The 115,343-nt window shown below is 52.2% G+C and carries 101 protein-coding genes, 5 pseudogenes and 1 riboswitch (1 of these 107 running past the window's edge); of the genes and pseudogenes, 58 read left to right on the top strand and 48 right to left on the bottom strand.

Annotated elements, in window-relative coordinates:
• The 4 genes from caiC to caiT all read right to left on the bottom strand — a co-directional run.
• A protein-coding gene (gene caiC, locus ACJHX3_RS07005) for a crotonobetaine/carnitine-CoA ligase (RefSeq protein ID WP_064225944.1) crosses the window boundary here: on the bottom strand, window positions 1-669 show its start. Its footprint begins 885 nt before the window's first position; 669 of the gene's 1,554 nt are visible here — the first part of the coding sequence; the start codon lies at window positions 667-669; its stop codon lies off the left edge, out of view.
• A gap of 73 nt (window positions 670-742) precedes the next feature.
• Entirely contained in the window at window positions 743-1,960 is a 1,218-nt protein-coding gene (gene caiB / locus ACJHX3_RS07000) for an L-carnitine CoA-transferase (protein ID WP_094321719.1), read from the bottom strand.
• A 117-nt stretch (window positions 1,961-2,077) separates the two neighbouring features.
• A complete protein-coding gene (caiA, locus tag ACJHX3_RS06995) occupies window positions 2,078-3,220 on the bottom strand; it encodes a crotonobetainyl-CoA dehydrogenase (RefSeq protein WP_000347117.1) in 1,143 nt (380 codons plus the stop codon).
• 30 nt (window positions 3,221-3,250) lie between these two features.
• On the bottom strand, window positions 3,251-4,765 hold the full coding sequence (gene caiT / locus ACJHX3_RS06990) for an L-carnitine/gamma-butyrobetaine antiporter (protein ID WP_000787111.1): 1,515 nt from the start codon (window positions 4,763-4,765) through the stop codon (window positions 3,251-3,253).
• A 472-nt stretch (window positions 4,766-5,237) separates the two neighbouring features.
• Between caiT and ACJHX3_RS06985 the strand changes: the two genes are divergently transcribed.
• The 10 genes and pseudogenes from ACJHX3_RS06985 to ACJHX3_RS06940 all read left to right on the top strand — a co-directional run bounded on the left by ACJHX3_RS06985 (window position 5,238) and on the right by ACJHX3_RS06940 (window position 13,762).
• A complete protein-coding gene (locus ACJHX3_RS06985; protein WP_000692217.1) occupies window positions 5,238-6,008 on the top strand; it encodes an electron transfer flavoprotein FixA in 771 nt (256 codons plus the stop codon).
• Window positions 6,009-6,022: 14 nt separating this feature from the next.
• Entirely contained in the window at window positions 6,023-6,964 is a 942-nt protein-coding gene (locus ACJHX3_RS06980) for an electron transfer flavoprotein subunit alpha/FixB family protein (protein ID WP_094308471.1), read from the top strand.
• Between the two features lie 50 nt (window positions 6,965-7,014).
• On the top strand, window positions 7,015-8,301 hold the full coding sequence (locus ACJHX3_RS06975; protein ID WP_001287739.1) for an FAD-dependent oxidoreductase: 1,287 nt from the start codon (window positions 7,015-7,017) through the stop codon (window positions 8,299-8,301).
• Window positions 8,298-8,585 (top strand): ferredoxin-like protein FixX, encoded by a 288-nt coding sequence (gene fixX / locus ACJHX3_RS06970; protein WP_000203741.1) that lies wholly within the window; start codon window positions 8,298-8,300, stop codon window positions 8,583-8,585. The genes ACJHX3_RS06975 and fixX overlap by 4 nt, the downstream gene beginning before the upstream one ends.
• Before the next feature lie 58 nt (window positions 8,586-8,643).
• Window positions 8,644-9,975 (top strand): MFS transporter, encoded by a 1,332-nt coding sequence (locus tag ACJHX3_RS06965; RefSeq protein WP_094308470.1) that lies wholly within the window; start codon window positions 8,644-8,646, stop codon window positions 9,973-9,975.
• A gap of 107 nt (window positions 9,976-10,082) precedes the next feature.
• A complete protein-coding gene (gene kefF, locus ACJHX3_RS06960) occupies window positions 10,083-10,613 on the top strand; it encodes a glutathione-regulated potassium-efflux system oxidoreductase KefF (protein WP_000600725.1) in 531 nt (176 codons plus the stop codon).
• On the top strand, window positions 10,606-12,468 hold the full coding sequence (gene kefC / locus ACJHX3_RS06955) for a glutathione-regulated potassium-efflux system protein KefC (protein WP_000377117.1): 1,863 nt from the start codon (window positions 10,606-10,608) through the stop codon (window positions 12,466-12,468). Before kefF ends, kefC begins: the two co-directional genes overlap by 8 nt.
• 191 nt (window positions 12,469-12,659) lie before the next feature.
• On the top strand, window positions 12,660-13,139 hold the full coding sequence (folA, locus tag ACJHX3_RS06950) for a type 3 dihydrofolate reductase (protein WP_000624375.1): 480 nt from the start codon (window positions 12,660-12,662) through the stop codon (window positions 13,137-13,139).
• 85 nt (window positions 13,140-13,224) lie between these two features.
• Window positions 13,225-13,458, top strand: a complete 234-nt coding sequence (locus tag ACJHX3_RS06945; RefSeq protein ID WP_000125566.1) for a type II toxin-antitoxin system CcdA family antitoxin — start codon at window positions 13,225-13,227, stop codon at window positions 13,456-13,458.
• A gap of 2 nt (window positions 13,459-13,460) precedes the next feature.
• Window positions 13,461-13,762, top strand: a pseudogene (locus ACJHX3_RS06940) (CcdB family protein).
• Here the strand turns inward: ACJHX3_RS06940 and apaH are convergent.
• The 6 genes from apaH to lptD are packed head-to-tail and all read right to left on the bottom strand — an operon-like array spanning window position 13,759 to window position 20,509.
• Window positions 13,759-14,607: a bis(5'-nucleosyl)-tetraphosphatase (symmetrical) ApaH gene (apaH, locus tag ACJHX3_RS06935; RefSeq protein WP_000257195.1), complete on the bottom strand. Its 849-nt coding sequence runs from the start codon at window positions 14,605-14,607 to the stop codon at window positions 13,759-13,761. The pseudogene ACJHX3_RS06940 and the gene apaH overlap by 4 nt on opposite strands.
• A gap of 6 nt (window positions 14,608-14,613) precedes the next feature.
• Window positions 14,614-14,991 carry a Co2+/Mg2+ efflux protein ApaG gene (apaG, locus tag ACJHX3_RS06930; protein ID WP_000610901.1) on the bottom strand — a complete coding sequence of 126 codons (378 nt, stop codon included), beginning with the start codon at window positions 14,989-14,991 and terminating at the stop codon, window positions 14,614-14,616.
• A 2-nt stretch (window positions 14,992-14,993) separates the two neighbouring features.
• Window positions 14,994-15,815, bottom strand: a complete 822-nt coding sequence (gene rsmA / locus ACJHX3_RS06925) for a 16S rRNA (adenine(1518)-N(6)/adenine(1519)-N(6))-dimethyltransferase RsmA (protein WP_001065381.1) — start codon at window positions 15,813-15,815, stop codon at window positions 14,994-14,996.
• Window positions 15,812-16,801, bottom strand: a complete 990-nt coding sequence (pdxA, locus tag ACJHX3_RS06920) for a 4-hydroxythreonine-4-phosphate dehydrogenase PdxA (protein WP_000241249.1) — start codon at window positions 16,799-16,801, stop codon at window positions 15,812-15,814. Before pdxA ends, rsmA begins: the two co-directional genes overlap by 4 nt.
• Complete coding sequence (surA, locus tag ACJHX3_RS06915) at window positions 16,801-18,087, bottom strand: peptidylprolyl isomerase SurA (RefSeq protein WP_000800457.1); 1,287 nt, start codon at window positions 18,085-18,087, stop codon at window positions 16,801-16,803. Before surA ends, pdxA begins: the two co-directional genes overlap by 1 nt.
• Window positions 18,088-18,139: 52 nt before the next feature.
• The gene (gene lptD / locus ACJHX3_RS06910; RefSeq protein ID WP_000746146.1) at window positions 18,140-20,509 is read right to left on the bottom strand and encodes an LPS assembly protein LptD; all 2,370 of its coding nucleotides are present in this window, start codon (window positions 20,507-20,509) and stop codon (window positions 18,140-18,142) included.
• 254 nt (window positions 20,510-20,763) lie between these two features.
• Between lptD and djlA the strand changes: the two genes are divergently transcribed.
• Complete coding sequence (djlA, locus tag ACJHX3_RS06905; protein ID WP_001200573.1) at window positions 20,764-21,579, top strand: co-chaperone DjlA; 816 nt, start codon at window positions 20,764-20,766, stop codon at window positions 21,577-21,579.
• A 295-nt stretch (window positions 21,580-21,874) separates the two neighbouring features.
• Window positions 21,875-22,579, top strand: coding sequence for a hypothetical protein (locus ACJHX3_RS06900; RefSeq protein WP_032340480.1), 705 nt, complete (start codon window positions 21,875-21,877; stop codon window positions 22,577-22,579).
• Between the two features lie 26 nt (window positions 22,580-22,605).
• Here ACJHX3_RS06900 and ACJHX3_RS06895 read toward each other — a convergent pair.
• From ACJHX3_RS06895 to araB, 7 genes and pseudogenes are all read right to left on the bottom strand, one after another.
• Window positions 22,606-22,784, bottom strand: a pseudogene (locus tag ACJHX3_RS06895) (transposase DNA-binding-containing protein); the annotation flags it as partial.
• A gap of 212 nt (window positions 22,785-22,996) precedes the next feature.
• A complete protein-coding gene (gene rluA / locus ACJHX3_RS06890; protein ID WP_000525176.1) occupies window positions 22,997-23,656 on the bottom strand; it encodes a bifunctional tRNA pseudouridine(32) synthase/23S rRNA pseudouridine(746) synthase RluA in 660 nt (219 codons plus the stop codon).
• Window positions 23,657-23,667: 11 nt separating this feature from the next.
• Entirely contained in the window at window positions 23,668-26,574 is a 2,907-nt protein-coding gene (rapA, locus tag ACJHX3_RS06885) for an RNA polymerase-associated protein RapA (RefSeq protein ID WP_001117001.1), read from the bottom strand.
• Window positions 26,575-26,737: 163 nt separating this feature from the next.
• On the bottom strand, window positions 26,738-29,089 hold the full coding sequence (gene polB, locus ACJHX3_RS06880; protein ID WP_000035626.1) for a DNA polymerase II: 2,352 nt from the start codon (window positions 29,087-29,089) through the stop codon (window positions 26,738-26,740).
• 74 nt (window positions 29,090-29,163) lie between these two features.
• Window positions 29,164-29,859 (bottom strand): L-ribulose-5-phosphate 4-epimerase, encoded by a 696-nt coding sequence (gene araD, locus ACJHX3_RS06875; protein WP_000888658.1) that lies wholly within the window; start codon window positions 29,857-29,859, stop codon window positions 29,164-29,166.
• 114 nt (window positions 29,860-29,973) lie between these two features.
• Entirely contained in the window at window positions 29,974-31,476 is a 1,503-nt protein-coding gene (gene araA, locus ACJHX3_RS06870; RefSeq protein ID WP_000151728.1) for an L-arabinose isomerase, read from the bottom strand.
• A 10-nt stretch (window positions 31,477-31,486) separates the two neighbouring features.
• Window positions 31,487-33,187 carry a ribulokinase gene (gene araB / locus ACJHX3_RS06865; RefSeq protein WP_000951838.1) on the bottom strand — a complete coding sequence of 567 codons (1,701 nt, stop codon included), beginning with the start codon at window positions 33,185-33,187 and terminating at the stop codon, window positions 31,487-31,489.
• A 338-nt stretch (window positions 33,188-33,525) separates the two neighbouring features.
• Between araB and araC the strand changes: the two genes are divergently transcribed.
• Together araC and ACJHX3_RS06855 are read left to right on the top strand one after the other, a co-directional pair.
• Window positions 33,526-34,404, top strand: coding sequence for an arabinose operon transcriptional regulator AraC (gene araC / locus ACJHX3_RS06860; protein ID WP_001300811.1), 879 nt, complete (start codon window positions 33,526-33,528; stop codon window positions 34,402-34,404).
• A gap of 85 nt (window positions 34,405-34,489) precedes the next feature.
• A complete protein-coding gene (locus ACJHX3_RS06855; RefSeq protein WP_094308466.1) occupies window positions 34,490-35,254 on the top strand; it encodes a DedA family protein in 765 nt (254 codons plus the stop codon).
• 113 nt (window positions 35,255-35,367) lie between these two features.
• Here the strand turns inward: ACJHX3_RS06855 and thiQ are convergent, their stop codons facing one another.
• Genes thiQ through thiB form a run of 3 tightly spaced genes read right to left on the bottom strand, consistent with a single transcriptional unit; the run spans window position 35,368 to window position 38,619 of the window.
• Window positions 35,368-36,066 carry a thiamine ABC transporter ATP-binding protein ThiQ gene (gene thiQ, locus ACJHX3_RS06850; protein ID WP_000916301.1) on the bottom strand — a complete coding sequence of 233 codons (699 nt, stop codon included), beginning with the start codon at window positions 36,064-36,066 and terminating at the stop codon, window positions 35,368-35,370.
• Window positions 36,050-37,660: a thiamine/thiamine pyrophosphate ABC transporter permease ThiP gene (gene thiP / locus ACJHX3_RS06845; protein WP_000235617.1), complete on the bottom strand. Its 1,611-nt coding sequence runs from the start codon at window positions 37,658-37,660 to the stop codon at window positions 36,050-36,052. Before thiP ends, thiQ begins: the two co-directional genes overlap by 17 nt.
• Window positions 37,636-38,619 carry a thiamine ABC transporter substrate binding subunit gene (gene thiB, locus ACJHX3_RS06840; RefSeq protein ID WP_001469031.1) on the bottom strand — a complete coding sequence of 328 codons (984 nt, stop codon included), beginning with the start codon at window positions 38,617-38,619 and terminating at the stop codon, window positions 37,636-37,638. The genes thiP and thiB overlap by 25 nt, the downstream gene beginning before the upstream one ends.
• A gap of 30 nt (window positions 38,620-38,649) precedes the next feature.
• A riboswitch (TPP riboswitch) is annotated at window positions 38,650-38,749 on the bottom strand.
• A gap of 240 nt (window positions 38,750-38,989) precedes the next feature.
• Here thiB and espY2 point away from each other — a divergent pair.
• On the top strand, window positions 38,990-39,559 hold the full coding sequence (gene espY2, locus ACJHX3_RS06835) for a T3SS effector EspY2 (protein ID WP_000868331.1): 570 nt from the start codon (window positions 38,990-38,992) through the stop codon (window positions 39,557-39,559).
• Between the two features lie 229 nt (window positions 39,560-39,788).
• Here the strand turns inward: espY2 and sgrR are convergent, their stop codons facing one another.
• Window positions 39,789-41,447 carry a DNA-binding transcriptional regulator SgrR gene (sgrR, locus tag ACJHX3_RS06830; protein ID WP_001138617.1) on the bottom strand — a complete coding sequence of 553 codons (1,659 nt, stop codon included), beginning with the start codon at window positions 41,445-41,447 and terminating at the stop codon, window positions 39,789-39,791.
• 88 nt (window positions 41,448-41,535) lie between these two features.
• On the opposite strand from sgrR, the gene sgrT reads away from it, so the two are divergent.
• Window positions 41,536-41,667, top strand: coding sequence for a glucose uptake inhibitor SgrT (sgrT, locus tag ACJHX3_RS06825; protein WP_001248768.1), 132 nt, complete (start codon window positions 41,536-41,538; stop codon window positions 41,665-41,667).
• Window positions 41,668-41,774: 107 nt separating this feature from the next.
• On the opposite strand, the gene leuD is transcribed toward sgrT, so the two are convergent.
• The 5 genes from leuD to leuL all read right to left on the bottom strand — a co-directional run bounded on the left by leuD (window position 41,775) and on the right by leuL (window position 46,635).
• Entirely contained in the window at window positions 41,775-42,380 is a 606-nt protein-coding gene (gene leuD, locus ACJHX3_RS06820) for a 3-isopropylmalate dehydratase small subunit (RefSeq protein WP_094308465.1), read from the bottom strand.
• A gap of 10 nt (window positions 42,381-42,390) precedes the next feature.
• Window positions 42,391-43,791, bottom strand: coding sequence for a 3-isopropylmalate dehydratase large subunit (gene leuC, locus ACJHX3_RS06815; protein WP_001140667.1), 1,401 nt, complete (start codon window positions 43,789-43,791; stop codon window positions 42,391-42,393).
• Between the two features lie 2 nt (window positions 43,792-43,793).
• Window positions 43,794-44,885 carry a 3-isopropylmalate dehydrogenase gene (leuB, locus tag ACJHX3_RS06810; RefSeq protein ID WP_000042361.1) on the bottom strand — a complete coding sequence of 364 codons (1,092 nt, stop codon included), beginning with the start codon at window positions 44,883-44,885 and terminating at the stop codon, window positions 43,794-43,796.
• Window positions 44,885-46,456 (bottom strand): 2-isopropylmalate synthase, encoded by a 1,572-nt coding sequence (leuA, locus tag ACJHX3_RS06805; RefSeq protein WP_094308463.1) that lies wholly within the window; start codon window positions 46,454-46,456, stop codon window positions 44,885-44,887. Before leuA ends, leuB begins: the two co-directional genes overlap by 1 nt.
• A 92-nt stretch (window positions 46,457-46,548) precedes the next feature.
• Window positions 46,549-46,635, bottom strand: a complete 87-nt coding sequence (gene leuL / locus ACJHX3_RS06800) for a leu operon leader peptide (protein ID WP_094308462.1) — start codon at window positions 46,633-46,635, stop codon at window positions 46,549-46,551.
• A gap of 659 nt (window positions 46,636-47,294) precedes the next feature.
• On the opposite strand from leuL, the gene leuO reads away from it, so the two are divergent.
• Window positions 47,295-48,239, top strand: a complete 945-nt coding sequence (leuO, locus tag ACJHX3_RS06795; protein ID WP_094321718.1) for a transcriptional regulator LeuO — start codon at window positions 47,295-47,297, stop codon at window positions 48,237-48,239.
• 154 nt (window positions 48,240-48,393) lie between these two features.
• Here leuO and ACJHX3_RS06790 read toward each other — a convergent pair whose 3' ends face one another.
• On the bottom strand, window positions 48,394-48,438 hold the full coding sequence (locus ACJHX3_RS06790; protein ID WP_128566915.1) for a hypothetical protein: 45 nt from the start codon (window positions 48,436-48,438) through the stop codon (window positions 48,394-48,396).
• 118 nt (window positions 48,439-48,556) lie between these two features.
• On the opposite strand from ACJHX3_RS06790, the gene ilvI reads away from it, so the two are divergent.
• The 23 genes and pseudogenes from ilvI to mutT all read left to right on the top strand — a co-directional run bounded on the left by ilvI (window position 48,557) and on the right by mutT (window position 74,367).
• The gene (gene ilvI / locus ACJHX3_RS06785) at window positions 48,557-50,281 is read left to right on the top strand and encodes an acetolactate synthase 3 large subunit (RefSeq protein WP_000425672.1); all 1,725 of its coding nucleotides are present in this window, start codon (window positions 48,557-48,559) and stop codon (window positions 50,279-50,281) included.
• 2 nt (window positions 50,282-50,283) lie between these two features.
• Window positions 50,284-50,775 carry an acetolactate synthase small subunit gene (ilvN, locus tag ACJHX3_RS06780; protein ID WP_001252744.1) on the top strand — a complete coding sequence of 164 codons (492 nt, stop codon included), beginning with the start codon at window positions 50,284-50,286 and terminating at the stop codon, window positions 50,773-50,775.
• Window positions 50,776-50,786: 11 nt separating this feature from the next.
• Window positions 50,787-50,872 (top strand): annotated as a pseudogene (locus ACJHX3_RS06775) (fruR/shl operon leader peptide).
• Window positions 50,873-50,953: 81 nt separating this feature from the next.
• On the top strand, window positions 50,954-51,958 hold the full coding sequence (cra, locus tag ACJHX3_RS06770) for a catabolite repressor/activator (RefSeq protein WP_000762401.1): 1,005 nt from the start codon (window positions 50,954-50,956) through the stop codon (window positions 51,956-51,958).
• A gap of 600 nt (window positions 51,959-52,558) precedes the next feature.
• Window positions 52,559-53,017, top strand: a complete 459-nt coding sequence (gene mraZ, locus ACJHX3_RS06765) for a division/cell wall cluster transcriptional repressor MraZ (protein ID WP_001295770.1) — start codon at window positions 52,559-52,561, stop codon at window positions 53,015-53,017.
• 1 nt (window position 53,018) lies between these two features.
• A complete protein-coding gene (gene rsmH / locus ACJHX3_RS06760) occupies window positions 53,019-53,960 on the top strand; it encodes a 16S rRNA (cytosine(1402)-N(4))-methyltransferase RsmH (protein WP_000970479.1) in 942 nt (313 codons plus the stop codon).
• Window positions 53,957-54,322 carry a cell division protein FtsL gene (gene ftsL / locus ACJHX3_RS06755; RefSeq protein ID WP_000625658.1) on the top strand — a complete coding sequence of 122 codons (366 nt, stop codon included), beginning with the start codon at window positions 53,957-53,959 and terminating at the stop codon, window positions 54,320-54,322. The genes rsmH and ftsL overlap by 4 nt, the downstream gene beginning before the upstream one ends.
• A 15-nt stretch (window positions 54,323-54,337) precedes the next feature.
• Window positions 54,338-56,104, top strand: a complete 1,767-nt coding sequence (gene ftsI, locus ACJHX3_RS06750) for a peptidoglycan glycosyltransferase FtsI (RefSeq protein WP_000642196.1) — start codon at window positions 54,338-54,340, stop codon at window positions 56,102-56,104.
• Window positions 56,091-57,578, top strand: coding sequence for a UDP-N-acetylmuramoyl-L-alanyl-D-glutamate--2,6-diaminopimelate ligase (murE, locus tag ACJHX3_RS06745; protein WP_000775101.1), 1,488 nt, complete (start codon window positions 56,091-56,093; stop codon window positions 57,576-57,578). Before ftsI ends, murE begins: the two co-directional genes overlap by 14 nt.
• Window positions 57,575-58,933 (top strand): UDP-N-acetylmuramoyl-tripeptide--D-alanyl-D-alanine ligase, encoded by a 1,359-nt coding sequence (gene murF / locus ACJHX3_RS06740; protein WP_000626670.1) that lies wholly within the window; start codon window positions 57,575-57,577, stop codon window positions 58,931-58,933. The genes murE and murF overlap by 4 nt, the downstream gene beginning before the upstream one ends.
• Complete coding sequence (gene mraY / locus ACJHX3_RS06735) at window positions 58,927-60,009, top strand: phospho-N-acetylmuramoyl-pentapeptide-transferase (protein ID WP_000964122.1); 1,083 nt, start codon at window positions 58,927-58,929, stop codon at window positions 60,007-60,009. Before murF ends, mraY begins: the two co-directional genes overlap by 7 nt.
• Window positions 60,010-60,011: 2 nt before the next feature.
• Entirely contained in the window at window positions 60,012-61,328 is a 1,317-nt protein-coding gene (murD, locus tag ACJHX3_RS06730) for a UDP-N-acetylmuramoyl-L-alanine--D-glutamate ligase (protein WP_000796455.1), read from the top strand.
• Window positions 61,328-62,572, top strand: a complete 1,245-nt coding sequence (gene ftsW, locus ACJHX3_RS06725; RefSeq protein WP_001295532.1) for a cell division protein FtsW — start codon at window positions 61,328-61,330, stop codon at window positions 62,570-62,572. Before murD ends, ftsW begins: the two co-directional genes overlap by 1 nt.
• Window positions 62,569-63,636, top strand: coding sequence for an undecaprenyldiphospho-muramoylpentapeptide beta-N-acetylglucosaminyltransferase (gene murG / locus ACJHX3_RS06720; RefSeq protein ID WP_094321717.1), 1,068 nt, complete (start codon window positions 62,569-62,571; stop codon window positions 63,634-63,636). Before ftsW ends, murG begins: the two co-directional genes overlap by 4 nt.
• Before the next feature lie 53 nt (window positions 63,637-63,689).
• Window positions 63,690-65,165 carry a UDP-N-acetylmuramate--L-alanine ligase gene (gene murC, locus ACJHX3_RS06715; RefSeq protein ID WP_001096047.1) on the top strand — a complete coding sequence of 492 codons (1,476 nt, stop codon included), beginning with the start codon at window positions 63,690-63,692 and terminating at the stop codon, window positions 65,163-65,165.
• Window positions 65,158-66,078, top strand: coding sequence for a D-alanine--D-alanine ligase (ddlB, locus tag ACJHX3_RS06710; RefSeq protein WP_000130056.1), 921 nt, complete (start codon window positions 65,158-65,160; stop codon window positions 66,076-66,078). The genes murC and ddlB overlap by 8 nt, the downstream gene beginning before the upstream one ends.
• 1 nt (window position 66,079) lies before the next feature.
• On the top strand, window positions 66,080-66,910 hold the full coding sequence (gene ftsQ, locus ACJHX3_RS06705; RefSeq protein ID WP_000075744.1) for a cell division protein FtsQ: 831 nt from the start codon (window positions 66,080-66,082) through the stop codon (window positions 66,908-66,910).
• Window positions 66,907-68,169, top strand: a complete 1,263-nt coding sequence (gene ftsA, locus ACJHX3_RS06700) for a cell division protein FtsA (protein ID WP_000588474.1) — start codon at window positions 66,907-66,909, stop codon at window positions 68,167-68,169. Before ftsQ ends, ftsA begins: the two co-directional genes overlap by 4 nt.
• A 60-nt stretch (window positions 68,170-68,229) precedes the next feature.
• The gene (ftsZ, locus tag ACJHX3_RS06695; RefSeq protein ID WP_000462776.1) at window positions 68,230-69,381 is read left to right on the top strand and encodes a cell division protein FtsZ; all 1,152 of its coding nucleotides are present in this window, start codon (window positions 68,230-68,232) and stop codon (window positions 69,379-69,381) included.
• A 100-nt stretch (window positions 69,382-69,481) separates the two neighbouring features.
• On the top strand, window positions 69,482-70,399 hold the full coding sequence (lpxC, locus tag ACJHX3_RS06690; RefSeq protein ID WP_000595482.1) for a UDP-3-O-acyl-N-acetylglucosamine deacetylase: 918 nt from the start codon (window positions 69,482-69,484) through the stop codon (window positions 70,397-70,399).
• A gap of 230 nt (window positions 70,400-70,629) precedes the next feature.
• Window positions 70,630-71,142, top strand: a complete 513-nt coding sequence (gene secM / locus ACJHX3_RS06685; RefSeq protein WP_000014320.1) for a secA translation cis-regulator SecM — start codon at window positions 70,630-70,632, stop codon at window positions 71,140-71,142.
• 61 nt (window positions 71,143-71,203) lie between these two features.
• A complete protein-coding gene (secA, locus tag ACJHX3_RS06680; RefSeq protein WP_094321716.1) occupies window positions 71,204-73,909 on the top strand; it encodes a preprotein translocase subunit SecA in 2,706 nt (901 codons plus the stop codon).
• A gap of 59 nt (window positions 73,910-73,968) precedes the next feature.
• Window positions 73,969-74,367: an 8-oxo-dGTP diphosphatase MutT gene (gene mutT, locus ACJHX3_RS06675; protein ID WP_000736017.1), complete on the top strand. Its 399-nt coding sequence runs from the start codon at window positions 73,969-73,971 to the stop codon at window positions 74,365-74,367.
• Between the two features lie 201 nt (window positions 74,368-74,568).
• On the opposite strand, the gene yacG is transcribed toward mutT, so the two are convergent.
• From yacG to coaE, 3 genes are read right to left on the bottom strand one after another with little or no spacing between them, the layout of a single operon-like run.
• On the bottom strand, window positions 74,569-74,766 hold the full coding sequence (yacG, locus tag ACJHX3_RS06670) for a DNA gyrase inhibitor YacG (protein ID WP_000005042.1): 198 nt from the start codon (window positions 74,764-74,766) through the stop codon (window positions 74,569-74,571).
• Between the two features lie 9 nt (window positions 74,767-74,775).
• Window positions 74,776-75,519 (bottom strand): cell division protein ZapD, encoded by a 744-nt coding sequence (gene zapD, locus ACJHX3_RS06665; protein WP_001194721.1) that lies wholly within the window; start codon window positions 75,517-75,519, stop codon window positions 74,776-74,778.
• Window positions 75,519-76,139, bottom strand: a complete 621-nt coding sequence (gene coaE, locus ACJHX3_RS06660; protein ID WP_001269517.1) for a dephospho-CoA kinase — start codon at window positions 76,137-76,139, stop codon at window positions 75,519-75,521. Before coaE ends, zapD begins: the two co-directional genes overlap by 1 nt.
• A gap of 24 nt (window positions 76,140-76,163) precedes the next feature.
• On the opposite strand from coaE, the gene ACJHX3_RS06655 reads away from it, so the two are divergent.
• Both ACJHX3_RS06655 and guaC read left to right on the top strand, forming a co-directional pair.
• Complete coding sequence (locus tag ACJHX3_RS06655) at window positions 76,164-76,208, top strand: protein YacM (protein WP_120795372.1); 45 nt, start codon at window positions 76,164-76,166, stop codon at window positions 76,206-76,208.
• Window positions 76,209-76,363: 155 nt separating this feature from the next.
• Window positions 76,364-77,407 (top strand): GMP reductase, encoded by a 1,044-nt coding sequence (guaC, locus tag ACJHX3_RS06650; RefSeq protein WP_001217337.1) that lies wholly within the window; start codon window positions 76,364-76,366, stop codon window positions 77,405-77,407.
• Window positions 77,408-77,441: 34 nt separating this feature from the next.
• Here guaC and hofC read toward each other — a convergent pair whose 3' ends face one another.
• The 4 genes from hofC to nadC form a co-directional block, all read right to left on the bottom strand.
• Entirely contained in the window at window positions 77,442-78,644 is a 1,203-nt protein-coding gene (gene hofC / locus ACJHX3_RS06645) for a protein transport protein HofC (protein ID WP_000157245.1), read from the bottom strand.
• Window positions 78,634-80,019 carry a type II secretion system protein GspE gene (gene gspE, locus ACJHX3_RS06640; protein ID WP_094308461.1) on the bottom strand — a complete coding sequence of 462 codons (1,386 nt, stop codon included), beginning with the start codon at window positions 80,017-80,019 and terminating at the stop codon, window positions 78,634-78,636. The genes hofC and gspE overlap by 11 nt, the downstream gene beginning before the upstream one ends.
• Before the next feature lie 9 nt (window positions 80,020-80,028).
• Window positions 80,029-80,469, bottom strand: a complete 441-nt coding sequence (ppdD, locus tag ACJHX3_RS06635) for a prepilin peptidase-dependent pilin (protein ID WP_000360904.1) — start codon at window positions 80,467-80,469, stop codon at window positions 80,029-80,031.
• Between the two features lie 202 nt (window positions 80,470-80,671).
• Window positions 80,672-81,565, bottom strand: a complete 894-nt coding sequence (nadC, locus tag ACJHX3_RS06630; protein WP_001135190.1) for a carboxylating nicotinate-nucleotide diphosphorylase — start codon at window positions 81,563-81,565, stop codon at window positions 80,672-80,674.
• An 87-nt stretch (window positions 81,566-81,652) separates the two neighbouring features.
• Here nadC and ampD point away from each other — a divergent pair, with 87 nt between their 5' ends.
• On the top strand, window positions 81,653-82,204 hold the full coding sequence (gene ampD / locus ACJHX3_RS06625; protein WP_000923726.1) for a 1,6-anhydro-N-acetylmuramyl-L-alanine amidase AmpD: 552 nt from the start codon (window positions 81,653-81,655) through the stop codon (window positions 82,202-82,204).
• Window positions 82,201-83,055: a beta-lactamase regulator AmpE gene (ampE, locus tag ACJHX3_RS06620; protein WP_000172019.1), complete on the top strand. Its 855-nt coding sequence runs from the start codon at window positions 82,201-82,203 to the stop codon at window positions 83,053-83,055. Before ampD ends, ampE begins: the two co-directional genes overlap by 4 nt.
• Before the next feature lie 42 nt (window positions 83,056-83,097).
• On the opposite strand, the gene aroP is transcribed toward ampE, so the two are convergent.
• Window positions 83,098-84,471, bottom strand: coding sequence for an aromatic amino acid transporter AroP (aroP, locus tag ACJHX3_RS06615; RefSeq protein ID WP_072146659.1), 1,374 nt, complete (start codon window positions 84,469-84,471; stop codon window positions 83,098-83,100).
• A gap of 540 nt (window positions 84,472-85,011) precedes the next feature.
• On the opposite strand from aroP, the gene pdhR reads away from it, so the two are divergent.
• From pdhR to lpdA, 4 genes are all read left to right on the top strand, one after another.
• On the top strand, window positions 85,012-85,776 hold the full coding sequence (gene pdhR / locus ACJHX3_RS06610) for a pyruvate dehydrogenase complex transcriptional repressor PdhR (RefSeq protein WP_000331776.1): 765 nt from the start codon (window positions 85,012-85,014) through the stop codon (window positions 85,774-85,776).
• A gap of 160 nt (window positions 85,777-85,936) precedes the next feature.
• Window positions 85,937-88,600 carry a pyruvate dehydrogenase (acetyl-transferring), homodimeric type gene (aceE, locus tag ACJHX3_RS06605; protein ID WP_000003820.1) on the top strand — a complete coding sequence of 888 codons (2,664 nt, stop codon included), beginning with the start codon at window positions 85,937-85,939 and terminating at the stop codon, window positions 88,598-88,600.
• Window positions 88,601-88,614: 14 nt separating this feature from the next.
• The gene (gene aceF, locus ACJHX3_RS06600; RefSeq protein WP_000963537.1) at window positions 88,615-90,507 is read left to right on the top strand and encodes a pyruvate dehydrogenase complex dihydrolipoyllysine-residue acetyltransferase; all 1,893 of its coding nucleotides are present in this window, start codon (window positions 88,615-88,617) and stop codon (window positions 90,505-90,507) included.
• A 324-nt stretch (window positions 90,508-90,831) separates the two neighbouring features.
• Window positions 90,832-92,256, top strand: a complete 1,425-nt coding sequence (gene lpdA / locus ACJHX3_RS06595; RefSeq protein ID WP_000102485.1) for a dihydrolipoyl dehydrogenase — start codon at window positions 90,832-90,834, stop codon at window positions 92,254-92,256.
• A 70-nt stretch (window positions 92,257-92,326) separates the two neighbouring features.
• On the opposite strand, the gene ACJHX3_RS06590 is transcribed toward lpdA, so the two are convergent.
• Window positions 92,327-94,180: a DUF3300 domain-containing protein gene (locus tag ACJHX3_RS06590; RefSeq protein ID WP_094308460.1), complete on the bottom strand. Its 1,854-nt coding sequence runs from the start codon at window positions 94,178-94,180 to the stop codon at window positions 92,327-92,329.
• 354 nt (window positions 94,181-94,534) lie between these two features.
• Here ACJHX3_RS06590 and acnB point away from each other — a divergent pair, with 354 nt between their 5' ends.
• Together acnB and yacL are read left to right on the top strand one after the other, a co-directional pair.
• The gene (gene acnB, locus ACJHX3_RS06585) at window positions 94,535-97,132 is read left to right on the top strand and encodes a bifunctional aconitate hydratase 2/2-methylisocitrate dehydratase (RefSeq protein ID WP_087890708.1); all 2,598 of its coding nucleotides are present in this window, start codon (window positions 94,535-94,537) and stop codon (window positions 97,130-97,132) included.
• 196 nt (window positions 97,133-97,328) lie between these two features.
• Window positions 97,329-97,691: a protein YacL gene (gene yacL / locus ACJHX3_RS06580; RefSeq protein WP_000384304.1), complete on the top strand. Its 363-nt coding sequence runs from the start codon at window positions 97,329-97,331 to the stop codon at window positions 97,689-97,691.
• Window positions 97,692-97,728: 37 nt separating this feature from the next.
• On the opposite strand, the gene speD is transcribed toward yacL, so the two are convergent.
• The 3 genes from speD to ACJHX3_RS06565 form a co-directional block, all read right to left on the bottom strand.
• Entirely contained in the window at window positions 97,729-98,523 is a 795-nt protein-coding gene (gene speD / locus ACJHX3_RS06575) for an adenosylmethionine decarboxylase (protein WP_000734287.1), read from the bottom strand.
• Between the two features lie 15 nt (window positions 98,524-98,538).
• Window positions 98,539-99,405 carry a polyamine aminopropyltransferase gene (gene speE / locus ACJHX3_RS06570; protein WP_000818414.1) on the bottom strand — a complete coding sequence of 289 codons (867 nt, stop codon included), beginning with the start codon at window positions 99,403-99,405 and terminating at the stop codon, window positions 98,539-98,541.
• Window positions 99,406-99,510: 105 nt separating this feature from the next.
• Window positions 99,511-99,858 (bottom strand): YacC family pilotin-like protein, encoded by a 348-nt coding sequence (locus ACJHX3_RS06565; RefSeq protein WP_001295568.1) that lies wholly within the window; start codon window positions 99,856-99,858, stop codon window positions 99,511-99,513.
• A 165-nt stretch (window positions 99,859-100,023) separates the two neighbouring features.
• On the opposite strand from ACJHX3_RS06565, the gene cueO reads away from it, so the two are divergent.
• Complete coding sequence (cueO, locus tag ACJHX3_RS06560; protein ID WP_001189657.1) at window positions 100,024-101,574, top strand: multicopper oxidase CueO; 1,551 nt, start codon at window positions 100,024-100,026, stop codon at window positions 101,572-101,574.
• Window positions 101,575-101,620: 46 nt separating this feature from the next.
• On the opposite strand, the gene gcd is transcribed toward cueO, so the two are convergent.
• Complete coding sequence (gene gcd, locus ACJHX3_RS06555; RefSeq protein WP_001309217.1) at window positions 101,621-104,011, bottom strand: quinoprotein glucose dehydrogenase; 2,391 nt, start codon at window positions 104,009-104,011, stop codon at window positions 101,621-101,623.
• Window positions 104,012-104,216: 205 nt separating this feature from the next.
• Here gcd and hpt point away from each other — a divergent pair, with 205 nt between their 5' ends.
• On the top strand, window positions 104,217-104,753 hold the full coding sequence (hpt, locus tag ACJHX3_RS06550) for a hypoxanthine phosphoribosyltransferase (protein WP_000683335.1): 537 nt from the start codon (window positions 104,217-104,219) through the stop codon (window positions 104,751-104,753).
• A gap of 40 nt (window positions 104,754-104,793) precedes the next feature.
• On the opposite strand, the gene can is transcribed toward hpt, so the two are convergent.
• A complete protein-coding gene (can, locus tag ACJHX3_RS06545) occupies window positions 104,794-105,456 on the bottom strand; it encodes a carbonate dehydratase (RefSeq protein WP_000651599.1) in 663 nt (220 codons plus the stop codon).
• A gap of 108 nt (window positions 105,457-105,564) precedes the next feature.
• On the opposite strand from can, the gene ACJHX3_RS06540 reads away from it, so the two are divergent.
• The 4 genes from ACJHX3_RS06540 to ACJHX3_RS06525 all read left to right on the top strand — a co-directional run bounded on the left by ACJHX3_RS06540 (window position 105,565) and on the right by ACJHX3_RS06525 (window position 109,096).
• Window positions 105,565-106,491 carry an ABC transporter ATP-binding protein gene (locus ACJHX3_RS06540; protein ID WP_000150639.1) on the top strand — a complete coding sequence of 309 codons (927 nt, stop codon included), beginning with the start codon at window positions 105,565-105,567 and terminating at the stop codon, window positions 106,489-106,491.
• Window positions 106,488-107,258 (top strand): ABC transporter permease, encoded by a 771-nt coding sequence (locus tag ACJHX3_RS06535; protein WP_000972203.1) that lies wholly within the window; start codon window positions 106,488-106,490, stop codon window positions 107,256-107,258. Before ACJHX3_RS06540 ends, ACJHX3_RS06535 begins: the two co-directional genes overlap by 4 nt.
• 104 nt (window positions 107,259-107,362) lie before the next feature.
• A complete protein-coding gene (locus tag ACJHX3_RS06530; RefSeq protein ID WP_000901984.1) occupies window positions 107,363-107,803 on the top strand; it encodes a PTS sugar transporter subunit IIA in 441 nt (146 codons plus the stop codon).
• Between the two features lie 63 nt (window positions 107,804-107,866).
• Window positions 107,867-109,096 carry a polysaccharide deacetylase family protein gene (locus ACJHX3_RS06525; protein WP_000277894.1) on the top strand — a complete coding sequence of 410 codons (1,230 nt, stop codon included), beginning with the start codon at window positions 107,867-107,869 and terminating at the stop codon, window positions 109,094-109,096.
• A gap of 3 nt (window positions 109,097-109,099) precedes the next feature.
• On the opposite strand, the gene panD is transcribed toward ACJHX3_RS06525, so the two are convergent.
• Complete coding sequence (panD, locus tag ACJHX3_RS06520; protein WP_000621515.1) at window positions 109,100-109,480, bottom strand: aspartate 1-decarboxylase; 381 nt, start codon at window positions 109,478-109,480, stop codon at window positions 109,100-109,102.
• Between the two features lie 273 nt (window positions 109,481-109,753).
• Between panD and ACJHX3_RS06515 the strand changes: the two genes are divergently transcribed.
• Both ACJHX3_RS06515 and ACJHX3_RS06510 read left to right on the top strand, forming a co-directional pair.
• A complete protein-coding gene (locus tag ACJHX3_RS06515; RefSeq protein WP_137487180.1) occupies window positions 109,754-110,686 on the top strand; it encodes an Rpn family recombination-promoting nuclease/putative transposase in 933 nt (310 codons plus the stop codon).
• A 68-nt stretch (window positions 110,687-110,754) separates the two neighbouring features.
• Window positions 110,755-110,988, top strand: a complete 234-nt coding sequence (locus ACJHX3_RS06510) for a hypothetical protein (RefSeq protein ID WP_000404118.1) — start codon at window positions 110,755-110,757, stop codon at window positions 110,986-110,988.
• An 81-nt stretch (window positions 110,989-111,069) separates the two neighbouring features.
• Here the strand turns inward: ACJHX3_RS06510 and panC are convergent, their stop codons facing one another.
• The 6 genes and pseudogenes from panC to ACJHX3_RS06480 all read right to left on the bottom strand — a co-directional run.
• Window positions 111,070-111,921 carry a pantoate--beta-alanine ligase gene (gene panC, locus ACJHX3_RS06505; RefSeq protein WP_000905369.1) on the bottom strand — a complete coding sequence of 284 codons (852 nt, stop codon included), beginning with the start codon at window positions 111,919-111,921 and terminating at the stop codon, window positions 111,070-111,072.
• 11 nt (window positions 111,922-111,932) lie between these two features.
• Window positions 111,933-112,727, bottom strand: a complete 795-nt coding sequence (panB, locus tag ACJHX3_RS06500; RefSeq protein ID WP_000805447.1) for a 3-methyl-2-oxobutanoate hydroxymethyltransferase — start codon at window positions 112,725-112,727, stop codon at window positions 111,933-111,935.
• Between the two features lie 112 nt (window positions 112,728-112,839).
• A pseudogene (locus ACJHX3_RS06495) lies at window positions 112,840-114,081 on the bottom strand (fimbrial-like adhesin); the annotation flags it as partial.
• Window positions 114,082-114,124: 43 nt separating this feature from the next.
• Complete coding sequence (locus ACJHX3_RS06490; RefSeq protein WP_000952989.1) at window positions 114,125-114,721, bottom strand: fimbrial-like protein; 597 nt, start codon at window positions 114,719-114,721, stop codon at window positions 114,125-114,127.
• Window positions 114,722-114,747: 26 nt separating this feature from the next.
• Window positions 114,748-115,233 (bottom strand): annotated as a pseudogene (yadL, locus tag ACJHX3_RS06485) (fimbrial-like protein YadL); the annotation flags it as partial.
• A 15-nt stretch (window positions 115,234-115,248) separates the two neighbouring features.
• Window positions 115,249-115,343 (bottom strand): IS1 family transposase (locus ACJHX3_RS06480; protein WP_000306640.1); only part of this gene is annotated, 95 nt, incomplete at its 5' end.

Genomic DNA, 115,343 nt, shown 5'->3' with positions numbered 1-115,343 from the left:
CGCAGGCATTACCGTCAGGTAGACGTCATCGTCACGCAGTGCACACTGCCAGGCGGAGTAATATCCAGCGAAGCGCAGGTTGTAATGGGTAATCACCACACCTTTCGGTCGGGAGGTAGTGCCGGAGGTGAAGAGAATTTCCGCCGTATCGTCAGTCGATAGCGGCGGTGCATAGCACAAGGTGGCAGGTTGTTGATTTTTCAGTTGAGTAAACGAACTCACGCCATCATCAGCGGGAAGTGCCACATCTGTCAGGCAAATGTGCCGCAACTGAGAGGCATCTTCCTGCTGAATCTGTTGATACATAGGATAAAATTGCGCACTGGTCACCAGCAGGCACGCCTGGCTATTTTGCAGGATCCACGCGCTTTCCTCGCGTAACAGGCGGGCGTTAATCGGCACCATAATCGCGCCAATTTTTGCCAGCCCGAACCAGCAAAAGATAAATTCCGGGCAGTTGTCGAGATGTAGAGCAACCTTGTCGCCTTTGCGAATCCCCAGCGTATAAAACAGGTTTGCCGTGCGGTTAATCTCCTGATTTAACTCAAGATAACTATACCGGTTAACGACTCCGCTGCTGGATTCACAAATCAGCGCCGTTTTATGACCGTAAACGTCCGCCAGATCGTCCCACATTTGACGTAGATGTTGTCCGCCAATGATATCCATTGCACCTCTATCCATTGTTGTTCGTTTGTTATTGGGCGGGCGCTAGTCAGGCAAGCCGACTGACGCCACGCGTTTAGTCCTCAACTTTGGCCAGACCTTTGCTGACCAACTCCTGAATGTCGTTTTCGCTGTAGCCGATATTTTTCAAAATGGCAGCCGTGTCCATGCCATGTGAGGGCATTCCGCGCCAGATTTTTCCGGGGTTATTTTTGAATTTCGGCATGATATTCGGCCCCTTGCAGGTGCGACCATCCATCGTTTGCCACTGAGTGATTGATTCGCGAGCCACATACTGTGGATTGCTTTCCAGTTCCGGTACGGTCAGTACTTTGGCACAGGCGATATTCAGTTCGGCAAAGCGTTCTTTAACTTCTGCGATGGTATGTGCAGCCAGCCAGGCATCGAGTTTCTCTTCTACCAGTGGGCCGTAAGGGCATTCGATACGGTGGATAAGCTGAGTGCCTTCCGGGATTTCTGGCGTGCCAAGCAGATGTGCGAGGCCAATATCTTTAAAACACTCTTCAATTTGGGTAATGCCCACCAGTTCCATCACGATGTAGCCGTCGGCGCATTTGTACAGACCGCAACCGGCGTAGTAGGGATCTTTACCTTTGGTCATGCGCGGGCACATTTCGCCGCCGTTGAAGTAATCCATCATGAAGTACTGGCCCATACGCAGCATCACTTCATACATGGCGATGTCGATACTTTCGCCTTTACCGGTTTCACGCACTTTATGCAATGCTGCCAGCGCCGCCGTGGTGGCGGTCAGGCCAGAAAAGTAATCGGCGGTATACGGGAAGGCAGGCATTGGCTGGTCAACATCACCGTTCTGAATCAGGTAACCACTGAAGGCCTGGGCGATAGTGTTATAGGCCGGAAGATTGGTGTACTCCTCGGTGCCGTACTGACCAAAACCGGACAGGTGAGCGATAACCAGTTTCGGGTTGTGCTGCCACAGGACTTCATCGGTAATGCCACGACGGGCAAAGGCCGGACCTTTACTGGCTTCGATGAAGATATCGGTGGTTTCCATTAATTTCAGAAACGCTTCGCGGCCTTCATCTTTGAAAATATTTAACGACAGCGCGTGCAAATTGCGGCGGGAGAGCTGCGGGTAGTTCGGTTGAACGCGAATGGTGTCGGCCCAGGCGACGTTCTCGATCCAGATAACTACCGCCCCCCATTCTGCGAACATTTGCCCGGCAAACGGTCCGGCGATTTCGATACCAGAGAAGACAACGCGCAATCCGGCCAGCGGCCCGAATTTCGGCATGGGTAGATGATCCATTATTAGCTCCTGAAAAATTTATGTAGCGCATGACTGCCGGATGTGGCGTAAACGCCTTATCCGGCCGACCGTAGGCCTGATAAGACGCGTCAGCGTCGCATCAGGCAGCGCACGGACTTAGCGGTATTGCTTCAGCACCGCGCGACCCAGCGTCAGGATCTGCATTTCGTCAGATCCCCCGGAGACGCGGTCTACACGCAGATCACGCCAGAAGCGGCTGATGCGGTGGTTGCCCGCAATCCCGACACCGCCCAGCACCTGCATTGCGCTATCCACCACTTCAAATGCCGCATTGGCGCAGAAGTATTTGCACATCGCTGCATCGCCAGAGGTGATGGTGCCGTTGTCTGCTTTCCACGCTGCTTCATACAGCATGTTTTTCATGGAGTTTAATTTGATCGCCATGTGGGCGAATTTTTCCTGAATCAACTGGAAACGACCAATAGCCTCGCCAAACTGCACGCGCTGGTTGGCGTAGCGCGCCGCATCTTCAAAGGCGCACATCGCCGTACCGTAGTTGGTCAGGGCTACCAGGAAACGTTCATGGTCGAACTCTTCTTTGACGCGGTTAAAGCCGTTACCTTCCCGACCGAACATGTCTTTCTCGTCCAGTTCCACGTCGTCAAAGGTGATTTCACAGCAGCTATCCATACGCAGACCGAGCTTTTCAAGTTTGGTCACTTTGATGCCCGGTTTGCTCATATCAACAAACCATTCGGTGTAGACAGGTTTGTCCGGAGAAGCCCCGTCGCGCGCCATCACAACGATGTACGGGGTGTAGGCGCTGCTGGTAATAAAACACTTACTACCATTAAGATAAATCTTACCATTTCTACGGGTATAAGTCGTTTTCAGGCTACCCACGTCGGAGCCCGCGCCCGGTTCGGTAATCGCTGAGTTCCACATCTGCTTACCGGTGCCGCGGAAAGCCATAATCTTGTCGATCTGCTCTTGTGTGCCTTCGCGCAGGAAGGTATTGAACCCGCCCGGCAACTGGTACAGCACATAGGTTGGTGCCCCCAGACGTCCCAGCTCCATCCACACGGCGGCGAGAGTAACAAACCCCGCGTCCAGACCACCGTGCTCTTCAGGGATCAGCAGACTGTCGATACCCATATCCGCCAGTGCTTTGACAAAACGTTCCGGGTAGACGCTGTCACGGTCGCACTCGGCAAAATAGGCCTCCCAGTTTTCGCTGGCCATCAGTTCGCGGATACCGGCGACAAACAGTTCCTGCTCATCATTTAAATTAAAATCCATCTTTCAACCTCTTGATATTTTGGGGGTTAATTAATCTTTCCAGTTCTGTTTCGCGTCTTTAATAAAGGAGAGCGTCACCATAATGTTGACGAAGAACAGCGGGCATCCTCCGGCGATAATGGCAGTTTGAATCGGTTTCAGGCCGCCGAGCGCCAGCAAAACAATACCGATAATGCCAACCAGAATTGACCAGCCGATACGCACCAGCAGCGGTGGTTCTTCACCATCGCGTACTTCGCGGCAAGTGGACATCGCCAGGGTATAAGAGCAGGCGTTAACCAGCGTAACGGTGGCAATAAAGCAGAGGATGAAGAAGCCCCACATGGTGGCGGTGCTGAGTGGCAGAGCGGCCCAGGTTTCGATGATGGCGCGCGCCACACCGTACTGTTCGATCAGATTTGGAATGTTGATGATGTTTTTATCCATCAACAGCAGAGTGTTACTACCGAGCACGGTCCACAGGATCCAGGTTGACGCTGTCAGCCCCATCACCATGCCGAAGCACAGTTCACGCACAGTACGACCACGGGAGATGCGGGCGAGGAAGATACTCATCTGGATAGCGTAAATCACCCACCATGCCCAGTAGAACACGGTCCAGCCCTGCGGGAAGCCGCCTTTAGCGATGGGATCGGTATAGAACAACATGCGCGGCAGATACATCAGCAACATCCCCACCGAATCGGTGAAGTAGTTCATGATGAAGCTGGCACCGCTGACAATGAACACCCAACCCAGCATCAGGAAGCTCAGGTAACTACGCACGTCACTGGCGATACGTACCCCTTTTTGCAGACCGCAAGCGACGCAAATGGCGTTGAGGATAATCCAGCAGGTAATGATGATAGCGTCCAGTTGCAGGGTATGCGGAATGCCAAACAACCATTGCATACACTCGGTCACCAGCGGCGTGGCAAGGCCCAGACTGGTACCCATCGCGAAGATCAAGGCGACGAGATAGAAGTTGTCGACGATAGTGCCGAACAACCCTTTGGCGTGTTTTTCACCTACCAGCGGCACTAGTGTCGAGCTGGGGCGAATCACTTCCATTTTGCGGACAAAGAAGAAGTAAGCGAAGGCGACTGAAAGGAAGCTGTAAGTGGCCCACGGCAGAGGTCCCCAGTGGAACAAGCTGTAAGCCAGCCCCAACTCTTTCGCCCCTGTCGAGTTCGGTTCTAAGCCAAACGGCGGGGTGGAGATGTAGTAGTAGATCTCAATCGATCCCCAGAACAGTACGGCAGCAGACGTACAGGAGGCGAACATCATAAAGATCCAACTGGCGGTACTAAATTCAGGTGGTTCGTTACCTAAACGCTTTTTGGCATACGGGCCAAACACCAGCCAGAACCAACCGAAAAGCATCACTACCATATACCATTCAAATGCCCATCCCCATACATTGGTGACGTAACTGAATACAGCATTAATAACGACATTCGCTGCATCCAGATCTCTGACTGTAAGCCAACAAAGTATGCCGACGATTATTAATGGCGGAAAGAAAACCTTCGGTTCTATTCCCGTTTTTCTCTTTTCATTCTTCATGAGTTAATTCCACTGTGAAAATGAATATTTATTTTGCGTTCCCGTTTGTTTTATTTTTGTTAACATTTAATATAATTATTATTAACCTCGTGGACGCGTTAATGGCTAACTCATAATGGGTATTCAATTGGCTGCGTTCTGTGATGTTAGTCACAGTTTTTTATCGGGTAAAAACAGGGCGTCTTTGTGTAAATATTCATTGTTTATCAATGTGATAAGTTTGATTGTGAGTAAAAAAATAGCATCTGACTTTCAATATTGGTGATCCATAAAGCAATATTGAAAATTTCTTTTTGCTACGCCATGTTTTCAATATTGGTGAGGGACTTAACAATATTGAAAGTTGGATTTATCTGCGTGTGACATTTTCAATATTGGTGATTAAAGTTTTATTTCCAAATTAAAGGGCGTGATATCTGTAATTAACACCACCGATATGAACGACGTTTCCTTCATGATTTCTGGAGATGCAATGAAGATTATTACTTGCTATAAGTGCGTGCCTGATGAACAGGATATTGCGGTCAATAATGCTGATGGTTCGTTAGACTTCAGTAAAGCCGATGCCAAAATAAGCCAATACGATCTCAACGCTATTGAAGCGGCTTGCCAGCTAAAGCAACAGGCAGCAGAGGCGCAGGTGACGGCCCTAAGTGTGGGCGGTAAAGCCCTGACCAACGCCAAAGGGCGTAAAGATGTGCTATCGCGCGGTCCGGATGAACTGATTGTGGTGATTGATGACCAGTTCGAGCAGGCACTGCCGCAACAAACGGCGAGCGTACTTGCTGCAGCCGCCCAGAAAGCAGGCTTTGATTTGATCCTCTGTGGCGATGGTTCTTCCGACCTTTATGCCCAGCAGGTTGGTTTGCTGGTAGGCGAAATCCTCAATATTCCGGCAGTTAACGGCGTCAGCAAAATTATCTCCCTGACGGCAGATACCCTCACCGTTGAGCGCGAACTGGAAGATGAAACAGAAACCTTAAGCATTCCGCTGCCTGCGGTTGTTGCTGTTTCCACTGATATCAACTCCCCACAAATTCCTTCGATGAAAGCCATTCTCGGCGCGGCGAAAAAGCCAGTCCAGGTATGGTCGGCGGCGGATATCGGTTTTAATGCAGAGGCAGCCTGGTCAGAACAACAGGTTGCCGCGCCGAAACAGCGCGAGCGTCAGCGCATCGTGATTGAAGGCGACGGCGAAGAACAGATCGCCGCATTTGCTGAAAATCTTCGCAAAGTCATTTAATTACAGGGGATGCTATGAACACGTTTTCTCAAGTCTGGGTATTCAGCGATACCCCTTCTCGTCTGCCGGAACTGATGAATGGTGCGCAGGCTTTAGCTAATCAAATCAATGCCTTTGTCCTCAATGATGCCGACGGCGCACAGGCAATCCAGCTAGGCGCTAATCATGTCTGGAAATTAAACGGCAAACCGGACGATCGGATGATCGAAGATTACGCCGGTGTCATGGCTGACACTATTCGCCAGCACGGCGCAGACGGTCTGGTGCTGTTGCCAAACACCCGTCGCGGCAAATTACTGGCGGCAAAACTGGGTTATCGCCTTAAAGCGGCGGTGTCTAATGATGCCAGCACCGTCAGCGTACAGGACGGTAAAGCGACAGTGAAACACATGGTTTACGGCGGTCTGGCGATTGGCGAAGAACGCATTGCCACGCCGTATGCGGTACTGACCATCAGCAGCGGCACGTTTGATGCGGCTCAGCCAGACGCGTCACGCACTGGCGAAACGCACACCGTGGAGTGGCAGGCTCCGGCTGTGGCGATTACCCGCACGGCAACCCAGGCGCGCCAGAGCAACAGCGTCGATCTCGACAAAGCCCGTCTGGTGGTCAGCGTCGGTCGCGGTATTGGCAGCAAAGAGAACATTGCGCTGGCAGAACAGCTTTGCAAGGCGATAGGTGCGGAGCTGGCCTGTTCTCGTCCGGTGGCGGAAAACGAAAAATGGATGGAGCACGAACGCTATGTCGGTATCTCCAACCTGATGCTGAAACCTGAACTGTACCTGGCGGTGGGGATCTCCGGGCAGATCCAGCACATGGTTGGTGCTAACGCGTCGCAAACCATTTTCGCCATCAACAAAGATAAAAATGCGCCGATCTTCCAGTTCGCGGATTACGGCATTGTTGGCGACGCCGTGAAGATCCTTCCGGCACTGACCGCAGCTTTAGCGCGTTGATCCACTCTGGCAGGGCTGCATTTTGGCCCTGCCGCTGACAGGGAGTTCTTATGTCCGAAGATATCTTTGACGCCATCATCGTCGGTGCAGGGCTTGCCGGTTCGGTTGCCGCACTGGTGCTCGCCCGCGAAGGGGCGCAAGTGTTAGTTATCGAGCGTGGCAATTCCGCAGGTGCCAAGAACGTTACCGGCGGGCGTCTCTATGCCCACAGCCTGGAACACATTATTCCTGGTTTCGCCGAATCCGCCCCCGTAGAACGCCTGATCACCCATGAAAAACTCGCGTTTATGACGGAAAAGTCAGCGATGACCATGGACTACTGCAATGGCGACGAAACCTCGCCATCCCAGCGTTCTTACTCCGTTTTGCGCAGTAAATTTGATGCCTGGTTGATGGAGCAGGCCGAAGAAGCGGGCGCGCAGTTAATTACCGGGATCCGCGTCGATAACCTTGTACAGCGCGATGGCAAAGTTGTCGGCGTAGAAGCCGATGGCGATGTGATTGAAGCGAAAACGGTGATCCTTGCTGACGGGGTGAACTCCATTCTTGCCGAAAAGCTGGGGATGGCAAAACGCGTTAAACCGACGGATGTGGCGGTTGGCGTGAAGGAACTGATCGAGTTACCGAAGTCGGTAATCGAAGACCGTTTTCAGTTGCAGGGTAATCAGGGCGCGGCTTGCCTGTTTGCGGGATCACCCACCGATGGCCTGATGGGCGGCGGCTTCCTTTATACCAATGAAAATACCCTGTCGCTGGGGCTGGTTTGTGGTTTGCATCATCTGCATGACGCGAAAAAATCGGTGCCGCAAATGCTGGAAGATTTCAAACAACATCCGGCCGTTGCACCGCTGATCGCGGGCGGCAAGCTGGTGGAATATTCCGCTCACGTAGTGCCGGAAGCAGGTATCAACATGCTGCCGGAGCTGGTCGGTGACGGCGTACTGATTGCCGGTGATGCCGCCGGAATGTGTATGAACCTCGGTTTTACCATTCGCGGTATGGATCTGGCGATTGCCGCCGGGGAAGCCGCAGCAAAAACTGTGCTTTCAGCGATGAAAAGCGACGATTTCAGTAAGCAAAAACTGGCGGAATATCGTCAGCATCTTGAGAGTGGCCCGCTGCGCGATATGCGTATGTACCAGAAACTACCGGCGTTCCTTGATAACCCACGCATGTTTAGCGGCTACCCGGAGCTGGCGGTGGGTGTGGCGCGTGACCTGTTCACCATTGATGGCAGCGCGCCGGAACTGATGCGCAAGAAAATCCTCCGCCACGGCAAGAAAGTGGGCTTCATCAATCTAATCAAGGATGGCATGAAAGGAGTGACCGTTTTATGACTTCTCCCGTCAATGTGGACGTCAAACTGGGCGTCAATAAATTCAATGTCGATGAAGAGCATCCGCACATCGTTGTGAAGGCCGATGCCGATAAACAGGCGCTGGAGCTGCTGGTGAAAGCGTGCCCCGCAGGTCTGTACAAGAAGCAGGATGACGGCAGTGTGCGCTTCGATTACGCCGGATGTCTGGAGTGCGGCACCTGTCGCATTCTGGGGCTGGGTTCGGCGCTGGAACAGTGGGAATACCCGCGCGGCACCTTTGGTGTGGAGTTCCGTTACGGCTGATGTTGGTTTGATACGTAATGCCGTACTGACTCTCATTGCAAAAAAACAGGAATAACCCATGCAACCGTCCAGAAACTTTGATGATCTTAAATTCTCCTCTATTCACCGCCGCATTTTGCTGTGGGGAAGCGGTGGTCCGTTTCTGGATGGTTATGTACTGGTAATGATTGGCGTGGCGCTGGAGCAACTGACTCCGGCGCTGAAACTGGACGCTGACTGGATTGGCTTGCTGGGCGCGGGAACGCTCGCCGGGCTGTTCGTTGGCACATCGCTGTTTGGCTATATATCCGATAAAGTCGGACGGCGCAAAATGTTCCTCATTGATATCATCGCCATCGGCGTGATATCGGTGGCGACGATGTTTGTCTCATCCCCCGTCGAACTGTTGGTGATGCGGGTACTCATCGGCATTGTCATCGGTGCAGATTATCCCATTGCCACCTCAATGATCACCGAGTTCTCCAGTACCCGTCAGCGGGCATTTTCCATCAGCTTTATCGCCGCCATGTGGTATGTCGGCGCGACCTGCGCCGATCTGGTCGGCTACTGGCTTTATGATGTGGAAGGCGGCTGGCGCTGGATGCTGGGTAGCGCGGCGATCCCCTGTTTGTTGATTTTGATTGGTCGATTCGAACTGCCTGAATCTCCCCGCTGGCTGTTACGCAAAGGGCGAGTAAAAGAGTGCGAAGAGATGATGATCAAACTGTTTGGCGAACCGGTGGCTTTCGATGAAGAGCAGCCGCAGCAAACCCGTTTTCGCGATCTGTTTAATCGCCGCCATTTTCCTTTTGTTCTGTTTGTTGCCGCCATCTGGACCTGCCAGGTGATCCCAATGTTCGCCATTTACACCTTTGGCCCGCAAATCGTTGGTTTGTTGGGGTTGGGGGTTGGCAAAAACGCGGCACTGGGGAATGTGGTGATTAGCCTGTTCTTTATGCTTGGCTGTATTCCGCCGATGCTGTGGTTAAACACCGCCGGACGGCGTCCATTGTTGATTGGCAGTTTTGCCATGATGACGCTGGCGCTGGCGGTTTTGGGGCTGATCCCGGATATGGGGATCTGGCTGGTAGTGATGGCCTTTGCGGTGTATGCCTTTTTCTCTGGCGGGCCAGGTAATTTGCAGTGGCTCTATCCTAATGAACTCTTCCCGACAGATATCCGCGCCTCTGCCGTGGGCGTGATTATGTCCTTAAGTCGTATTGGCACTATTGTTTCGACCTGGGCACTGCCAATCTTTATCAATAATTACGGTATCAGTAACACGATGTTAATGGGGGCGGGTATCTCGCTGTTTGGCTTGTTGATTTCCGTAGCGTTTGCCCCGGAGACTCGAGGGATGTCACTGGCGCAGACCAGCAACATGACGATCCGCGGGCAGCGAGCGGGGTAATTTATTCAGATTTCTCTCTTTTCTGAATCAATATTATTGACTATAAGCTGCGTGAATATATGACTACACTTTGTGGGAAAACAAAGGCGTAATCACGCGGGCTACCTATGATTCTTATAATTTATGCGCATCCGTATCCGCATCATTCCCATGCGAATAAACGGATGCTTGAACAGGCAAGGACGCTGGAAGGCGTCGAAATTCGCTCTCTTTATCAACTCTATCCTGACTTCAATATCGATATTGCCGCCGAGCAGGAGGCGCTGTCTCGCGCCGATCTGATCGTCTGGCAGCACCCGATGCAGTGGTACAGCATTCCACCGCTCCTCAAACTTTGGATCGATAAAGTTTTCTCGCACGGCTGGGCTTACGGTCACGGCGGTACGGCGCTGCATGGCAAACATTTGCTGTGGGCGGTGACGACCGGCGGCGGAGAAAGCCATTTTGAAATTGGTGCGCATCCGGGCTTTGATGTGCTGTCGCAGCCGCTACAGGCGACGGCAATCTACTGCGGGCTGAACTGGCTGCCACCGTTTGCCATGCACTGTACCTTTATTTGTGACGACGAGACCCTCGAAGGACAGGCGCGTCACTATAAGCAACGTCTGCTGGAATGGCAGGAGGCACATCATGGATAGTCATACCTTGATTCAGGCGCTGATTTATCTCGGTTCGGCGGCGCTGATTGTACCCATTGCAGTACGCCTCGGTCTGGGATCGGTACTTGGCTACCTGATCGCCGGCTGCATTATTGGCCCGTGGGGGCTGCGACTGGTGACCGATGCCGAATCTATTCTGCACTTTGCCGAGATTGGCGTGGTGCTGATGCTGTTTATTATCGGCCTCGAACTCGATCCACAAAGGCTGTGGAAGCTGCGTGCGGCGGTGTTCGGTGGTGGCGCATTGCAGATGGTGATTTGCGGCGGCCTGCTGGGGCTGTTCTGTATGTTACTTGGGCTGCGCTGGCAGGTCGCGGAACTGATCGGCATGACGCTGGCGCTCTCCTCTACGGCGATTGCCATGCAGGCGATGAATGAACGCAATCTGATGGTAACGCAAATGGGCCGCAGTGCCTTTGCGGTGCTGCTGTTCCAGGATATCGCGGCGATCCCGCTGGTGGCGATGATCCCGCTACTGGCGGCGAGCAGTGCCTCGACGACGATGGGCGCATTTGCTCTCTCGGCGTTAAAAGTGGCGGGTGCGCTGGTGCTGGTGGTACTGCTGGGGCGCTATGTCACGCGTCCGGCGCTGCGTTTTGTTGCCCGCTCTGGCTTGCGGGAAGTGTTTAGTGCCGTGGCTTTATTCCTTGTGTTTGGCTTTGGTTTGCTGCTGGAAGAGGTTGGCTTGTCGATGGCGATGGGCGCGTTTCTGGCGGGCGTACTGCTGGCAAGCTCGGAATACCGTCATGCGCTGGAAAGCGATATCGAACCGTTTAAAGGTTTGCTGTTGGGGCTGTTTTTCATCGGTGTTGGCATGTCGATAGACTTTGGCACGCTGCTTGAAAATCCATTGCGCATTGTCATTTTGCTGCTCGGTTTCCTCATCATCAAAATCGCCATGCTGTGGCTGATTGCCCGGCCGTTGCAGGTGCCAAATAAACAGCGTCGCTGGTTTGCGGTGCTGTTAGGGCAGGGCAGTGAGTTTGCCTTTGTGGTATTTGGTGCGGCGCAAATGGCGAATGTGCTGGAGCCGGAGTGGGCGAAATCGCTGACCCTGGCGGTGGCGCTGTCGATGGCGGCAACGCCGATTCTGCTGGTGATCCTCAATCGCCTTGAGCAATCTTCTACTGAAGAGGCGCGTGAAGCCGATGAGATCGACGAAGAACAGCCGCGGGTAATCATTGCCGGATTCGGTCGTTTTGGGCAGATCACCGGACGTTTACTGCTCTCCAGCGGGGTGAAAATGGTGGTGCTCGATCACGACCCGGACCATATCGAAACGCTGCGTAAATTCGGTATGAAAGTGTTTTATGGCGATGCCACGCGGATGGATTTACTGGAATCTGCGGGAGCGGCGAAAGCGGAAGTGCTGATTAACGCCATCGACGATCCGCAAACCAACCTGCAACTGACGGAGATGGTGAAAGAACATTTCCCGCATTTGCAGATTATTGCCCGCGCCCGCGATGTCGACCACTACATTCGTTTGCGTCAGGCAGGCGTTGAAAAGCCAGAGCGAGAAACCTTTGAAGGTGCGCTGAAAACCGGGCGTCTGGCACTGGAAAGTTTAGGTCTGGGGCCGTATGAAGCGCGAGAACGCGCCGATGTGTTCCGCCGCTTTAATATTCAGATGGTGGAAGAGATGGCAATGGTTGAGAACGACACCAAAGCCCGCGCGGCGGTCTATAAACGCACCAGCGCGATGTTAAGTGAGATCATTACCGAGGACCGCGAACATCTGTCATTAATTCAACGACATGGCTGGCAGGGAACCGAAGAAGGTAAACATACCGGCAACATGGCGGATGAACCGGAAACGAAACCCTCATCCTAATAAAGAGTGACGTAAATCACACTTTACAGCTAACTGTTTGTTTTTGTTTCATTGTAATGCGGCGAGTCCAGGGAGAGAGCGTGGACTCGCCAGCAGAATATAAAATTTTCCTCAACATCATCCTCGCACCAGTCGACGACGGTTTACGCTTTACGTATAGTGGCGACAATTTTTTTTATCGGGAAATCTCAATGATCAGTCTGATTGCGGCGTTAGCGGTAGATCGCGTTATCGGCATGGAAAACGCCATGCCGTGGAACCTGCCTGCCGATCTCGCCTGGTTTAAACGCAACACTTTAAATAAACCCGTAATTATGGGCCGCCATACCTGGGAATCCATCGGTCGTCCGCTGCCAGGACGCAAAAATATTATCCTCAGCAGTCAACCGGGTACTGACGATCGCGTTACGTGGGTGAAATCGGTTGATGAAGCCATCGCGGCGTGTGGTGACGTACCAGAAATCATGGTGATTGGCGGTGGTCGCGTTTATGAGCAGTTCCTGCCCAAAGCGCAAAAACTGTATCTGACGCATATCGACGCAGAAGTGGAAGGCGACACCCATTTCCCGGATTACGAGCCGGATGACTGGGAATCGGTATTCAGCGAATTCCACGACGCTGATGCGCAGAACTCTCATAGCTATTGCTTTGAGATTCTGGAGCGGCGGTAAGTTTGTATATTAGAATTCCGGCATCACTGATACGTGCAGATATCCGTGTTTACTAGACGTATAAATTGTACAGGAGCACGATATCATGACTGCAAAACGTACCACACAAAGTGTGACCGTCACCGTCGACCGTGAGTTAGTCAATCGCGCTCGTGATGCAGGCTTAAATATGAGCGCCACCCTTACGGTTGCGCTCAATGCTGAACTTAAAAAACATGCAGCAACACGTTGGCGTGAAGAGAACGCAGAAGCTATCGCTGCGTTAAATCAATTGGCTGATGAAACCGGATGTTTCTCTGATGAGTACCGGAGCTTCTAGCGATGCAATTTACGGTATACCGCAGTCGCGGCAGGAACGCCGCGTTTCCCTTTGTTATCGATGTTACCAGCGACATTATTGGTGAGATTAATCGCCGTATTGTTATTCCATTAACACCTATTGAACGATTTATCCGTATTCGCCCTCCAGAACGGCTTAACACAATCCTTTTACTGGTAGACGGCTCATGACGCATGAGACTGCAACTGTTCCAGTTAACGCGCTGGGAACGAAATTTTGCGATGCCAGCGCGCACCGAACGTTGATTAAAGGAGCATTAGATTTTATGCTCGACGGGATTTAAGACGCGGCCGCCTCTCCCTCACCCATATCTTTATGCCGGTTCGACGGCTGGACAAAATACTGTTTATCTTCCCAGCGCAGGCAGGTTAATGTACCACCCCAGCAGCAGCCAGTATCCAGCGCGTAAATACCTTCCGGTGTACCTTTGCCTTCCAGCGATGCCCAGTGACCAAAGGCGATGCTGTATTCTTCAGCGACAGGGCCAGGAATCGCAAACCACGGTTTCAGTGGGGCAGGGGCCTCTTCCGGCGATTCTTTGCTGTACATATCCAGTTGACCGTTCGGGAAGCAAAAACGCATACGGGTAAAGGCGTTGGTGATAAACCGCAGTCTTCCCAGCCCCCGCAATTCCGGTGACCAGTTATTTGGCATATCGCCGTACATAGCATCAAGAAAGAAGGGATAGGAGTCACTCGACAGCACCGCTTCTACATCGCGCGCGCACTCTTTGGCGGTCTGTAGATCCCACTGTGGCGTGATCCCGGCGTGGGCCATCACCAGCTTTTTCTCTTCGTCGATTTGCAGCAGAGGCTGGCGACGCAGCCAGTTAAGCAGCTCGTCGGCATCCGGCGCTTCCAGCAGCGGTGTCAGGCGATCTTTCGGTTTATTGCGGCTGATCCCGGCAAATACCGCCAGCAGATGCAGATCGTGATTGCCCAGCACCAGACGTACGCTGTCGCCTAAGGATTTCACATAGCGCAGAACATCCAGCGAACCAGGGCCGCGCGCGACCAGATCGCCTGTCAGCCAGAGGGTGTCTTTCCCAGGGGTAAATTCTACTTTATGCAGTAATGCGATCAGTTCATCGTAACAACCATGAACGTCGCCAATAAGGTATGTCGCCATATTCTTTTAATGAATGAGTGTGGGAACGGCGAGTCGGAATACGGGAATGTCGATGCTGAAAGGGACGCCATTTTCATCGATCATTTCGTAGTGACCCTGCATGGTGCCCAGCGGGGTTTCAATGATTGCACCGCTGGTGTACTGGTACTCTTCGCCAGGCGCGATAAGTGGCTGGACGCCAACCACTCCTTCGCCCTGGACTTCGGTTTCACGGCCATTGCCATTGGTGATCAGCCAGTAACGCCCCAACAACTGCACTGGCGCTCGCCCCAGATTGCGTATGGTTACGGTATAAGCAAAAACGTAACGTTCATTATCAGGTGAAGATTGTGCCTCAATGTAGACGCTTTGAACCTGAATACACACTCGGGGCGAATTGATCATCGTTAACTCTCCTGCAAAGGCGCGTTCTCCGCCAGATAGTTCGCCATCTGGCAATATTGCGCGACAGAGATATTTTCCGCTCGCATCGCCGGGTCGATCCCCATTCCGGTTAACACCTCGACGCTAAACAGGTTGCCGAGGCTGTTACGAATGGTTTTACGACGCTGGTTAAAGGCTTCGGTGGTGATGCGGCTCAACACGCGAACATCTTTAACCGGGTGAGGCATCGTTGCATGAGGAACCAGGCGCACGACGGCGGAATCCACTTTGGGTGGTGGTGTAAAGGCTGACGGCGGAACTTCCAGCACCGGGATCACGTTGCAATAGTATTGCGCCATGACGCTTAATCGACCATACGCTTTGCTGTTCGGTCCTGCAACCAGACGATTCACCACCTCTTTTTGCAACATAAAGTGCATGTCGGCAATGGCATCAGTATAGCTAAACAGATGGAACATCAACGGCGTGGAGATGTTATAAGGCAGGTTGCCGAAAACACGCAGCGGCTGACCCATTTTCTCGGCCAGTTCGCCAAAGTTAAAGGTCATCGCATCCTGCTGATAAATCGTCAGTTTCGGGCCTAAGAATGGATGCGTTTGCAGACGTGCCGCCAGATCGCGGTCAAGTTCGATGACCGTCAGCTGGTCCAGACGTTCGCCGACCGGTTCGGTCAATGCCGCCAGACCGGGACCGATTTCGACCATCGCCTGGCCCTTCTGCGGGTTAATGGCAGAAACAATGCTGTCGATCACGAACTGATCGTTGAGAAAGTTTTGCCCGAAGCGTTTACGGGCTAAGTGGCCCTGGTGGACTCGATTATTCATTGGGTGTTAACAATCATTTTGATGGCGAGATTAAGCGCCGTAATAAAACTGCCGACATCGGCTTTACCACGTCCCGCCAGTTCAAGCGCGGTACCGTGATCTACTGATGTGCGAATAAAGGGCAGGCCCAGCGTAATGTTCACACCGCGCCCGAAGCCCTGGTATTTTAGCACGGGAAGACCCTGATCGTGGTACATCGCCAGCACGGCGTCGGCGTTATCAAGATATTTCGGCTGAAACAGGGTATCGGCAGGCAGCGGCCCGTTGAGTTTCATCCCCTGCGCCCGCAGCTTGTCGAGCACCGGAATAATGGTGTCTATCTCTTCCGTACCCATATGACCGCCTTCGCCCGCGTGCGGATTAAGGCCGCAGACCAGAATGCGCGGTTCGGCAATACCAAATTTGGTGCGCAAATCGTGATGCAAAATAGCAATCACTTCGTGCAAAAGCGCAGGGGTGATAGCGTCTGCGATATCGCGCAGCGGTAAATGCGTCGTTGCCAGCGCCACGCGAAGTTCTTCGGTCGCCAGCATCATCACCACTTTTTTCGCCTGCGAACGCTCTTCGAAAAACTCGGTATGACCGGTAAACGGAATGCCTGCGTCGTTAATGACGCCTTTATGCACGGGGCCTGTGATCAGCGCAGCAAATTCACCGTTCAGACAGCCATCACACGCTCGCGCCAGCGTTTCCACCACATAATGCCCATTTTCAACCGCTAACTGCCCCGCAGTGACAGATTCACGTAGCGCGACAGGAAGTAGCGTTAATGTGCCCGCAGTTTGCGGTTGTGCAGGGGAGTTGGGGGAATAAGGACGGAGGGTGAGCGGCAAACCGAGCATCGCTGCCCGGTCGGTAAGGAGAGTGGCATCGGCACAAACAACCAGTTCGACCGGCCACTCACGCTGTGCAAGCTGGACAACTAAGTCCGGGCCAATCCCGGCGGGCTCGCCGGGAGTGATCACAACACGTTGGGTTTTAACCATTAGTTGCTCAGGATTTTAACGTAGGCGCTGGCACGTTGTTCCTGCATCCAGCTTGCTGCTTCTTCCGAGAACTTACGGTTCATCAGCATGCGGTACGCACGATCTTTCTGCGCCGCGTCGGTTTTATCGACATTACGGGTATCCAGCAGTTCGATTAAATGCCAGCCGAATGAAGAGTGAACCGGTGCACTCATTTGACCTTTGTTCAGGCGGGTCAGGGCGTCACGGAAGGCCGGATCGAAAATATCTGGTGTAGCCCAACCGAGATCACCGCCCTGGTTAGCAGAGCCTGGATCCTGAGAGAACTCTTTCGCTGCGGCAGCAAAAGTCGTTTTACCACTCTTGATATCGGCAGCAATCTGTTCCAGTTTCACGCGGGCCTGTTCGTCAGTCATGATCGGTGACGGTTTCAGCAGAATATGGCGAGCATGAACTTCGGTCACCGAGATATTTTTGCTTTCGCCGCGCAGGTCGTTAACTTTCAGAATATGGAAGCCAACGCCGGAGCGAATCGGGCCAACAATGTCGCCTTTCTTCGCGGTGCTTAATGCCTGGGCGAAGATCCCCGGCAACTCCTGAATACGGCCCCAGCCCATCTGGCCGCCGTTCAGCGCCTGCTGGTCGGCAGAATGAGCAATCGCCAGCTTACCGAAATCAGCGCCGTTACGCGCCTGATCGACAATGGCACGCGCCTGGCTTTCCGCTTCGTTCACTTGATCAGAGGTCGGGTTTTCCGGCAGCGGGATCAGGATGTGGCTCAGGTTCAGCTCAGTGCTGGCGTCGTTTTGGTTACCCACCTGCTGCGCCAGGGATTCGACTTCCTGCGGCAGGATGGTGATGCGACGACGCACCTCGTTGTTACGCACTTCAGAGATAATCATCTCTTTGCGGATCTGGTTACGATAGGTGTTGTAGTTCAGACCATCGTAAGCCAGACGGCTGCGCATCTGATCCAGCGTCATGTTGTTCTGTTTCGCGATGTTAGCAATCGCCTGATCCAGCTGCTCATCGGAGATTTTCACTCCCATTTTCTGCCCCATCTGCAGGATGATTTGATCCATGATCAAACGTTCCATGATTTGGTGGCGCAGCGTCGCGTCATCAGGAAGTTGCTGTCTTGCCTGAGCAGCGTTCAGTTTTACCGACTGCATTAATCCATCAACGTCGCTTTCCAGCACGACGCCGTTATTGACGACGGCTGCGACTTTATCGACTACCTGGGGGGCAGCGAAACTGGTATTCGCGATCATGGCGATACCGAGAAGCAGCGTTTTCCAGTTCTTCATACTTTTTCCATTTCAATTAACCGCACTGCGGATTACGTGGTAAATCAACAAATCACAAAGTGTTTTGATACGGCAGAATGTTCGAACGCAGCATCTCTTGCGTACCCAGACCGTAGTTGGAGCTCAGGCCGCGAAGTTCGATGTTAAAGCCGATTGCGTTGTCATATACCGCATGTTGTTTATCGTTATCCCAACCGTTCAGCTTCCGCTCGTAACCGACGCGAATTGCATAGCAGCAGGAGCTGTATTGCACACCTAACATAGAGTCGGCTTGCTTGTTCGCATTGGTGTCGTAGTAGTAGGCCCCAACAATGGACCAACGATCGGCAATTGGCCAGCTGGCGACAGCACCTACCTGCGAAATACCATCTTTGTACTGAGGGGCATTCCAACGTTTATCTCTACTGTCTCTTGGCAGTGTAGCCTGAATATATTCCGGGCTGGCGTAACGGTAGTTCAGCTGCACCAGACGGTCTTCATCTCGGCGATACTCAATACTAGAACTACTGGTCGCCACGTTATCCAGGCGAGTGTCGTACTGAATCCCGCCACGCAATCCCCAACGCTCGGAGATACGCCAGTAGGTGTCGCCTGCCCACACCAGTGATCCCGTTTTGTCGTCATTCTCCCATGTTATGTTGTCATCGCCAGTGCGAGACTCCGTGAAATAGTAGATTTGACCAACGGAAATATTAAAACGTTCAACGGCAGCATCATCATATACGCGAGATGTGACACCGGTCGTCACCTGGTTAGCGGAGGCAATACGGTCAAGACCGCCGTAAGTCCGGTCCCGGAACAAGCCCGAATAATCGGATTGCAATAAGGCAGAGTCGTAGTTGTAGATATCGCTCTGATCGCGATACGGCACGTACAAATACTGCGCGCGCGGTTCCAGCGTTTGGGTAAAGCCCGGTGCCAGCAGATTCATATCACGTTCGAAGACCATTTTACCGTCAACTTTAAATTGCGGCATTACACGGTTAACAGAATCTGCCAACTTATTGTTTTGTGGATTGCTGTTATACCAGTCAAGATTAGTTTGCTGATAATGAGTTGCCAGCAACTTCGCTTCGGTATTGATGCTGCCCCAGTTATTAGAGAGCGGCAAATTGATGGTCGGTTCCAGGTGAACACGGGTTGCTTCAGGCATGTCGTCTCTGGTGTTTACAAAGTGCACTGCCTGGCCGTAAATGCGTGTATCAAACGGACCAACATCATTCTGGTAGTAGTTAACGTCTAACTGCGGCTCTGCCGAGTAGCTACTGGTGTTCTGTTCGCTGAAGACCTGGAACTGCTTGGTTGAAACGGTGGCATTGAAGTTTTGCACCGCATAGCCAACGCTGAATTTTTGCGTTGCGTAGCCGTCAGTACTGGAACCGTACTTGTTATCGAAATCATTGAAGTAGCTAGGATCGCTGACCTTGGTGTAGTCGACGTTGAAACGCCACACCTGATCCATGACCCCGGAGTGGTTCCAGTAGAATAACCAACGACGTGAACTGTCATCGTTCGGGTGTTCATCTTCATAGACTTTATCTGAAGGCAGATAGTCCAGTTCCATCAAGCCAGCGCCCGCCTGGGAGAGGTAGCGGAATTCGTTCTCCCACATGATATTGCCACGACGATGCATATAATGCGGCGTGATGGTGGCATCCATATTTGGCGCGATGTTCCAGTAATATGGCAGGTAGAACTCAAAGTAGTTGGTGGTGGTGTACTTGGCGTTCGGGATCAAGAAACCAGAGCGACGTTTGTCACCCACCGGCAACTGCAAATAGGGGCTATAAAAGATCGGTACCGGACCCACCTTAAAGCGGGCGTTCCAGATCTCCGCAACTTGTTCTTCGCGGTCATGAATAATTTCGCTACCTACCACGCTCCAGGTGTCAGAACCCGGCAGACAGGAGGTAAAGCTACCGTTATCCAGAATGGTATAGCGGTTTTCGCCACGTTGTTTCATCAGGTCCGCTTTACCGCGGCCCTGACGACCCACCATCTGGTAATCACCTTCCCAGACATTGGTATCTTTGGTGTTCAGATTCGCCCAGCCTTTCGGCCCTTTGAGGATCACTTGGTTATCGTCGTAATGGACATTACCGAGCGCATCAACGGTACGTACCGGCTCCGGTTGTCCTGGTGCCTCTTTTTGATGGAGCTGCACTTCGTCGGCCTGCAGACGGCTGTTACCCTGCATGATATCCACGCTGCCAGTAAACACGGCGTCATCCGGGTAGTCCCCTTTCGCGTGGTCAGCATTGATAGTCACGGGTAAGTCATTGGTATCGCCCTGTACCAGAGGACGATCATAGCTTGGCACGCCCAACATGCACTGTGAGGCGAGGTCGGCTGCCAGTCCCTGTTGACTATAAAGGGCGGTGGCAATCATGGTGGCCAGGAGAGTGGGGATACGTTTTTTCATACGTTGATTTTATTGTTCCATCATCGGTAACGTTGCGCGTGACAAACGGTCAGAGACTAACGTACTCGTCATCTCTACGCTAGTGTTAATCCTGTCCGAATAGCGTCAGTGGTGTTAGGCACGGCATTGAATGACAGGTATGATAATGCAAATTATAGGCGATGTCCCACAATTGACCGCAGCCGGAAAACGGTAAAAGCACCTTTATATTGTGGGAGATAGCCCTGATATCCGTGTGTCGATTTGGGGAATATATGCAGTATTGGGGAAAAATCATTGGCGTGGCCGTGGCCTTACTGATGGGCGGCGGCTTTTGGGGCGTAGTGTTAGGCCTGTTAATTGGCCATATGTTTGATAAAGCCCGTAGCCGTAAAATGGCGTGGTTCGCCAACCAGCGTGAGCGTCAGGCGCTGTTTTTTGCCACCACTTTTGAAGTGATGGGGCATTTAACCAAATCCAAAGGTCGCGTCACGGAGGCTGATATTCATATCGCCAGCCAGTTGATGGACCGAATGAACCTTCATGGCGCTTCCCGTACTGCGGCGCAAAACGCGTTCCGGGTGGGAAAATCAGACAATTACCCGCTGCGCGAAAAAATGCGCCAGTTTCGCAGTGTCTGCTTTGGTCGTTTTGACTTAATTCGTATGTTTCTGGAGATCCAGATTCAGGCAGCGTTTGCTGATGGTTCACTGCACCCGAATGAACGGGCGGTGCTGTATGTCATTGCCGAAGAGTTAGGCATCTCCCGCGCCCAGTTTGACCAGTTTTTGCGCATGATGCAGGGCGGTGCACAGTTTGGCGGCGGTTATCAGCAGCAATCTGGCGGTGGTAACTGGCAGCAAGCGCAGCGTGGCCCGACGCTGGAAGATGCCTGTAATGTGCTGGGCGTGAAGCCGACGGATGATGCGACCACCATCAAACGTGCCTACCGTAAGCTGATGAGTGAACACCATCCCGATAAGCTGGTGGCGAAAGGTTTGCCGCCTGAGATGATGGAGATGGCGAAGCAAAAAGCGCAGGAAATACAGCAGGCCTATGAATTGATTAAGCAGCAGAAAGGGTTTAAATGACCCTGTAAATGATGCTGAGTAACTGCCCACGATTAAAGGTGGCCGCCTTGGCGGTCACTTCTTTGAGAAAAGGCGTTTACTCAGAATGGTGGACAGGCTCAATGCACGGTTTACGGGAGGGGTTCTGTTGGTTTTATCGCGTTGACCCTGCTTAAGGTTGAGAGCTTTACGACGAGCGGAATTATATTTTTACGTCTTAAAAATAAAAAAACACATATCTGAATGAGCGATTTTTGAAAGTATATTTATTCAGAGTGCGCATGATGAGTTTTTAACTCAATGCGAGGCTATTACCATGAAAGTATCAGTTCCAGGCATGCCGGCTACACTTTTAAATATGAGCAATAACGATATTTATAAGATGGTGAGCGGGGACAAGATGGACGTGAAGATGAATATCTTTCAACGCTTGTGGGAGACGTTACGTCATCTGTTCTGGTCAGATAAACAGCCTGAGGCTTATAAACTTCTGTTCAATTTCGTGAATAACAAGGCTGGCAACATCAACGCCTCAGAATACTTTACTGGGGCTATCGACGAGAATGAGAGAGAAAAGTTTATCAATAGCCTGGAATTATTCAATAAACTCAAAACATGCGCAAAAAATCCGGATGAGATGGTCGCAAAGGCTAATATGTGCTGGGACACTCAGATCTACGGTGATATTGAGTTAAGTGTCACTTTTTTAATTGAAAATAATGAGATATGTACTCAGACGTTGAAGCTGTGCAAGGGCCTCGGTAGCTTGGGCGTTGATCTTAGAAACGCTTACCTTCCCGGCGTTGACATGAGGAATTGTTACCTTGGTAAAAAAACAATAATAGATAACAACGTCCTTTACTTGGAACCTGGGTGGAATGCTAACCTGGAAGGTGCTATCCTGGACGGTACTGACGCAATTATTATTAATAAAATCACCACCAAAAAAATTGCTACTGAAGAAATTACCACTAAACAAAGTACTGCTGAAGAAATTACTGACAACGCAATTATTGAATGAGCCAGAATAAGCTAAGGTTGAAGGGGCTGGAACGCCCCTTCAACCTTAGCAGTAGCGTGGGATGATTTCACAATTAGAAAGACCTGCATGATGAGCTAGAGAAGAGGCTGGTGATGCAAGGCGTCGTGCACGACGCGGATCACCGAGATGGGCATCGCCAACCAGACTGCTAATTAGCCCATGAATAACAATCAGAAAGGACCATAACAGACCCGATAAAATGAAATATTAGAGACGATCAACGGGTGAAAAAAAAGTTCAAAAATTCGCTGTGGAGCAGGAAGGGAATTACCGAATGGAAAGCGTAGCCACACGCAACGACTGAAAGCAGTTTGGCAGAAACAAAAAATCCCCGGACTCGGGGATTTATGTACAAGAGGCAGCCCTTAGGATGAGGGTATAAACGTACAGGAAAGGTTAAAAATCCGCTGGCGCTTTAAACGTCATACTATTGCCATACGCCGGATGGGTAATCGTCAGCATCTCTGCATGTAGCAACAAACGCGGTGCCATTGCTCTCGCTTCTGGTGATGCATAAAAACGATCGCCGAGAATCGGATGACCCAGCGCCAGCATATGCACACGCAGCTGATGCGAACGCCCGGTAATCGGTTTTAACACCACTCTTGCCGTGTTATCCGCCGCATACTCCACCACTTCATATTCCGTCTGCGCAGGTTTACCTGTTTCGTAACAGACTTTCTGTTTCGGGCGGTTTGGCCAGTCGCAAATCAGCGGCAGATCTACCAGACCTTCCGCAGGGGATGGATGCCCCCAGACGCGGGCCACATACTGCTTTTTCGGCTCGCGCTCGCGGAACTGGCGTTTTAACTCCCGCTCCGCGGCTTTGGTCAGCGCCACTACAATCACGCCGCTGGTAGCCATATCCAGACGATGCACCGATTCTGCCTGCGGATAATCACGCTGAATGCGCGTCATCACGCTGTCTTTGTGCTCTTCCAGACGACCCGGCACAGACAACAAACCGCTCGGCTTGTTGACCACCATAATGTGGTCATCCTGATACAGGATAACCAACCAGGGTTCCTGCGGTGGATTGTAGTTTTCCATCCCCATTTTCGGCTCCGTTACTGATGCGTTACAACGATCAAACGCAGGGCATCCAGACGCCAGCCTGCCTGATCCAGGCTTTCCATTACCTGCTGACGGTTGCTCTCAATGGCGGTCAGTTCGTCGTCACGAATGTTCGGGTTCACTGCACGCAGAGCTTCCAGACGAGACAGCTCGGCAGACAGTTTTTCGTCGGCTTCGTTACGTGCGGCATCAATCAGTGCACGGGCAGATTTCTCGATCTGCGCTTCACCCAACTGAAGGATCGCGTGAACATCCTGCTGCACGGCGTTAACCAGTTTGCTGCCGGTGTGACGGTTAACCGCGTTAAGCTGACGGTTAAAGGTTTCAAACTCCACCTGCGCCGCCAGGTTGTTGCCGTTTTTATCCAGCAGCATACGTACCGGTGTCGGCGGCAGGAAGCGGTTGAGCTGCAACTGCTTCGGAGCCTGGGCTTCAACCACGTAAATCAGTTCCACCAACAGCGTACCTACCGGCAACGCTTTGTTTTTCAACAGTGAAATCGTGCTGCTACCGGTGTCGCCAGAAAGGATCAGATCCAGACCGTTGCGGATCAGCGGATGCTCCCAGGTAATAAACTGCGCATCTTCACGCGCCAGCGCCACTTCACGGTCGAAGGTGATGGTGATGCCATCTTCCGACAAGCCAGGGAAGTCCGGCACCAGCATATGATCGGACGGCGTCAGCACGATCATGTTGTCGCCGCGATCGTCCTGATTGATACCGATAATATCGAACAGGTTCATGGCGAAGGCGATCAGGTTGGTATCGTCATCCTGCTCTTCAATGCTTTCTGCCAGTGCCTGGGCTTTTTCGCCACCGTTGGAATGGATTTCCAGCAGGCGGTCACGACCTTGTTCCAGCTGTGCTTTCAGCGCTTCATGTTGCTCGCGGCAGTTTTTGATCAGATCGTCAAAGCCTTCGGTCTCATCCGGTGAAGCCAGATAGTTAATCAGATCGTTGTATACGCTATCGTAGATAGTGCGTCCGGTCGGGCAGGTGTGTTCGAATGCATCCAGACCTTCGTGATACCAGCGCACCAGCACCGACTGAGCGGTTTTCTCCAGATAAGGCACATGGATCTGAATATCGTGCGCCTGACCGATACGATCCAGACGACCAATACGCTGCTCCAGCAGATCCGGGTTGAATGGCAGGTCAAACATTACCATGTGGCTGGCGAACTGGAAGTTACGTCCTTCAGAACCGATTTCCGAGCACAGCAGTACCTGTGCGCCGGTGTCTTCTTCAGCAAACCAGGCGGCAGCGCGGTCACGTTCAATAATCGACATGCCTTCGTGGAACACCGCGGCGCGGATACCTTCACGTTCGCGCAGTACTTGCTCCAGTTGCAGCGCAGTGGCAGCTTTAGCGCAGATCACCAGCACTTTCTGAGAGCGATGGCTGGTCAGGTAGCCCATCAGCCACTCAACGCGCGGATCGAAGTTCCACCAGGTGGCGTTATCACCTTCAAATTCCTGATAAATACGCTCCGGGTAGAGCATATCGCGAGCGCGATCTTCCGCACTTTTGCGTGCGCCCATAATGCCGGAGACTTTAATAGCCGTCTGATACTGCGTCGGCAGCGGCAGCTTAATGGTGTGCAGCTCGCGTTTCGGGAAGCCTTTCACACCGTTACGCGTGTTACGGAACAGCACGCGGCTGGTGCCGTGGCGATCCATCAGCATGGAAACCAGTTCCTGACGGGCGCTCTGTGCATCTTCGCTGTCGCTGTTTGCTGCTTGCAACAGCGGCTCGATATCCTGCTCGCCGATCATCTCACCGAGCATGTTCAGTTCGTCATTGCTCAGTTTGTTACCTGCCAGCAGCATGGCAACGGCGTCCGCAACCGGACGATAATTTTTCTGTTCTTCAACGAATTGCGCAAAATCGTGGAAACGGTTCGGGTCCAGCAGACGCAGACGGGCGAAGTGGCTTTCCATCCCCAGTTGTTCCGGGGTTGCGGTCAGCAGCAGAACGCCGGGCACGTGCTCTGCCAGTTGTTCAATGGCCTGATATTCGCGGCTCGGCGCATCTTCGCTCCACACCAGGTGATGGGCTTCATCGACCACTAGCAGATCCCATTCGGCTTCACAGAGATGTTCCAGACGCTGTTTGCTACGACGGGCAAAATCCAGCGAGCAAATCACCAGCTGTTCGGTGTCGAACGGGTTGTAAGCATCGTGCTGAGCTTCGGCATAACGCTCATCATCAAACAGAGCAAAGCGCAGGTTGAAACGGCGCAGCATTTCTACCAGCCACTGATGCTGTAAGGTTTCCGGGACGATAATCAGCACACGTTCAGCAGCGCCAGAGAGCAGTTGCTGATGCAGGATCATCCCGGCTTCAATGGTTTTCCCTAAACCGACTTCGTCAGCGAGCAGGACGCGCGGCGCGTGGCGGCGACCAACATCATGAGCGATGTTGAGCTGGTGCGGGATCAGGCTGGTACGCTGACCGCGCAGGCCGCTGTACGGCATACGGAACTGTTCGCTGGAATACTTACGCGCGCGATAACGCAGCGCAAAGCGGTCCATACGGTCAATCTGCCCGGCAAACAGACGGTCCTGCGGTTTGCTGAACACCAGTTTGCTATCAAGGAAAACTTCACGCAGGGCTACGCCGGACTCTTCAGTATCCAGGCGAGTACCGATATAGGTCAGCAAGCCATTTTCTTCTTTTACTTCTTCGACTTGCATCTGCCAGCCGTCATGGCTGGTAATGGTATCACCAGGGTTGAACATCACGCGGGTCACGGGGGAATCACTGCGTGCGTACAGACGGTTTTCACCAGTAGATGGGAAAAGTAAAGTGACAGTTCGCGCATCCACCGCGACAACGGTTCCAAGTCCCAATTCGCTTTCTGTATCGCTGATCCAGCGTTGACCAAGTGTAAAAGGCATATGTGTTCGGCTCTATATCTTTAATTGCAGGCAATAACCACCCGCTACCGTGCTTATGAGGTAGTGGTGTTATTCAGGTCCAGGAATGGAAAGGGCGCTATGGTACTGGATGGCAAAGCATTCGTCACGCATCAAAATGGTATCTGGCGAACTCTTTTTTTGCTCAAAATAGCCCAAGTTGCCCGGTCATAAGTGTAGCAAAATTATCCTCAATAAAAGGGAGTATTCCCTCCGCCACGGGTTGTAGCTGGCGGGTCAGATAGTGTTCGTAATCCAGTGGTGAACGTTGGTAGTCCAGCGGCTCCGGGCCGTTGGTGGTCCATACGTACTTAATGGTGCCGCGGTTCTGATATTGCAAGGGGCGACCGCGCTTTTGGTTTTCTTCATCGGCAAGGCGAGCGGCGCGTACATGAGGCGGAACATTACGCTGATATTCGCTCAGCGGACGGCGAAGGCGTTTACGGTAAACCAGCCGCGCATCCAGTTCACCCGCCATCAGTTTGTCGATGGTTTCGCGGACGTACTCCTGATATGGCTCGTTGCGGAAGATACGCAGGTACAGCTCCTGCTGAAACTGCTGGGCCAGCGGCGTCCAGTCGGTGCGCACGGTTTCCAGCCCTTTAAACACCATCCGCTGCTTATCGCCCTCCTGAATCAGCCCGGCATAACGCTTTTTACTACCGGTATCGGCTCCGCGAATGGTTGGCATCAGAAAACGGCAGAAATGGGTTTCATACTCCAGTTCTAATGCGCTGGTCAGCCGTTGTTTTTGCAGCGTTTCTGCCCACCAGGCGTTAACGTGCTGCACCAGTGCACGACCAATTTTCGCCGCTTCTTCTTCCGAATGTGCGCCTTTTAACCAGACAAACGTTGAGTCGGTATCGCCGTAGATCACGTCGTAGCCCTGCGCTTCAATCAATGCTTTGGTTTGCCGCATGATCTGATGACCACGCATGGTGATCGACGACGCCAGGCGCGGATCGAAGAAGCGGCAGGCGGTGGTGCCAAGCACGCCATAAAAGGCATTCATAATGATCTTCAGCGCCTGCGAAAGCGGCTTATTACCCTGACGTTTGGCTTCATCGCGCCCGTGCCAGATGTTAGTCACAATCTCCGGCAGGCAATGTTTCTCCCGCGAGAACCAGGCATCGAGAAAACCTTCGGTGCTGTGCTCTGGATCAGGCTGCGCCATGCCTTCCACCAGCCCGACGGGATCAATCAGAAAGGTGCGGATGATCGACGGGTACAGGCTTTTGTAGTCCAGCACCAGTACCGAATCATAAAGCCCTGGCCGCGAATCCATCACATAGCCGCCAGGGCTGGCGTGTGGCGGCACTTCGCCGAGATTAGGCGCGACATAACCAGCGCGATGCATTCGCGGAAAATAGAGATGACCAAACGCTGCCACCGACCCCCCGTGCCGATCTACCGGCAGGCCGTTCACCGTCGCTCGTTCGAGTAAAAACGGCATGATTTCAGTTTTGTGGAAGATCTGCGTCACCAGCTCGCAATCTTTCAGGTTATAAGTTGCCAGCGCAGGTTTATCTTCGGCGAAACGGCGGTCAATTTCGTCCATCCGATCCCACGGGTTATCGATAGATTTTCCTTCGCCTAATAACTCCTGAGCGACGGTTTCCAGCGAGAATGAAGAGAAATTCCAGAACGCGGATTTCAGCGCCTCGATACCGTCGATAATCAGCCGCCCTTTGGCCTGGGCAAAAAAGACGCCGTTTTTAAAGCCGTGCTCGCGCCACTCCAGCTCACTGTTATCGCGCCCCAGCCGCAGCGGAATACGATAACGCTCAGCATGTTTTTGCAGCATTCGCAGATCGAACTGCACCACGTTCCAGCCGATGATCACATCGGGATCGTGAGTCGCAAACCAGGCGTTGAGTTTTTCCAGTAGCTGCGGGCGGCTGGCGACGTACTCCAGTTCGAAATCGAGCGCGGAGGCGTCGCCATTCTCTGGCCCCAGCATATAAACGATGCGCTGCCCGCACCCTTCCAGGCCGATGCAGTACAGCTCACCGTGGCGGGTGGTTTCAATATCAATAGAAACCCACTTGAGCGGCGGACGATAGTTGGGATGCGGTTTCAGACGGGCATTAACGATAGCGCCATTGCGGATATCACCCTCGACCCACACCGGTGAGGTGATAAACCGCTCCATCAGATAGCGTTCTGGCGGGCGCACATCGGCCTCGTAGACGGTAACGCCAGCTTCACGCAGGCGCTTTTCGTAATTTATCAACTGGCGATGGGCGCGACAGTAAAGGCCATACACCGGCTGGCGATGAAAATCCTTTAACGCCAGCGGCGTCAGGCGAAAGCCTTGTTCACCCTGCAAAATATGCTGAGCGCGGGGAACCTGATCGGCGGGAATAAAGGCCACGGACTCTTGCGGTGCAAGCGTAACCTGCAACGGCCCGTTGTCCGTCGCTAACCAAAAGGAAACTTCGGTTCCTTGCGGGGTATCCCGCCAGTGTCGGGTTAAGATAAAACCTGCCTGCGCCACGCTGAAAATCCAATAAAAAACCAGGCTTGAGTATAGCCTGGTTTTGGTTGACTGGCTGTGGTTTTATACAGTCATTACTGGCCGTAATAGGCTTTTGCGCCATGCTTACGCAGATAGTGCTTATCCAGCAGCGTTTGCTGCATATCCGGTAACTGCGGCGCTAACTGACGGCAGAATATCCCCATATAAGCGACTTCTTCCAGCACGATGGCGTTGTGCACCGCATCTTCGGCATTTTTGCCCCATGCAAACGGGCCGTGAGAATGGACCAGAACGCCGGGCATTTGTGCTGCGTCGATCCCCTGTTTTTCGAAGGTTTCTACGATGACGTTACCGGTTTCCCACTCATATTCACCGTTGATTTCTGCGTCGGTCATTTTGCGGGTGCAGGGAATGGTGCCGTAGAAATAGTCGGCGTGGGTGGTACCGGTTGCCGGAATTGACTGGCCCGCCTGCGCCCAGATGGTGGCGTGGCGGGAGTGCGTATGCACAATGCCGCCAATGGACGGGAATGCCTGATAGAGCAGCCGGTGAGTTGGCGTGTCGGAGGAGGGCTTTTTCGTACCTTCAACCACTTCACCGGTTTCGATGCTAACCACGACCATATCGTCAGCGGTCATGATGCTGTAATCGACGCCGGAAGGTTTGATCACAAAGACGCCGCGCTCGCGATCAACGGCGCTGACGTTGCCCCAGGTGAGCGTGACCAGGTTATGTTTTGGCAGCGCCAGGTTGGCTTCTAATACCTGGCGTTTGAGATCTTCTAACATGTTGACTCCTTCGTGCCGGATGCGCTTTGCTTATCCGGCCTACAAAATCGCAGCGTGTAGGCCTGATAAGACGCGCCAGCGTCGCATCAGGCGTTGCATACCTGATGCAGCTACTTAGCGGCGAAACCCGTAATACACTTCGTTCCAGCGCAGCGCGTCTTTAAACGCTGGCAGGCGGGTGTCGTTATCAATCACCGTGATTTCAATGTCGTGCATCTCGGCAAACTGGCGCATATCGTTGAGGTTCAGCGCATGGCTGAAGACGGTATGGTGCGCGCCACCAGCAAGGATCCACGCTTCGGAAGCGGTTGGTAGATCCGGCTGCGCTTTCCACAGCGCATTCGCTACCGGTAGTTTCGGCAGGGTATGCGGCGTTTTCACCGTGTCGATGCAGTTAACCAGCAGACGGTAACGATCGCCGAGATCAATCAAGCTGGCGACAATGGCTGGGCCGGTTTGGGTATTGAAGATCAGGCGGGCAGGATCTTCTTTACCGCCAATACCGAGGTGCTGAACGTCGAGGATCGGTTTCTCTTCTGCGGCGATCGACGGGCAGACTTCCAGCATGTGGGAGCCGAGCACCAGGTCATTGCCTTTCTCGAAGTGATAGGTGTAGTCCTCCATAAAGGAGGTGCCGCCCTGCAGACCGGTTGACATCACCTTCATGATGCGAAGCAGGGCGGCAGTTTTCCAGTCGCCTTCGCCCGCAAAGCCGTAACCCTGCTGCATCAGACGCTGTACGGCCAGACCAGGAAGCTGTTTCAGACCGTGCAAATCTTCAAAGGTGGTGGTGAACGCGTGGAAGCCACCTTGTTCCAGGAAACGCTTCATCCCCAGCTCAATACGCGCCGCTTCCAGCACGTTCTGGCGTTTTTCGCCGTGGATTTGTGTCGCAGGCGTCATGGTGTAGCAGCTTTCGTACTCATCGACCAGCGCGTTAACATCGCCGTCGCTGATGGAGTTCACTACCTGCACCAGATCGCCAACCGCCCAGGTATTGACGGAGAAACCGAACTTGATCTGTGCGGCAACTTTATCACCATCGGTGACCGCCACTTCACGCATGTTATCGCCAAAACGGCAGACTTTCAGATGACGGGTATCCTGTTTAGAGACCGCCTGACGCATCCAGGAGCCGATACGCTCATGGGCTTGTTTATCCTGCCAGTGACCGGTAACGACGGCATGTTGCTGACGCATACGCGCGCCGATGAAGCCGAACTCACGACCGCCATGTGCAGTCTGGTTCAGGTTCATAAAGTCCATATCGATGCTATCCCACGGCAGCGCCGCGTTAAACTGGGTGTGGAATTGCAGCAACGGTTTGTTGAGCATGGTCAGGCCGTTGATCCACATTTTGGCCGGGGAGAAGGTGTGCAGCCACACCACCAGGCCGGCGCAACGATCGTCGTAATTCGCGTCGCGGCAAATAGCGGTGATTTCATCCGGCGTGGTGCCCAGCGGTTTCAACACCAGTTTGCAGGGCAGCTTCGCTTCCGTATTCAGCGCATTAACAACGTGCTCGGCATGTTGGGTGACCTGACGCAGGGTTTCCGGGCCATACAGATGCTGGCTGCCAATTACAAACCACACTTCATAATTATCAAAAATCGTCATTGTCGTGTCCTTACAGAGTCGGAACGGCCTGGGCAGCCTGTGCCGGGGCGGAAGTTGGAAGATAGTGTTGTTCGGCGCTCATCGCCCATTGCTGATAGCGGCGATAAAGCTGTTCAAAGCGTTGTGCCTGTTCGCTGCGCGGTTGCAGGGTTTTCTCTACCGCACTGGCCATTTTTTGCTGGGCTGATGGGATGTCTGCGTGCACTTTCGCGGCGACGGCAGCGAAAATCGCCGCACCGAGCGCACAGCACTGGTCAGAGGCAACAATTTGCAGCGGGCGATTCAGCACGTCGCAGCAGGCCTGCATAATGACCTGGTTTTTCCGCGCGATGCCGCCCAGCGCCATCACGTTATTAACGGCGATCCCCTGATCGGTAAAGCACTCCATGATTGCGCGTGCGCCAAAGGCGGTGGCAGCAATCAAACCGCCGAACAGCAGCGGAGCGTCGGTAGCGAGGTTAAGATCGGTAATCACCCCTTTCAGGCGTTGATTAGCGTTCGGTGTGCGGCGGCCGTTAAACCAGTCGAGCACCACCGGCAGGTGATCTAGAGACGGATTTTTGGCCCATGCTTCGGTCAGCGCCGGAAGCAGTTGTTTCTGGCTGGCGTTGATTTGCTCTTTCAGTTCCGGATGCTGGGCGGCGAGCTGTTCCAGCGGCCAGCCGAGTACGCGACCGAACCAGGCGTAGATATCACCAAACGCCGATTGGCCTGCTTCCAGACCGATAAATCCAGGCACCACGCTGCCATCAACCTGACCGCAAATACCTTTCACTGCCCGCTCGCCAACGCTCTGTTTGTCGGCAATCAGAATGTCGCAGGTGGAAGTACCGATAACTTTTACCAGTGCGTTAGGCTGTGCGCCTGCGCCAACTGCGCCCATATGGCAGTCAAACGCGCCGCCGGAAATCACCACGCTTTCAGGCAGGCCGAGACGCTGCGCCCATTCCGGACATAAAGTGCCTACCGGAATATCGGCAGTCCAGGTATCAGTGAACAGCGGGGAAGGCAAATGGCGATTGAGGATCGGGTCCAGTTCGTCAAAGAAACTGGCTGGCGGCAGGCCGCCCCAGCTTTCGTGCCATAGCGACTTATGCCCGGCGCTGCAACGTCCGCGACGAATATCCTGCGGGCGGGTGGTACCGGAAAGCAGAGCTGGTACCCAGTCGCACAGCTCAATCCACGATGCGGCAGATTGCGCCACGGCGCTGTCCTGGCGAGTCACATGCAGTATTTTTGCCCAGAACCATTCGCTGGAATAAATACCGCCAATATAGCGGGAGTAGTCAACGTTGCCCGGCGTGTGACATAAGCGGGTAATCTCTTCCGCTTCTTCAACCGCGGTGTGGTCTTTCCACAATACGAACATCGCGTTCGGGTTTTCGGCAAACTCCGGGTGCAGCGCCAGCACGTTACCGTCGGCGTCAATCGGTGCGGGCGTCGAGCCGGTTGTGTCAACGCCAATCCCGACCACAGCTGCGCGCTGCTCGGCGCTAAGCTCTGCAAGCACGGTTTTCAGCGCCGCTTCCATTGACTCAATGTAGTCACGCGGATGATGACGGAACTGGTTATTTGGGGCATCACAAAATTGCCCTTTCTGCCAACGGGGATACCACTCTACGCTGGTGGCGATCTCTTCACCGGTGGCGCAGTCCACCGCCAAAGCTCGCACAGAATCACTGCCAAAATCGAGGCCAATTGCAATCGCCATCGTTTCACTCCATCCAAAAAAACGGGTATGGAGAAACAGTAGAGAGTTGCGAAAAAAAGCGTCAGGTAGGATCCGCTAATCTTATGGATAAAAATGCTATGGCATAGCAAAGTGTGACGCCGTGCAAATAATCAATGTGGACTTTTCTGCCGTGATTATAGACACTTTTGTTACGCGTTTTTGTCATGGCTTTGGTCCCGCTTTGTTACAGAATGCTTTTAATAAGCGGGGTTACCGGTTGGATTAGCGAGAAGAGCCAGTAAAAGACGCAGTGACGGCAATGTCTGATGCAATATGGACAATTGGTTTCTTCTCTGAATGGCGGGAGTATGAAAAGTATGGCTGAAGCGCAAAATGATCCCCTGCTGCCGGGATACTCGTTTAACGCCCATCTGGTGGCGGGTTTAACGCCGATTGAGGCCAACGGTTATCTCGATTTTTTTATCGACCGACCACTGGGAATGAAGGGTTATATTCTCAATCTCACCATACGCGGCCAGGGGGTGGTGAAAAATCAGGGACGAGAATTTGTCTGCCGACCGGGTGATATTTTGCTGTTCCCGCCAGGAGAGATTCATCACTACGGTCGTCATCCGGAGGCTCGCGAATGGTATCACCAGTGGGTTTACTTTCGTCCGCGCGCCTACTGGCATGAATGGCTTAACTGGCCGTCAATATTTGCCAATACGGGTTTCTTTCGCCCGGATGAAGCGCACCAGCCGCATTTCAGCGACCTGTTTGGGCAAATCATTAACGCCGGGCAAGGGGAAGGGCGCTATTCGGAGCTGCTGGCGATAAATCTGCTTGAGCAATTGTTACTGCGGCGCATGGAAGCGATTAACGAGTCGCTCCATCCACCGATGGATAATCGGGTACGCGAGGCTTGTCAGTACATCAGCGATCACCTGGCAGACAGCAATTTTGATATCGCCAGCGTCGCACAGCATGTTTGCCTGTCGCCGTCGCGTCTGTCGCATCTGTTCCGCCAGCAGTTAGGAATTAGCGTCTTAAGCTGGCGCGAGGACCAACGCATTAGTCAGGCGAAGCTGCTTTTGAGCACCACCCGGATGCCTATTGCTACCGTCGGTCGCAATGTTGGTTTTGACGATCAACTCTATTTCTCGCGAGTATTTAAAAAATGCACCGGGGCCAGTCCGAGCGAGTTCCGTGCCGGTTGTGAAGAAAAAGTGAATGATGTAGCCGTCAAGTTGTCATAATTGGTAACGAATCAGACAATTGACGACTTGACGGAGTAGCATAGGGTTTGCAGAATCCCTGCTTCGTCCATTTGACAGGCACATTATGCAAGCATTGCTGGAACACTTTATTACCCAATCCACCGTGTATTCATTGATAGCGGTGGTGTTGGTGGCCTTTCTGGAGTCGCTGGCGCTGGTCGGTTTGATTTTACCCGGTACGGTGATAATGGCGGGACTGGGGGCGCTGATTGGCAGCGGCGAGTTAAGCTTCTGGCACGCGTGGATGGCGGGGATTGTCGGTTGCCTGCTGGGCGACTGGATCTCCTTCTGGCTGGGCTGGCGTTTTAAAAAGCCGTTGCATCGCTGGTCATTTCTTAAGAAAAACAAAGCACTACTTGATAAAACTGAACATGCGTTGCATCAACACAGCATGTTTACCATTCTGGTCGGTCGTTTTGTCGGCCCAACGCGTCCGCTGGTGCCAATGGTGGCGGGAATGCTGGATCTCCCGGTGGCGAAATTTATCACGCCGAATATTATCGGCTGCCTGCTGTGGCCGCCGTTTTACTTCCTGCCAGGGATTCTGGCGGGTGCGGCGATTGATATTCCTGCCGGAATGCAGAGTGGCGAGTTTAAATGGTTGCTGCTGGCGACGGCGGTATTTTTGTGGGTTGGGGGCTGGCTGTGCTGGCGGTTATGGCGCAGCGGCAAAGCAACCGATCGTTTAAGTCATTATTTGTCGCGCGGTCGTTTGTTGTGGCTGACGCCGTTGATTTCTGCCATCGGCGTGGTGGCGCTGGTGGTGTTAATTCGCCACCCGTTGATGCCGGTGTATATCGATATTTTGCGTAAAGTGGTTGGGGTTTAGGGGATAGCCTTGTGCGGGTTGCCTGATGCGACGCTTGCCGCGTCTTATCAGGCCTACAAAACGCACTGTCCGTAGGTCGGATAAGGCGTTCACGCCGCATCCGACAGTGCATACTAACCCGTAATCCCCAATAGTGCCGAAGCACTCGCCTTACCGCTCAACAACTCATTGGTCATACCCTGCCAGGCGATGCGCCCGTCGGCGACTACCACCGAGCGCGTGGCAATCCGCGCAGCATCTTCCACACTGTGCGACACCATCAATAACGTCATTTTTTGCTGTTGGCAGCTCGTGCTCACTAGCGTTAGCATCTCCTGACGTAGCGCCGGATCGAGCGCAGAGAACGGTTCATCGAGCAATAAAATCGGCTGTTCGCGCACCAGACAACGCGCTAACGCCACGCGCTGTCGTTGACCGCCAGAAAGCTCGCCCGGTAATCGCGCCATTAAATTATCAATCCCCATCTGGCGGGCGATAGCGTGCATTTTCTCCTGCTGTGCCGTGTTCAGCTTCAATCCTGGATTAAGCCCCAACCCGATGTTCTGCGCGACCGTCAGGTGACTGAACAGGTTGTTCTCCTGAAACAGCATCGACACCGGACGGCGTGACGGCGGCGTCGTGGTGTGATCAACGCCGTCGATAGTCAGCGAACCGCTGGCTGGCGTCAGAAAACCGGCGATCAAATTCAGCAGGGTACTTTTACCCGCGCCGCTTGGCCCGAGGATCGCCACCTGCTCGCCCCGTTCCACCGTTAAGCTAAAACGCATCGGCAAATGGTGGTAAAGCCAGGTGATATCAGTCAGTTTTAACATTTCGCCCCGGTAGTTTTTCAATCACAGTAAACAGCAGAAAACAGAGTAGCAGCAGAATTAACGCGGTGACCGCGCCGTCCTGGCTGCGATAGGAGCCAATTTGCTGGTAGAGATAAAACGGCAGGGTGCGGAAATCATCGTTACCGAACAACGCCACCACGCCAAAATCACCAATCGATAGCACACAAGCAAAGGCCAGTGCCTGCGCCAGTGGGCGTTTCAGGGCGCGCAGCTCCACCACTTTTAAGCGTGACCAGCCTTCAATGCCCAGCGACTGACACAACATACTGTAACGCGCGGTGATATCGCGCATCGGGTTTTCCAGCACCTTCAGCGCATAAGGGATCGCCATTAACGCATTGGTGAAAATCACAATGCCGTCAGCAGATTGCGGCAGGCCGATAGTGTTGTTGAGCAGTAAAAAGAAGCCCGTAGCCAGCACAATCCCCGGCATGGCGAGGATCAACATGCCGCTCATCTCCAGCGCCTGACCGGCCAGCATTTTTTGCCGCGCCCGCAGTTCGCGACTGCTCCATAGCAGCATCATGGTCAGCACTACGCATAATACGCCTGCCGCCAGCGCAATACGCAACGAGGTCCACAGCGCCTGCCACAACACCGGCTGCGCCAGCACTTCCGGCAACTGGCGATTTACCCCATCGACGATCACCGCCAGTAACGGTGGTAGCAACAGCAGCAGCGCCAGCACAATTAACACCGTGTCGCAAATGCGGCTATGCAGACGATCGTCCGGGTCGCGCCAGCCTTGCAGCAGCGTAGTGCCGGGCGCAATGGCCTTACTCAATCGCTGACTCAGCAGCACCAGCCCAAGGCAACACACCATCTGGATCAGCGCCAGCATCGCCGCGCGGGCAGGATCGTAGTCGTAACTCAGCGCCTGATAAATAGCCAGTTCGATAGTGGTCGCCTGCGGACCGCCCCCCAGCGACAACACGGTGGCGAAGCTGGCGAAACAGAGCATAAAGATAAGCGCAGCAACTGGCGGGATTTGTCGCCGTAACCACGGCCATTCGACGAAACGAAAGAAGTGCCAGCCACGCATCCCAAGCTGGGCGGCAAGTTGACGTTGTTCGCCGGGAATGTTTTCCAGTGCCTGGAGTAATAAACGGCTAGCCATCGGCAGATTAAAAAACACATGGGCCAGCAAAATGCCTTGCAGGCCGTAGGGCGAAAAGGTCCACTCCAGACCGAGCGATTGGCAGAGTGATGCCAGCCAGCCCTGGCGACCATAGACGCTAAGAATGCCGAAAACAGCAACCAGCACCGGGAGGATCAAGGTCATGGCGCACAGACGCAACAGCGCCAGCCGACCCGGAAAGCGCCTGCGGTAGAGGGCGCGGGCGAGGAATATCGCGGGCACGACAGAGAGCAGCGCAGAGAGAAACGCCTGCCAGAAGGAGAAGCGCACCACATGCCACAGATAGCTGTCCTGCCAGACTGCCGACCAGTCACCCTGCGGCGCGTTCCACCACAGGGCAAGAAACGCCGCCAGCGCAACCGCCACCACCAGCGTGGCGGCGCTTATTCCTGGAATTAACCAGCCGGGAATTAACGGCTGACGGCGCGTTGCCATTCGCTAATCCATGCCTGACGTTGTGCCGCTACCTCGGCTGGCGTGAACTCCAGCGTGGTTGCCGGTTTGGTCAATTGTTCAAAACCGGCAGGCAGCGTGACGTTTGCCACCGGATACATCCAGTTGCCGGTTGGGATCGCATTCTGAAAAGCCGGAGAAACCATAAACTGGAGGAATTTTTGCGCCAGCTCTGGCTGCTTGCTGGCAGCGGTGCGGGCGGCGACTTCCACTTGCAAATAGTGACCTTCGCTGAAGTTCGCGGCGGCGTAGTTATCTTTCTTCTCTTCGAGAATGTGATAAGCCGGAGAGGTGGTGTAACTCAGTACCAGATCGCTTTCACCTTTTAAAAACAGGCCGTAGGCTTCGCTCCAGCCTTTGGTGACCGTGACCGTTTTCTTCGCCAGTTTCTGCCAGGCTTGTGGGGCGTCATCGCCATAGACTTTTTGCATCCACAACAGCAGACCCAGCCCCGGCGTGCTGGTGCGCGGATCCTGATAAATCACCCGCCAGTTTTGATCGCTCTCAACAAGCTCTTTCAGGCTTTGCGGCGGATTTTTCAGTTTGTTCTTGTCATAGACGAAGGCGAAATAGCCGTAATCAAACGGGACGAAAGTGTCATTATTCCAGCCGCCGGGAACGTTAACGGCATCCGCTGCCACACCGCTTTTAGCAAACAGCCCGGTTTTGCTGGCGGCATCTAACAGATTGTTATCCAGCCCCAGCACCACATCGGCTTTGCTGTTTTTGCCTTCCATCCGTAGACGGTTGAGAAGCGAAACGCCATCTTCCAGCGCCACCAGTTTCAGTTCGCAATTACAGTCGGCTTCAAAGGCTTTTTTAACCACCGGACCTGGACCCCAGTCGGCGGCGAAGGAGTCGTAGGTGTAGACGGTCAGAACGGGTTTAGCGAAAACGGGCGCTGTGCACAGCAACAGCAGGGGCAGACATTTTTTTAACACTTTGCACCTCAAAAAAGAGTGGCAAAGGACTTGAGAAGGAGCCTCAAATCCCTTCGCCGGCGTTATCCGGATCAGGTTCGACGGGTATTTTCTCAGCGCACGCGTCTGCGTGGCACCCCGTTGAGAACGGCGTTAGTGTAGTGATTTTGTTATCAACCAGCAATCCATAGAGAAGGCGTATTAAAAAAGCCAATATTCGTTCAGCTATCAAGGACGTATTTGCATAGCTGGGAAGCTTTGAACCGAAAGAATCCCTTAGCACAGTCAAAATCGGTAATGCAACGGCTTATTGCGTGAATGAGCGATTTTTGACAGTATTCTTATTCAGGACGCTTATTCTGAGTTTTTAACTCAGAGTGGAGCTATCAGCATGAAAGTAAGAAACCCAGAACAGATTAGTATCTCTGCTAGTAATACCACTAAAGATCCAGGCCTTACTCATTCTCAGATTATGAGGATGGTTAACCTGGTCAAAAAGTCCGAGAATATGAATATCTTTGAAGAGCTATGGGAGACGTTACGCAATCTCTTCCGGTCAGATAAACATTCCCAGACTGCGGCAAGGCAAATTCTGAAGGATGCATTTTATTTCCATAATAGTGATGACTACTCAAAATACTTTACCGGGGCTGTCGATGGGGATGCGCGTGATAAGTTTACCCACTGGCTGATAAATTTTAATAAACTCAAAGAACATGCAATAGATCCGGAAAATATGGCCGCGAAGGCCTCACTCTCGTCAGGAGATACGTTAAGAGTCAGTTTTTTTATTGGCGATGAGGCGATATTTACTCTGGAGTTGCAGATGAAAGAGAACACCAGGACCGGGTGCATTGATCTGAGTAATGCTTACTTTAACGGGGTTGTCATTAGTGGTATTGACCGTCTCGAGGTTGACCTGAGCAATGCTGAAATGAACAATAGCAGATGGTATGACTGACCTGTGCGAGGTTAACCTGAAAAAGCTGACCGTTCCGGCCAGAACAAGGCCAGACTGCGCCGTTATTGATTAACTCAGAATATGAAAGAGGGGCTGGAATGCCCCTTCTTTAATCTTATTTGCGACGCTAATCAGACGATGCATAAAACAGAGAAAATATAAAAGTAATGTATTTTATTCATTCCGTCTGAATATAAAAAACGCGCTCATGACCGCCAAAAGGCGTGAGCTACTCTGGATCCGGCGGCGCAAACCACGCTGATTTAAAATCGAACCAGCCGAGGGTGTTCATACGCAGGCCGCGCATACTGCGTTGCCCCTGAATGATCAGCCAGTGGTGGATAAGTGGCACCATTGCTTTGCTGGCGACCAGTTGCTGGCACCAGTTCGCCAGGTTCATTTCGCCATTGCGCCAGCGGGCGGCGTCGGCTTGCCAGTCGATCGGAATACAGTGTTGGAGCAGCGGCACCTCGCACAAGTGCGCGAACAGCGAAAAATCCAGCGGCAGCGTAAAGTTGGCGCTGTTAAGCCAGATATCGCTCTCGATCTCTCCTTCATGCCACTGATCGTAGCTGATCTCTTTGATTTCCAGCGTGACCTGGTGACTTGCCAGAATCTGCTGCATGATCCCGGCAATCACCCGATGCTCACTGTGATCCTGATAAAAGGTCAGGGTGAGGCTTTCCAGGCCAGCCGGTTTTTCGCTCTTTATGGTGCGGGCATGGTGCCAACGGGGGAGCAGTCCATAAGCCGGGAACCACAGTTGCTGGTACTGTTCCTCAGCGAAATAGACCAGATTAGTTGGAGAAAGCACATAGCTTACCCAGTCCCTGACTTGCTGATTCGCCCCGCGATGGGTGCGGCTGTCGAAAAGTAAATAGTAGCAACCTTCCTCCAGGCGGCTTTCAATCTCTTTTTCCTCGCCCTGTGGACCTTTTAGCATCAGACCTCCGGCTGGCTCGTCGGCAATTTCCGGCAGAACCCAGACGTTAACTTCGTCGATTAATGCCCGGTAACCGAAGAAGTCATCGAATGCCTGAATTTTCAGTTGATTGGTGCTGTTGCGGATCACCGCATACGGACCCGTTCCGATGGGATGGCTGGCAAAGTTGCTGAGGGTTTCCCATTCGCGCGGCAGGATCATCGCCGGAACTTGCCCCAGTAGTAACGGTAACCAGCGGTCCGGTTGCGTGAGATGGATATCCAGCGTCCAGGGCGTCGGCGACACAATGTCAGCAATATGCGAATAGAGCGGCAGCGTATTGATTCGTTTTAAAGAGGCGATCACGTCGTCCATGTCAAGTTCACGACCATGATGAAAATGGACTCCTGGACGCAAAAAGAAACGCCAGTGAAGCGGTGAAATTTGCTGCCAGTGGTGGGCGATGTCTGCCTCCAGTTCCCCATTTTCCTCATTTATGCGCGTTAGCGAACTGAAGATTTGCCGGGCGATATGGGTTTCGGAACGGCGCAATGCACTGCCAGGTAGCAGATTACGCAATGGACGATAGTAGAGCACGCGCAGGATGTGTCGCCCCTGGCGGAAGCTGCGGCCCAGATGAGAAACCAGCATTTGCCGCACAGTCGCTTTGTCGCCAACCAACTGCACTAGTTGATCGATACGATCCTGCTCCAGCAGGTCCTCTGCTCGCTGTTGCTGAAGCGCCAGCCCGGTATAGAGGAATGTCAGACGCGAGCGTTTGCCGCGCCCGACTTCCGCTTCCCACGTCAGCCAGCCGCGATCCTGCATGGTGTTGAGCAGGGTGCGCATATGACGACGCGAGCAGCTCAATAACGCTGCCAGTTCGTTGAGCGTCGTGTCCTGCGATTTACCCTCGCAGCATTGCCACAGGCGGATGAACTGTTGTTGCAGACGAGCAGATGGCATAAAAGGGGAACTCCTGCGCAAAAGTCAGCAATTTTATTTTCCCTATATTAAGTCAATAATTCCTAACGATGAAGCAAGGAGGTGCCCCATGCGTCAGTTTTATCAGCACTATTTTACCGCGACAGCGAAGTTGTGCTGGTTGCGTTGGTTAAGCGTCCCACAACGATTAACTATGCTTGAAGAACTGATGCAGTGGGAGGGGAGTCATTCTGACTACTGATTTGCGGACATCATGTGTGACTGAGTATTGGTGTTAATCGCCACGCCAGCAGTGATTATCTGCTGGCTTTTTTCTTTTTGGCGATTGAGTGCCGAACGGTTTACAAACTAACGCATAAATGCCGGTTGCTTCTCTTCATAAGACGCAATAGCGTCGTCGTGCTGCAGGGTCAGGCCAATGCTGTCCAGACCATTCATCATGCAGTGGCGGCGGAAGGCATCAATGGTAAAGCGATAGATTTTCTCTCCCGCTTTCACCTCTTGCGCTTCCAGGTCTACATCAAAATGAATCCCCGGATTGGCTTTCACCAGCGCAAACAGTTCGTCCACTTCTGCATCGCTTAATTTCACCGGCAGCAGCTGGTTGTTAAAGCTATTGCCGTAGAAGATGTCAGCAAAACTCGGCGCAATCACTACTTTAAAACCGTAGTCAGTCAATGCCCAAGGCGCGTGCTCACGCGAGGAGCCACAGCCGAAGTTTTCCCGCGCCAGCAAAATGGAAGCGCCCTGATACTGCGGGAAGTTCAGCACGAAGTCCGGGTTTGGCTGTTGGCCTTTTTCATCCAGAAAACGCCAGTCGTTAAACAGATGCGCGCCAAAACCTGTACGGGTCACTTTCTGCAAAAACTGTTTCGGGATGATTGCATCGGTATCGACATTGGCGGCATCCAGCGGAACCACCAGGCCTGTGTGTTTGATAAATTTCTCTGCCATGGTGTGCTCCTTATTTAATGTTGCGAATGTCGGCGAAATGTCCGGTCACAGCAGCAGCGGCAGCCATTGCCGGGCTGACCAGATGCGTGCGCCCTCCACGCCCCTGGCGGCCTTCAAAGTTACGGTTGCTGGTGGAGGCACAACGCTCACCCGGATTCAGGCGATCGTTGTTCATCGCCAGACACATTGAGCAGCCGGGTAAACGCCATTCAAAACCAGCTTCAATAAAGATTTTGTCCAGACCTTCCGCTTCTGCCTGCGCTTTTACCGGGCCAGAGCCGGGAACCACCAGTGCCTGCACGCCTGGCGCGACTTTCCGCCCTTTGGCGATTTCAGCCGCCGCGCGTAAATCTTCAATACGCGAGTTAGTGCAGGAACCGATAAACACTTTGTCGATAGCCACTTCGGTCAGCGGAATACCCGGTTTCAACCCCATATAGGCCAGCGCTTTTTCTGCCGACGCGCGTTCAACCGGATCGGCAAACGAAGCCGGATCGGGAATGTTGTCGTTCACGGAAATCACCTGGCCTGGGTTGGTGCCCCAGGTGACCTGCGGCGAAATCTCTTCTGCCTGCAAAGTGACAACGGTATCGAAAGTTGCGCCTTCGTCGGTTTGCAGGGTTTTCCAGTAGGCAACGGCGTCGTCGAAATCATTGCCTTTCGGCGCATGCAGACGGCCTTTGACATAGTTAAAGGTAGTTTCGTCCGGTGCAACCAGACCGGCTTTCGCGCCCATTTCGATTGCCATATTGCACAGGGTCATACGACCTTCCATGCTTAAATCACGGATTGCTTCGCCGCAAAACTCCACCACATGCCCGGTGCCGCCTGCGCTGCCGGTTTTACCGATAATCGCCAGCACGATATCTTTCGCGGTAATGCCTGGCGCGGCTTTGCCCTGGACTTCAATTTTCATGGTCTTCGCACGACCCTGTTTCAGGGTTTGCGTTGCCAGTACGTGTTCAACTTCGGAAGTGCCGATACCAAAGGCCAGTGCGCCAAACGCGCCGTGAGTGGCGGTATGCGAGTCGCCGCAGACGATGGTCATCCCCGGCAATGTGACGCCCTGTTCCGGCCCCATTACGTGGACGATCCCCTGATACGGGTGATTCAGGTCATACAACTCGACGCCAAATTCTTTGCAGTTTTTGATCAGCTCCTGCATCTGGATGCGCGCCATTTCACCGCAGGCATTAATGTCTTTAGTCTGAGTTGAGACGTTGTGATCCATGGTGGCGAAGGTTTTCCCCGGCTGACGTACCGGGCGACCGTGGGCGCGCAGACCATCGAACGCCTGCGGTGAGGTCACTTCATGCACCAGGTGGCGGTCGATATATAACAGCGGGGTTTCGTTTTCGGCTTCGTACACTACGTGAGCGTCGAACAATTTTTCGTATAACGTTTTAGCCATGATTACACCCCTTCTGCCACATAGCGGGCAATGATATCGCCCATTTCATCGGTACTAACGGCGGCAGCGCCACGGGCCAAATCCCTGGTGCGAATGCCTTCTTCTAATGCGCGGTTAATGGCGCGTTCAATGGTGGAAGCCGCATCATCGGCATCCAGGCTGTAGCGCAGCAGCAGTGCCAGCGACAGGATTTGTGCAATCGGGTTGGCGATATTTTTGCCTGCGATATCTGGTGCGGAGCCGCCTGCCGGTTCATACAGACCAAAACCTTGTTCGTTCAGGCTGGCGGAAGGCAACATCCCCATTGAGCCAGTGATCATTGCGCACTCGTCAGACAGAATGTCGCCAAACAGGTTGGAGCACAGCAGAACGTCAAACTGTGATGGATCTTTAATCAGCTGCATGGTGGCGTTGTCGATGTACATATGCGCCAGTTCGACATCCGGGTATTCCGTGGCGATCTCGTTAACGATCTCCCGCCATAAAATAGAGGATTGCAGCACGTTGGCTTTGTCGATAGACGTCACTTTATGGCGACGTTTACGAGCAGATTCAAACGCGATGCGGGCGATACGTTCAATCTCAAAACGGTGATACACCTCGGTATCAAACGCTTTTTCATATTGTCCGCTACCTTCGCGGCCTTTTGGCTGACCGAAATAGATGCCGCCGGTCAGTTCGCGCACGCACAGGATGTCGAAGCCGTTAGCGGCAATGTCAGCACGCAGCGGACAGAATGCTTCCAGCCCCTGATACAGTTTTGCCGGACGCAGATTGCTGAATAATTTGAAGTGCTTACGCAAAGGCAACAGTGCGCCGCGTTCTGGTTGCTGGTCTGGCGGCAAATGTTCCCACTTCGGGCCGCCTACCGAGCCAAACAGAACGGCATCGGCTTGCTCACAACCTTCAACCGTCGCAGGCGGCAGCGGCTGCCCGTGGTTATCAATGGCTGCGCCGCCTACATCGTAATGGCTGGTGGTGATACGCATCGCAAAGCGGTTGCGCACAGCATCCAGCACTTTCAGCGCCTGGGTCATCACTTCCGGACCAATACCGTCCCCCGGCAATACGGCAATATGGTAATTCTTCGACATCACACGGTTTCCTTGTTGTTTTCGTTGTGTTGAGCTTTGCGTTGCAACTCTTTTTCGACTTCTGTGGCACGCCAGATATTGTTAAGTACGTGCACCATGGCTTTGGCGGAGGACTCGACAATATCGGTGGCCAGGCCGACGCCGTGGAAGCGGCGACCGTTGTAGTTGGCGACAATATCCACCTGACCCAGCGCATCTTTACCGTGACCTTTGGCGGTCAGGCTGTATTTCACCAGTTCGACGTTATAGTCAGTGATGCGGTTTATCGCCTGATAGACGGCATCGACCGGGCCGTTACCGTTGGCGGCTTCTGCTTTGACTTCTTCGCCGCAGGCCAGTTTGACGGCGGCAGTGGCAATATCGTTAGAACCTGACTGCACGCTGAAGTAATCCAGACGGAAATGCTCTGGCTCTTCTTGCTGCTTACCGATGAAGGCCAGCGCCTCCAGATCGTAATCAAACACCTGACCTTTTTTGTCCGCCAGCTTCAGGAAAGCATCGTACAAATTGTCTAAATTATATTCACTTTCTTTATACCCCATCTCATCCATGCGATGTTTCACCGCCGCACGCCCCGAACGAGAGGTCAGATTCAGCTGGATTCGGTTCAGACCAATAGATTCTGGTGTCATGATTTCGTAGTTTTCGCGGTTTTTCAGCACGCCATCCTGGTGGATACCGGAGGAGTGTGCGAATGCGCCGCTGCCAACAATGGCTTTGTTCGCCGGGATCGGCATATTACAAATCTGGCTAACTAACTGGCTGGTGCGCCATATCTCCTGGTGATTAATGGCGGTGTGGACGTTGAGAATATCCTTACGAACTTTGATCGCCATGATGACTTCTTCCAGCGAACAGTTACCGGCGCGTTCGCCGATCCCGTTCATTGCACCTTCCACCTGGCGTGCACCGGCATGTACCGCCGCCAGTGAGTTGCCGACCGCCAGGCCCAAATCGTCGTGGGTATGTACGGAAATAATGGCTTTGTCGATGTTAGGCACGCGTTCATACAGGCCGCTGATGATTCCTGCGAACTCAAATGGCATGGTGTAGCCCACGGTGTCCGGAATGTTGATGGTGGTGGCACCGGCATTAATCGCCGCTTCGACCACTCGCGCCAGATCGGCAATTGGGGTGCGTCCGGCATCTTCGCAAGAAAATTCAACATCATCGGTGTAGTTACGGGCGCGTTTCACCATATAGATAGCGCGTTCGATCACCTCGTCCAGCGTGCTACGCAGCTTGGTGGCAATGTGCATTGGCGAAGTGGCAATAAAGGTATGAATCCGGAAGGCTTCGGCGACTTTCAGAGATTCAGCTGCCACGTCAATATCTTTCTCCACGCAGCGAGCTAACGCACATACGCGGCTGTTTTTGACCTGGCGAGCGATGGTTTGCACCGATTCAAAATCACCCGGCGAAGAGACGGGGAACCCGACTTCCATCACGTCAACACCCATACGCTCAAGGGCCAGCGCAATTTGCAGTTTTTCTTTCACACTCAAGCTTGCCTGTAACGCCTGTTCACCGTCGCGCAATGTGGTATCGAAAATAATGACTTGCTGGCTCATGGTTTGGGTCCTTGTCTCTTTTTGAGCGCCTCGCTTCGGGCATAAAAAAACCCGCGCAATGGCGCGGGTTTTTTGTTTGACTGAGTGCTGACTTAATTCTGAATGCTGCTCACCAGTCTACCGCGCAAAGAAGATGCGTTTAGTAGTAGTAGACCGATAAAGCGAACGATGTGAGTCATTAAATCAGCTCCAGATGAATGCGATATGCTTTTAGAGTTACTGGATACAAAAACGGATGTCAACCCTGACGCAATAAAAACGTCCCGCCAGCATGAGTTCTGCATCCGTCAAATTAGCTAATTGTGCTGCGGTGGTTAAAACAAGCGATATTAATTTCTGCTTAACCACCGCTGCTTTTCATCGGTTGACATATTTCAGAATAAATTTTTGCATCTAATCGACGAGGGAAAGGGGGGATAAAATGCACGCGTTACAAAACCTATCCTGATGATTTGTATTGAATTATATGTTTTGCGAATTTTTTGATATTCATTTGGTGAATATTATTGATCAATTAATGTTAAGAATTAATGCATTAAACATATAAATTAATTATTAAAAAAGCACATTTAATCCATTTTGTGGATGATTGAGTATTCGTGGTAGTTATGATTAGATTGTTTTCGCAACAAAAACATTATGGATTATTATGCTGTGGTAAATGACTCTTTGCTCGGCAGTGGATTCTGTTTTTATCAGAACCCGTATCTTTATGTTTTCCTAATTTTACTCATTTTCCTTTTTCTTATTTTATATGCATGATAAATCATATTCTCGAGGATTATTTCTCTGCATTCCAATAAGGGAAAGGGAGTTAAGTGTGACAGTGGAGTTAAGTATGCCAGAGGTACAAACAGATCATCCAGAGACGGCGGAGTTAAGCAAGCCACAGCTACGCATGGTCGATCTCAACTTATTAACCGTTTTCGATGCCGTGATGCAGGAGCAAAACATTACCCGTGCCGCTCATGTTCTGGGAATGTCGCAACCTGCGGTCAGTAACGCTGTTGCACGCCTGAAGGTGATGTTTAATGACGAGCTTTTTGTTCGTTATGGCCGTGGTATTCAACCGACTGCTCGCGCATTTCAACTTTTTGGTTCAGTTCGTCAGGCATTGCAACTAGTACAAAATGAATTGCCTGGTTCAGGTTTTGAACCCGCGAGCAGTGAACGTGTATTTCATCTTTGTGTTTGCAGCCCGTTAGACAGCATTCTGACCTCGCAGATTTATAATCACATTGAGCAGATTGCGCCAAATATACATGTTATGTTCAAGTCTTCATTAAATCAGAACACTGAACATCAGCTGCGTTATCAGGAAACGGAGTTTGTGATTAGTTATGAAGACTTCCATCGTCCTGAATTTACCAGCGTGCCATTATTTAAAGATGAAATGGTGCTGGTAGCCAGCAAAAATCATCCAACAATTAAAGGCCCGTTACTGAAACATGATGTTTATAACGAACAACATGCGGCGATTTCGCTCGATCGTTTCGCGTCATTTAGTCAACCGTGGTATGACACGGTAGATAAGCAAGCCAGTATCGCGTATCAGGGCATGGCAATGATGAGCGTACTTAGCGTGGTGTCGCAAACGCATCTGGTCGCTATTGCGCCGCGTTGGCTGGCTGAAGAGTTCGCTGAATCCTTAGAGTTACAGGTATTACCGCTGCCGTTAAAACAAAACAGCAGAACCTGTTATCTCTCCTGGCATGAAGCTGCCGGGCGCGATAAAGGCCATCAGTGGATGGAAGAGCAATTAGTCTCAATTTGCAAACGCTAACTGAATGCAGAATAGGTCAGACATCAATGTCTGGTTTATTCTGCATTTTTTATTAAATGTAGAATTTTATCCTGAATGTGTGGACTCTCTATTTTAGGATTAATTAAAAAAATAGAGAAATTGCTGTAAGTTGTGGGATTCAGCCGATTTATTATCAATTTAATCCTTCGTAATGGAGGATTTTATCGTTTCTTTTCACCTTTCCTCCTGTTTATTCTTATTACCCTGCGTTTATGTCTCTGGCTGCCAATTGCTTAAGCAAGATCGGACGGTTAATGTGTTTTACACATTTTTTCCGTCAAACAGTGAGGCAGGCCATGGAGATGTTGTCTGGAGCCGAGATGGTCGTCCGATCGCTTATCGATCAGGGCGTTAAACAAGTATTCGGTTATCCCGGAGGCGCAGTCCTTGATATTTATGATGCATTGCATACCGTGGGTGGTATTGATCATGTATTAGTTCGTCATGAGCAGGCGGCGGTGCATATGGCCGATGGCTTGGCGCGCGCGACCGGGGAAGTCGGCGTCGTGCTGGTAACGTCGGGTCCAGGGGCGACCAATGCGATTACCGGCATCGCCACCGCTTATATGGATTCCATTCCATTAGTTGTCCTTTCCGGGCAGGTAGCGACCTCGTTGATAGGCTACGATGCCTTTCAGGAGTGCGACATGGTGGGGATTTCTCGCCCGGTGGTTAAACACAGTTTTCTGGTTAAGCAAACGGAAGACATTCCGCAGGTGCTGAAAAAGGCTTTCTGGCTGGCGGCAAGTGGTCGCCCTGGGCCCGTGGTCGTTGATTTACCCAAAGATATTCTTAATCCGGCGAACAAATTACCCTATGTCTGGCCGGAGTCGGTCAGTATGCGATCTTACAATCCCACTACTACCGGACATAAAGGGCAAATTAAGCGTGCTCTGCAAACGCTGGTGGCGGCAAAAAAACCGGTTGTCTATGTAGGCGGTGGGGCAATCACGGCGGGCTGTCATCAGCAGCTAAAAGAAACGGTGGAGGCGTTGAATCTGCCCGTTGTTTCCTCATTAATGGGGCTGGGGGCGTTTCCGGCAACGCATCGTCAGGCACTGGGCATGCTGGGAATGCACGGCACCTACGAAGCTAATATGACGATGCATAACGCGGATGTGATTTTTGCCGTCGGGGTACGTTTTGATGACCGAACGACGAACAATCTGGCGAAGTACTGCCCAAATGCCACGGTTCTGCATATCGATATTGATCCTACTTCCATTTCTAAAACCGTGACTGCTGATATCCCGATTGTGGGGGATGCTCGCCAGGTCCTCGAACAAATGCTTGAACTCCTGTCGCAAGAATCCGTCCATCAACCGCTGGATGAGATCCGCGACTGGTGGCAGCAGATTGAACAGTGGCGGGCTCGTCAGTGCCTGAAATATGACTCTTACAGTGAAAAGATTAAACCGCAGGCGGTGATCGAGACTCTTTGGCGGTTGACGAAGGGGGACGCTTACGTGACGTCCGATGTCGGGCAGCACCAGATGTTTGCTGCGCTTTATTATCCATTCGACAAACCGCGTCGCTGGATCAACTCTGGCGGCCTCGGCACGATGGGTTTTGGTTTACCTGCGGCACTGGGCGTCAAAATGGCGTTGCCAGAAGAAACCGTGGTTTGCGTCACTGGCGACGGCAGTATTCAGATGAACATTCAGGAACTGTCTACCGCGTTGCAATACGAGTTGCCCGTACTGGTGGTGAATCTCAATAACCGCTATCTGGGGATGGTAAAACAGTGGCAAGACATGATCTATTCCGGCCGTCATTCACAATCTTATATGCAGTCACTACCCGATTTCGTTCGTCTGGCGGAAGCCTATGGTCACGTCGGGATCCAGATCTCTCATCCGCAAGAACTGGAAAGCAAACTTAGCGAGGCGCTGGAACAGGTGCGCAATAATCGCCTGGTGTTTGTTGATGTTACCGTCGATGGCAGTGAGCACGTCTACCCGATGCAGATTCGCGGGGGCGGAATGGATGAAATGTGGTTAAGCAAAACGGAGAGAACCTGATTATGCGCCGGATATTATCAGTCTTACTCGAAAATGAATCAGGCGCGTTATCCCGCGTGATTGGCCTTTTTTCCCAGCGTGGCTACAACATTGAAAGCCTGACCGTTGCGCCAACCGACGATCCGACATTATCGCGTATGACCATCCAGACCGTGGGCGATGAAAAAGTACTTGAGCAGATCGAAAAGCAATTACACAAGCTGGTCGATGTCTTGCGCGTGAGTGAGTTGGGGCAGGGCGCGCATGTTGAGCGGGAAATCATGCTGGTGAAAATTCAGGCCAGCGGCTACGGGCGTGACGAAGTGAAACGTAATACGGAAATATTCCGTGGGCAAATTATTGATGTCACACCCTCGCTTTATACCGTTCAATTAGCAGGCACCAGTGATAAGCTTGATGCATTTTTAGCATCGATTCGCGATGTGGCGAAAATTGTGGAAGTTGCTCGCTCTGGTGTAGTCGGACTTTCGCGCGGCGATAAAATAATGCGTTGAGAATGATCTCAATGCGCAATTTGCAGCCCAACATGTCACGTTGGGCTTTTTTGCGAAATCAGTGGGAACCTGGAATAAAAGCAGTTGCCGCAGTTAATTTTCTGCGCTTAGATGTTAATGAATTTAACCCATACCAGTACAATGGCTATGGTTTTTACATTTTACGCAAGGGGCAATTGTGAAACTGGATGAAATCGCTCGGCTGGCGGGAGTGTCGCGGACCACTGCAAGCTATGTTATTAACGGCAAAGCGAAGCAATACCGTGTGAGCGACAAAACCGTTGAAAAAGTCATGGCTGTGGTGCGTGAGCACAATTACCACCCGAACGCCGTGGCAGCTGGGCTTCGTGCTGGACGCACACGTTCTATTGGTCTTGTGATCCCCGATCTGGAGAACACCAGCTATACCCGCATCGCTAACTATCTTGAACGCCAGGCGCGGCAAAGGGGTTATCAACTGCTGATTGCCTGCTCGGAAGATCAGCCCGACAACGAAATGCGCTGCATTGAGCACCTTTTACAGCGTCAGGTTGATGCCATTATTGTTTCGACGTCGTTGCCACCTGAGCATCCTTTTTATCAACGCTGGGCTAACGACCCGTTCCCGATTGTCGCGCTGGACCGCGCCCTCGATCGTGAACACTTCACCAGCGTGGTTGGTGCCGATCAGGATGATGCCGAAATGCTGGCGGAAGAGTTACGTAAGTTTCCCGCCGAGACGGTACTTTATCTTGGCGCGCTGCCGGAGCTTTCTGTCAGCTTCCTGCGTGAACAAGGTTTCCGTACTGCCTGGAAAGATGATCCTCGCGAAGTGCATTTCCTTTATGCCAACAGCTATGAGCGGGAGGCGGCTGCCCAGTTATTCGAAAAATGGCTGGAAACGCATCCGATGCCGCAGGCACTGTTCACAACGTCGTTTGCGTTGTTGCAAGGGGTGATGGATGTCACGCTACGTCGTGACGGCAAACTGCCTTCTGACCTGGCAATTGCCACCTTTGGCGATAACGAACTGCTCGACTTCTTACAGTGCCCGGTGCTGGCAGTGGCTCAACGTCACCGCGATGTCGCAGAGCGTGTGCTGGAGATTGTCCTGGCAAGCCTGGACGAACCGCGTAAGCCAAAACCTGGTTTAACGCGCATTAAACGTAATCTCTATCGCCGCGGCGTGCTCAGCCGTAGCTAAGCCGCGAACAAAAATACGCGCCAGGTGAATTTCTCTCTGGCGCGTTGAGTACGGAATGGACATCAATATCCTTAAAGTAAATAAGACTATTCCTGGCTATTATTGATAAATGCTTTTAAACCTGCCCGTTAATTACCTCACCAGCTGAAATTCACAATAATTAAGTGATATCGATAGCGCGTTTTTGCATTATTTTGTTACATGCAGAGATGAATTGCCGATTTAACAAACACTTTTCTTTGCTTTTGCGCAAACCCGCTGGCATCAAGCGCCACACAGACGCAACAGGGACTGTTAACCGGGGAAGATATGTCCTAAAATGCCGCTCGCGTCGCAAACTGACACTTTATATTTGCTGTGGAAAATAGTGAGTCATTTTAAAACGGTGATGACGATGAGGGATTTTTTCTTACAGCTATTCATAACGTTAATTTGCTTCGCACGTTGGACGTAAAATAAACAACGCTGATATTAGCCGTAAACATCGGGTTTTTTACCTCGGTATGCCTTGTGACTGGCTTGACAAGCTTTTCCTCCGCTCCGTAAACTCCTTTCAGTGGGAAATTGTGGGGCAAAGTGGGAATAAGGGGTGAGGCTGGCATGTTCCGGGGAGCAACGTTAGTCAATCTCGACAGCAAAGGGCGCTTATCAGTGCCTACCCGTTATCGGGAGCAGCTGCTTGAGAACGCTGCCGGTCAAATGGTTTGCACCATTGACATTCATCACCCGTGCCTGCTGCTTTACCCCCTGCCTGAATGGGAAATTATCGAGCAAAAATTATCGCGTCTGTCGAGCATGAACCCGGTTGAGCGCCGTGTGCAGCGCCTACTGTTAGGTCATGCCAGCGAATGTCAGATGGATGGCGCAGGTCGATTGTTAATCGCGCCAGTACTGCGGCAACATGCCGGGCTGACAAAAGAAGTGATGCTGGTTGGACAGTTCAACAAGTTTGAGCTGTGGGATGAAACAACCTGGCATCAACAGGTCAAGGAAGATATCGACGCAGAGCAGTTGGCTACTGGAGACTTATCAGAGCGACTGCAGGACTTGTCTCTATAAAATGATGGAAAACTATAAACATACTACGGTGCTGCTGGATGAAGCCGTTAATGGCCTCAATATCCGTCCTGATGGCATCTACATTGATGGGACTTTTGGTCGCGGTGGTCACTCACGTCTGATCCTCTCGCAGCTTGGCGAAGAGGGGCGTTTGCTGGCGATCGATCGCGACCCGCAGGCTATCGCCGTTGCGAAGACTATTGATGATCCGCGCTTCTCCATCATCCACGGACCTTTCTCCGCGCTGGGCGAATATGTTGCCGAGCGCGATCTTATCGGCAAGATCGACGGCATTCTCCTCGATCTTGGCGTCTCTTCACCGCAACTTGATGATGCTGAACGCGGCTTTTCCTTTATGCGCGATGGTCCGCTGGACATGCGTATGGACCCAACCCGTGGGCAGTCAGCCGCTGAATGGCTACAAACCGCAGAAGAAGCCGATATCGCCTGGGTATTGAAAACCTATGGTGAAGAGCGTTTTGCCAAACGCATTGCCCGCGCCATTGTCGAGCGTAACCGCGAACAGCCGATGACCCGCACCAAAGAACTGGCGGAAGTCGTGGCTGCTGCAACGCCGGTGAAAGATAAGTTTAAACATCCCGCGACTCGGACCTTCCAGGCGGTGCGCATTTGGGTAAACAGTGAACTGGAGGAGATAGAGCAGGCGCTAAAAAGCTCGCTCAACGTGCTGGCCCCGGGTGGGCGGCTTTCGATCATCAGCTTCCACTCGCTGGAAGACCGTATTGTGAAACGTTTTATGCGTGAAAACAGCCGCGGTCCGCAAGTTCCGGCAGGGTTACCGATGACTGAAGAGCAGCTCAAAAAACTGGGTGGCCGTCAGCTGCGAGCACTAGGCAAGTTAATGCCGGGCGAAGAAGAGGTGGCTGAGAACCCTCGTGCCCGTAGTTCAGTTCTGCGTATTGCAGAGAGGACGAACGCATGATCAGCAGAGTGACAGAAGCTCTAAGCAAAGTTAAAGGATCGATGGGAAGCCACGAGCGCCATGCATTGCCTGGTGTTATCGGTGACGATCTTTTGCGATTTGGGAAGCTGCCACTCTGCCTGTTCATTTGCATTATTTTGACGGCGGTGACTGTGGTAACCACGGCGCACCATACCCGTTTACTGACCGCTCAGCGCGAACAACTGGTGCTGGAGCGAGATGCTTTAGACATTGAATGGCGCAACCTGATCCTTGAAGAGAATGCGCTCGGCGACCATAGCCGGGTGGAAAGGATCGCCACGGAAAAGCTGCAAATGCAGCATGTTGATCCGTCACAAGAAAATATCGTAGTGCAAAAATAAGGATAAACGCGACGCATGAAAGCAGCGGCGAAAACGCAGAAACCAAAACGTCAGGAAGAACATGCCAACTTTATCAGTTGGCGTTTTGCGTTGTTATGCGGCTGTATTCTCCTGGCGCTGGCTTTTCTGCTCGGACGCGTAGCGTGGTTACAAGTTATCTCTCCGGATATGCTGGTAAAAGAGGGCGACATGCGTTCTCTTCGCGTTCAGCAAGTTTCCACCTCCCGCGGCATGATTACTGACCGTTCTGGTCGCCCGTTAGCGGTGAGCGTGCCGGTAAAAGCGATTTGGGCTGACCCGAAAGAAGTACATGACGCTGGCGGTATCAGCGTCGGTGATCGCTGGAAGGCGCTGGCTAACGCGCTTAATATTCCGCTGGATCAGCTTTCAGCCCGCATTAACGCCAACCCGAAAGGGCGCTTTATTTATCTGGCGCGTCAGGTAAACCCTGACATGGCGGACTACATCAAAAAACTGAAACTGCCGGGGATTCATCTGCGTGAAGAATCTCGCCGTTATTATCCATCCGGCGAAGTGACTGCTCACCTCATCGGCTTTACTAACGTCGATAGTCAGGGGATTGAGGGCGTCGAGAAGAGTTTCGATAAATGGCTTACCGGGCAGCCGGGTGAGCGCATTGTGCGTAAAGACCGCTATGGTCGCGTAATTGAAGATATCTCTTCCACCGACAGTCAGGCGGCGCACAACCTGGCGCTGAGTATTGATGAACGCCTGCAGGCGCTGGTTTATCGCGAACTGAACAACGCGGTGGCCTTTAACAAAGCTGAATCTGGTAGCGCCGTGCTGGTGGATGTCAACACCGGTGAAGTGCTGGCGATGGCTAACAGCCCGTCATACAACCCAAACAATCTGAGTGGCACGCCGAAAGAGGCGATGCGTAACCGTACCATCACTGACGTGTTTGAACCGGGTTCAACGGTTAAACCGATGGTGGTGATGACCGCGTTGCAACGTGGCGTAGTGCGGGAAAACTCGGTACTCAATACCATTCCTTATCGAATTAACGGCCACGAAATCAAAGACGTGGCACGCTACAGCGAATTAACCCTGACCGGGGTATTACAGAAGTCGAGTAACGTCGGTGTTTCCAAGCTGGCGTTAGCGATGCCGTCCTCAGCGTTAGTAGATACTTACTCACGTTTTGGACTGGGAAAAGCGACCAATTTGGGGTTGGTCGGAGAACGCAGTGGCTTATATCCTCAAAAACAACGGTGGTCTGACATAGAGAGGGCCACCTTCTCTTTCGGCTACGGGCTAATGGTAACACCGTTACAGTTAGCGCGAGTCTACGCAACTATCGGCAGCTACGGCATTTATCGCCCACTGTCGATTACCAAAGTTGACCCCCCGGTTCCCGGTGAACGAGTCTTCCCGGAATCCATTGTTCGCACCGTGGTGCATATGATGGAAAGCGTGGCGCTACCGGGTGGTGGCGGCGTGAAGGCGGCGATTAAGGGCTATCGTATCGCCATTAAAACCGGTACCGCGAAAAAGGTCGGGCCGGACGGTCGCTACATCAATAAATATATTGCTTATACCGCAGGCGTTGCGCCTGCGAGTCAGCCGCGCTTCGCGCTGGTTGTTGTTATCAACGATCCGCAGGCGGGTAAATACTACGGCGGCGCCGTTTCCGCGCCGGTCTTTGGTGCCATCATGGGCGGCGTATTGCGTACCATGAACATCGAGCCGGATGCGCTGACAACGGGCGATAAAAATGAATTTGTGATTAATCAAGGCGAGGGGACAGGTGGCAGATCGTAATTTGCGCGACCTTCTTGCTCCGTGGGTGCCAGACGCACCTTCGCGAGCACTGCGAGAGATGACACTCGACAGCCGTGTGGCTGCGGCGGGCGATCTCTTTGTAGCTGTAGTAGGTCATCAGGCGGACGGGCGTCGATATATCCCGCAGGCGATAGCGCAAGGTGTGGCTGCCATTATTGCAGAGGCGAAAGATGAGGCGACCGACGGTGAAATCCGTGAAATGCACGGCGTACCGGTCATCTATCTCAGCCAGCTCAACGAGCGTTTATCTGCACTGGCGGGCCGCTTTTACCATGAACCCTCTGACAATTTACGTCTTGTAGGCGTAACGGGCACCAACGGCAAAACCACGACGACCCAGCTGCTGGCACAGTGGAGCCAACTGCTTGGCGAAACCAGCGCGGTAATGGGCACCGTTGGTAACGGCCTGCTGGGGAAAGTGATCCCGACAGAAAATACCACCGGTTCGGCAGTCGATGTTCAGCATGAGCTGGCGGGGCTGGTGGATCAGGGCGCGACTTTTTGCGCAATGGAAGTTTCCTCCCACGGGCTGGTACAGCACCGTGTGGCGGCATTGAAATTTGCGGCATCGGTCTTTACCAACTTAAGCCGCGATCACCTTGATTATCATGGTGATATGGAACACTACGAAGCTGCGAAATGGCTGCTTTATTCTGCACATCATTGCGGTCAGGCGATTGTTAACGCCGACGATGAAGTGGGTCGCCGCTGGCTGGCAAAACTGCCAGACGCGGTTGCGGTGTCAATGGAAGATCATATCAATCCGAACTGTCACGGACGCTGGTTGAAAGCGACCGACGTGAACTATCACGACAGCGGTGCGACGATTCGCTTTAGCTCAAGCTGGGGCGATGGCGAAATTGAAAGCCATCTGATGGGCGCTTTTAACGTCAGCAACTTGCTGCTGGCGCTGGCGACGCTGCTGGCGCTGGGCTATCCACTGGCTGAGCTGCTGAAAACCGCCGCGCGTCTGCAACCGGTTTGCGGACGTATGGAAGTGTTCACTGCACCAGGCAAACCGACGGTGGTGGTGGATTACGCGCATACGCCAGATGCACTGGAAAAAGCCTTACAGGCGGCGCGCCTGCACTGTACGGGCAAGCTGTGGTGCGTCTTTGGCTGTGGTGGCGATCGTGATAAAGGCAAACGTCCACTGATGGGCGCAATTGCTGAAGAGTTCGCTGACGTGGCGGTGGTAACGGACGATAACCCGCGTACCGAAGAACCGCGTGCCATTATCAACGATATTCTGGCGGGAATGTTAGATGCCGGACATGCCAAAGTGATGGAAGGCCGTGCTGAAGCGGTGACTTGCGCCGTTATGCAGGCTAAAGAGAATGATGTGGTACTGGTCGCGGGCAAAGGTCATGAGGATTACCAGATTGTTGGCAATCAGCGTCTGGACTACTCCGATCGCGTCACGGTGGCGCGTCTGCTGGGGGTGATTGCATGATTAGCGTAACCCTTAGCCAACTTACCGATATTCTCAACGGTGAACTGCAAGGTGCAGATATCACCCTTGATGCTGTAACCACTGACACGCGAAAACTGACGCCGGGCTGCCTGTTTGTTGCCCTGAAAGGCGAACGTTTCGATGCTCATGATTTTGCCGACCAGGCGAAAGCTGGCGGCGCGGGCGCACTACTGGTCAGCCGTCCGCTGGATATCGATCTGCCGCAGTTAATCGTCAAGGATACGCGTCTGGCGTTTGGTGAACTGGCTGCATGGGTTCGCCAGCAAGTTCCGGCGCGCGTGGTTGCTCTGACGGGCTCCTCCGGCAAAACCTCTGTTAAAGAGATGACGGCGGCAATTTTAAGCCAGTGCGGCAACACACTTTATACGGCAGGCAATCTCAACAACGACATCGGTGTACCGATGACGCTGTTGCGCTTAACGCCGGAATACGATTTCGCAGTTATTGAACTTGGCGCGAACCATCAGGGCGAAATTGCCTGGACTGTGAGTCTGACTCGCCCGGAAGCGGCGCTGGTCAACAACCTGGCAGCGGCACATCTGGAAGGTTTTGGCTCGCTTGCGGGTGTCGCGAAAGCGAAAGGTGAAATCTTTAGCGGCCTGCCGGAAAACGGTATCGCCATCATGAACGCTGACAACAACGACTGGCTGAACTGGCAGAGCGTAATTGGCTCACGCAAAGTGTGGCGTTTCTCACCCAATGCCGCCAACAGCGATTTCACCGCCACCAACATCCATGTGACTTCGCACGGTACGGAATTTACCCTCCAAACCCCAACAGGTAGCGTCGATGTTCTGCTGCCGCTTCCAGGGCGTCACAATATTGCGAATGCGCTGGCAGCCGCTGCGCTCTCCATGTCCGTGGGCGCAACGCTTGATGCTATCAAAGCGGGGCTGGCAAATCTGAAAGCTGTTCCAGGCCGTCTGTTCCCCATCCAACTGGCGGAAAACCAGTTGCTGCTCGACGACTCCTACAACGCCAATGTCGGTTCAATGACCGCAGCAGTCCAGGTACTGGCTGAAATGCCGGGCTACCGCGTGCTGGTGGTGGGCGATATGGCGGAATTGGGCGCTGAAAGCGAAGCCTGCCATGTACAGGTGGGCGAGGCGGCAAAAGCTGCTGGTATTGACCGCGTGTTAAGCGTGGGTAAACAAAGCCATGCTATCAGCACCGCCAGCGGCGTTGGCGAACATTTTGCAGATAAAACAGCGCTTATCGCGCGTATTAAATCACTGATTGCTGAGCAACAGGTAATTACGATTTTAGTTAAGGGTTCACGTAGTGCCGCCATGGAAGAGGTAGTACGCGCTTTACAGGAGAATGGGACATGTTAGTTTGGCTGGCCGAACATTTGGTCAAATATTATTCCGGCTTTAACGTCTTTTCCTATCTGACGTTTCGCGCCATCGTCAGCCTGCTGACCGCGCTGTTCATCTCATTGTGGATGGGCCCGCGTATGATTGCTCATTTGCAAAAACTTTCCTTTGGTCAGGTAGTGCGTAACGACGGTCCTGAATCACACTTCAGCAAGCGCGGTACGCCGACCATGGGCGGGATTATGATCCTGACAGCGATTGTGATCTCCGTGCTGCTATGGGCTTATCCATCCAATCCGTACGTCTGGTGCGTACTGGTGGTGCTGGTAGGTTACGGCATCATTGGCTTTGTTGATGACTATCGCAAAGTGGTGCGTAAAGACACCAAGGGCCTGATTGCGCGCTGGAAGTATTTCTGGATGTCGGTGATCGCGCTGGGTGTTGCCTTCGCGCTGTACCTTGCCGGCAAAGACACGCCCGCAACGCAGCTGGTGGTTCCGTTCTTTAAAGATGTGATGCCGCAACTGGGGCTGTTCTACATTCTGCTGGCTTACTTCGTCATTGTGGGTACTGGCAACGCGGTAAACCTGACTGATGGTCTCGACGGTCTGGCAATTATGCCGACCGTATTTGTCGCCGGTGGTTTTGCGCTGGTGGCGTGGGCGACCGGCAACATGAACTTTGCCAGCTATTTACACATACCGTATCTACGACACGCCGGGGAACTGGTCATTGTCTGTACCGCGATAGTTGGGGCAGGGCTGGGCTTCCTGTGGTTTAACACCTATCCGGCGCAGGTCTTTATGGGCGATGTCGGTTCGCTGGCGTTAGGTGGTGCGTTAGGTATTATCGCCGTACTGCTGCGTCAGGAATTCCTGCTGGTGATTATGGGGGGCGTGTTCGTGGTAGAAACACTTTCCGTCATCCTGCAGGTCGGCTCCTTTAAACTGCGCGGACAACGTATTTTCCGCATGGCACCGATTCATCACCACTATGAACTGAAAGGCTGGCCGGAACCGCGCGTCATTGTACGTTTCTGGATTATTTCGCTGATGCTGGTCCTGATTGGTCTGGCAACGCTGAAGGTACGTTAATCATGGCTGATTACCAGGGTAAAAATGTCGTCATTATCGGCCTGGGCCTCACCGGGCTTTCTTGCGTGGACTTTTTCCTCGCTCGCGGTGTGACGCCGCGCGTTATGGATACGCGTATGACACCGCCTGGCCTGGATAAATTACCCGAAGCTGTAGAACGCCACACGGGCGGTCTGAATGATGAATGGCTGATGGCGGCCGATCTGATTGTCGCCAGTCCCGGTATTGCACTGGCGCATCCATCCTTAAGCGCTGCCGCTGATGCCGGAATCGAAATCGTTGGCGATATCGAGCTGTTCTGTCGTGAAGCACAAGCACCGATTGTGGCGATCACCGGTTCTAACGGCAAAAGCACGGTCACCACGCTAGTGGGTGAAATGGCGAAAGCGGCGGGGGTTAACGTTGGTGTGGGTGGCAATATTGGCCTGCCTGCGTTGATGCTGCTGGATGATGAGTGCGAACTGTACGTGCTGGAGCTGTCGAGCTTCCAGCTTGAAACCACCTCCAGTTTACAGGCGGTAGCAGCGACCATTCTGAACGTGACTGAAGATCATATGGATCGCTATCCGTTTGGTTTACAACAGTATCGTGCAGCAAAACTGCGCATTTACGAAAACGCAAAAATTTGCGTGGTTAATGCTGATGATGCCTTAACAATGCCGATTCGCGGTGCGGATGAACGCTGTGTCAGCTTTGGCGTCAACATGGGTGACTATCACCTGAATCATCAGCAGGGTGAAACCTGGCTGCGGGTGAAGGGCGAGAAAGTGCTGAACGTGAAAGAAATGAAACTTTCCGGGCAGCATAACTACACCAATGCACTGGCAGCTCTGGCACTGGCAGATGCCGCTGGTTTGCCGCGCGCCAGCAGCCTGAAAGCGTTAACCACATTCACTGGTCTGCCGCATCGCTTTGAAGTTGTGCTGGAGCATAACGGTGTGCGCTGGATTAACGATTCAAAAGCGACCAACGTCGGCAGTACGGAAGCGGCACTGAATGGCCTGCACGTAGACGGCACGCTGCATTTGTTGCTGGGCGGCGATGGTAAATCGGCAGATTTTAGCCCACTGGCGCGTTACCTGAATGGCGATAACGTACGTCTGTATTGTTTCGGTCGGGACGGCGCGCAGCTGGCGGCGCTACGCCCGGAAGTGGCAGAACAAACCGAAACCATGGAACAGGCGATGCGCTTGCTGGCTCCGCGTGTTCAGCCGGGCGATATGGTTCTGCTCTCCCCGGCCTGTGCCAGCCTTGATCAGTTCAAGAACTTTGAACAACGAGGCAATGAGTTTGCCCGTCTGGCGAAGGAGTTAGGTTGATGCGTTTATCTCTCCCTCGCCTGAAAATGCCGCGCCTGCCAGGATTCAGTATTCTGGTCTGGATCTCCACGGCGCTAAAGGGCTGGGTGATGGGCTCGCGGGAAAAAGATACCGACAGCCTGATCATGTACGATCGCACCTTACTGTGGCTGACCTTCGGCCTCGCGGCGATTGGCTTTATCATGGTGACCTCGGCGTCAATGCCCATCGGGCAACGCTTAACCAACGATCCGTTCTTCTTCGCGAAGCGTGATGGCGTCTATCTGATCCTGGCATTCATTCTGGCGATCATTACGCTGCGTCTGCCGATGGAATTCTGGCAACGTTACAGCGCTACGATGCTACTCGGATCAATCATCCTGTTGATGATCGTTCTGGTAGTGGGTAGCTCTGTTAAAGGGGCATCGCGTTGGATCGATCTCGGCTTGCTGCGTATCCAGCCTGCGGAGCTGACAAAACTGTCGTTGTTTTGCTATATCGCCAACTATCTGGTGCGTAAAGGCGACGAAGTACGTAATAACCTGCGCGGCTTCCTGAAACCGATGGGCGTGATTCTGGTGTTGGCAGTGTTACTGCTGGCACAGCCAGACCTTGGTACGGTGGTGGTGTTGTTTGTGACTACGCTGGCGATGTTATTCCTGGCGGGAGCGAAATTGTGGCAGTTCATTGCCATTATCGGTATGGGCATTTCAGCGGTTGTGTTGCTGATCCTCGCCGAACCGTACCGTATCCGCCGTGTTACCGCATTCTGGAACCCGTGGGAAGATCCCTTTGGCAGCGGCTATCAGTTAACGCAATCGCTGATGGCGTTTGGTCGCGGCGAACTTTGGGGGCAAGGTTTAGGTAACTCGGTACAAAAACTGGAGTATCTGCCGGAAGCGCACACTGACTTTATTTTCGCCATTATCGGCGAAGAATTAGGTTATGTCGGTGTGGTACTAGCACTTTTAATGGTATTCTTCGTCGCTTTTCGTGCGATGTCGATTGGCCGTAAAGCATTAGAAATTGACCATCGTTTTTCCGGTTTTCTCGCCTGTTCCATTGGCATCTGGTTTAGCTTCCAGGCGCTGGTTAACGTAGGCGCGGCGGCGGGGATGTTACCGACCAAAGGTCTGACATTGCCGCTGATCAGTTACGGTGGTTCGAGCTTACTGATTATGTCGACAGCCATCATGATGCTGTTGCGTATTGATTATGAAACGCGTCTGGAGAAAGCGCAGGCGTTTGTACGAGGTTCACGATGAGTGGTCAAGGAAAGCGATTAATGGTGATGGCAGGCGGAACCGGTGGACATGTATTCCCGGGGCTGGCGGTTGCGCACCATCTAATGGCTCAGGGTTGGCAAGTTCGCTGGCTGGGGACTGCCGACCGTATGGAAGCGGACTTAGTGCCAAAACATGGCATCGAAATTGATTTCATTCGTATCTCTGGTCTGCGTGGAAAAGGTATAAAAGCACTGATAGCTGCCCCGCTGCGTATCTTCAACGCCTGGCGTCAGGCGCGGGCGATTATGAAAGCGTACAAACCTGACGTGGTGCTCGGTATGGGCGGCTACGTATCAGGTCCAGGTGGTCTGGCCGCGTGGTCGTTAGGCATTCCGGTTGTGCTTCATGAACAAAACGGTATTGCGGGCTTAACCAATAAATGGCTGGCGAAGATTGCTACCAAAGTGATGCAAGCGTTTCCAGGCGCTTTCCCTAATGCGGAAGTGGTGGGTAACCCGGTGCGTACCGATGTGCTGGCGCTGCCGTTGCCGCAGCAACGTTTGGCTGGACGTGAAGGTCCGGTTCGTGTGTTGGTAGTGGGTGGTTCCCAGGGCGCACGCACTCTTAACCAGACAATGCCGCAGGTTGCTGCGAAACTGGGTGATTCAGTCACTATCTGGCATCAGAGCGGCAAAGGTTCGCAACAATCCGTTGAACAGGCGTATGCCGAAGCGGGGCAACCGCAGCATAAAGTGACGGAATTTATTGATGATATGGCGGCGGCGTATGCGTGGGCGGATGTCGTCGTTTGCCGCTCCGGTGCGTTAACGGTGAGTGAAATCGCTGCGGCAGGACTACCGGCGTTGTTTGTGCCGTTTCAACATAAAGACCGCCAGCAATACTGGAATGCGCTACCGCTGGAAAAAGCGGGCGCAGCCAAAATTATCGAGCAGCCACAGCTTAGCGTGGATGCTGTCGCCAACACCCTGGCCGGGTGGTCGCGAGAAACCTTATTAACCATGGCAGAACGCGCCCGCGCCGCATCCATTCCGGATGCCACCGAGCGAGTGGCAAATGAAGTGAGCCGGGCTGCCCGGGCGTAATTGTAGCGATGCCTTTTGCATCGTATGAATTTAAGAAGTTAATGGCGTAAAGAATGAATACACAACAATTGGCAAAACTGCGTTCCATCGTGCCCGAAATGCGTCGCGTTCGGCACATACATTTTGTCGGCATCGGTGGTGCCGGTATGGGCGGTATTGCCGAAGTTCTGGCCAATGAAGGTTATCAGATCAGTGGTTCCGATTTAGCGCCAAATCCGGTCACGCAGCAGTTAATGAATCTTGGGGCGACAATTTATTTCAACCATCGCCCGGAAAACGTACGTGATGCCAGCGTGGTCGTTGTTTCCAGCGCGATTTCTGCCGATAACCCGGAAATTGTCGCAGCTCATGAAGCGCGTATTCCGGTGATCCGTCGTGCCGAAATGCTGGCTGAGTTAATGCGTTTTCGTCATGGCATCGCCATTGCCGGAACGCACGGCAAAACGACAACCACTGCGATGGTTTCCAGCATCTACGCAGAAGCGGGACTCGACCCAACCTTCGTTAACGGTGGGCTGGTAAAAGCGGCGGGCGTTCATGCGCGTTTGGGGCATGGTCGGTACCTGATTGCCGAAGCAGATGAGAGTGATGCATCGTTCCTGCATCTGCAACCGATGGTGGCGATTGTCACCAATATCGAAGCCGACCACATGGATACCTACCAGGGCGACTTTGAGAATTTAAAACAGACCTTTATTAATTTTCTGCACAACCTGCCGTTTTACGGTCGTGCAGTGATGTGTGTTGATGATCCGGTGATCCGCGAATTGTTACCGCGTGTGGGACGTCAGACCACGACTTACGGCTTCAGCGAAGATGCCGACGTGCGTGTAGAAGATTATCAGCAGATTGGCCCGCAAGGGCACTTTACGCTGCTGCGCCAGGACAAAGAGCCGATGCGCGTCACCCTAAATGCGCCAGGTCGTCATAACGCGCTGAACGCCGCAGCTGCGGTTGCGGTTGCTACGGAAGAGGGCATTGACGACGAGGCTATTTTGCGTGCGCTGGAGAGCTTCCAGGGGACTGGTCGTCGTTTTGATTTCCTCGGTGAATTCCCGCTGGAGCCAGTGAATGGTAAAAGCGGTACGGCAATGCTGGTCGATGACTACGGCCACCACCCGACGGAAGTGGACGCCACTATTAAAGCGGCGCGTGCAGGCTGGCCGGATAAAAACCTGGTAATGCTGTTTCAGCCGCACCGTTTTACCCGTACACGCGACCTGTATGATGATTTCGCCAATGTGCTGACGCAGGTTGATACCCTGTTGATGCTGGAAGTGTATCCGGCTGGCGAAGCGCCAATTCCGGGAGCGGACAGCCGTTCGCTGTGTCGCACAATTCGTGGACGTGGGAAAATTGATCCCATTCTGGTGCCTGACCCGGCGCAGGTAGCCGAGATGCTGGCACCGGTATTAACCGGTAACGACCTGATTCTCGTTCAGGGGGCTGGTAATATTGGAAAAATTGCCCGTTCTTTAGCTGAAATCAAACTGAAGCCGCAAACTCCGGAGGAAGCACAACATGACTGATAAAATCGCGGTCCTGTTGGGTGGGACCTCCGCTGAGCGGGAAGTTTCTCTGAATTCTGGCGCAGCGGTGTTAGCCGGGCTGCGTGAAGGCGGTATTGACGCGTATCCTGTCGACCCGAAAGAAGTCGACGTGACGCAACTGAAGTCGATGGGCTTTCAGAAAGTGTTTATCGCGCTACACGGTCGCGGCGGTGAAGATGGCACGCTGCAGGGCATGCTCGAGCTGATGGGCTTGCCTTATACCGGCAGCGGAGTGATGGCATCTGCGCTTTCAATGGATAAACTACGCAGCAAATTGCTTTGGCAGGGCGCTGGTTTACCGGTAGCGCCGTGGGTAGCATTAACCCGCGCAGAGTTTGAAAAAGGCCTGAGTGATAAGCAGTTAGCAGAAATTTCTGCTCTGGGTTTGCCGGTTATCGTTAAGCCGAGCCGCGAAGGTTCCAGTGTGGGAATGTCAAAAGTAGTAGCAGAAAATGCTCTACAAGATGCATTAAGATTGGCATTTCAGCACGATGAGGAAGTATTGATTGAAAAATGGCTAAGTGGGCCGGAGTTCACGGTTGCGATACTCGGTGAAGAAATTTTACCGTCAATACGTATTCAACCGTCCGGAACCTTCTATGATTATGAGGCGAAGTATCTCTCTGATGAGACACAGTATTTCTGCCCCGCAGGTCTGGAAGCGTCACAAGAGGCCAATTTGCAGGCATTAGTGCTGAAAGCATGGACGACGTTAGGTTGCAAAGGATGGGGACGTATTGACGTTATGCTGGACAGCGATGGACAGTTTTATCTGCTGGAAGCCAATACCTCACCGGGTATGACCAGCCACAGCCTGGTGCCGATGGCGGCACGTCAGGCAGGTATGAGCTTCTCGCAGTTGGTAGTACGAATTCTGGAACTGGCGGACTAATATGTCGCAGGCTGCTCTGAACACGCGAAACAGCGAAGAAGAGGTTTCTTCTCGCCGCAATAATGGAACGCGTCTGGCGGGGATCCTTTTCCTGCTGACCGTTTTAACGACAGTGTTGGTGAGCGGCTGGGTCGTGTTGGGCTGGATGGAAGATGCGCAACGCCTGCCGCTCTCAAAGCTGGTGTTGACCGGTGAACGCCATTACACGCGTAATGACGATATCCGGCAGTCGATCCTGGCATTGGGTGAGCCAGGTACCTTTATGACCCAGGATGTCAACATCATCCAGACGCAAATAGAACAACGCCTGCCGTGGATTAAGCAGGTGAGCGTCAGAAAGCAGTGGCCTGATGAATTGAAGATTCATCTGGTTGAATATGTGCCGATTGCGCGGTGGAATGATCAACATATGGTAGACGCGGAAGGAAACACTTTCAGCGTGCCGCCAGATCGCACCAGCAAGCAGGTGCTTCCAATGCTGTATGGCCCGGAAGGCAGCGCCAATGAAGTGTTGCAGGGCTATCGCGAAATGGGGCAGATGCTGGCAAAGGACAGATTTACTCTGAAGGAAGCGGCGATGACCGCGCGGCGTTCCTGGCAGTTGACGCTGAATAACGATATTAAGCTCAATCTTGGCCGGGGCGATACGATGAAACGTTTGGCTCGCTTTGTAGAACTTTATCCGGTTTTACAGCAGCAGGCGCAAACCGATGGCAAACGGATTAGCTACGTTGATTTGCGTTATGACTCTGGAGCGGCAGTAGGCTGGGCGCCCTTGCCGCCAGAGGAATCTACTCAGCAACAAAATCAGGCACAGGCAGAACAACAATGATCAAGGCGACGGACAGAAAACTGGTAGTAGGACTGGAGATTGGTACCGCGAAGGTTGCCGCTTTAGTAGGGGAAGTTCTGCCCGACGGTATGGTCAATATCATTGGCGTGGGCAGCTGCCCGTCGCGTGGTATGGATAAAGGCGGGGTGAACGACCTCGAATCCGTGGTCAAGTGCGTACAACGCGCCATTGACCAGGCAGAATTGATGGCAGATTGTCAGATCTCTTCGGTATATCTGGCGCTTTCTGGTAAGCACATCAGCTGCCAGAATGAAATTGGTATGGTGCCTATTTCTGAAGAAGAAGTGACGCAAGAAGATGTGGAAAACGTCGTCCATACCGCGAAATCGGTGCGTGTGCGCGATGAGCATCGTGTGCTGCATGTGATCCCGCAAGAGTATGCGATTGACTATCAGGAAGGGATCAAGAATCCGGTAGGACTTTCGGGCGTGCGGATGCAGGCAAAAGTGCACCTGATCACATGTCACAACGATATGGCGAAAAACATCGTCAAAGCGGTTGAACGTTGTGGGCTGAAAGTTGACCAACTGATATTTGCCGGACTGGCATCAAGTTATTCGGTATTGACGGAAGATGAACGTGAACTGGGTGTCTGCGTCGTCGATATCGGTGGTGGTACAATGGATATCGCCGTTTATACCGGTGGGGCATTGCGCCACACTAAGGTAATTCCTTATGCTGGCAATGTCGTGACCAGTGATATCGCTTACGCCTTTGGCACGCCGCCAAGCGACGCCGAAGCGATTAAAGTTCGCCACGGTTGTGCGCTGGGTTCCATCGTTGGAAAAGATGAGAGCGTGGAAGTGCCGAGCGTAGGCGGTCGTCCGCCGCGGAGTCTGCAACGTCAGACCCTGGCAGAGGTGATCGAGCCGCGCTATACCGAGCTGCTCAACCTGGTCAACGAAGAGATATTGCAGTTGCAGGAAAAGCTTCGCCAACAAGGGGTTAAACATCACCTGGCGGCAGGCATTGTATTAACTGGTGGCGCAGCGCAGATCGAAGGTCTTGCAGCCTGTGCTCAGCGCGTGTTTCATACGCAAGTGCGTATCGGCGCGCCGCTGAACATTACCGGTTTAACGGATTATGCTCAGGAGCCGTATTATTCGACGGCGGTGGGATTGCTTCACTATGGAAAAGAGTCACATCTTAACGGTGAAGCTGAAGTAGAAAAACGTGTTACAGCATCAGTTGGCTCGTGGATCAAGCGACTCAATAGTTGGCTGCGAAAAGAGTTTTAATTTTTATGAGGCCGACGATGATTACGGCCTCAGGCGACAGGCACAAATCGGAGAGAAACTATGTTTGAACCAATGGAACTTACCAATGACGCGGTGATTAAAGTCATCGGCGTCGGCGGCGGCGGCGGTAATGCTGTTGAACACATGGTGCGCGAGCGCATTGAAGGTGTTGAATTCTTCGCGGTAAATACCGATGCACAAGCGCTGCGTAAAACAGCGGTTGGACAGACGATTCAAATCGGTAGCGGTATCACCAAAGGACTGGGCGCTGGCGCTAATCCAGAAGTTGGCCGTAATGCGGCTGATGAGGATCGCGATGCACTGCGTGCGGCGCTGGAAGGTGCAGACATGGTCTTTATCGCAGCGGGTATGGGTGGTGGTACCGGTACAGGCGCAGCACCAGTCGTCGCTGAAGTGGCAAAAGATTTGGGTATCCTGACCGTTGCTGTCGTCACTAAGCCTTTCAACTTTGAAGGCAAGAAGCGTATGGCATTCGCGGAGCAGGGGATCACTGAACTGTCCAAGCATGTGGACTCTCTGATTACTATCCCGAACGACAAACTGCTGAAAGTTCTGGGCCGCGGTATCTCCCTGCTGGATGCGTTTGGCGCAGCGAACGACGTACTCAAAGGCGCTGTGCAAGGTATCGCCGAACTGATTACTCGTCCGGGTTTGATGAACGTGGACTTTGCAGACGTACGCACCGTAATGTCTGAAATGGGCTACGCAATGATGGGTTCTGGCGTGGCGAGCGGTGAAGACCGTGCGGAAGAAGCTGCTGAAATGGCTATCTCTTCTCCGCTGCTGGAAGATATCGACCTGTCTGGCGCACGCGGCGTGCTGGTTAACATCACGGCGGGCTTCGACCTGCGTCTGGATGAGTTCGAAACGGTAGGTAACACCATCCGTGCATTTGCTTCCGACAACGCGACTGTGGTTATCGGTACTTCTCTTGACCCGGATATGAATGACGAGCTGCGCGTAACTGTTGTTGCGACAGGTATCGGCATGGACAAACGTCCTGAAATCACTCTGGTGACCAATAAGCAGGTTCAGCAGCCAGTGATGGATCGCTACCAGCAGCACGGGATGGCTCCGCTGACCCAGGAGCAGAAGCCGGTTGCTAAAGTCGTGAATGACAATGCGCCGCAAACTGCGAAAGAGCCGGATTATCTGGATATCCCAGCATTCCTGCGTAAGCAAGCTGATTAAGAATTGACTGGAATTTGGGTTTCGAGGCTCTTTGTGCTAAACTGGCCCGCCGAATGTATAGTACACTTCGGTTGGATAGGTAATTTGGCGAGATAATACGATGATCAAACAAAGGACACTTAAACGTATCGTTCAGGCGACGGGTGTCGGTTTACATACCGGCAAGAAAGTCACCCTGACGTTACGCCCTGCGCCGGCCAACACCGGGGTCATCTATCGTCGCACCGACTTGAATCCACCGGTAGATTTCCCGGCCGATGCCAAATCTGTGCGTGATACCATGCTCTGTACGTGTCTGGTCAACGAGCATGATGTACGGATTTCAACCGTAGAGCACCTCAATGCTGCTCTCGCGGGCCTGGGCATCGATAACATTGTTATCGAAGTTAACGCGCCGGAAATCCCGATCATGGACGGCAGCGCCGCTCCGTTTGTATACCTGCTGCTTGACGCCGGTATCGACGAGTTGAACTGCGCCAAGAAATTTGTTCGCATCAAAGAGACTGTTCGTGTCGAAGATGGCGATAAGTGGGCTGAATTTAAGCCGTACAATGGTTTTTCGCTGGATTTCACCATCGATTTTAACCATCCGGCTATTGATTCCAGCAACCAGCGCTATGCGATGAACTTCTCCGCTGATGCGTTTATGCGCCAGATCAGCCGTGCGCGTACGTTCGGTTTCATGCGTGATATCGAATATCTGCAGTCCCGTGGTTTGTGCCTGGGCGGTAGCTTCGATTGTGCCATCGTTGTTGACGATTATCGCGTACTGAACGAAGACGGCCTGCGTTTTGAAGACGAATTTGTGCGTCACAAAATGCTCGATGCGATCGGTGACTTGTTCATGTGTGGTCACAATATTATTGGTGCATTTACCGCTTATAAATCCGGTCATGCACTGAATAACAAACTGCTGCAGGCTGTCCTTGCAAAACAGGAAGCCTGGGAATATGTGACCTTCCAGGACGACGCAGAACTGCCGTTGGCCTTCAAAGCGCCTTCAGCCGTACTGGCATAACGACATTTATACTGTCGTATAAAATTCGACTGGCAAATCTGGCACTCTCTCCGGCCAGGTGAACCAGTCGTTTTTTTTTGAATTTTATAAGAACGATAAAAAACGGTGCGAACGCTGTTTTCTTAAGCACTTTTACGCACAACTTATCTTCATTCGTGCTGTGGACTTCAGGCTTTAATGATAAGATTTGTGCGCTAAATACGTTTGAATACGATCGGGATGGCAATAACGTGAGTGGAATACTGACGCGCTGGCGACAGTTTGGTAAACGCTACTTCTGGCCGCATCTCTTATTAGGGATGGTCGCGGCGAGTTTAGGTTTGCCTGCGCTCAGCAACGCCGCCGAACCAAACGCGCCCGCAAAAGCGACAACCCGCAACCACGAGCCTTCAGCCAAAGTTAACTTTGGTCAATTGGCCTTGCTGGAAGCGAACACGCGCCGCCCGAATTCGAACTATTCCGTTGATTACTGGCATCAACATGCCATTCGCACGGTAATCCGTCATCTTTCCTTCGCAATGGCACCGCAAACGCTGCCCGTTGCTGAAGAATCTTTGCCTCTTCAGGCGCAACATCTTGCATTACTGGATACGCTCAGCGCGCTGTTGACCCAGGAAGGCACGCCGTCTGAAAAGGGTTATCGCATTGATTATGCGCATTTTACCCCGCAAGCAAAATTCAGCACGCCCGTCTGGATAAGCCAGGCGCAAGGCATCCGTGCTGGCCCTCAACGCCTCAGCTAACAACAATAAACCTTTACTTCATTTTATTGACTCCGCAACGCGGGGCGTTTGAGATTTTATTATGCTAATCAAATTATTAACTAAAGTTTTCGGTAGTCGTAACGATCGCACCCTGCGCCGGATGCGCAAAGTGGTCAACATCATCAATGCCATGGAACCGGAGATGGAAAAACTCTCCGACGAAGAACTGAAAGGGAAAACCGCAGAGTTTCGTGCACGTCTGGAAAAAGGCGAAGTGCTGGAAAATCTGATCCCGGAAGCTTTCGCCGTGGTGCGTGAGGCAAGTAAGCGCGTCTTTGGTATGCGTCACTTCGACGTTCAGTTACTCGGCGGTATGGTTCTTAACGAACGCTGCATCGCCGAAATGCGTACCGGTGAAGGTAAAACCCTGACCGCAACGCTGCCTGCTTACCTGAACGCATTAACCGGTAAGGGCGTACACGTTGTTACCGTCAACGACTACCTGGCGCAACGTGACGCCGAAAACAACCGTCCGCTGTTTGAATTCCTTGGCCTGACTGTCGGTATCAACCTGCCGGGCATGCCAGCACCGGCGAAGCGTGAAGCTTACGCAGCTGACATCACTTACGGTACGAACAACGAATACGGCTTTGACTACCTGCGCGATAACATGGCGTTCAGCCCTGAAGAACGTGTACAGCGTAAACTGCACTATGCGCTGGTGGACGAAGTGGACTCCATCCTGATCGATGAAGCTCGTACACCGCTGATCATTTCCGGCCCGGCAGAAGACAGCTCGGAAATGTATAAACGCGTGAATAAAATTATTCCGCACCTGATCCGTCAGGAAAAAGAAGACTCCGAAACCTTCCAGGGCGAAGGCCACTTCTCGGTGGACGAAAAATCTCGCCAGGTGAACCTGACCGAACGTGGTCTGGTGCTGATTGAAGAACTGCTGGTGAAAGAAGGCATCATGGATGAAGGGGAGTCTCTGTACTCTCCGGCCAACATCATGCTGATGCACCACGTAACGGCGGCGCTGCGCGCTCATGCGCTGTTTACCCGAGACGTCGACTACATCGTTAAAGATGGTGAAGTTATCATCGTTGACGAACACACCGGTCGTACCATGCAGGGACGTCGTTGGTCCGATGGCCTGCATCAGGCAGTGGAAGCGAAAGAAGGTGTACAGATCCAGAACGAAAACCAGACGCTGGCGTCGATCACCTTTCAGAACTACTTCCGTCTGTATGAAAAACTGGCGGGGATGACCGGTACTGCTGATACCGAAGCTTTCGAATTTAGCTCCATCTACAAGCTGGATACCGTCGTTGTTCCGACCAACCGTCCAATGATTCGTAAAGATCTGCCGGACCTGGTCTACATGACTGAAGCGGAAAAAATTCAGGCGATCATTGAAGATATCAAAGAACGTACGGCGAAAGGTCAGCCGGTGCTGGTGGGTACTATCTCCATCGAAAAATCGGAGCTGGTGTCAAACGAACTGACCAAAGCCGGTATTAAGCACAACGTCCTGAACGCCAAATTCCACGCCAACGAAGCGGCGATTGTTGCTCAGGCAGGTTATCCGGCTGCGGTGACTATCGCGACCAACATGGCGGGTCGTGGTACAGATATTGTGCTCGGTGGTAGCTGGCAGGCAGAAGTTGCCGCGCTGGAAAATCCGACCGCAGAGCAAATTGAAAAAATTAAGGCCGACTGGCAGGTACGTCACGATGCGGTACTGGAAGCAGGTGGCCTGCATATCATCGGTACCGAGCGTCACGAATCCCGTCGTATCGATAACCAGTTGCGCGGTCGTTCTGGTCGTCAGGGGGATGCTGGTTCTTCCCGTTTCTACCTGTCGATGGAAGATGCGCTGATGCGTATTTTTGCTTCCGACCGAGTATCCGGCATGATGCGTAAACTGGGTATGAAGCCAGGCGAAGCCATTGAACACCCGTGGGTGACCAAAGCGATTGCCAACGCCCAGCGTAAAGTTGAAAGCCGTAACTTCGACATTCGTAAGCAACTGCTGGAATATGATGATGTGGCTAACGATCAGCGTCGCGCCATTTACTCCCAGCGTAACGAACTGCTGGATGTCAGCGATGTGAGCGAAACCATCAACAGCATTCGTGAAGATGTGTTCAAAGCGACCATTGATGCCTACATTCCGCCACAGTCGCTGGAAGAAATGTGGGATATTCCGGGACTGCAGGAACGTCTGAAGAACGATTTCGACCTCGATTTGCCAATTGCCGAGTGGCTGGATAAAGAACCAGAACTGCATGAAGAGACGCTGCGTGAGCGCATTCTGGCGCAGTCCATCGAAGTGTATCAGCGTAAAGAAGAAGTGGTTGGTGCTGAGATGATGCGTCACTTCGAAAAAGGCGTCATGCTGCAAACTCTCGACTCTCTGTGGAAAGAGCACCTGGCAGCGATGGACTATCTGCGTCAGGGTATCCACCTGCGTGGCTATGCACAGAAAGATCCGAAGCAGGAATACAAACGTGAATCGTTCTCCATGTTTGCAGCGATGCTGGAGTCGTTGAAATATGAAGTTATTAGCACGCTGAGCAAAGTTCAGGTACGTATGCCTGAAGAGGTTGAGGAGCTGGAACAACAGCGTCGTATAGAAGCCGAGCGTTTAGCGCAAATGCAGCAGCTTAGCCATCAGGATGACGACTCTGCAGCCGCAGCTGCACTGGCGGCGCAAACCGGTGAGCGCAAAGTAGGACGTAACGATCCTTGCCCGTGCGGTTCTGGTAAAAAATACAAGCAGTGCCATGGTCGCCTGCAATAAAAGCTAACAGTTGAAGTAAAAGGCGCAGGATTCTGCGCCTTTTTTATAGGTTTAAGACAATGAAAAAGCTGCAAATTGCGGTAGGTATTATTCGCAACGAGAACAATGAAATCTTTATAACGCGTCGCGCAGCAGATGCGCACATGGCGAATAAACTGGAGTTTCCCGGCGGTAAAATTGAAATGGGCGAAACGCCGGAACAGGCGGTGGTGCGTGAACTTCAGGAAGAGGTCGGGATTACCCCACAACATTTTTCGCTATTTGAAAAACTGGAATATGAATTCCCGGACAGGCATATAACACTGTGGTTTTGGCTGGTCGAAAGCTGGGAAGGGGAGCCGTGGGGTAAAGAAGGGCAACCCGGTGAGTGGATGTCGCTGGTCGGTCTGAATGCCGATGATTTTCCGCCAGCCAATGAACCGGTACTTGCGAAGCTTAAGCGTGTGTATGTCGGATAGGTGTTTATGCCGCATCCAACATTTGCACAAGATGCCCGATGCGACGCTGGCGCGTCTTATCAGCATCTACAATTTTAACACGTTGATATATAAGGTCTTGTAGGTCGGATAAGGCGTTCACACCGCATCCGACATTTGCACACGATGCCTGATACGACGCTGCCCGCGTCTTATCAGGCCAGCGTCGCATCAGAAAAAATGTCACTGCTTTGGCTCTTCGCTCCAGTCATCGCTTTCGGAAAGATCGCCACTGCTGGGGATTCGTTTTTCTTCAGCAGCCCATTCTCCGAGGTCGATCAGCTGACAACGTTTGGAGCAAAATGGCCGAAACGGGCTGATTTCACCCCACACCACCGTTTTCCCGCAGGTTGGGCAATTCACCGTAATAGTTTCTGACATTTTTACTCCTTAGCAACAGGCCAGTTCGAAATCCAGACGTTCCGGTACCTGTCCGTTTTCACTGTCCAGCGGCATAAAACGAATGGCAAAACGGCTCTTATGACCGGAAATTTGCGGATAAAGCTGTGAATCGAGTGACAGATTCAGGCGCAGCAAGTCGGCATCGCCACCGTTATCCTGATAAAAACCATTCAGGCTGGTTTGTTTACGGAAGGGGGCCGACTGGCGAATTAAATCCAGCACCATGGTAAGTGCCTGGGTGAGCGGGTTCAGGCTGGCAATCCAGGTTTCTACCTGGCTGTCGCGCTGCGCCTGGGGTAGATGCAGCCAAATGTGCAATGTAGGTAAATCAAAGCTACAACAGCCGCCTGGGATGCTCAGTCGCTGACGCACCAGAGCAATCAAACGATCTTCACGCAGAAATTGCCCGATACGCGGCGCGGAAATTAATACGCTCCCCGCCGCTTTTAACTGCTGAATTAATGCTTCAATACGGCTCTGGTCCACGCCAGGCACGCCAATCCAGGTCTGGAGTTTACGTTGCTGCCGGTCAAGTTCTTTCAACAGCTCAGTGCGGACTTCGCCGCGCTCGAAAACATCCAGTAATTCACTGACATTACGGAAGAAATGCAGCGCGCCAGCGTGGTCAGCGATGGGTAAATTAACGGTGAGTTGCTGAATCAAAAACTCAATGCGCAGCCACGTACGCATTTTTTCATTTAGTGGATGTTCAAAAAGGACCTGGGTCTGCATTACGGTTTTTCCTGTGAGACAAACTGCGACGCAAGCTGCAAATAGTGTGCGTGCAGGCGGGCAACATCCGATGCGATAGCATCCGGTGCGCCGTTATTATCAATGACGTCATCTGCCACGGCAAGGCGAGCTTCGCGCGGTGCCTGAGCAGCAAGGATTTGTTCGACATGCTCGCGAGTTACATCATCGCGCTGCATGGTGCGCTTAAGTTGCGTTTCTGGGCTGACATCCACCACCAGCACTCGATTCGCTTTTTTATACAGTGAGTTTTCTACCAGCAATGGCACAACCCACAGTACATAGGGGGAAGTTGCTTGCTGGATCTGGTGTTGCGTCTCTTGCTGAATCAGCGGATGCAGCAGGGCGTTAAGCCAGTTTTTCTCTTCCGGGTTGGCGAAGATCCGCTCGCGCAAGGCCCGGCGCTGCAATGTTCCATCAGCAGCAATCATGTTAGCGCCAAAGTGATCAGCAATGGCATGTAGCGCAGGTGCACCTGGTTCAACCACCTGACGCGCAATAATATCGGCATCAATGACGTTAATTCCGAGATCAGCAAACGCATTGGCAACGGTACTCTTGCCACTGCCAATGCCTCCCGTTAAGGCAACTATATACCTCATAATTTATATTCCCGGGAATTCATCATGATTATCAAAACGTTAAAAATGAGCGCACGAAAGCGAAATTGATGAAACGTTCGCTCACTATTTACCAGGTAAATTTATGGGATTGTAGCGTAAAAAAAGACAATTTCGCAGTCTTGCGCCGCATTGATTAGTGCGTATGATAGCGTCACTGGAGTTGCGCTCTTACCCTTATAGCCATTAACCCCAGGAATCCGCACATGCGTATTGAAGAAGATCTGAAGTTAGGTTTTAAAGACGTTCTCATCCGCCCTAAACGCTCCACTCTTAAAAGCCGTTCCGATGTTGAACTGGAACGTCAATTCACCTTCAAACATTCAGGTCAGAGCTGGTCCGGCGTGCCGATTATCGCCGCAAATATGGACACCGTAGGCACATTTTCTATGGCCTCTGCGCTGGCTTCTTTTGATATTTTGACTGCTGTGCATAAACACTATTCTGTCGAAGAGTGGCAAGCGTTTATCAACAATTCTTCCGCTGATGTGCTGAAACATGTGATGGTTTCTACCGGTACATCAGATGCGGATTTCGAAAAAACTAAACAGATTCTCGACCTGAACCCGGCATTAAATTTCGTTTGTATTGACGTGGCGAATGGTTATTCCGAACACTTCGTGCAGTTCGTTGCGAAAGCGCGTGAAGCGTGGCCGACCAAAACCATTTGTGCTGGCAACGTAGTGACTGGTGAAATGTGTGAGGAGCTTATCCTCTCCGGTGCTGATATCGTTAAAGTTGGCATCGGCCCAGGTTCTGTTTGTACAACTCGCGTCAAAACAGGCGTCGGTTATCCGCAACTTTCTGCGGTAATCGAATGTGCCGATGCTGCGCACGGTCTGGGCGGAATGATCGTCAGCGACGGTGGCTGCACCACGCCGGGCGATGTCGCGAAAGCCTTTGGCGGCGGTGCCGATTTCGTCATGCTTGGCGGCATGCTGGCGGGCCACGAAGAGAGCGGCGGTCGCATCGTTGAGGAGAACGGCGAGAAATTTATGCTGTTCTACGGCATGAGCTCCGAGTCTGCGATGAAACGTCACGTTGGCGGCGTTGCGGAATACCGCGCAGCAGAAGGTAAAACCGTTAAGCTGCCGCTGCGAGGCCCGGTTGAAAATACCGCGCGTGATATTTTGGGCGGCCTGCGTTCAGCTTGTACATACGTTGGGGCTTCACGCCTGAAAGAGCTGACCAAGCGCACCACGTTTATTCGTGTGCTGGAACAAGAAAACCGCATCTTCAACAACCTGTAATCTCCCAACGCTGGCGTGGAGCAACACGCCAGCGTTATCCCATTCCACTCATCGCATCGCCTAAATGGAAAATTGGCAGATACATTGCCACCACCAGCGTACCGATAATTCCTCCCGTTATGATCAGCAACGCCGGTTCCAGTAAGGCTGCGAGGTTATCCGCCAGCGCCAGTGTGTTATCCCGATGATGATGGGCGAGGTTGTCTAACATGAGATCCAGCGAGCCGGATGCCTCTCCTGTTCTCACTAATTGCAAACAGAGTGGGCTAAACTCACCGGTATTTTTTAGCGCCAGCCAGATGGGGTGACCGTTACTGATATCGTGCTGGATTTGTGTCAGAAGTTGCACCCAGTACGGGCAGCGCATTGTTTCTCTGACGCTCTCTACGCCCTGTAAAAAAGTAATGCCTGCACTTTGAGTCAGCGCCAGAATCGTAAAGATCTGCGTGAGTTTTTGTCCCCGCATCAGTGAACCCATAATCGGGATGCGTAACAGCAATTTCTGCCGCGCGATAAGCCAGGTCGGGCGGCGCATCAGCAACTTATTGGCTATCGCCAGCAGAAAGCCGAACAACACCAGCAGCCAGCCCCATTCGCCACTAAAGTCTGCCAGCGTCATGATCCCCTGCGTTAGTACCGGTAGTGGGGTGTTGAAGGTCTTATAAATAGCAGCAAACTCCGGCAGCACAAAATGCAGCATTGCCACAACCACCATGATTGCCATCGCTAAAATGATGATGGGATAACGCAACGCTGATTTCACTTTATCGGCTAACTGACGCTGGGCTTTTTGCTGTCGAGCAAGTTCAAAGCAACATTCATCTAACTTACCAGTCAATTCCCCCGTGCGGATCATTGCCTGATAGAGCGGCGGAAATACCTCTGACCAGGGTAATAAGGCATTGGAAAAAGCAATGCCCTGTTCGAGATCGTACGCCAGCGATTGCAGCAACGCTTGCCATTGCTTACTGGGATGCTGTTCCGCCAGCAGTGCCAGCCCTTCAGAAAGCGTTAACCCGGCTTTGAGTAGCGTCGCCAGTTGATGAATGACTTCCGCGCTTTTATCTCCTCGCCACTGCGCAGAATTGATGGCGATTCGCTTCAGGCTTAGTGGGGTAACCATCTGTTGCTGTAGTGCCATAAGCAGCAAAGCACGGCTCTCAGCCCATAGCATCCCATCTTGCGCATTGCCGTCGCCGGTTATGCCATGCCAGCGCCAGAGTTGCTTACTCGCCATGCGGCATCCCCAATACGCGGATTAACTCTTCAAAGGTGGTTAAGCCTTGCTCCACGGCCAGGCAGCCGTTTTCAAAAAGCGTACGCATACCCGCCTGTCGGGCGTGCGTTTCCAGCGATTCAACGTCGGTATTAGCGGAAATAAGCTGACGTATGACCGGTGTTATGGGCAGAACTTCAAATAAGGCCGTGCGACCATAAAAACCGTGGTAGCAATGTACACAACCGGGTGCCTGCCAGTGGGGCAGCGGCGACGGCCATACATTGTCTGGAATATGGATGGGCTCCCCTTGCTGTCGGCGACAATGTGGGCAAAGTTTACGTACCAGACGCTGGGCTATTACCAGTGTAAGCGCCGATGAGAGCATCCAGCGGGCGACCCCCATTTGCTGTAAACGTACCAGCGTTTCAGTGGTGGAATTGGTGTGTAGGGTAGACAACACCAGGTGACCGGTTTGCGCCGCTTTAATAGCGATCTCTGCTGTTTCGCCATCGCGGATCTCTCCGATCATGATGACGTCAGGGTCCTGGCGCAATAACGCACGCAAAACGCCCTGAAAGGTAAGACCGGCACGCGGATGGATTTGCGTCTGGTTTAGTCCGGCTATGGGGATCTCAACCGGATCTTTGACGCTACAAATATTAATGTCAGCGGTATTCAGCGTTTGCAGGGCACTATAAAGCGTGACCGTTTTGCCGCTGCCTGTAGGGCCTGTTACCAGCACCAGTCCCTGTGGTTGTTGCAAGGCATGAGCAAAGTCCGCCAGTTGTAACGGCTGCATTCCAAGCGTGTTGACATCCAGTGCCTGACTCACCTGCTGTAACAACCTTAATACCACCTTTTCACCACCCCGACATGGTAAGGTCGCAATACGAAATGAGACGGCGTTTCCTGCCAGTTCGACAGTGAATTGCCCGTCCTGCGGCAGGCGATGTTCCGCAATATCCAGGTTGCCCAGCACTTTTAATCTGGCGGTTAATGCGACTCCGGCATCCGGTGAAACATCCGGTAAAGGATGCAATACGCCGTCGATACGCAAGCGGATGCGGTAGGCATTGTCCGCTGGTTCGATATGAATATCAGACGCGCGTTGTTCCAGCGCAGATTGTAACGTTCGAGTCAGCAACTCTGCTTTGGGCTGATGCTTCTCATGAATAGCTACGGGCAATGTCTGTTGTGTGCGACTGGCGTGACCTTCCATTTGTTGGCGCGTCCAGCAGGTGATCTCAATACGTTTGGTGGTAGCGAAATGCAATGCGTCCAGTAGCTCATGCGAAGGGGCATCGACCACCGCAACATGAACCACCTCTTCGCTGGCATCCAGCAAGACTCCCTGATAACGCAGACACAGGGCGGTGAGCTGTGGAATATTCATTGCCGCTCCTTAGTTGGCGTCATCAAAACGGAAGACATCTTCGCAGGCTTGCTGCAATGCGCTGTCACTTTGAATATTGCAGTTGCGCGTCCAACCGGTGACGCCGTTTGCGTTATCCCAACCCGGCGTCATGACGACGCTTAGCCCATTGAGACTTTCTTGCCCGGTCAGCGACACCACGCCCTTTGCCACACTCATGGCTGAAACATAGCGGGTGGTGGTAGGCGAGGGGATGCCATTACTGCCACCGTCGCAGGTATCTAATCCACCATGTTCCAGCGCGCACAACTCTACGGCGGTACGGTAAGGCACAAAGGTTTGTAGCATGTCGGTGAGTGCGGCTTTGCGCAGGTAGTTTTGATAAGCGGGAATACCAATGGCGCTTAAAATGGCAATGATGCCAATAACCACCATCAGTTCGATAAGTGTAAAACCGCGTTGCTTGTCCATTTGTTTCGCTCCTTGATTTGGTTGGCGCTACTTTGGCAAACGCCATCAGCACAAGCGAGGGGCAAAAAACGAAACGGGAAAGCAGCTTCCGGAGTTTTTTATTACGTTGCAGCGAAAGACAAGAAATTTGCGAGGCGTTACGAAGAAAGTTGGGAAAGGGGAGATTATCCGCCCGCGATGGAGCGGATAAATCTGTCAGCAATCAGCAAAAACGCATTGATAGGTCGAGTGCCTGTACGTGTTTAGTTAGCGCACCGACGGAGATAAAGTCCACGCCCGTTTCGGCAAATTCGCGCAGTGTTTTGTCAGTGACGTTGCCAGACACTTCCAGTAGCGCCTTGCCGTTGGTGCGTTTGACGGCTTCGCGCATCTGTTCTGTTTCGAAGTTATCCAGCATGATGATATCGGCACCTGCTTTCAGGGCTTCATCAAGTTCTTCCAGATTCTCTACTTCGACTTCTACTGGCGCATCCGGGTGCAGCCAGGATGCTTTTTCGACCGCCTGGCGTACTGAGCCGGAGGCAATAATATGGTTTTCTTTGATCAGGAAGGCATCAGAAAGCCCCAGACGGTGATTCGCTCCGCCGCCGCAAAGTACCGCGTATTTCAGAGCTGAACGCAGGCCGGGTAAGGTTTTGCGCGTATCCAACAACTGCGTGTTGGTGCCCTCCAGTAATTCGACATAGTGGCGTACCTTACTGGCAACCCCTGAAAGGGTTTGCACAAAATTAAGCGCAGTGCGTTCGCCCGTTAACAGCACGCGGGATGGGCCTTCAAGTTCGAACAAGGGTTCATTGGCGTTGATGACATCGCCGTCATCCACATGCCAGATTATGGTGACATCGTCGCCTGCCAGTTGAATAAACACCTCTTCAACCCAGCGTTTGCCGCAAAATACGCCATTCTCGCGGGTGATCACTGTGGCATGAGAGCGAGAGTTTTCCGGTAAAAGTTTTGCCGTAATGTCATTGTTGGCATCGACTGTTCCGCCTAAATCTTCCCGTAGCGCCTGGGCCACCGCGCCGGGGATATCGAGATTAATGCGTTCCAGCAGCTCGTCACGTCGGGTTTCAGGGTTATAGCGGCGAGGCGGCATGTTAAAACTCCAGATAGCTAACGAATCATAAGGTAGAAACATGCTACTCTGAACCGGGTATTAGCACCACATATAAGGAGATCCTGCATGTTGTTAGAACAGGGGTGGCTGGTTGGCGCGCGCCGCGTTCCCTCACCACATTACGATTGCCGCCCGGATGACGAAACACCCACCCTGCTGGTGGTGCACAATATTAGCCTGCCGCCAGGCGAGTTTGGCGGTCCGTGGATCGACGCATTATTCACTGGAACTATTGATCCGCAGGCACATCCTTTCTTTGCTGAGATCGCCCATTTGCGCGTCTCCGCTCACTGTTTGATTCGCCGTGATGGTGAAATAGTCCAGTATGTTCCTTTCGATAAACGTGCATGGCATGCGGGAGTCTCTCAGTATCAGGGGCGCGAACGCTGCAATGATTTTTCTATTGGGATTGAGCTGGAAGGCACCGATACGCTGGCGTATACCGATGCGCAGTATCAACAGCTTGCGGCGGTTACGCGGGCACTGATTGATCGCTATCCAGATATCGCTAATAACATGACGGGCCATTGTGATATTGCGCCGGATCGGAAAACCGATCCCGGTCCTGCATTTGATTGGGCACGGTTTCGTGCACTGGTCAGCAAGGAGACAACATGACGCTATTTACAACCTTACTGGTGTTAATTTTCGAGCGCCTGTTTAAGTTGGGCGAGCACTGGCAACTTGATCATCGTCTTGAAGCGTTCTTTCGGCGGGTGAAACATTTTTCTCTCGGGCGCACATTAGGCATGACCATTATTGCGATGGGCGTGACTTTTTTACTGTTACGCACATTGCAGGGAGTATTGTTCAACGTTCCCACGCTGCTGGTGTGGCTGCTGATTGGTTTGCTGTGTATTGGCGCAGGTAAAGTTCGTCTTCATTATCATGCTTATCTGACAGCTGCTTCACGTAATGATAGCCATGCCCGTGCCACGATGGCTGGCGAACTCACCATGATTCACGGCGTCCCGGCAGGCTGCGATGAACGTGAGTATTTGCGTGAGCTGCAAAATGCATTGCTGTGGATTAACTTTCGTTTTTATCTTGCTCCGTTGTTCTGGCTGATTGTGGGGGGAACTTGGGGACCCGTTACGCTGATGGGGTATGCGTTTTTGCGTGCATGGCAATACTGGCTGGCGCGTTACCAGACGCCGCATCATCGTTTACAGTCCGGCATTGATGCCGTGCTTCATGTACTGGATTGGGTGCCGGTTCGTCTTGCGGGTGTGGTATATGCCTTGATCGGTCATGGGGAGAAAGCGTTACCGGCCTGGTTTGCTTCGCTGGGTGATTTCCATACTTCGCAATATCAGGTATTAACGCGTCTGGCACAGTTCTCTCTGGCGCGTGAACCGCATGTCGATAAGGTGGAGACGCCGAAGGCAGCGGTTTCCATGGCGAAGAAAACCTCGTTCGTGGTCGTGGTGGTAATTGCGCTACTGACGATTTACGGGGCGTTGGTGTAAAGATTATTGCCCTCACCCTGCACGGGTGAGGGCGTAGAGAGATTAATGCGCTTTTACGGCTTTGGCGGTTTTCTCTTTAAACAGATAGCCGATACCTAACACGATCAGCCATACCGGGATCAGGTATACCGAAATCGCCATTCCTGGGGTCATCAGCATAATCACCAGTACCGCCGCCATAAACAGCAGGCAGATCCAGTTACCCAGCGGATAAAGCAGAGCAGGGAAGCGAGTTACCACGCCTTGTTCCTGCTTGGCGCGACGGAATTTCATATGCGCCAGGCTAATCATCGCCCAGTTGATTACCAGTGCAGATACCACCAGCGCCATTAACAGGCCGAATGCGGATTCCGGTGCAAGGTAGTTAATCAGCACGCACAATGCCGTAACCAGCGCAGACACCAGAATGGTGTTGACTGGTACGCCGCGTTTATCAACAGACGCCAGCGCTTTTGGCGCGTTGCCCTGCTGTGCCAGACCAAACAGCATACGGCTGTTGCAATATACGCAGCTGTTGTACACGGAGAGCGCAGCAGTCAGTACCACGATGTTCAGCGCATTCGCCACAAAGGTATCGCCCAATTCGTGGAAGATCAGTACAAACGGACTGGTATCAGCAGTAACGCGGGTCCACGGCATCAGCGAGAGCAGAACGGCTAACGAACCAATATAGAAAATCAGGATGCGGTAGATAACCTGGTTAGTTGCTTTCGGGATACTTTGCTCCGGGTTATCAGCTTCTGCTGCGGTGATCCCCACCAGTTCCAGACCACCGAACGAGAACATGATAATCGCCATCATCATCACCAGCCCGGTGAAGCCGTGCGGCAGGAAACCACCCTGATCCCACAGGTTGCTAACGGTCGCCTGCGGGCCGCCGTTGCCACTGAATAGCAGCCAGCCGCCGAAGATGATCATCGCTACTACCGCAATAACTTTGATAATGGCAAACCAGAACTCCATCTCACCAAACACTTTTACGTTGGTCAGGTTGATGGCGTTAATCACCACAAAGAACACGGCGGCAGAAACCCAGGTTGGGATTTCCGGATACCAGAACTGAATGTATTTACCCACAGCAGTAAGCTCTGCCATGGCAACTAAAACGTACAGTACCCAGTAGTTCCAGCCAGAGGCGAAACCGGCAAAACAGCCCCAGTATTTATAAGCAAAGTGGCTAAAGGAGCCTGCGACAGGTTCTTCGACCACCATTTCACCTAGCTGACGCATGATCAGAAAGGCGATAAAACCAGCAATGGCGTAACCCAGGATAATCCCTGGCCCTGCGGACTGTATTACGGAGGCGCTACCCAGGAATAGCCCTGTCCCTATCGCGCCTCCCAGCGCGATAAGCTGTATGTGGCGGTTTTTAAGGCCGCGCTTTAGCTGCTCGCCGTGCTGTTGACCTTCCATCATGAAACCTCGTGCGGTGATTGTTTTTTTGATCTACGCAGTGATGCGTGTGTAAGTTTGCAATTCCGTTTATTGTATTGATTTGTTTACATCAAGGAAGTTTGAATTGTTACAAAATGACTTCCGTCAGATCAAGAATAATGGTATGTGGCAGCGAATGCACCCGCTTTATGCATGGTTGAAGATGAGTTGCTTAAAAAGGAACCGTTTGTAAATGTCAGCCTCAAATCCCCTCAACATATACAATGAATATAAATTCATTGCATATGAATTAAAAATCGATAAATTGGTAAGTGAATCGGTTCAATTCGGATTTTTATAGTTTAATAATCGTTAAAAAATCCCTTTCCTACGTAAAGTCTACATTTGTGCATAGTTACAACTTTGAAACGTTATATATGTCAAGTTGTTAAAATGTGCACAATTTCATGATTTCAATCAAAACCTGTATGGACATAAGGTGAATACTTTGTTACTTTAGCGTCACAGACATGAAATTGGTAAGACCAATTGACTTCGGCAAGTGGCTTAAGACAGGAACTCATGGCCTACAGCAAAATCCGCCAACCAAAACTCTCCGATGTGATTGAGCAGCAACTGGAGTTTTTGATCCTCGAAGGCACTCTCCGCCCGGGCGAAAAACTCCCACCGGAACGCGAACTGGCAAAACAGTTTGACGTCTCCCGTCCCTCATTGCGTGAGGCGATTCAACGTCTCGAAGCGAAGGGCTTGTTGCTTCGTCGCCAGGGTGGCGGCACTTTTGTCCAGAGCAGCCTATGGCAAAGCTTCAGCGATCCACTGGTGGAGCTGCTCTCCGACCATCCTGAATCACAGTATGACTTGCTCGAAACACGACACGCCCTGGAAGGTATCGCCGCTTATTACGCCGCGCTGCGTAGTACCGATGAAGACAAGGAACGCATCCGTGAACTCCACCACGCCATAGAGCTGGCGCAGCAGTCTGGCGATCTGGACGCGGAATCAAATGCCGTACTCCAGTATCAGATTGCCGTCACCGAAGCAGCCCACAATGTGGTTCTGCTTCATCTGCTAAGGTGTATGGAGCCGATGTTGGCCCAGAATGTCCGCCAGAACTTCGAATTGCTCTATTCGCGTCGCGAGATGCTGCCGCTGGTGAGTAGTCACCGCACCCGCATATTTGAAGCGATTATGGCCGGTAAGCCGGAAGAAGCGCGCGAAGCATCGCATCGCCATCTGGCCTTTATCGAAGAAATTTTGCTCGACAGAAGCCGTGAAGAGAGCCGCCGTGAGCGTTCTCTACGTCGTCTGGAGCAACGAAAGAATTAGTGATTTTTCTGGTAAAAATTATCCAGAAGATGTTGTAAATCAAGCGCATATAAAAGCGCGGCAACTAAACGTAGAACCTGTCTTATTGAGCTTTCCGGCGAGAGTTCAATGGGACAGGTTCCAGAAAACTCAACGTTATTAGATAGATAAGGAATAACCCATGTCAGAACGTTTCCCAAATGACGTGGATCCGATCGAAACTCGCGACTGGCTCCAGGCGATCGAATCGGTCATCCGTGAAGAAGGTGTTGAGCGTGCTCAGTATCTGATCGACCAACTGCTTGCTGAAGCCCGCAAAGGCGGTGTCAACGTAGCCGCAGGCACCGGTATCAGCAACTACATCAACACCATCCCCGTTGAAGAACAACCGGAGTATCCGGGTAATCTGGAACTGGAACGCCGTATTCGTTCAGCTATCCGCTGGAACGCCATCATGACGGTTCTGCGTGCGTCGAAAAAAGACCTCGAACTGGGCGGCCACATGGCGTCCTTCCAGTCTTCCGCAACCATTTATGATGTGTGCTTTAACCACTTCTTCCGTGCACGCAACGAGCAGGATGGCGGCGACCTGGTTTACTTCCAGGGCCACATCTCCCCGGGCGTTTACGCACGTGCTTTCCTGGAAGGTCGTCTGACTCAGGAGCAGCTGGATAACTTCCGTCAGGAAGTTCACGGCAATGGCCTCTCTTCCTATCCGCACCCGAAACTGATGCCGGAATTCTGGCAGTTCCCGACCGTATCTATGGGTCTGGGTCCGATTGGTGCTATTTACCAGGCTAAATTCCTGAAATATCTGGAACACCGTGGCCTGAAAGATACCTCTAAACAGACCGTTTACGCCTTCCTCGGCGACGGTGAAATGGACGAACCGGAATCCAAAGGTGCGATCACCATCGCTACCCGTGAAAAACTGGATAACCTGGTCTTCGTTATCAACTGTAACCTGCAGCGTCTTGACGGCCCGGTCACCGGTAACGGCAAGATCATCAACGAACTGGAAGGCATCTTCGAAGGTGCTGGCTGGAACGTGATCAAAGTAATGTGGGGTAGCCGTTGGGATGAACTGCTGCGTAAAGATACCAGCGGTAAACTGATCCAGCTGATGAACGAAACCGTTGACGGCGACTACCAGACCTTCAAATCGAAAGATGGTGCGTACGTTCGTGAACACTTCTTCGGTAAATATCCTGAAACCGCAGCACTGGTTGCAGACTGGACTGACGAGCAGATCTGGGCGCTGAACCGTGGTGGTCACGATCCGAAGAAAATCTACGCTGCATTCAAGAAAGCGCAGGAAACCAAAGGCAAAGCGACGGTGATCCTTGCTCATACCATTAAAGGTTACGGCATGGGCGACGCGGCTGAAGGTAAAAACATCGCGCACCAGGTTAAGAAAATGAACATGGACGGCGTGCGTCACATCCGCGACCGTTTCAATGTGCCGGTGTCTGATGCTGATATCGAAAAACTGCCGTACATCACCTTCCCGGAAGGTTCTGAAGAGCATACCTATCTGCACGCTCAGCGTCAGAAACTGCACGGTTATCTGCCAAGCCGTCAGCCGAACTTCACCGAGAAGCTTGAGCTGCCGAGCCTGCAAGACTTCGGCGCGCTGCTGGAAGAGCAGAGCAAAGAGATCTCTACCACTATCGCTTTCGTTCGTGCCCTGAACGTAATGCTGAAGAACAAGTCGATCAAAGATCGTCTGGTACCGATCATCGCCGACGAAGCGCGTACTTTCGGTATGGAAGGTCTGTTCCGTCAGATTGGTATTTACAGCCCGAACGGTCAGCAGTACACCCCGCAGGACCGCGAGCAGGTTGCTTACTATAAAGAAGACGAGAAAGGTCAGATTCTGCAGGAAGGGATCAACGAGCTGGGCGCAGGTTGTTCCTGGCTGGCAGCGGCGACCTCTTACAGCACCAACAATCTGCCGATGATTCCGTTCTACATCTATTACTCGATGTTCGGCTTCCAGCGTATCGGCGATCTGTGCTGGGCGGCTGGCGACCAGCAAGCGCGTGGCTTCCTGATCGGCGGTACTTCCGGTCGTACCACCCTGAACGGTGAAGGTCTGCAGCACGAAGATGGTCACAGCCACATTCAGTCGCTGACTATCCCGAACTGTATCTCTTACGACCCGGCTTACGCTTACGAAGTTGCTGTCATCATGCATGACGGTCTGGAGCGTATGTACGGTGAAAAACAAGAGAACGTTTACTACTACATCACTACGCTGAACGAAAACTACCACATGCCGGCAATGCCTGAAGGTGCTGAGGAAGGTATCCGTAAAGGTATCTACAAACTCGAAACCATTGAAGGTAGCAAAGGTAAAGTTCAGCTGCTGGGCTCCGGTTCTATCCTGCGTCACGTCCGTGAAGCGGCAGAGATCCTGGCGAAAGATTACGGCGTAGGTTCTGACGTTTATAGCGTGACCTCCTTCACAGAACTGGCGCGTGATGGTCAGGATTGTGAACGCTGGAACATGCTGCACCCGCTGGAAACTCCGCGCGTTCCATACATCGCTCAGGTGATGAACGACGCTCCGGCAGTGGCATCTACCGACTATATGAAACTGTTCGCTGAGCAGGTCCGTACTTACGTACCGGCTGACGACTACCGCGTACTGGGTACTGATGGCTTCGGTCGTTCCGACAGCCGTGAGAACCTGCGTCACCACTTCGAAGTTGATGCTTCTTATGTCGTGGTTGCGGCGCTGGGCGAACTGGCTAAACGTGGCGAAATCGATAAGAAAGTGGTTGCTGATGCAATCGCCAAATTCAACATCGATGCAGATAAAGTTAACCCGCGTCTGGCGTAAGAGGTAAAAGAATAATGGCTATCGAAATCAAAGTACCGGACATCGGGGCTGATGAAGTTGAAATCACCGAGATCCTGGTCAAAGTGGGCGACAAAGTTGAAGCCGAACAGTCGCTAATCACCGTAGAAGGCGACAAAGCCTCTATGGAAGTTCCGTCTCCGCAGGCGGGTATCGTTAAAGAGATCAAAGTCTCTGTTGGCGATAAAACCCAGACCGGCGCACTGATTATGATTTTCGATTCCGCCGACGGTGCAGCTGACGCTGCACCTGCTCAGGCAGAAGAGAAGAAAGAAGCAGCTCCGGCAGCAGCACCAGCGGCTGCGGCGGCAAAAGACGTTAACGTTCCGGATATCGGCAGCGACGAAGTTGAAGTGACCGAAATCCTGGTGAAAGTTGGCGATAAAGTTGAAGCTGAACAGTCGCTGATCACCGTAGAAGGCGATAAGGCTTCTATGGAAGTTCCTGCTCCGTTTGCAGGCACCGTGAAAGAGATCAAAGTGAACGTGGGTGACAAAGTGTCTACCGGCTCGCTGATTATGGTCTTCGAAGTCGCGGGTGAAGCAGGCGCGGCAGCTCCGGCGGCTAAACAGGAAGCGGCTCCGGCAGCGGCCCCTGCATCAGCGGCTGGCGTGAAAGAAGTTAACGTTCCGGATATCGGCGGTGACGAAGTTGAAGTGACCGAAGTGATGGTGAAAGTGGGCGACAAAGTTGCCGCTGAACAGTCACTGATCACCGTAGAAGGCGATAAAGCTTCTATGGAAGTTCCGGCTCCGTTTGCAGGCGTCGTGAAGGAACTGAAAGTCAACGTTGGCGATAAAGTGAAAACTGGCTCGCTGATTATGATCTTCGAAGTTGAAGGCGCAGCGCCTGCGGCAGCTCCTGCGAAACAGGAAGCGGCAGCGCCGGCTCCGGCAGCAAAAGCTGAAGCCCCGGCAGCAGCATCGGCTGCGAAAGCGGAAGGCAAATCTGAATTTGCTGTAAACGACGCTTACGTTCACGCGACTCCGCTGATCCGCCGTCTGGCACGCGAGTTTGGCGTTAACCTGGCGAAAGTGAAGGGCACTGGCCGTAAAGGTCGTATCCTGCGCGAAGACGTTCAGGCTTACGTGAAAGAAGCTATCAAACGTGCAGAAGCAGCTCCGGCGGCAACTGGCGGCGGTATCCCAGGCATGCTGCCGTGGCCTAAAGTGGACTTCAGCAAGTTTGGTGAAATCGAAGAAGTGGAACTGGGCCGCATCCAGAAAATCTCTGGTGCGAACCTGAGCCGTAACTGGGTGATGATCCCGCATGTTACTCACTTCGACAAAACCGATATCACCGAGCTGGAAGCGTTCCGTAAACAGCAGAACGAAGAAGCGGCGAAACGTAAGCTGGATGTGAAGATCACCCCGGTTGTCTTCATCATGAAAGCGGTTGCTGCAGCTCTTGAGCAGATGCCTCGCTTCAACAGTTCGCTGTCGGAAGACGGTCAGCGTCTGACCCTGAAGAAATACATCAACATCGGTGTGGCGGTGGATACCCCGAACGGTCTGGTTGTTCCGGTATTCAAAGACGTCAACAAGAAAGGCATCATCGAACTGTCTCGCGAGCTGATGACTATTTCTAAGAAAGCGCGTGACGGTAAGCTGACTGCGGGCGAAATGCAGGGCGGTTGCTTCACCATCTCCAGCATCGGCGGCCTGGGTACTACCCACTTCGCGCCGATTGTGAACGCGCCGGAAGTGGCTATCCTCGGCGTTTCCAAGTCCGCGATGGAGCCGGTGTGGAATGGTAAAGAGTTCGTGCCGCGTCTGATGCTGCCGATTTCTCTCTCCTTCGACCACCGCGTGATCGACGGTGCTGATGGTGCCCGTTTCATTACCATCATTAACAACACGCTGTCTGACATTCGCCGTCTGGTGATGTAAGTAAAAGAGCCGGCCCAACGGCCGGCTTTTTTCTGGTAATCTCATGAATGTATTGAGGTTATTAGTGAATAGACAAATCGGTTGCCGTTTGTTGTTTAAAAATTGTTAACAATTTTGTAAAATACCGACGGATAGAACGACCCGGTGGTGGTTAGGGTATTACTTCACATACCCTATGGATTTCTGGGTGCAGCAAGGTAGCAAGCGCCAGAATCCCCAGGAGCTTACATAAGTAAGTGACTGGGGTGAGGGCGTGAAGCTAACGCCGCTGCGGCCTGAAAGACGACGGGTATGACCGCCGGAGATAAATATATAGAGGTCATGATGAGTACTGAAATCAAAACTCAGGTCGTGGTACTTGGGGCAGGCCCCGCAGGTTACTCCGCTGCCTTCCGTTGCGCTGATTTAGGTCTGGAAACCGTAATCGTAGAACGTTACAACACCCTTGGCGGTGTTTGCCTGAACGTCGGCTGTATCCCTTCTAAAGCACTGCTGCACGTAGCAAAAGTTATCGAAGAAGCCAAAGCGCTGGCTGAACACGGTATCGTCTTCGGCGAACCGAAAACCGATATCGACAAGATTCGTACCTGGAAAGAGAAAGTGATCAATCAGCTGACCGGTGGTCTGGCTGGTATGGCAAAAGGCCGCAAAGTCAAAGTGGTCAACGGTCTGGGTAAATTCACCGGGGCTAACACCCTGGAAGTTGAAGGTGAGAACGGCAAAACCGTGATCAACTTCGACAACGCGATCATTGCAGCGGGTTCTCGCCCGATCCAACTGCCGTTTATTCCGCATGAAGATCCGCGTATCTGGGACTCCACTGACGCGCTGGAACTGAAAGAAGTACCAGAACGCCTGCTGGTAATGGGTGGCGGTATCATCGGTCTGGAAATGGGGACCGTATACCACGCGCTGGGTTCACAGATTGATGTGGTTGAAATGTTCGACCAGGTTATCCCGGCAGCTGACAAAGACATCGTTAAAGTCTTCACCAAGCGTATCAGCAAAAAATTCAACCTGATGCTGGAAACCAAAGTTACCGCCGTTGAAGCGAAAGAAGACGGTATTTATGTGACGATGGAAGGCAAAAAAGCACCCGCTGAACCGCAGCGTTACGACGCCGTGCTGGTAGCAATTGGTCGTGTGCCGAACGGTAAAAACCTCGACGCAGGCAAAGCTGGCGTGGAAGTTGACGACCGTGGTTTCATCCGCGTTGACAAACAGCTGCGTACCAACGTACCGCACATCTTTGCTATCGGCGATATCGTCGGTCAGCCGATGCTGGCACATAAAGGTGTTCACGAAGGTCACGTTGCCGCTGAAGTTATCGCCGGTAAGAAACACTACTTCGATCCGAAAGTTATCCCGTCCATCGCCTATACCGAACCAGAAGTTGCATGGGTGGGTCTGACCGAGAAAGAAGCGAAAGAGAAAGGCATCAGCTATGAAACCGCCACCTTCCCGTGGGCTGCTTCTGGTCGTGCTATCGCTTCCGACTGCGCAGACGGTATGACCAAGCTGATTTTCGACAAAGAATCTCACCGTGTGATCGGTGGTGCGATTGTCGGTACTAACGGCGGCGAGCTGCTGGGTGAAATCGGCCTGGCAATCGAAATGGGTTGTGATGCTGAAGACATCGCGCTGACCATCCATGCGCACCCGACGCTGCACGAGTCTGTGGGCCTGGCGGCAGAAGTGTTCGAAGGTAGCATTACCGACCTGCCGAACCCGAAAGCGAAGAAGAAGTAATTTTTCGTTTGCCGGAACATCCGGCAATTAAAAAAGCGGCTAACCACGCCGCTTTTTTTACGCCTGCATTTTACCTTTCCATTCTCCTTGCTCCACGCTCAGACAACCGTTCCCGTATCGCTGACCGTTGCTCGTTATTCAGCCTGGCAGTATGGTTACTGTCGTTTAGACGTTGCGGGCGGCTCTCCTGAACTTTCTCCCGAAAAACCTGACGTTGCTCAGGTGATGCTGATTGAACACGCTGGCGGGCGTTATCACGTTGCTGTTGGTTCAGTGGGCGCTGCTGTACTTTTTCCTTAAACACCTGGCGCTGTTCGGGAGTTGCAGACTGAATACGCTCACGCGCTGCCTCTTTTCGCTGCTGGTTCTGTGGGTTAGTCTGCATTTTCTCGCGAACCGCCTGGCGCTGCTCAGGCGAGGCGGCCTGAATACGCTCACGCGCTGCCTCTCTTCGCTGCTGGATCTGCGGGTTAGTCTGCATTTTCTCGCGGACTGCCTGGCGCTGCTCAGGAGAGGCCGACTGATAACGCTGACGAGCGGCGTCCTTTTGTTGCTGGGTCAGTGGTTGGCGACGGCTGAAGTCGCGGAAGTCGTCATAGCTCCCATAGTTTTCAGCTTCATTAAACCGCTGTGCCGCAGCCTGACGTTGAGTATCTCGCGTAATGACTGGCGCAGTGTGTGTTCGTTGCTGAAACTGACTTGCTGCTGCCTGACGCTGACTGTCGCGCGATAGAGCAGGTAACTGCGTGGCGCTCATGCCGCCGTTGACATCGGTTTGGTGAAACCGCTTTGCCATATCCTGATCATGATAGGGCACACCATTGCGGTAGTTTGGATTGTGCCGCCATGCCATATTCTTATCAGTAAGATGCTCACCGGTGATACGGTTGAAATTGTTTACGTCGATATTGATGTTGTCGCCGTTGTGTTGCCAGCCATTACCGTCACGATGACCGCCATCGTGGTGGTGATAATCATCATCGTCATGATGATGATGGTCATGATCGTCATCGTCCCAGTCGATGCTGCTGAATAGTGCGTACGTGGTAGCAACGCCCATGCTATAGCCGAATCCGCGCACAAAGCTGTCAACAAACGGTTCTCCGGCTGGTGGTGGCAGATAAACCGGCGGATACGCAGTATTGGCCCAGTTCCCGTAAACCACGGTTGGGTTGTAGTTGGGAATATAGACCACATCAGGATTGGCGGGCTCAATGGAAATGACGGTTGTTGCAGGCTCTGTAATGACAGGGTTGGCAGTTGAGACGGTATTGGATGGTATGACGGGAGCCGTGACTGTCTGTTTTACCGGTACAGCTTTCTTCGTTGTGGTAATAACTTTCTGTTCGGTTGATGACTTCAGCGAACCGGTTTGTTGCGCCAGTTGCCGCAATCGCTGTACCGAGTCCATCACGTCCTGCGGCTGCGCCAGAAAAGCATCGCCCAGGTTTTGCACCCATTGCGGGTTTTCGCCCATCAACGCCATCAACTGTGGAAAGGCCACCAGTGATTTGACGCTGGCGTCCCACGGCTGGTCAGATACCGCCTGAATAGCAGCATCGCCTTGTTTAAGTGGATTATCGTGCGACCATTGCACTGCTTGCGCAACGTTTGCCGGATAGGTCGATGCCATTAACACTTGTGAAAGCAGAGAGTCGGGATACAGCGCGACGGGCGCGACCCATTGATCTATTTGTGCAGTGCTGAATGCGGATTTGACGACGGCGGGTGTTACGGGAGGTGCGGAAACCGTTGCAGGAAGTGTAACCGCGGCAGCCTCAGACACAGCCAGTTGTGTCGATTGCGCTTCCACAGGCGCTTCCACTGTGCGGCTTTTTATATATAGCCCGGTAGAGGCGGCACAAAGCCCGGCACTGCAAATGAGCGCCAGCACATGGGGTTTAAACGGCAAAGTCATTTTCATAATTCGGATCTCAAGGAAATCGCAATGGTCGGCGAACTGCCACCCGCAGGTGCTGTGATTCCGAGTATAAAGAGGCGGTAGTTTAAATTTTGACTAATCTTGGGATTCGTTGAGAAAGGTGATTATCACCATGCGAATTAACGAAGTTTTTACGGAGGGAAACAATCTCTAGACCATCCTTAACGATTCAGCCACTTTTTTATGTTGCTTTTTTGTAAACGGATTAACACATCGTCAAAATCCTGCTATTCTGCCCGTTGCGGTACTGGGCATTTACCCTACAAACTGCTGTCTCACAGGAGCGTGAAGAGAATCGCCTGCCGCACTATGACAATGAGAGCGAGGAGAACCGTCGTGCTAGAAGAATACCGTAAGCACGTAGCTGAGCGTGCCGCTGAGGGGATTGCGCCCAAACCCCTGGATGCAAACCAAATGGCCGCGCTTGTAGAGCTGCTGAAAAACCCGCCCGCGGGCGAAGAAGAATTCCTGTTAGATCTGTTAACCAACCGTGTTCCCCCAGGCGTCGATGAAGCCGCCTATGTAAAAGCAGGCTTCCTGGCTGCTATCGCTAAAGACGAAGCCAAATCCCCACTGCTGACTCCGGAAAAAGCCATCGAACTGCTGGGCACCATGCAGGGTGGTTACAACATTCATCCGCTGATCGACGCGCTGGATGATGCCAAACTGGCACCGATCGCTGCCAAAGCACTTTCTCACACGCTGCTGATGTTCGATAACTTCTATGACGTAGAAGAGAAAGCCAAAGCAGGCAATGAATATGCTAAGCAGGTAATGCAGTCCTGGGCGGATGCCGAATGGTTCCTGAATCGCCCGGCGCTGGCTGAAAAACTGACCGTTACCGTCTTTAAAGTAACTGGCGAAACCAACACCGATGACCTCTCTCCGGCACCGGATGCGTGGTCACGCCCGGATATCCCACTGCACGCGCTGGCGATGCTGAAAAACGCCCGTGAAGGTATTGAGCCAGATCAGCCAGGCGTTGTTGGTCCGATTAAGCAAATCGAAGCTCTGCAGCAGAAAGGTTTCCCGCTGGCGTACGTCGGTGACGTTGTGGGTACCGGTTCTTCGCGTAAATCCGCCACGAACTCCGTTCTGTGGTTTATGGGCGATGATATTCCACATGTGCCGAACAAACGCGGCGGTGGTTTGTGCCTCGGCGGTAAAATTGCACCCATCTTCTTTAACACGATGGAAGACGCGGGTGCGCTGCCAATCGAAGTCGACGTCTCTAACCTGAACATGGGCGACGTAATTGACGTTTACCCGTACAAAGGTGAAGTGCGTAACCACGAAACCGGCGAACTGCTGGCGACCTTCGAACTGAAAACCGACGTGCTGATTGATGAAGTGCGTGCCGGTGGTCGTATTCCGCTGATTATCGGGCGTGGCCTGACCACCAAAGCGCGTGAAGCACTTGGTCTGCCGCACAGCGATGTGTTCCGTCAGGCGAAAGATGTCGCTGAGAGCGATCGCGGCTTCTCGCTGGCGCAGAAAATGGTAGGCCGTGCCTGCGGCGTGAAAGGCATTCGTCCGGGCGCGTACTGCGAACCGAAAATGACTTCTGTAGGTTCTCAGGACACCACCGGCCCGATGACCCGTGATGAACTGAAAGACCTGGCGTGCCTGGGCTTCTCGGCTGACCTGGTGATGCAGTCTTTCTGCCACACCGCGGCGTATCCGAAACCAGTTGACGTGAATACGCACCACACGCTGCCGGACTTCATTATGAACCGTGGCGGTGTGTCGCTGCGTCCGGGTGACGGCGTAATCCACTCCTGGCTGAACCGTATGCTGCTGCCGGATACCGTCGGTACGGGTGGTGACTCCCATACCCGTTTCCCGATCGGCATTTCTTTCCCGGCGGGTTCTGGTCTGGTGGCATTTGCAGCCGCAACAGGCGTAATGCCGCTGGATATGCCGGAATCCGTTCTGGTGCGCTTCAAAGGCAAAATGCAGCCGGGCATCACCCTGCGCGATCTGGTACACGCTATTCCGCTGTATGCGATCAAACAAGGTCTGCTGACTGTTGAGAAGAAAGGCAAGAAAAACATCTTCTCAGGTCGCATTCTGGAAATTGAAGGTCTGCCGGATCTGAAAGTTGAGCAGGCCTTTGAGCTGACCGATGCGTCCGCCGAGCGTTCTGCTGCCGGTTGTACCATCAAGCTGAACAAAGAACCGATCATCGAATACCTGAACTCTAACATCGTCCTGCTGAAGTGGATGATCGCGGAAGGTTACGGCGATCGTCGTACCCTGGAACGCCGTATTCAGGGCATGGAAAAATGGCTGGCGAATCCTGAGCTGCTGGAAGCCGATGCAGATGCGGAATACGCGGCAGTGATTGACATCGATCTGGCGGATATTAAAGAGCCAATCCTCTGTGCACCGAACGACCCGGACGACGCTCGTCCGCTGTCTGCGGTACAGGGCGAGAAGATCGACGAAGTGTTTATCGGTTCTTGCATGACTAACATCGGTCACTTCCGTGCCGCTGGTAAACTGCTGGATGCGCACAAAGGTCAGTTGCCGACCCGCCTGTGGGTGGCACCGCCAACCCGTATGGACGCCGCGCAGTTGACCGAAGAAGGCTACTACAGCGTCTTCGGTAAGAGCGGTGCGCGTATTGAGATCCCTGGCTGTTCCCTGTGTATGGGTAACCAGGCGCGTGTGGCGGACGGTGCAACGGTGGTTTCCACCTCTACCCGTAACTTCCCGAACCGTCTGGGTACAGGTGCGAACGTCTTCCTGGCTTCTGCGGAACTGGCTGCTGTTGCGGCGCTGATTGGCAAACTGCCGACGCCGGAAGAGTACCAGACCTACGTGGCGCAGGTGGATAAAACCGCCGTTGATACTTACCGTTATCTGAACTTCAACCAGCTTTCTCAGTACACCGAAAAAGCGGACGGGGTGATTTTCCAGACTGCGGTGTAACAGCCTGAAAATAGCTCAGGTGTTCTCCTGAATACCTGACAAGCAGCACTTCTTTAAACCCCCTTTCTGCTCAAGGAAAGGGGGTTTATTTTTATTCCTTATTCTTTTCCACCTTTTAATCTTGCATAGTGCTGCGATAATTAAACCTAAGGTGCAATGCAGTAATGGCGCATTGCCGGGAGCAGAGGAACACACTATGGATTACGAATTTCTGCGTGATATTACCGGAGTGGTAAAGGTGCGTATGTCCATGGGGCATGAAGTGGTCGGGCACTGGTTTAACGAAGAGGTGAAAGAAAACCTGGCCTTGCTTGATGAAGTGGAAGACGCCGCGCGCACGCTCAAAGGTAGCGAACGTTCCTGGCAGCGGGCAGGGCATGAGTACACGCTATGGATGGACGGTGAAGAGGTGATGGTTCGCGCCAATCAACTGGAATTCGCTGGCGATGAAATGGAAGAGGGGATGAACTATTACGACGAAGAAAGCCTGTCGCTATGCGGCGTTGAGGATTTTCTGCAGGTGGTGGCGGCTTACCGTAATTTCGTGCAGCAGAAGTAAATAAATCTGGCGGAGCCTGGGAGCTCCGCCAGAGCCGTTAAACGGCTGGCATATTGCGCCCGTAATAAATCTCACGCATTTCTTTCCACAGCGCAGCGGTAATTTCCTGGCGCTCGCTGTCGGTTAAATCTTCCGGTTTGGTGTGGAACATGTAGTGCTTAAGGTCGAACTCTTTAAGCAACATCTTGGTATGGAAGATATTTTCCTGATAGACGTTTACATCCACCATGTCATACAGCGCCTTCATATCGTCAGACATAAAGTTCTGAATCGAATTAATCTCATGGTCGATAAAGTGCTTCATACCGTTAATGTCGCGGGTAAAACCGCGCACGCGATAATCAATGGTTACGATATCGGACTCAAGCTGGTGGATCAGGTAATTCAGCGCCTTCAGCGGAGAAATCACGCCGCAGGTAGAGACTTCAATATCGGCGCGGAAGGTACATAAACCGCCTTCAGGATGGCTTTCCGGGTAGGTATGTACGCAAATATGACTTTTATCGAGATGGGCAACCACCGTTTCTGGCAGCGGACCGGGGTGTTCTGTTTTGTCGATGAGTTTCGGGTCAACCGGTTCTTCACTCACCAGAATAGTGACGCTGGCACCCTGTGGTTCGTAATCCTGGCGGGCGATGTTAAGAATATTGGCCCCGATAATGGAACAGGTTTCTGACAGGATTTCGGTCAAACGGTTGGCATTATAGAGTTCATCGATATAAGCAATATAACCGTCGCGTTCTTCGGCAGTTTTGGCGTAGCAGATATCGTAAATACAAAAACTCAGACTTTTGGTCAGATTATTAAAGCCATGCAGTTTCAGTTTTTTCAATTTCTTATCTTCTCCTTAGGACGGCTGTGAAGCCAGTGCGTCTTGCAGATACTGGGGTAAGGCAAAAGCTGCCGTATGGACTGCCGGATTGTAATAACGGCATTTCAGGCCAGAAGCGAGAAAACGCGCCTGAATAATTTCGGTTGAGAGATGGCGTAAGGCGTCGTTATCTGTCGCCCATGCAAAGGTCATGATGCCGCCGTAATAGGTCGGGATCGCCGCCTGATAAAAGCCAACGTCGCTGAAGTAATGGCTGAGTTTGCGATGACTGTCGATAGCCTCTTCCTGCTGTAAAAAGCAGACGCCGTTTTGTGCGACGAAGATACCGCCAGGATTCAGGCAACGTTTGCAGCCTTCATAAAATGCTGAGGTGAACAGACTTTCGCCGGGACCGATAGGATCGGTGCAGTCGGAGATAATGACATCAAAGGTCTGGCTGGTTTGATTAACGAAATTGACGCCATCGTCGATCACCAGTTTAAAGCGCGGATCGTCGTAGCTACCGGCGTTATGGTTGGGTAGATACTGACGGCAGAACGACACGACACCCGCATCGATTTCCACCATCGTGATTGACTCAACGTTTTTATGTCGGGTTACTTCACGCAGCATGGCACCGTCGCCGCCGCCGATAATCAGCACATGTTTCGCGTGACCGTGGGCCAGTAGCGGAACATGGGTCATCATCTCATGATAGATAAACTCGTCGCGCTCGGTGGTTTGTACTACGCCATCCAGCGCCATTACGCGGCCAAATGCGGCGTTCTCAAAAATGATCAGATCCTGGTGATCGGTCTTTTCATGATACAGAACGTTATCTACCGCAAAGTACTGCCCAAACTGGTCGTGTAGCGTTTCATGCCACTGTTTTTTTTCGGCCATGGGTTGATACCTCCTTTGTTAACACCCGTAAAAAAAGGGCGCAACATAATAGCTAACATTGACCGCGGATGCACGGTCAATATTTCTACAAAAAGGTATCAGGGATTATTTGACGTAGGCAAGCAGGCTTAAGGAATCGCGAGCCAGGGCTTTGCACTTTTTAGCGACGGGAATGCCAATGCCGCTGAGATCGCGGTAGCTGTCTTCACCGAGGGCTTTCATGTCGAAGGTGTCGTAATTACTGAGATCCCACTGGTTTTGCTGGGCGAAAAAGACCAGTGCGCGACGAATTTGCCCGTTAGGTAAGTTCTGGTAACCACAATCGTTCTTCAGAAAGACAAAAACTGCCGTTAAATCGGCCATATCTTCGGCTTCAGACTCGCTGAGCGCGTAACTGTTTGCGCAGACGGCCATCAGGCTGCCGAATAACACTGTTCTGAAAAACGTCTTCATTGCTTCTACCAGGGGCTTAAAGAAGATAAACGTTAGCACACTGCGAGCGAGGCGACGACCATTATTGTCGATTAAATTGTGTCTGCGGCTTGACCTTCCCGTAAGGGGAAGGACTATGCTCAACGTTTGATTTTGTTTCACCTGCTTAAGAATAAGGAAATAACTATGCAACGTCGTGATTTCTTAAAATATTCCGTCGCGCTGGGCGTGGCTTCGGCTTTGCCGCTGTGGAGCCGCGCAGTATTTGCGGCAGAACGCCCAACGTTACCGATCCCTGATTTGCTCACGACCGATGCCCGTAATCGCATTCAGTTAACTATTGGCGCAGGCCAGTCCACCTTTAGCGGGAAAACCGCAACTACCTGGGGCTATAACGGCAATCTGCTGGGGCCGGCGGTGAAATTACAGCGCGGCAAAGCAGTAACGGTTGATATCTATAACCAACTGACGGAAGAGACGACGTTGCACTGGCACGGGCTGGAAGTACCGGGTGAAGTGGACGGCGGCCCGCAGGGAATTATTCCGCCAGGTGGCAAGCGCTCGGTGACGTTGAACGTTGATCAACCTGCCGCTACCTGCTGGTTCCATCCGCATCAGCACGGCAAGACCGGACGTCAGGTGGCGATGGGGCTGGCTGGTTTGGTGGTGATTGAAGATGACGAGATCCTGAAATTAATGCTGCCAAAACAGTGGGGTATCGATGATGTTCCGGTGATCGTTCAGGATAAGAAATTTAGCGCTGACGGGCAGATTGATTATCAACTGGATGTGATGACCGCCGCCGTGGGCTGGTTTGGCGATACGTTGCTGACCAACGGTGCAATCTACCCACAACACGCTGCCCCGCGTGGTTGGCTGCGCCTGCGTTTGCTCAATGGCTGTAACGCCCGCTCGCTCAATTTCGCCACCAGCGACAATCGCCCGCTTTATGTGATTGCCAGCGACGGTGGTCTGCTACCTGAACCGGTGAAGGTGAGCGAACTGCCGGTGCTGATGGGCGAGCGTTTTGAAGTGCTGGTGGAGGTTAACGACAACAAACCCTTTGACCTGGTGACGCTGCCGGTCAGCCAGATGGGGATGGCGATTGCACCGTTTGACAAGCCGCATCCGGTAATGCGGATTCAGCCGATTGCTATTAGTGCCTCCGGTGCTTTGCCAGACACATTAAGTAGCCTGCCTGCGTTACCTTCGCTGGAAGGGCTGACGGTACGCAAGCTGCAACTTTCTATGGACCCGATGCTCGATATGATGGGGATGCAGATGCTAATGGAGAAATATGGCGATCAGGCGATGGCCGGAATGGATCACAGCCAGATGATGGGCCATATGGGGCACGGCAATATGAATCATATGAACCACGGCGGGAAGTTCGATTTCCACCATGCCAATAAAATCAACGGTCAGGCGTTTGATATGAACAAGCCGATGTTTGCGGCGGCGAAAGGGCAATACGAACGTTGGGTTATCTCTGGCGTGGGCGACATGATGCTGCATCCGTTCCATATCCACGGTACGCAGTTCCGTATCTTGTCAGAAAATGGCAAACCGCCAGCGACTCATCGCGCGGGCTGGAAAGATACCGTTAAGGTAGAAGGTAATGTCAGCGAAGTGCTGGTGAAGTTTAATCACGAGGCACCGAAAGAACATGCTTATATGGCGCACTGCCATCTGCTGGAGCATGAAGATACGGGGATGATGTTAGGGTTTACGGTATAAAAAGACCGTATTCGGAAATATGCCCGGATCTCTCCGGGCATTATGGTTACTTCACATCATCCGGCAGCGCATAAGCCACAATATAGTCGCCCATCTTCGTACCAAATGAACCGTGACCGCCTGCGGAGATCACCACATACTGCTTACCATTCACTTCATAGGTCATTGGCGTAGCCTGACCACCCGCTGGTAAACGACCCTGCCACAGTTTTTCACCGTTGCTCATGTTGTAAGCGCGCAGGTAGTTGTCTGCCGTAGCGGCGATAAACAGCACGTTACCCGCCGTGGAGATTGGCCCGCCCAGCATCGGCATCCCCATATTGAACGGCACCGGAACCGGCATCGGGAACGGCATACTGTCCTGCGGAGTACCAATGCGTTTCTTCCACACCACTTCGTTGGTTTTCAGATCCAGCGCCGAAATATAGCCCCATGCTGGCTGTTTACACGGCAGACCAAAAGGTGAGAGGAACGGATTGAGCGTGACGCCATACGGTACACCGTACTGCGGCTGAATGCCGGATTCCGTACCCGTGCCTTTGGCGTCTTTCGGCTGCTCCATCGGGTTACCAGGACCGCGTGGGATCAGTTTCGAAACAAACGGCAGTGCCATTGGGTTGGCAATTGCCACTTCACGATTCGGATCAACGGAAATCCCGCCCCATTCGAACATCCCCAGGTTACCAGGGAAGACCAGCGTACCCTGTTCAGATGGCGGGGTGAAAATGCCTTCATAGCGCATCTGGTGGAACATCACGCGGCACACCAGCTGGTCAAACATGGTGGCTCCCCACATATCCGCACCGCTTAAATCTTTCGTCGGACGGAAGCTCAGTTCAGAGAACGGTTGGGTCGGGGTGACGTAATCGCCTTTCGCTGCACCTTGGGGAACCGGTTTTTCCGGGGCCGGAACCACCAGTTCACCATTACGACGATCGAGCACAAAAATGTTGCCGGTTTTCGCTGGAGCATAAATGACCGGAACCTTTTGACCGTTAACGGTGATGTCCGCCAGCGTCGGCTGTGCCGGAAGATCCATATCCCACAGGTCGTGGTGAACGGTCTGGTAGCTCCACGCCAGTTTCCCGGTAGTGGCATTCAGCGCCAGAATCGAGCTGGCATAACGTTCCTGTTCCGGTGTGCGATTACCGCCCCAGATATCCGGCGTGGTCACGCCCATCGGCAGATACACCAGATCCAGCTTCGCATCATAGGCCGCTGGTGCCCACGAGTTTGGCGAGTTAAAGGTAAAGGTGTGTTCGTCAGACGGGATTGCGTTAGGATCTTTCGCACCAGGATCAAAAGCCCACAACAGCTCCCCGGTGTTGACATCAAAACCACGGATCACGCCAGACGTTTCGCGGGTTGAGAAGTTGTCGGTGACTGAACCGGCCATCACGATGGTTTTATCGGTGATAATCGGCGGCGAAGTCGGCTCATACAGACCCGGCTTGGTGTCCGGCATATTGCTTTGCAGATTGAGCACGCCTTTATTAGCGAAGGTTTCGCACAGCTTGCCGTTTTCAGCGTTAATCGCAATCAGACGACCATCATTCACCGGAAGAATGATACGACGCGGGCAATCCGCCATCACTTCTGGCGAGGCAGTTTCTGCTTTGGCTTCATGATAAGAGACGCCACGACAGGTTACATGCTGGAAGGACTCGTTGGTTTTCAGCTCAGGATCGTAATGCCATTTCTCTTTACCGCTGGCGGCATCGAGCGCAAACAGGCGCTGGTGCGCGGTACACAGGTAAAGGGTGTCGCCCACTTTAATTGGCGTCACTTCATTGGTGATTTCACCCGGATCGTTCGGCTGCTTCACATCGCCAGTACGGAACACCCAGGCTTCTTTCAGCTTGTGAACGTTATCGGCGTTAATTTGTTTCAGAGGTGAAAAGCGTTGACCTTCCTGATTACGACCATAGGCAGGCCAGTCCTGATCGGCAACGGGGGAGATTGCTTCGGCAGGTGTGGCATCGGCGCTTAAGGTGCCGTTGATTTCCTGCGGATCGTTAAATCCCGCCCAGGTGAGGATTCCGCCACTAATCAGCAACGCCACCACCAGAGCGGCAACTGCGCCGCTGGCAGGAATGACCAGGCGACGCCAGACAAACGGCAGGATCAGCCAGATGCCGAAGAAGACCAGAATGTCGCTGCGCGGAGTCAGCGCCCAGAAGTCGAAACCAACTTCCCAGACGCCCCAAATCATGGTGCCGAGCAGCAGGGCGGCGTATAGCCAAAGCGCGGCGCGTTTACTGCGCCACAGCATCCAGGCGACGCCGAGCATCACAAGGCCAGCGATAGGGTAGTACCAGGAGCCGCCAATCGCGACCAGCCAGCCTCCGCCAATGAGTAGATACAGCCCGCAAAGCGCTGCAAAAAGGGCTGTTAGCGTGACGAGTAATCGTCGCGAGCCTGTATTGTTAATTGCCATAAAGAGACACCATTTCAATTCATTAATATTTTAGTAGCAATTAATTATAGGTTTTAACATGTGTGATCGTCATCACAATTCGAGCTTTATTAACAGATTCCGCGAATGAATAGTTTTACTGGTATACTGCGTGTCTTGCGCTTTGTTGCGGTGCAAAAACCTGCCCGTGCGAAGTGATTTGTTTTTAAATCATATGGTTAGAGATATGAAACATACTGTAGAAGTAATGATCCCCGAAGCGGAGATTAAAGCGCGTATCGCCGAACTGGGTCGTCAGATTACTGAGCGTTACAAAGACAGCGGCAGCGATATGGTGCTGGTGGGTCTGCTGCGTGGCTCATTTATGTTTATGGCGGACCTGTGTCGTGAAGTTCAGGTATCTCATGAAGTCGATTTTATGACCGCCTCCAGCTACGGTAGCGGCATGTCCACCACCCGTGATGTGAAAATCCTCAAAGATCTGGATGAAGATATCCGTGGCAAGGACGTGCTGATTGTTGAAGATATCATCGACTCGGGTAATACACTGTCGAAAGTGCGTGAGATCTTAAGCCTGCGCGAACCGAAGTCGTTGGCGATTTGTACGCTGCTGGATAAACCGTCCCGTCGTGAAGTGAACGTCCCGGTAGAATTCATCGGTTTCTCGATCCCGGATGAGTTTGTGGTGGGTTACGGCATTGATTACGCACAGCGTTACCGTCATCTGCCGTATATCGGCAAAGTGATTCTGCTGGACGAGTAAGTGTGAAGTTGCCGGATGTGTTGCATCCGGCATGGCATTTTTATTTGTGGTTGGCGTGTTTCAGCTTGAGATTGGAAATCCCGTGACGGTAACGTTGCTCAAGAGTTTCGCGGTTGGTCGCTGTGACATCCAGATCACGCAGCAAGCCGTCGTGAATGCCGTAGGCCCAGCCGTGAATGGTGACTTTCTGCCCGCGTTTCCACGCTGATTGCATAATGGTGGAGTGGCCCAGGTTATACACCTGTTCCATGACGTTCAGTTCACACAAGGTATCCAGACGGCGCTCTTGCGGCATTTCGCCGAGCAATGAGCTATGTTTGAACCAGATATCGCGGATATGCAGCAGCCAGTTGTTGATAAGCCCCAGTTCCGGGTTTTCAACTGCGGCTTGTACGCCGCCGCAACCGTAGTGACCACAGATAATAATGTGTTCAACTTCGAGTACATCCACTGCATACTGAACCACGGAAAGGCAGTTCAGGTCGGTGTGAATGACCAGGTTAGCAACATTACGGTGAACAAAGAGTTCGCCCGGCTCAAGACCGGTTAAACGTTCTGCAGGAACGCGACTGTCGGAACATCCAATCCATAGAAAGCGCGGTTTTTGCGCTTGTGCCAGTTTCTCAAAAAACCCGGGATCCTCTTCCACCAGCATTTTTGACCATAGTGCATTGTTGCTGATGAGTGTATCTATGTCTTTCATGGAGGTTAACGACCTGTAACCAAATAATTACGTTTGGCTAATATAGGGCAACTCCGGGACGATTTAAACCACAGATAAAGTGTAAGAACGTAAGGTAAGTAAAAATTTATGACCATTGCACTGGAACTTCAACAGCTTAAAAAAACCTATCCAGGCGGCGTTCAGGCGCTTCGTGGAATAGATTTGCAGGTCGAAGCGGGTGATTTTTATGCGCTTCTCGGGCCGAACGGGGCCGGGAAATCGACCACTATCGGTATTATCAGCTCTCTGGTAAATAAAACCTCCGGGCGGGTCAGCGTATTTGGTTACGATCTCGAGAAGGATGTCGTGAACGCTAAACGTCAGTTGGGACTGGTTCCGCAGGAATTTAACTTCAACCCGTTTGAAACCGTGCAGCAAATTGTGGTGAATCAGGCAGGGTACTACGGTGTGGAGCGCAAAGAAGCGTATATCCGCAGCGAAAAGTATCTTAAGCAGCTCGATCTCTGGGGGAAACGCAACGAACGTGCGCGTATGTTATCGGGCGGGATGAAACGCCGTTTAATGATTGCCCGTGCGTTAATGCATGAACCTAAACTACTGATTCTCGACGAGCCAACGGCAGGCGTGGATATTGAACTTCGCCGCTCAATGTGGGGCTTTTTGAAGGATTTAAACGACAAAGGCACCACCATCATTCTCACCACACACTACCTGGAAGAAGCAGAAATGCTGTGCCGCAATATCGGCATTATTCAACACGGTGAGCTGGTGGAAAATACCTCGATGAAGGCGCTGCTGGCGAAGCTGAAATCAGAAACATTTATTCTCGATCTCGCACCGAAAAGCCCGTTACCGAAGCTCGATGGCTATCAGTATCGACTGGTCGATACCGCGACGCTGGAAGTTGAAGTGCTGCGTGAGCAGGGGATCAACAGCGTATTTACGCAGTTAAGTGAGCAGGGCATTCAGGTATTAAGTATGCGTAACAAAGCTAACCGTCTGGAAGAGCTGTTTGTTTCACTGGTTAATGAAAAACAAGGAGAGCGCGCATGATGCATCTTTACTGGGTGGCGCTAAAAAGCATCTGGGCGAAAGAGATCCATCGCTTTATGCGTATCTGGGTGCAGACGCTGGTGCCGCCAGTCATCACCATGACCCTTTACTTTATTATCTTCGGTAACCTGATTGGTTCGCGTATTGGCGATATGCATGGCTTCAGCTACATGCAGTTCATCGTACCGGGGCTGATCATGATGTCGGTGATCACCAACGCCTACGCTAACGTCGCGTCATCATTTTTTGGTGCCAAGTTTCAGCGTAATATTGAAGAGCTGCTGGTAGCGCCGGTTCCGACTCACGTCATTATTGCCGGATATGTCGGCGGTGGCGTGGCGCGTGGTCTGTTTGTTGGCATTCTGGTGACGGCAATTTCACTGTTTTTTGTGCCGTTTCAGGTGCATTCGTGGGTATTTGTCGCTTTAACGCTGGTGCTCACGGCGGTGTTGTTCTCCCTTGCGGGTTTGCTGAACGGCGTGTTTGCCAAAACGTTCGATGACATCAGCCTGGTGCCAACCTTTGTGTTAACGCCACTTACGTATTTGGGCGGGGTCTTTTACTCACTGACTTTGTTGCCGCCGTTCTGGCAAGGGCTGTCGCATCTGAACCCAATCGTTTATATGATCAGTGGTTTCCGCTACGGCTTCCTCGGTATCAATGATGTTCCGCTGGTCACTACCTTCGGTGTACTGGTGGTCTTTATTGTGGCGTTTTATTTGATCTGTTGGTCGCTGATCCAACGTGGACGTGGTTTGCGTAGCTAAGGCTATTTCCTCTCCTCTGGATTTGGGGGAGAGGAGTTTTGACGGCTATCACCCTTTATCAACAATGGTCAGGGTAGACTGATTTTCGGCTAAGGAGGAAGGCGATGTTAGGTTGGGTAATTACCTGTCACGATGACCGTGCGCAAGAGATACTGGATGCGCTGGAGAAAAAACATGGGGCACTTCTTCAGTGCCGGGCCGTGAATTTCTGGCGCGGATTAAGCTCTAATATGCTCAGCCGCATGATGTGCGATGCTCTGCATGAAGCGGACTCTGGTGAAGGTGTCATCTTCTTAACCGATATAGCCGGAGCGCCGCCGTACCGCGTGGCTTCATTATTAAGCCACAAACACTCCCGTTGCGAAGTGATTTCTGGCGTCACGTTACCGTTAATTGAGCAGATGCTGGTCTACCGTGAAACGTTATCCAGCGCAGAGTTTCGCGAGCGTATTGTCGAACTGGGTGCGCCGGAGGTGAGTAGTCTTTGGCACCAGCAACAAAAAAATCCGCCTTTCGTCCTCAAACATAATTTGTATGAGTATTAACCCGCGATTCTGATGACGCTTTTGCTACAATAAAAGCGTTGTTTCACCCTCGGTTATTTTTTCATGTACAAACAAGCTGTTATTCTCCTGCTGATGCTGTTTACCGCAAGTGTCAGTGCCGCGTTACCTGCCCGTTATATGCAAACTATCGAAAATGCTGCGGTCTGGGCGCAAATTGGCGACAAGATGGTGACCGTGGGGAATATTCGGGCCGGACAAATCATTGCCGTGGAGCCCACTGCCGCAAGTTATTACGCATTTAATTTTGGCTTTGGTAAAGGGTTTATCGATAAAGGGCATCTCGAGCCGGTTCAGGGGCGACAAAAAGTTGAAGATGGTTTGGGTGACCTCAACAAGCCGCTGAGTAATCAGAACTTAATAACCTGGAAAGATACGCCGGTCTACAACGCGCCGAGTGCGGGCAGTGCGCCGTTTGGGGTACTGGCGGACAATTTGCGCTACCCAATTTTGCATAAACTGAAAGACAGGTTAAATCAAACCTGGTATCAGGTCCGTATTGGCGATCGACTGGCCTATATCAGTGCGCTGGATGCCCAACCCGATAATGGCCTGCCGGTGCTAACCTATCACCATATTCTGCGCGACGAAGAAAACACCCGTTTTCGCCATACTTCGACGACCACCTCGGTACGCGCTTTCAATAACCAGATGGCCTGGCTGCGCGACAGGGGATACGCGACACTGAGCATGGCGCAACTGGAAGGTTACGTGAAGAATAAGATCAATCTCCCTGCGCGAGCGGTGGTGATTACCTTTGATGATGGCCTAAAGTCGGTGAGCCGCTATGCGTATCCTGTGTTGAAACAATATGGTATGAAGGCGACGGCGTTTATTGTTACCTCGCGCATCAAACGTCACCCGCAGAAGTGGGACCCAAAATCGCTGCAATTTATGAGCGTTTCTGAACTTAACGAAATTCGCGATGTATTTGATTTCCAGTCACATACCCATTTTTTGCATCGGGTGGATGGTTATCGCCGACCCATATTACTGAGCCGTAGTGAGCACAATATTCTGTTTGATTTTGCACGTTCACGCCGCGCTCTGGCGCAATTTAATCCGCATGTCTGGTATCTTTCGTATCCGTTTGGCGGATTTAATGACAAAGCCGTGAAGGCAGCAAAAGAAGCCGGATTTCACCTGGCGGTGACAACCATGAAAGGCAAAGTAAAACCGGGGGATAATCCGTTGTTACTAAAACGACTTTATATCTTAAGGACGGATTCGCTGGAGACGATGTCGCGGCTGGTGAGTAACCAGCCGCAGGGGTGATTATCAGGCAACCTGTACCGGAATCGCTTTCGCGGTACGTTTCATTTCGTTGTCGCCTTCAAAATAGGCGACGTTGGGCCGCCAGGTGCGAGCTTCTTCATCTGGCATGGTAACGAAGCTGGCGATGATGACAATATCGCCGACGCTGGCGCAGTGGGCCGCCGCACCGTTAACGGAAATAATTCTCGAACCGCGTTCTGCCGCGATGGCATAGGTGGAGAAACGCTTGCCGTTGGTCACATTCCAGATATCAATGGCTTCGTTTTCGAGAATACCGGCTGCGTCAAGAAAATCCTGGTCAATGGCGCAAGAACCTTCATAGTGCAGGTCCGCATGAGTCACTTTCACGCGGTGGAGTTTGCCCTGCAGCATCGTGCGAATCATAACTTCTACCTTTCTACCCTGTCGTTAACGAAGCAGGCGATGCCTGCTTTGAGGAAATTCTCACGCAGTATTGCCCGATTTTTGTTTAGTGTCTACTCATCTGACGGCATTTGCATCAGCAGTTTGCGTACCGCGCCGAAGCGTGCCATGTATCGCCTGTAACGAATTGATATTTCTCTGAACGCTGCTCGGTAAACACTAAAGAGGCGGCTGACGACGGCGCGCCTTGACTGGATACTGCCTTCACGCAAGACAACACGGAAGGCAGGGAAGATGGATGCACCGAGTACCACACCGCATGATGCGGTATTTAAACAATTTTTAATGCATGCGGAAACGGCTCGTGACTTTCTGGATATCCATTTGCCAGCGGAACTACGCGAACTGTGTGACCTCGACACGCTGCATCTTGAGTCGGGGAGTTTTATTGAAGAAAGCCTGAAAGGGCACAGCACGGACGTACTCTATTCCGTGCAAATGCAGGGTAATCCCGGTTATTTGCATGTGGTGATTGAACATCAAAGCAAGCCGGATAAGAAAATGACCTTTCGCATGATGCGCTATGCCATTGCCGCCATGCACCGGCATCTGGAGGCGGATCACGATAAGCTGCCGCTGGTGGTGCCGATTCTGTTTTATCAGGGCGAGGCCACACCTTATCCGCTCTCAATGTGCTGGTTTGATATGTTTTACTCGCCGGAGCTGGCGCGACGCGTTTACAACAACCCTTTCCCGCTGGTGGATATCACCATCACACCGGATGACGAAATCATGCAACATCGGCGGATTGCGATTCTCGAACTACTGCAAAAACATATTCGCCAGCGCGACTTAATGTTATTGCTGGAGCAACTGGTCACGCTGATTGACGAAGGGTACACTAGCGGAAGTCAGTTAGTTGCCATGCAAAACTATATGCTGCAACGCGGTCATACTGAACAAGCGGATTTGTTTTATGGTGTGCTGAGAGACAGGGAAACGGGAGGGGAGTCTATGATGACGCTGGCGCAGTGGTTTGAAGAGAAGGGAATTGAGAAGGGAATTGAGAAGGGAATGGAGAAAGGAATTGAGAAGGGGATTCAGCAGGGAAGACAGGAGGAAAGGCAAGAATTCGCCCTGCGTCTTCTGAGTAAAGGAATGTCTCGGGAAGACGTTGCAGAGATGGCAAATTTACCTCTTGCTGAGATTGATAAACTGATTAACTAAGTTGTCTGTATTATCAGTTATAGCCAGATAATTGTTATTGTTAACTGACCAGATAATTAAGGGAACATATGGAAATAAAGACACGGAGAGAAACCAGGCAGACCTTAGCGCAGTGGTTTGAAGAGAAGGGATTCCAGAAGGCGTATCAAGAAGCGTATCAAGAAGTAAGACAGGAAGTAAGACAGGAAGTAAGACAGGAATTCGCCCAGCGTTTTCTAAGTAAAGGGATGTCTCGGGAAGACGTTGCAGAGGTGACAACTTTACCTCTTACAGAGATTGATAAGCTAATTAACTCTAACTAAGTTGTCTACGATATGAATAATTGCTTACAGATGACGTGGCAATGAATAACTGGCGCCATCAGCCGTAGCGCCAGTTAAGTATTACACCAGCTCGACTATTTTGTTGTCGATCAGGCGGGCATCGCCAAGCCAGGCGGCTACCAGAATCACTGCACGTTTGCTGTTTTCAGAGACTTCCAGCAATGTGTCGGCATCACGAATCTGAATATCATCGGCGCGGAAGCCTTTTTCATTCAGTTCTTGGCCTGCAATAGCAATAATTTCATCGAGATCCCGTTCGCCAGCCTGCAATTTGTCGGCAATCGAACTTAAAACCTTGTACAGACCAGGCGCAATTTTGCGTTGTTCCGCCGTCAGATAACCGTTACGGGAACTCAGCGCCAGACCGTCTTTGGCGCGCATAATTGGCACACCGACAATCTCAATATCAAAGCCCATATCAGCAACCATTTTGCGGATCAGCGCCAGTTGCTGAAAATCTTTTTCACCGAAGCAGGCGATGTCCGGCTGGACCAGATTGAACAGCTTGCTGACAATAGTCGACACGCCGCGAAAATGTCCCGGACGGCTGGCACCTTCCAGCATGGTAGAAAGGCCGGGAACATCAACATAGGTGTGGGTTTCTGTACCGTTCGGGTAGATCTCTTTTACCGAAGGGGCGAAAACTAAATCCACTTTACGTTTGTTTAGCTTCTCGCAGTCTTCCTGCAAGGTCCGTGGATAACGTGCCAGATCTTCCGGGCGGTCAAACTGCATCGGGTTAACGAAAATACTGACGACGACCACATCGGCGCGGGCTTTGGCTTCGTCGACCAGCTTCATATGGCCGTCGTGCAGGTTACCCATGGTGGGCACCAGCGCCACGCGCTTACCTTCCATACGCAGGCGGCGGATTTGCTGACGCAGCAGCGGCAGGGTTTCGATAATTAACACAACGTCACTCCTTAATGGAAACTGTGTTCTTCGCCCGGATAAACGCCGGACTCCACTTCAGCCATATACTGCCGCACAGCCGCGCGGATGTCGCCCGTTTCGGCGAGGAAATTTTTGGCAAATTTAGGGATATGACCGCCAGTAATGCCGAACGCATCGTGCATCACGAGGATCTGTCCATCGGTAACGTTGCCTGCGCCAATACCGATAACCGGGATCGCCAGTGCTTCGGTAATGCGTTTTGCCAGTTCAACCGGCACGCACTCCAGTACCAGCAGTTGTGCCCCAGCAGCTTCTATGGCTAATGCATCGCTGAGCAGTCGATCGGCCGCTTCATCGCCGCGCCCCTGGACTTTGTAGCCACCGAAAATATTCACTGACTGTGGGGTTAAACCTAAGTGACCACAAACAGGAACGGCACGTTCGGTCAGCATTTGTACGGTTTCTACCAGCCACTCACCGCCTTCAATTTTGACCATGTTGGCCCCAGCACGCATAACCGTTGCGGCGTTTTCAAAGGCTTGTTCTGGTGTGGCATACGCCATAAACGGCAGATCAGCCAGCAGCAGGCAGTTTGGCGCACCGCGACGTACAGCAGCAGTGTGGTAGGCGATATCAGCAACGGTAACCGGTAGCGTGGAGTCATGCCCCTGAACCGTCATGCCCAGTGAATCGCCGACCAGCATCACGTTAAGCCCTTCATCGGCAAACAGTTTTGCGAAGCTATAGTCGTAAGCGGTGATGGTCGCGAAACGTTTTTTGTCCTGCTTGCATTTCTGCAATGAAGCAATAGTGGTTGGTTTCATAACGTATCCTGATAAGTAATGTCGTGCTGTCTGGCATTTTATCAGTCACATTGGTGGGGGCAATGATTTATCAATTGCAGCACCGCCAGATGATGGCGGTGCGGTAATGTCATCAAGGATAGGTTACCTGGAAGGTACTGGTGGCTTTGAATTCACCGGATTCGATAGCGATATTTCCGTCTTGTTTTAACGTTGCCTGGAAGTGAAGAGGCTGTGATGTGCCGCTGCCTTGATTAGGGTAAACACCATCGGAGGTGTCATCTTCGGTTTCATAATCTTTATAAATAGAGGTTGCATCGTTAGGTTTTAATGTCATTAGCGGATTTTTACTGGTTGCTAATCCTTCAATGAGTACGCCAACGCCTTTGGCTGCGGTGCTTCCGGTAAGCGTATTGCCAAGCAGTTGTGTATTTTCAGTACCTACTTTTCCAGTGACGAGTTTTGTTTCAATATTACGCACACGAATACAGTTCTGAAGCGAAATATCAAAGGGAACAGGTGAAGCACCATTTTTAATTGTCCCGGAACTATACTCTCCCATTCTAACCGTTGAACCATTGACTGATGATCCGGTAAGTATGGAGGTAAAACATGTTGGTAAGGTTAATTTGACATTATTCAGTGTGAAATTGACATAAAGGTGATGGCTATGATCTACGACTCTGGTACCTGGACTGTAGGCCTTAAATGCATAAAGGTAATCGGATGAACTGGATAACTGGACTTGCTGATTAAGTGTAGGATCGAAACTAGCATCTGTATAAAATTCAACAGTTATGTCGTGTACAACACCACCAATAGCCCAAAACTTATCGTAGCTGTTTGCTTTGTTGCAACCCTTGGTTTGTAGATCGTTGTCTGTTATGGAGAAGTGAAATTGTTGGGTTGAAGTGTCTCCGATATAGATTCCTGGTGATTGAATATCAGTTGTTGTATTGTATGCAGACCAGACCCTTGATATTAACATGGTGTAATACAGACCAGGAACAGATGTCTTAAAGAGTTTATGTCCACCATAATCTTTACCTGAATAAACCATGGCATTTTCAATGGTTATTGGCCCAGGATTTGCTCTGCCAGATGTATTACAGTAAAGAATACCACTCGGACCCGTGTCCAGGTATGACCAGTACATTTTTACCCCTGTCGGGCCGAGTTGCGTGGGTTTATAAAAAACCAGGTTGCTTGCTGTTGATGTGTAATTAAAGGTTACCCGTGCAGCAGTGGAAGGTCCTTTATAATTATCAACCCCTGCATTATTTCCCACAATAAAACTTGTATATGCACTAACTGTATAACAACAAGAATACAGTGCTAAAAAAAGAAAGTATCTGAAGAGTGTCTTCATTTTTACTCCAGTATTGAGTTTTTGTTAGAGTTGGTGTTATTTTTGTTCGTTATTCGTAGTAAATATCAACTAACACATGGCTCATAAGTTGACCAGATGTAACACTCAATGCAGGATCAATTTTTTGCATTCGGGTGCTAAATTTCCAGGACGAACCATTCATGTCATCCGACATTACTGGATAAACGGAGCGAGAACCGCCTGAAGCATTAAGAACATTGAATATATTCGCCGAATCCTGGATAGAAAATATAACCACTCCTACATTACTCGCCCCTGACGAAATTTCATTGGCAAATATTTGTCGGGAACCATTAGCCATTGCACCACTTTGTGCCCTAAAGTCTATGTGTAGTTGATTTAAGACATTTCCTGTTCCCTGAAATGCACAGTCTTTCACCGATATGGTGAACTCTTTACCACCAGTCTGATAACTCTCGGGAGAAATATTACCAGCAAAATAGCCCACGCCAACCACACCCAGATCTATATTTCCCTGATTACTGATACCGCTCTGGCAAGTGCTGTTTTTTACATTCGCAGTTAAATTAATATCCTGCCCAGCGAAGGCCGAAAAGGAAGTAGTGAATATGAATGCCAGGAACAGACCTGTTTTTTTCTTAATTTTACGTTTAGAGGAAAGCATAATCAGTTCCTGAATTCGACGTGCCGTTAGTTGTATGTCACAGAGAAAGTTGCTGGTGCTGAAAATGTGCCCGCTGTAACATCGCTTACGGTTTTACTCTTATCTACGACCAGGCGCGCACTCATCGGATAATCTACAACTGTATTCCCCGTGGCTGTGGCAATAGACACTTCCTGATCGGCTGGGGTAACACAACTGAATTGTGCCGCACTACCAACTGCTGGAGTGCTTGTACTCCACACTTCAACTGCAACAGCACTTGCTTTATCGCTAGCCGTGGAGCCGTTCGCAAAACCGAGACCGTCGTTACTTGCTCCTTCACAGGTGGCACGCTTTGTCAGTTTAATCTTAGCTTTTTTGCCAGGTATACCCGCGCAGTCTTTAAACTGTAATTTAAAGGTTTTAATTTTTGTTTTTGCATTGATTTCAGAAATATAAACATCGCCAAAAGCAACGACAGAAATGGTTTGATCATTATCATCAACCAGACTGGCTGTACAGGTTCCCATTTCGGTAATGACTCCAACTTATTGATAGTGTTTTATGTTCAGATAATGCCCGATGACTTTGTCATGCAGCTCCACCGATTTTGAGAACGACAGCGACTTCCGTCCCAGCCGTG

This window comes from Escherichia sp. WS1265, from assembly GCF_046487585.1.
GTDB lineage: Bacteria > Pseudomonadota > Gammaproteobacteria > Enterobacterales > Enterobacteriaceae > Escherichia > Escherichia coli.
The sequence above is the reverse complement of the archived record's forward strand: the minus strand, read 5'-3'. Positions and strand labels throughout refer to the sequence as shown.

What these genes read in the sequence shown, in the direction of transcription:
- caiB (WP_094321719.1), bottom strand. Translation starts at nt 1,960, where the DNA reads ATGGATCATCTACCCATGCCGAAATTCGGGCCGCTGGCCGGATTGCGC.
- caiA (WP_000347117.1), bottom strand. Translation starts at nt 3,220, where the DNA reads ATGGATTTTAATTTAAATGATGAGCAGGAACTGTTTGTCGCCGGTATC.
- caiT (WP_000787111.1), bottom strand. Translation starts at nt 4,765, where the DNA reads ATGAAGAATGAAAAGAGAAAAACGGGAATAGAACCGAAGGTTTTCTTT.
- ACJHX3_RS06985 (WP_000692217.1), top strand. Translation starts at nt 5,238, where the DNA reads ATGAAGATTATTACTTGCTATAAGTGCGTGCCTGATGAACAGGATATT.
- ACJHX3_RS06980 (WP_094308471.1), top strand. Translation starts at nt 6,023, where the DNA reads ATGAACACGTTTTCTCAAGTCTGGGTATTCAGCGATACCCCTTCTCGT.
- ACJHX3_RS06975 (WP_001287739.1), top strand. Translation starts at nt 7,015, where the DNA reads ATGTCCGAAGATATCTTTGACGCCATCATCGTCGGTGCAGGGCTTGCC.
- fixX (WP_000203741.1), top strand. Translation starts at nt 8,298, where the DNA reads ATGACTTCTCCCGTCAATGTGGACGTCAAACTGGGCGTCAATAAATTC.
- ACJHX3_RS06965 (WP_094308470.1), top strand. Translation starts at nt 8,644, where the DNA reads ATGCAACCGTCCAGAAACTTTGATGATCTTAAATTCTCCTCTATTCAC.
- kefF (WP_000600725.1), top strand. Translation starts at nt 10,083, where the DNA reads ATGATTCTTATAATTTATGCGCATCCGTATCCGCATCATTCCCATGCG.
- kefC (WP_000377117.1), top strand. Translation starts at nt 10,606, where the DNA reads ATGGATAGTCATACCTTGATTCAGGCGCTGATTTATCTCGGTTCGGCG.
- folA (WP_000624375.1), top strand. Translation starts at nt 12,660, where the DNA reads ATGATCAGTCTGATTGCGGCGTTAGCGGTAGATCGCGTTATCGGCATG.
- ACJHX3_RS06945 (WP_000125566.1), top strand. Translation starts at nt 13,225, where the DNA reads ATGACTGCAAAACGTACCACACAAAGTGTGACCGTCACCGTCGACCGT.
- apaH (WP_000257195.1), bottom strand. Translation starts at nt 14,607, where the DNA reads ATGGCGACATACCTTATTGGCGACGTTCATGGTTGTTACGATGAACTG.
- apaG (WP_000610901.1), bottom strand. Translation starts at nt 14,991, where the DNA reads ATGATCAATTCGCCCCGAGTGTGTATTCAGGTTCAAAGCGTCTACATT.
- rsmA (WP_001065381.1), bottom strand. Translation starts at nt 15,815, where the DNA reads ATGAATAATCGAGTCCACCAGGGCCACTTAGCCCGTAAACGCTTCGGG.
- pdxA (WP_000241249.1), bottom strand. Translation starts at nt 16,801, where the DNA reads ATGGTTAAAACCCAACGTGTTGTGATCACTCCCGGCGAGCCCGCCGGG.
- surA (WP_000800457.1), bottom strand. Translation starts at nt 18,087, where the DNA reads ATGAAGAACTGGAAAACGCTGCTTCTCGGTATCGCCATGATCGCGAAT.
- lptD (WP_000746146.1), bottom strand. Translation starts at nt 20,509, where the DNA reads ATGAAAAAACGTATCCCCACTCTCCTGGCCACCATGATTGCCACCGCC.
- djlA (WP_001200573.1), top strand. Translation starts at nt 20,764, where the DNA reads ATGCAGTATTGGGGAAAAATCATTGGCGTGGCCGTGGCCTTACTGATG.
- ACJHX3_RS06900 (WP_032340480.1), top strand. Translation starts at nt 21,875, where the DNA reads ATGAAAGTATCAGTTCCAGGCATGCCGGCTACACTTTTAAATATGAGC.
- rluA (WP_000525176.1), bottom strand. Translation starts at nt 23,656, where the DNA reads ATGGGGATGGAAAACTACAATCCACCGCAGGAACCCTGGTTGGTTATC.
- rapA (WP_001117001.1), bottom strand. Translation starts at nt 26,574, where the DNA reads ATGCCTTTTACACTTGGTCAACGCTGGATCAGCGATACAGAAAGCGAA.
- araD (WP_000888658.1), bottom strand. Translation starts at nt 29,859, where the DNA reads ATGTTAGAAGATCTCAAACGCCAGGTATTAGAAGCCAACCTGGCGCTG.
- araA (WP_000151728.1), bottom strand. Translation starts at nt 31,476, where the DNA reads ATGACGATTTTTGATAATTATGAAGTGTGGTTTGTAATTGGCAGCCAG.
- araB (WP_000951838.1), bottom strand. Translation starts at nt 33,187, where the DNA reads ATGGCGATTGCAATTGGCCTCGATTTTGGCAGTGATTCTGTGCGAGCT.
- araC (WP_001300811.1), top strand. Translation starts at nt 33,526, where the DNA reads ATGGCTGAAGCGCAAAATGATCCCCTGCTGCCGGGATACTCGTTTAAC.
- ACJHX3_RS06855 (WP_094308466.1), top strand. Translation starts at nt 34,490, where the DNA reads ATGCAAGCATTGCTGGAACACTTTATTACCCAATCCACCGTGTATTCA.
- thiQ (WP_000916301.1), bottom strand. Translation starts at nt 36,066, where the DNA reads ATGTTAAAACTGACTGATATCACCTGGCTTTACCACCATTTGCCGATG.
- thiP (WP_000235617.1), bottom strand. Translation starts at nt 37,660, where the DNA reads ATGGCAACGCGCCGTCAGCCGTTAATTCCCGGCTGGTTAATTCCAGGA.
- espY2 (WP_000868331.1), top strand. Translation starts at nt 38,990, where the DNA reads ATGAAAGTAAGAAACCCAGAACAGATTAGTATCTCTGCTAGTAATACC.
- sgrR (WP_001138617.1), bottom strand. Translation starts at nt 41,447, where the DNA reads ATGCCATCTGCTCGTCTGCAACAACAGTTCATCCGCCTGTGGCAATGC.
- sgrT (WP_001248768.1), top strand. Translation starts at nt 41,536, where the DNA reads ATGCGTCAGTTTTATCAGCACTATTTTACCGCGACAGCGAAGTTGTGC.
- leuD (WP_094308465.1), bottom strand. Translation starts at nt 42,380, where the DNA reads ATGGCAGAGAAATTTATCAAACACACAGGCCTGGTGGTTCCGCTGGAT.
- leuC (WP_001140667.1), bottom strand. Translation starts at nt 43,791, where the DNA reads ATGGCTAAAACGTTATACGAAAAATTGTTCGACGCTCACGTAGTGTAC.
- leuB (WP_000042361.1), bottom strand. Translation starts at nt 44,885, where the DNA reads ATGTCGAAGAATTACCATATTGCCGTATTGCCGGGGGACGGTATTGGT.
- leuA (WP_094308463.1), bottom strand. Translation starts at nt 46,456, where the DNA reads ATGAGCCAGCAAGTCATTATTTTCGATACCACATTGCGCGACGGTGAA.
- leuL (WP_094308462.1), bottom strand. Translation starts at nt 46,635, where the DNA reads ATGACTCACATCGTTCGCTTTATCGGTCTACTACTACTAAACGCATCT.
- leuO (WP_094321718.1), top strand. Translation starts at nt 47,295, where the DNA reads ATGCCAGAGGTACAAACAGATCATCCAGAGACGGCGGAGTTAAGCAAG.
- ilvI (WP_000425672.1), top strand. Translation starts at nt 48,557, where the DNA reads ATGGAGATGTTGTCTGGAGCCGAGATGGTCGTCCGATCGCTTATCGAT.
- ilvN (WP_001252744.1), top strand. Translation starts at nt 50,284, where the DNA reads ATGCGCCGGATATTATCAGTCTTACTCGAAAATGAATCAGGCGCGTTA.
- mraZ (WP_001295770.1), top strand. Translation starts at nt 52,559, where the DNA reads ATGTTCCGGGGAGCAACGTTAGTCAATCTCGACAGCAAAGGGCGCTTA.
- rsmH (WP_000970479.1), top strand. Translation starts at nt 53,019, where the DNA reads ATGATGGAAAACTATAAACATACTACGGTGCTGCTGGATGAAGCCGTT.
- ftsL (WP_000625658.1), top strand. Translation starts at nt 53,957, where the DNA reads ATGATCAGCAGAGTGACAGAAGCTCTAAGCAAAGTTAAAGGATCGATG.
- ftsI (WP_000642196.1), top strand. Translation starts at nt 54,338, where the DNA reads ATGAAAGCAGCGGCGAAAACGCAGAAACCAAAACGTCAGGAAGAACAT.
- murF (WP_000626670.1), top strand. Translation starts at nt 57,575, where the DNA reads ATGATTAGCGTAACCCTTAGCCAACTTACCGATATTCTCAACGGTGAA.
- mraY (WP_000964122.1), top strand. Translation starts at nt 58,927, where the DNA reads ATGTTAGTTTGGCTGGCCGAACATTTGGTCAAATATTATTCCGGCTTT.
- murD (WP_000796455.1), top strand. Translation starts at nt 60,012, where the DNA reads ATGGCTGATTACCAGGGTAAAAATGTCGTCATTATCGGCCTGGGCCTC.
- ftsW (WP_001295532.1), top strand. Translation starts at nt 61,328, where the DNA reads ATGCGTTTATCTCTCCCTCGCCTGAAAATGCCGCGCCTGCCAGGATTC.
- murG (WP_094321717.1), top strand. Translation starts at nt 62,569, where the DNA reads ATGAGTGGTCAAGGAAAGCGATTAATGGTGATGGCAGGCGGAACCGGT.
- murC (WP_001096047.1), top strand. Translation starts at nt 63,690, where the DNA reads ATGAATACACAACAATTGGCAAAACTGCGTTCCATCGTGCCCGAAATG.
- ddlB (WP_000130056.1), top strand. Translation starts at nt 65,158, where the DNA reads ATGACTGATAAAATCGCGGTCCTGTTGGGTGGGACCTCCGCTGAGCGG.
- ftsQ (WP_000075744.1), top strand. Translation starts at nt 66,080, where the DNA reads ATGTCGCAGGCTGCTCTGAACACGCGAAACAGCGAAGAAGAGGTTTCT.
- ftsA (WP_000588474.1), top strand. Translation starts at nt 66,907, where the DNA reads ATGATCAAGGCGACGGACAGAAAACTGGTAGTAGGACTGGAGATTGGT.
- ftsZ (WP_000462776.1), top strand. Translation starts at nt 68,230, where the DNA reads ATGTTTGAACCAATGGAACTTACCAATGACGCGGTGATTAAAGTCATC.
- lpxC (WP_000595482.1), top strand. Translation starts at nt 69,482, where the DNA reads ATGATCAAACAAAGGACACTTAAACGTATCGTTCAGGCGACGGGTGTC.
- secA (WP_094321716.1), top strand. Translation starts at nt 71,204, where the DNA reads ATGCTAATCAAATTATTAACTAAAGTTTTCGGTAGTCGTAACGATCGC.
- mutT (WP_000736017.1), top strand. Translation starts at nt 73,969, where the DNA reads ATGAAAAAGCTGCAAATTGCGGTAGGTATTATTCGCAACGAGAACAAT.
- yacG (WP_000005042.1), bottom strand. Translation starts at nt 74,766, where the DNA reads ATGTCAGAAACTATTACGGTGAATTGCCCAACCTGCGGGAAAACGGTG.
- zapD (WP_001194721.1), bottom strand. Translation starts at nt 75,519, where the DNA reads ATGCAGACCCAGGTCCTTTTTGAACATCCACTAAATGAAAAAATGCGT.
- coaE (WP_001269517.1), bottom strand. Translation starts at nt 76,139, where the DNA reads ATGAGGTATATAGTTGCCTTAACGGGAGGCATTGGCAGTGGCAAGAGT.
- guaC (WP_001217337.1), top strand. Translation starts at nt 76,364, where the DNA reads ATGCGTATTGAAGAAGATCTGAAGTTAGGTTTTAAAGACGTTCTCATC.
- hofC (WP_000157245.1), bottom strand. Translation starts at nt 78,644, where the DNA reads ATGGCGAGTAAGCAACTCTGGCGCTGGCATGGCATAACCGGCGACGGC.
- gspE (WP_094308461.1), bottom strand. Translation starts at nt 80,019, where the DNA reads ATGAATATTCCACAGCTCACCGCCCTGTGTCTGCGTTATCAGGGAGTC.
- ppdD (WP_000360904.1), bottom strand. Translation starts at nt 80,469, where the DNA reads ATGGACAAGCAACGCGGTTTTACACTTATCGAACTGATGGTGGTTATT.
- nadC (WP_001135190.1), bottom strand. Translation starts at nt 81,565, where the DNA reads ATGCCGCCTCGCCGCTATAACCCTGAAACCCGACGTGACGAGCTGCTG.
- ampD (WP_000923726.1), top strand. Translation starts at nt 81,653, where the DNA reads ATGTTGTTAGAACAGGGGTGGCTGGTTGGCGCGCGCCGCGTTCCCTCA.
- ampE (WP_000172019.1), top strand. Translation starts at nt 82,201, where the DNA reads ATGACGCTATTTACAACCTTACTGGTGTTAATTTTCGAGCGCCTGTTT.
- aroP (WP_072146659.1), bottom strand. Translation starts at nt 84,471, where the DNA reads ATGATGGAAGGTCAACAGCACGGCGAGCAGCTAAAGCGCGGCCTTAAA.
- pdhR (WP_000331776.1), top strand. Translation starts at nt 85,012, where the DNA reads ATGGCCTACAGCAAAATCCGCCAACCAAAACTCTCCGATGTGATTGAG.
- aceE (WP_000003820.1), top strand. Translation starts at nt 85,937, where the DNA reads ATGTCAGAACGTTTCCCAAATGACGTGGATCCGATCGAAACTCGCGAC.
- aceF (WP_000963537.1), top strand. Translation starts at nt 88,615, where the DNA reads ATGGCTATCGAAATCAAAGTACCGGACATCGGGGCTGATGAAGTTGAA.
- lpdA (WP_000102485.1), top strand. Translation starts at nt 90,832, where the DNA reads ATGAGTACTGAAATCAAAACTCAGGTCGTGGTACTTGGGGCAGGCCCC.
- ACJHX3_RS06590 (WP_094308460.1), bottom strand. Translation starts at nt 94,180, where the DNA reads ATGAAAATGACTTTGCCGTTTAAACCCCATGTGCTGGCGCTCATTTGC.
- yacL (WP_000384304.1), top strand. Translation starts at nt 97,329, where the DNA reads ATGGATTACGAATTTCTGCGTGATATTACCGGAGTGGTAAAGGTGCGT.
- speE (WP_000818414.1), bottom strand. Translation starts at nt 99,405, where the DNA reads ATGGCCGAAAAAAAACAGTGGCATGAAACGCTACACGACCAGTTTGGG.
- ACJHX3_RS06565 (WP_001295568.1), bottom strand. Translation starts at nt 99,858, where the DNA reads ATGAAGACGTTTTTCAGAACAGTGTTATTCGGCAGCCTGATGGCCGTC.
- cueO (WP_001189657.1), top strand. Translation starts at nt 100,024, where the DNA reads ATGCAACGTCGTGATTTCTTAAAATATTCCGTCGCGCTGGGCGTGGCT.
- gcd (WP_001309217.1), bottom strand. Translation starts at nt 104,011, where the DNA reads ATGGCAATTAACAATACAGGCTCGCGACGATTACTCGTCACGCTAACA.
- hpt (WP_000683335.1), top strand. Translation starts at nt 104,217, where the DNA reads ATGAAACATACTGTAGAAGTAATGATCCCCGAAGCGGAGATTAAAGCG.
- can (WP_000651599.1), bottom strand. Translation starts at nt 105,456, where the DNA reads ATGAAAGACATAGATACACTCATCAGCAACAATGCACTATGGTCAAAA.
- ACJHX3_RS06540 (WP_000150639.1), top strand. Translation starts at nt 105,565, where the DNA reads ATGACCATTGCACTGGAACTTCAACAGCTTAAAAAAACCTATCCAGGC.
- ACJHX3_RS06535 (WP_000972203.1), top strand. Translation starts at nt 106,488, where the DNA reads ATGATGCATCTTTACTGGGTGGCGCTAAAAAGCATCTGGGCGAAAGAG.
- ACJHX3_RS06530 (WP_000901984.1), top strand. Translation starts at nt 107,363, where the DNA reads ATGTTAGGTTGGGTAATTACCTGTCACGATGACCGTGCGCAAGAGATA.
- ACJHX3_RS06525 (WP_000277894.1), top strand. Translation starts at nt 107,867, where the DNA reads ATGTACAAACAAGCTGTTATTCTCCTGCTGATGCTGTTTACCGCAAGT.
- panD (WP_000621515.1), bottom strand. Translation starts at nt 109,480, where the DNA reads ATGATTCGCACGATGCTGCAGGGCAAACTCCACCGCGTGAAAGTGACT.
- ACJHX3_RS06515 (WP_137487180.1), top strand. Translation starts at nt 109,754, where the DNA reads ATGGATGCACCGAGTACCACACCGCATGATGCGGTATTTAAACAATTT.
- ACJHX3_RS06510 (WP_000404118.1), top strand. Translation starts at nt 110,755, where the DNA reads ATGGAAATAAAGACACGGAGAGAAACCAGGCAGACCTTAGCGCAGTGG.
- panB (WP_000805447.1), bottom strand. Translation starts at nt 112,727, where the DNA reads ATGAAACCAACCACTATTGCTTCATTGCAGAAATGCAAGCAGGACAAA.
- ACJHX3_RS06490 (WP_000952989.1), bottom strand. Translation starts at nt 114,721, where the DNA reads ATGCTTTCCTCTAAACGTAAAATTAAGAAAAAAACAGGTCTGTTCCTG.